At 70.9% G+C, this 112,090-nt stretch carries 102 protein-coding genes and 2 tRNA genes (1 of these 104 only partly in view); 42 read left to right on the plus strand and 62 right to left on the minus strand.

Features of this window, described 5'->3' with window-relative positions; all coding sequences use genetic code 11:
- Positions 1-159 precede the first annotated feature (159 nt).
- Complete coding sequence (locus ACWEVP_RS12985) at positions 160-570, plus strand: histone-like nucleoid-structuring protein Lsr2 (RefSeq protein WP_452062736.1); 411 nt, start codon at positions 160-162, stop codon at positions 568-570.
- Positions 571-921: 351 nt separating this feature from the next.
- On the opposite strand, the gene ACWEVP_RS12990 is transcribed toward ACWEVP_RS12985, so the two are convergent.
- From ACWEVP_RS12990 to ACWEVP_RS13005, 4 genes are all read right to left on the minus strand, one after another.
- Positions 922-1,596, minus strand: coding sequence for an HU family DNA-binding protein (locus ACWEVP_RS12990; RefSeq protein ID WP_452062737.1), 675 nt, complete (start codon positions 1,594-1,596; stop codon positions 922-924).
- Positions 1,597-1,894: 298 nt separating this feature from the next.
- Positions 1,895-2,878 (minus strand): hypothetical protein, encoded by a 984-nt coding sequence (locus ACWEVP_RS12995; protein ID WP_452062738.1) that lies wholly within the window; start codon positions 2,876-2,878, stop codon positions 1,895-1,897.
- A complete protein-coding gene (locus tag ACWEVP_RS13000; RefSeq protein ID WP_452062739.1) occupies positions 2,875-4,155 on the minus strand; it encodes a hypothetical protein in 1,281 nt (426 codons plus the stop codon). The genes ACWEVP_RS12995 and ACWEVP_RS13000 overlap by 4 nt, the downstream gene beginning before the upstream one ends.
- Positions 4,152-7,790, minus strand: a complete 3,639-nt coding sequence (locus tag ACWEVP_RS13005; protein WP_452062740.1) for a protein kinase domain-containing protein — start codon at positions 7,788-7,790, stop codon at positions 4,152-4,154. Before ACWEVP_RS13005 ends, ACWEVP_RS13000 begins: the two co-directional genes overlap by 4 nt.
- A gap of 173 nt (positions 7,791-7,963) precedes the next feature.
- On the opposite strand from ACWEVP_RS13005, the gene ACWEVP_RS13010 reads away from it, so the two are divergent.
- On the plus strand, positions 7,964-8,653 hold the full coding sequence (locus ACWEVP_RS13010; protein WP_452062741.1) for a hypothetical protein: 690 nt from the start codon (positions 7,964-7,966) through the stop codon (positions 8,651-8,653).
- Positions 8,654-8,776: 123 nt separating this feature from the next.
- Positions 8,777-9,484: a FadR/GntR family transcriptional regulator gene (locus ACWEVP_RS13015; RefSeq protein WP_452062742.1), complete on the plus strand. Its 708-nt coding sequence runs from the start codon at positions 8,777-8,779 to the stop codon at positions 9,482-9,484.
- On the opposite strand, the gene ACWEVP_RS13020 is transcribed toward ACWEVP_RS13015, so the two are convergent.
- The 4 genes from ACWEVP_RS13020 to ACWEVP_RS13035 are packed head-to-tail and all read right to left on the minus strand — an operon-like array spanning position 9,481 to position 14,408.
- The gene (locus tag ACWEVP_RS13020; protein WP_452062743.1) at positions 9,481-10,506 is read right to left on the minus strand and encodes an ABC transporter permease; all 1,026 of its coding nucleotides are present in this window, start codon (positions 10,504-10,506) and stop codon (positions 9,481-9,483) included. The genes ACWEVP_RS13015 and ACWEVP_RS13020 overlap by 4 nt on opposite strands.
- Positions 10,499-11,998: a sugar ABC transporter ATP-binding protein gene (locus ACWEVP_RS13025; protein WP_452062744.1), complete on the minus strand. Its 1,500-nt coding sequence runs from the start codon at positions 11,996-11,998 to the stop codon at positions 10,499-10,501. The genes ACWEVP_RS13020 and ACWEVP_RS13025 overlap by 8 nt, the downstream gene beginning before the upstream one ends.
- An 11-nt stretch (positions 11,999-12,009) precedes the next feature.
- Positions 12,010-13,056, minus strand: a complete 1,047-nt coding sequence (locus ACWEVP_RS13030; RefSeq protein WP_452062745.1) for a sugar ABC transporter substrate-binding protein — start codon at positions 13,054-13,056, stop codon at positions 12,010-12,012.
- Positions 13,053-14,408: an enolase C-terminal domain-like protein gene (locus ACWEVP_RS13035; RefSeq protein WP_452062746.1), complete on the minus strand. Its 1,356-nt coding sequence runs from the start codon at positions 14,406-14,408 to the stop codon at positions 13,053-13,055. The genes ACWEVP_RS13030 and ACWEVP_RS13035 overlap by 4 nt, the downstream gene beginning before the upstream one ends.
- A gap of 184 nt (positions 14,409-14,592) precedes the next feature.
- Between ACWEVP_RS13035 and ACWEVP_RS13040 the strand changes: the two genes are divergently transcribed.
- The 3 genes from ACWEVP_RS13040 to ACWEVP_RS13050 are packed head-to-tail and all read left to right on the plus strand — an operon-like array spanning position 14,593 to position 17,477.
- The gene (locus ACWEVP_RS13040) at positions 14,593-15,681 is read left to right on the plus strand and encodes a substrate-binding domain-containing protein (protein ID WP_452062747.1); all 1,089 of its coding nucleotides are present in this window, start codon (positions 14,593-14,595) and stop codon (positions 15,679-15,681) included.
- A 21-nt stretch (positions 15,682-15,702) separates the two neighbouring features.
- On the plus strand, positions 15,703-16,662 hold the full coding sequence (locus tag ACWEVP_RS13045; RefSeq protein ID WP_452062942.1) for an ABC transporter permease: 960 nt from the start codon (positions 15,703-15,705) through the stop codon (positions 16,660-16,662).
- On the plus strand, positions 16,659-17,477 hold the full coding sequence (locus ACWEVP_RS13050) for an ATP-binding cassette domain-containing protein (RefSeq protein WP_452062748.1): 819 nt from the start codon (positions 16,659-16,661) through the stop codon (positions 17,475-17,477). Before ACWEVP_RS13045 ends, ACWEVP_RS13050 begins: the two co-directional genes overlap by 4 nt.
- Before the next feature lies 1 nt (position 17,478).
- Here the strand turns inward: ACWEVP_RS13050 and ACWEVP_RS13055 are convergent.
- The 4 genes from ACWEVP_RS13055 to gltX form a co-directional block, all read right to left on the minus strand.
- Positions 17,479-17,551: transfer RNA gene (locus ACWEVP_RS13055), tRNA-Glu, on the minus strand.
- A 102-nt stretch (positions 17,552-17,653) separates the two neighbouring features.
- A tRNA-Gln gene (locus ACWEVP_RS13060) sits at positions 17,654-17,725 on the minus strand.
- A 50-nt stretch (positions 17,726-17,775) separates the two neighbouring features.
- Positions 17,776-18,600, minus strand: coding sequence for an HAD family hydrolase (locus ACWEVP_RS13065; protein WP_452062749.1), 825 nt, complete (start codon positions 18,598-18,600; stop codon positions 17,776-17,778).
- 112 nt (positions 18,601-18,712) lie between these two features.
- Positions 18,713-20,191 carry a glutamate--tRNA ligase gene (gltX, locus tag ACWEVP_RS13070; RefSeq protein ID WP_452062750.1) on the minus strand — a complete coding sequence of 493 codons (1,479 nt, stop codon included), beginning with the start codon at positions 20,189-20,191 and terminating at the stop codon, positions 18,713-18,715.
- A 95-nt stretch (positions 20,192-20,286) separates the two neighbouring features.
- On the opposite strand from gltX, the gene ACWEVP_RS13075 reads away from it, so the two are divergent.
- Positions 20,287-21,537 (plus strand): FAD-dependent oxidoreductase, encoded by a 1,251-nt coding sequence (locus tag ACWEVP_RS13075; protein WP_452062751.1) that lies wholly within the window; start codon positions 20,287-20,289, stop codon positions 21,535-21,537.
- On the opposite strand, the gene ACWEVP_RS13080 is transcribed toward ACWEVP_RS13075, so the two are convergent.
- The 6 genes from ACWEVP_RS13080 to ACWEVP_RS13105 form a co-directional block, all read right to left on the minus strand.
- Positions 21,534-22,304 (minus strand): fumarylacetoacetate hydrolase family protein, encoded by a 771-nt coding sequence (locus ACWEVP_RS13080; protein ID WP_452062752.1) that lies wholly within the window; start codon positions 22,302-22,304, stop codon positions 21,534-21,536. The two genes, ACWEVP_RS13075 and ACWEVP_RS13080, sit on opposite strands and share 4 nt — an antisense overlap.
- Positions 22,305-22,308: 4 nt before the next feature.
- Entirely contained in the window at positions 22,309-23,940 is a 1,632-nt protein-coding gene (gene cimA, locus ACWEVP_RS13085) for a citramalate synthase (RefSeq protein ID WP_452062753.1), read from the minus strand.
- A 484-nt stretch (positions 23,941-24,424) separates the two neighbouring features.
- On the minus strand, positions 24,425-25,465 hold the full coding sequence (locus ACWEVP_RS13090; protein ID WP_372671818.1) for a 3-isopropylmalate dehydrogenase: 1,041 nt from the start codon (positions 25,463-25,465) through the stop codon (positions 24,425-24,427).
- 229 nt (positions 25,466-25,694) lie between these two features.
- A complete protein-coding gene (locus ACWEVP_RS13095) occupies positions 25,695-29,057 on the minus strand; it encodes a S8 family serine peptidase (protein ID WP_452062754.1) in 3,363 nt (1,120 codons plus the stop codon).
- Between the two features lie 230 nt (positions 29,058-29,287).
- Positions 29,288-30,886, minus strand: coding sequence for a phosphoglycerate dehydrogenase (gene serA / locus ACWEVP_RS13100; RefSeq protein WP_452062755.1), 1,599 nt, complete (start codon positions 30,884-30,886; stop codon positions 29,288-29,290).
- Between the two features lie 125 nt (positions 30,887-31,011).
- Positions 31,012-31,575 (minus strand): TetR/AcrR family transcriptional regulator, encoded by a 564-nt coding sequence (locus ACWEVP_RS13105; protein ID WP_452062756.1) that lies wholly within the window; start codon positions 31,573-31,575, stop codon positions 31,012-31,014.
- An 87-nt stretch (positions 31,576-31,662) separates the two neighbouring features.
- Here ACWEVP_RS13105 and ACWEVP_RS13110 point away from each other — a divergent pair, with 87 nt between their 5' ends.
- The 4 genes from ACWEVP_RS13110 to ACWEVP_RS13125 all read left to right on the plus strand — a co-directional run bounded on the left by ACWEVP_RS13110 (position 31,663) and on the right by ACWEVP_RS13125 (position 35,783).
- Positions 31,663-32,562 carry a TIGR03620 family F420-dependent LLM class oxidoreductase gene (locus ACWEVP_RS13110; RefSeq protein WP_452062757.1) on the plus strand — a complete coding sequence of 300 codons (900 nt, stop codon included), beginning with the start codon at positions 31,663-31,665 and terminating at the stop codon, positions 32,560-32,562.
- Entirely contained in the window at positions 32,559-33,374 is an 816-nt protein-coding gene (locus tag ACWEVP_RS13115; RefSeq protein WP_452062758.1) for a TIGR03620 family F420-dependent LLM class oxidoreductase, read from the plus strand. The genes ACWEVP_RS13110 and ACWEVP_RS13115 overlap by 4 nt, the downstream gene beginning before the upstream one ends.
- A gap of 149 nt (positions 33,375-33,523) precedes the next feature.
- Positions 33,524-34,831: an ankyrin repeat domain-containing protein gene (locus ACWEVP_RS13120; protein WP_452062759.1), complete on the plus strand. Its 1,308-nt coding sequence runs from the start codon at positions 33,524-33,526 to the stop codon at positions 34,829-34,831.
- Between the two features lie 70 nt (positions 34,832-34,901).
- The gene (locus ACWEVP_RS13125; protein WP_452062760.1) at positions 34,902-35,783 is read left to right on the plus strand and encodes a nuclear transport factor 2 family protein; all 882 of its coding nucleotides are present in this window, start codon (positions 34,902-34,904) and stop codon (positions 35,781-35,783) included.
- On the opposite strand, the gene ACWEVP_RS13130 is transcribed toward ACWEVP_RS13125, so the two are convergent.
- The 4 genes from ACWEVP_RS13130 to ACWEVP_RS13145 all read right to left on the minus strand — a co-directional run bounded on the left by ACWEVP_RS13130 (position 35,780) and on the right by ACWEVP_RS13145 (position 39,591).
- Positions 35,780-36,058, minus strand: coding sequence for a DUF397 domain-containing protein (locus tag ACWEVP_RS13130; RefSeq protein WP_086670329.1), 279 nt, complete (start codon positions 36,056-36,058; stop codon positions 35,780-35,782). The two genes, ACWEVP_RS13125 and ACWEVP_RS13130, sit on opposite strands and share 4 nt — an antisense overlap.
- Positions 36,059-36,143: 85 nt before the next feature.
- Complete coding sequence (ilvC, locus tag ACWEVP_RS13135; RefSeq protein WP_361091039.1) at positions 36,144-37,157, minus strand: ketol-acid reductoisomerase; 1,014 nt, start codon at positions 37,155-37,157, stop codon at positions 36,144-36,146.
- 33 nt (positions 37,158-37,190) lie between these two features.
- Positions 37,191-37,697 carry an acetolactate synthase small subunit gene (ilvN, locus tag ACWEVP_RS13140; RefSeq protein ID WP_003080760.1) on the minus strand — a complete coding sequence of 169 codons (507 nt, stop codon included), beginning with the start codon at positions 37,695-37,697 and terminating at the stop codon, positions 37,191-37,193.
- A 1-nt stretch (position 37,698) separates the two neighbouring features.
- Positions 37,699-39,591, minus strand: a complete 1,893-nt coding sequence (locus ACWEVP_RS13145; RefSeq protein ID WP_452062761.1) for an acetolactate synthase large subunit — start codon at positions 39,589-39,591, stop codon at positions 37,699-37,701.
- A 335-nt stretch (positions 39,592-39,926) separates the two neighbouring features.
- Between ACWEVP_RS13145 and ACWEVP_RS13150 the strand changes: the two genes are divergently transcribed.
- Together ACWEVP_RS13150 and ilvD are read left to right on the plus strand one after the other, a co-directional pair.
- Entirely contained in the window at positions 39,927-40,376 is a 450-nt protein-coding gene (locus ACWEVP_RS13150; RefSeq protein ID WP_452062762.1) for a PH domain-containing protein, read from the plus strand.
- Positions 40,377-40,423: 47 nt separating this feature from the next.
- Positions 40,424-42,268, plus strand: a complete 1,845-nt coding sequence (gene ilvD, locus ACWEVP_RS13155) for a dihydroxy-acid dehydratase (RefSeq protein ID WP_452062763.1) — start codon at positions 40,424-40,426, stop codon at positions 42,266-42,268.
- 275 nt (positions 42,269-42,543) lie between these two features.
- Here the strand turns inward: ilvD and ACWEVP_RS13160 are convergent, their stop codons facing one another.
- Together ACWEVP_RS13160 and ACWEVP_RS13165 are read right to left on the minus strand one after the other, a co-directional pair.
- Positions 42,544-43,119 (minus strand): DoxX family protein, encoded by a 576-nt coding sequence (locus ACWEVP_RS13160; protein ID WP_452062764.1) that lies wholly within the window; start codon positions 43,117-43,119, stop codon positions 42,544-42,546.
- Between the two features lie 36 nt (positions 43,120-43,155).
- Positions 43,156-44,064, minus strand: a complete 909-nt coding sequence (locus ACWEVP_RS13165) for a 2-hydroxyacid dehydrogenase (protein ID WP_452062765.1) — start codon at positions 44,062-44,064, stop codon at positions 43,156-43,158.
- Positions 44,065-44,129: 65 nt separating this feature from the next.
- Between ACWEVP_RS13165 and ACWEVP_RS13170 the strand changes: the two genes are divergently transcribed.
- Entirely contained in the window at positions 44,130-45,338 is a 1,209-nt protein-coding gene (locus ACWEVP_RS13170) for a PQQ-dependent sugar dehydrogenase (RefSeq protein ID WP_452062766.1), read from the plus strand.
- A gap of 1 nt (position 45,339) precedes the next feature.
- On the opposite strand, the gene ACWEVP_RS13175 is transcribed toward ACWEVP_RS13170, so the two are convergent.
- The 8 genes from ACWEVP_RS13175 to gatC all read right to left on the minus strand — a co-directional run bounded on the left by ACWEVP_RS13175 (position 45,340) and on the right by gatC (position 53,373).
- Positions 45,340-46,482 carry a Gfo/Idh/MocA family protein gene (locus tag ACWEVP_RS13175; protein ID WP_452062767.1) on the minus strand — a complete coding sequence of 381 codons (1,143 nt, stop codon included), beginning with the start codon at positions 46,480-46,482 and terminating at the stop codon, positions 45,340-45,342.
- Positions 46,479-47,195, minus strand: coding sequence for a cupin (locus ACWEVP_RS13180; RefSeq protein WP_452062768.1), 717 nt, complete (start codon positions 47,193-47,195; stop codon positions 46,479-46,481). The genes ACWEVP_RS13175 and ACWEVP_RS13180 overlap by 4 nt, the downstream gene beginning before the upstream one ends.
- Positions 47,192-48,112, minus strand: coding sequence for a DUF6807 domain-containing protein (locus ACWEVP_RS13185; RefSeq protein WP_452062769.1), 921 nt, complete (start codon positions 48,110-48,112; stop codon positions 47,192-47,194). The genes ACWEVP_RS13180 and ACWEVP_RS13185 overlap by 4 nt, the downstream gene beginning before the upstream one ends.
- Entirely contained in the window at positions 48,109-49,182 is a 1,074-nt protein-coding gene (locus tag ACWEVP_RS13190) for a Gfo/Idh/MocA family protein (protein ID WP_452062943.1), read from the minus strand. The genes ACWEVP_RS13185 and ACWEVP_RS13190 overlap by 4 nt, the downstream gene beginning before the upstream one ends.
- A gap of 341 nt (positions 49,183-49,523) precedes the next feature.
- Positions 49,524-50,054 (minus strand): hypothetical protein, encoded by a 531-nt coding sequence (locus tag ACWEVP_RS13195; protein ID WP_452062770.1) that lies wholly within the window; start codon positions 50,052-50,054, stop codon positions 49,524-49,526.
- Between the two features lie 3 nt (positions 50,055-50,057).
- A complete protein-coding gene (gene gatB / locus ACWEVP_RS13200) occupies positions 50,058-51,563 on the minus strand; it encodes an Asp-tRNA(Asn)/Glu-tRNA(Gln) amidotransferase subunit GatB (protein WP_452062771.1) in 1,506 nt (501 codons plus the stop codon).
- The gene (gatA, locus tag ACWEVP_RS13205; protein WP_452062772.1) at positions 51,560-53,077 is read right to left on the minus strand and encodes an Asp-tRNA(Asn)/Glu-tRNA(Gln) amidotransferase subunit GatA; all 1,518 of its coding nucleotides are present in this window, start codon (positions 53,075-53,077) and stop codon (positions 51,560-51,562) included. Before gatA ends, gatB begins: the two co-directional genes overlap by 4 nt.
- A complete protein-coding gene (gatC, locus tag ACWEVP_RS13210; protein ID WP_003080804.1) occupies positions 53,074-53,373 on the minus strand; it encodes an Asp-tRNA(Asn)/Glu-tRNA(Gln) amidotransferase subunit GatC in 300 nt (99 codons plus the stop codon). Before gatC ends, gatA begins: the two co-directional genes overlap by 4 nt.
- 236 nt (positions 53,374-53,609) lie before the next feature.
- Here gatC and ACWEVP_RS13215 point away from each other — a divergent pair, with 236 nt between their 5' ends.
- Positions 53,610-54,263 (plus strand): amino acid-binding protein, encoded by a 654-nt coding sequence (locus ACWEVP_RS13215; RefSeq protein ID WP_452062773.1) that lies wholly within the window; start codon positions 53,610-53,612, stop codon positions 54,261-54,263.
- Between the two features lie 33 nt (positions 54,264-54,296).
- Here the strand turns inward: ACWEVP_RS13215 and ACWEVP_RS13220 are convergent, their stop codons facing one another.
- The 4 genes from ACWEVP_RS13220 to ACWEVP_RS13235 all read right to left on the minus strand — a co-directional run bounded on the left by ACWEVP_RS13220 (position 54,297) and on the right by ACWEVP_RS13235 (position 58,790).
- Positions 54,297-54,791 (minus strand): GNAT family N-acetyltransferase, encoded by a 495-nt coding sequence (locus ACWEVP_RS13220; protein WP_452062774.1) that lies wholly within the window; start codon positions 54,789-54,791, stop codon positions 54,297-54,299.
- Entirely contained in the window at positions 54,784-56,952 is a 2,169-nt protein-coding gene (ligA, locus tag ACWEVP_RS13225) for an NAD-dependent DNA ligase LigA (protein WP_452062775.1), read from the minus strand. Before ligA ends, ACWEVP_RS13220 begins: the two co-directional genes overlap by 8 nt.
- Positions 56,953-56,963: 11 nt before the next feature.
- Complete coding sequence (locus ACWEVP_RS13230) at positions 56,964-57,668, minus strand: hypothetical protein (RefSeq protein WP_452062776.1); 705 nt, start codon at positions 57,666-57,668, stop codon at positions 56,964-56,966.
- 84 nt (positions 57,669-57,752) lie between these two features.
- The gene (locus ACWEVP_RS13235; protein ID WP_452062777.1) at positions 57,753-58,790 is read right to left on the minus strand and encodes a methionine synthase; all 1,038 of its coding nucleotides are present in this window, start codon (positions 58,788-58,790) and stop codon (positions 57,753-57,755) included.
- A 134-nt stretch (positions 58,791-58,924) separates the two neighbouring features.
- Here ACWEVP_RS13235 and ACWEVP_RS13240 point away from each other — a divergent pair, with 134 nt between their 5' ends.
- From ACWEVP_RS13240 to ACWEVP_RS13260, 5 genes are all read left to right on the plus strand, one after another.
- Positions 58,925-59,749 (plus strand): phospholipid scramblase-related protein, encoded by an 825-nt coding sequence (locus tag ACWEVP_RS13240; RefSeq protein WP_452062778.1) that lies wholly within the window; start codon positions 58,925-58,927, stop codon positions 59,747-59,749.
- 104 nt (positions 59,750-59,853) lie between these two features.
- Complete coding sequence (locus tag ACWEVP_RS13245; RefSeq protein WP_452062779.1) at positions 59,854-60,897, plus strand: MBL fold metallo-hydrolase; 1,044 nt, start codon at positions 59,854-59,856, stop codon at positions 60,895-60,897.
- Between the two features lie 64 nt (positions 60,898-60,961).
- Positions 60,962-61,363, plus strand: a complete 402-nt coding sequence (locus ACWEVP_RS13250; protein WP_452062780.1) for a GNAT family N-acetyltransferase — start codon at positions 60,962-60,964, stop codon at positions 61,361-61,363.
- A gap of 10 nt (positions 61,364-61,373) precedes the next feature.
- Entirely contained in the window at positions 61,374-61,826 is a 453-nt protein-coding gene (locus tag ACWEVP_RS13255; RefSeq protein WP_452062781.1) for an N-acetyltransferase family protein, read from the plus strand.
- A gap of 230 nt (positions 61,827-62,056) precedes the next feature.
- Positions 62,057-63,337 (plus strand): DUF222 domain-containing protein, encoded by a 1,281-nt coding sequence (locus ACWEVP_RS13260; protein ID WP_452062782.1) that lies wholly within the window; start codon positions 62,057-62,059, stop codon positions 63,335-63,337.
- A gap of 7 nt (positions 63,338-63,344) precedes the next feature.
- Here ACWEVP_RS13260 and mnmA read toward each other — a convergent pair whose 3' ends face one another.
- The 4 genes from mnmA to ACWEVP_RS13280 form a co-directional block, all read right to left on the minus strand.
- A complete protein-coding gene (gene mnmA, locus ACWEVP_RS13265; protein ID WP_452062783.1) occupies positions 63,345-64,436 on the minus strand; it encodes a tRNA 2-thiouridine(34) synthase MnmA in 1,092 nt (363 codons plus the stop codon).
- A gap of 4 nt (positions 64,437-64,440) precedes the next feature.
- Positions 64,441-65,637 carry a cysteine desulfurase family protein gene (locus ACWEVP_RS13270; protein WP_452062784.1) on the minus strand — a complete coding sequence of 399 codons (1,197 nt, stop codon included), beginning with the start codon at positions 65,635-65,637 and terminating at the stop codon, positions 64,441-64,443.
- A 64-nt stretch (positions 65,638-65,701) separates the two neighbouring features.
- Complete coding sequence (locus tag ACWEVP_RS13275; RefSeq protein WP_452062785.1) at positions 65,702-67,069, minus strand: MFS transporter; 1,368 nt, start codon at positions 67,067-67,069, stop codon at positions 65,702-65,704.
- Between the two features lie 44 nt (positions 67,070-67,113).
- On the minus strand, positions 67,114-68,397 hold the full coding sequence (locus ACWEVP_RS13280) for a helix-turn-helix transcriptional regulator (RefSeq protein WP_452062786.1): 1,284 nt from the start codon (positions 68,395-68,397) through the stop codon (positions 67,114-67,116).
- Between the two features lie 150 nt (positions 68,398-68,547).
- On the opposite strand from ACWEVP_RS13280, the gene ACWEVP_RS13285 reads away from it, so the two are divergent.
- Positions 68,548-69,450 carry an NADP-dependent oxidoreductase gene (locus ACWEVP_RS13285; protein ID WP_452062787.1) on the plus strand — a complete coding sequence of 301 codons (903 nt, stop codon included), beginning with the start codon at positions 68,548-68,550 and terminating at the stop codon, positions 69,448-69,450.
- A 96-nt stretch (positions 69,451-69,546) separates the two neighbouring features.
- Here ACWEVP_RS13285 and ACWEVP_RS13290 read toward each other — a convergent pair whose 3' ends face one another.
- From ACWEVP_RS13290 to ACWEVP_RS13305, 4 genes are all read right to left on the minus strand, one after another.
- Entirely contained in the window at positions 69,547-70,428 is an 882-nt protein-coding gene (locus ACWEVP_RS13290; protein WP_452062788.1) for a lysophospholipid acyltransferase family protein, read from the minus strand.
- On the minus strand, positions 70,425-71,207 hold the full coding sequence (locus ACWEVP_RS13295; protein ID WP_452062789.1) for a GNAT family N-acetyltransferase: 783 nt from the start codon (positions 71,205-71,207) through the stop codon (positions 70,425-70,427). The genes ACWEVP_RS13290 and ACWEVP_RS13295 overlap by 4 nt, the downstream gene beginning before the upstream one ends.
- 158 nt (positions 71,208-71,365) lie before the next feature.
- Positions 71,366-72,325, minus strand: coding sequence for an electron transfer flavoprotein subunit alpha/FixB family protein (locus ACWEVP_RS13300; RefSeq protein WP_452062790.1), 960 nt, complete (start codon positions 72,323-72,325; stop codon positions 71,366-71,368).
- Between the two features lie 28 nt (positions 72,326-72,353).
- Positions 72,354-73,139: an electron transfer flavoprotein subunit beta/FixA family protein gene (locus ACWEVP_RS13305; RefSeq protein WP_452062791.1), complete on the minus strand. Its 786-nt coding sequence runs from the start codon at positions 73,137-73,139 to the stop codon at positions 72,354-72,356.
- 243 nt (positions 73,140-73,382) lie between these two features.
- Between ACWEVP_RS13305 and ACWEVP_RS13310 the strand changes: the two genes are divergently transcribed.
- Entirely contained in the window at positions 73,383-74,228 is an 846-nt protein-coding gene (locus ACWEVP_RS13310; RefSeq protein ID WP_452062792.1) for a DegV family protein, read from the plus strand.
- Here ACWEVP_RS13310 and ACWEVP_RS13315 read toward each other — a convergent pair.
- Positions 74,206-74,631, minus strand: a complete 426-nt coding sequence (locus ACWEVP_RS13315; RefSeq protein ID WP_452062793.1) for a hypothetical protein — start codon at positions 74,629-74,631, stop codon at positions 74,206-74,208. The two genes, ACWEVP_RS13310 and ACWEVP_RS13315, sit on opposite strands and share 23 nt — an antisense overlap.
- Before the next feature lie 53 nt (positions 74,632-74,684).
- On the opposite strand from ACWEVP_RS13315, the gene ACWEVP_RS13320 reads away from it, so the two are divergent.
- Genes ACWEVP_RS13320 through ACWEVP_RS13330 form a run of 3 tightly spaced genes read left to right on the plus strand, consistent with a single transcriptional unit; the run spans position 74,685 to position 77,459 of the window.
- Complete coding sequence (locus tag ACWEVP_RS13320) at positions 74,685-75,458, plus strand: class I SAM-dependent methyltransferase (RefSeq protein WP_452062794.1); 774 nt, start codon at positions 74,685-74,687, stop codon at positions 75,456-75,458.
- Positions 75,455-76,960: a 1,4-alpha-glucan branching protein domain-containing protein gene (locus ACWEVP_RS13325; RefSeq protein WP_452062795.1), complete on the plus strand. Its 1,506-nt coding sequence runs from the start codon at positions 75,455-75,457 to the stop codon at positions 76,958-76,960. The genes ACWEVP_RS13320 and ACWEVP_RS13325 overlap by 4 nt, the downstream gene beginning before the upstream one ends.
- Before the next feature lie 10 nt (positions 76,961-76,970).
- Positions 76,971-77,459: a glutathione peroxidase gene (locus ACWEVP_RS13330; protein WP_452062796.1), complete on the plus strand. Its 489-nt coding sequence runs from the start codon at positions 76,971-76,973 to the stop codon at positions 77,457-77,459.
- A 39-nt stretch (positions 77,460-77,498) separates the two neighbouring features.
- Here the strand turns inward: ACWEVP_RS13330 and ACWEVP_RS13335 are convergent, their stop codons facing one another.
- Positions 77,499-78,728 (minus strand): YbiU family protein, encoded by a 1,230-nt coding sequence (locus tag ACWEVP_RS13335; protein WP_452062797.1) that lies wholly within the window; start codon positions 78,726-78,728, stop codon positions 77,499-77,501.
- A 90-nt stretch (positions 78,729-78,818) separates the two neighbouring features.
- Here ACWEVP_RS13335 and ACWEVP_RS13340 point away from each other — a divergent pair, with 90 nt between their 5' ends.
- Positions 78,819-79,937 carry an ROK family protein gene (locus ACWEVP_RS13340; RefSeq protein WP_452062798.1) on the plus strand — a complete coding sequence of 373 codons (1,119 nt, stop codon included), beginning with the start codon at positions 78,819-78,821 and terminating at the stop codon, positions 79,935-79,937.
- A gap of 175 nt (positions 79,938-80,112) precedes the next feature.
- Here ACWEVP_RS13340 and ACWEVP_RS13345 read toward each other — a convergent pair whose 3' ends face one another.
- Entirely contained in the window at positions 80,113-81,876 is a 1,764-nt protein-coding gene (locus tag ACWEVP_RS13345) for a glycoside hydrolase family 2 protein (protein ID WP_452062799.1), read from the minus strand.
- 125 nt (positions 81,877-82,001) lie between these two features.
- Here ACWEVP_RS13345 and ACWEVP_RS13350 point away from each other — a divergent pair, with 125 nt between their 5' ends.
- A complete protein-coding gene (locus tag ACWEVP_RS13350) occupies positions 82,002-83,279 on the plus strand; it encodes a glycosyltransferase family 4 protein (RefSeq protein ID WP_452062800.1) in 1,278 nt (425 codons plus the stop codon).
- 48 nt (positions 83,280-83,327) lie between these two features.
- On the opposite strand, the gene ACWEVP_RS13355 is transcribed toward ACWEVP_RS13350, so the two are convergent.
- Both ACWEVP_RS13355 and ACWEVP_RS13360 read right to left on the minus strand, forming a co-directional pair.
- Positions 83,328-83,456 carry a hypothetical protein gene (locus ACWEVP_RS13355; RefSeq protein WP_452062801.1) on the minus strand — a complete coding sequence of 43 codons (129 nt, stop codon included), beginning with the start codon at positions 83,454-83,456 and terminating at the stop codon, positions 83,328-83,330.
- A gap of 119 nt (positions 83,457-83,575) precedes the next feature.
- Positions 83,576-84,355 (minus strand): class I SAM-dependent methyltransferase, encoded by a 780-nt coding sequence (locus tag ACWEVP_RS13360; RefSeq protein ID WP_452062802.1) that lies wholly within the window; start codon positions 84,353-84,355, stop codon positions 83,576-83,578.
- Between the two features lie 143 nt (positions 84,356-84,498).
- Between ACWEVP_RS13360 and ACWEVP_RS13365 the strand changes: the two genes are divergently transcribed.
- The gene (locus ACWEVP_RS13365) at positions 84,499-84,912 is read left to right on the plus strand and encodes a hypothetical protein (RefSeq protein WP_452062803.1); all 414 of its coding nucleotides are present in this window, start codon (positions 84,499-84,501) and stop codon (positions 84,910-84,912) included.
- On the opposite strand, the gene ACWEVP_RS13370 is transcribed toward ACWEVP_RS13365, so the two are convergent.
- Positions 84,909-85,367, minus strand: a complete 459-nt coding sequence (locus ACWEVP_RS13370) for a nuclear transport factor 2 family protein (RefSeq protein ID WP_452062804.1) — start codon at positions 85,365-85,367, stop codon at positions 84,909-84,911. The genes ACWEVP_RS13365 and ACWEVP_RS13370 overlap by 4 nt on opposite strands.
- 82 nt (positions 85,368-85,449) lie before the next feature.
- On the opposite strand from ACWEVP_RS13370, the gene ACWEVP_RS13375 reads away from it, so the two are divergent.
- Entirely contained in the window at positions 85,450-85,980 is a 531-nt protein-coding gene (locus tag ACWEVP_RS13375) for a TetR/AcrR family transcriptional regulator (RefSeq protein ID WP_452062805.1), read from the plus strand.
- Here ACWEVP_RS13375 and ACWEVP_RS13380 read toward each other — a convergent pair.
- Both ACWEVP_RS13380 and ACWEVP_RS13385 read right to left on the minus strand, forming a co-directional pair.
- Positions 85,971-86,840, minus strand: coding sequence for a hypothetical protein (locus ACWEVP_RS13380; protein ID WP_452062806.1), 870 nt, complete (start codon positions 86,838-86,840; stop codon positions 85,971-85,973). The genes ACWEVP_RS13375 and ACWEVP_RS13380 overlap by 10 nt on opposite strands.
- Before the next feature lie 10 nt (positions 86,841-86,850).
- On the minus strand, positions 86,851-87,342 hold the full coding sequence (locus ACWEVP_RS13385) for a SigE family RNA polymerase sigma factor (RefSeq protein WP_452062807.1): 492 nt from the start codon (positions 87,340-87,342) through the stop codon (positions 86,851-86,853).
- A 144-nt stretch (positions 87,343-87,486) separates the two neighbouring features.
- On the opposite strand from ACWEVP_RS13385, the gene ACWEVP_RS13390 reads away from it, so the two are divergent.
- On the plus strand, positions 87,487-91,041 hold the full coding sequence (locus ACWEVP_RS13390) for a S8 family serine peptidase (protein ID WP_452062808.1): 3,555 nt from the start codon (positions 87,487-87,489) through the stop codon (positions 91,039-91,041).
- A gap of 120 nt (positions 91,042-91,161) precedes the next feature.
- On the opposite strand, the gene aceB is transcribed toward ACWEVP_RS13390, so the two are convergent.
- Both aceB and aceA read right to left on the minus strand, forming a co-directional pair.
- Positions 91,162-92,769, minus strand: a complete 1,608-nt coding sequence (gene aceB, locus ACWEVP_RS13395) for a malate synthase A (protein ID WP_452062809.1) — start codon at positions 92,767-92,769, stop codon at positions 91,162-91,164.
- A 93-nt stretch (positions 92,770-92,862) separates the two neighbouring features.
- The gene (gene aceA / locus ACWEVP_RS13400) at positions 92,863-94,143 is read right to left on the minus strand and encodes an isocitrate lyase (RefSeq protein WP_452062810.1); all 1,281 of its coding nucleotides are present in this window, start codon (positions 94,141-94,143) and stop codon (positions 92,863-92,865) included.
- Between the two features lie 229 nt (positions 94,144-94,372).
- Between aceA and ACWEVP_RS13405 the strand changes: the two genes are divergently transcribed.
- The gene (locus ACWEVP_RS13405; protein WP_452062811.1) at positions 94,373-95,797 is read left to right on the plus strand and encodes a short-chain fatty acyl-CoA regulator family protein; all 1,425 of its coding nucleotides are present in this window, start codon (positions 94,373-94,375) and stop codon (positions 95,795-95,797) included.
- Here ACWEVP_RS13405 and ACWEVP_RS13410 read toward each other — a convergent pair whose 3' ends face one another.
- Both ACWEVP_RS13410 and ACWEVP_RS13415 read right to left on the minus strand, forming a co-directional pair.
- Positions 95,798-96,781 (minus strand): hypothetical protein, encoded by a 984-nt coding sequence (locus ACWEVP_RS13410; RefSeq protein WP_452062812.1) that lies wholly within the window; start codon positions 96,779-96,781, stop codon positions 95,798-95,800.
- Complete coding sequence (locus ACWEVP_RS13415) at positions 96,778-97,269, minus strand: SigE family RNA polymerase sigma factor (RefSeq protein WP_452062813.1); 492 nt, start codon at positions 97,267-97,269, stop codon at positions 96,778-96,780. The genes ACWEVP_RS13410 and ACWEVP_RS13415 overlap by 4 nt, the downstream gene beginning before the upstream one ends.
- Before the next feature lie 86 nt (positions 97,270-97,355).
- On the opposite strand from ACWEVP_RS13415, the gene ilvA reads away from it, so the two are divergent.
- Both ilvA and ACWEVP_RS13425 read left to right on the plus strand, forming a co-directional pair.
- Positions 97,356-98,612, plus strand: a complete 1,257-nt coding sequence (ilvA, locus tag ACWEVP_RS13420) for a threonine ammonia-lyase IlvA (protein ID WP_452062814.1) — start codon at positions 97,356-97,358, stop codon at positions 98,610-98,612.
- 20 nt (positions 98,613-98,632) lie between these two features.
- On the plus strand, positions 98,633-99,199 hold the full coding sequence (locus ACWEVP_RS13425) for an NADAR family protein (RefSeq protein ID WP_452062815.1): 567 nt from the start codon (positions 98,633-98,635) through the stop codon (positions 99,197-99,199).
- Position 99,200: 1 nt separating this feature from the next.
- Here the strand turns inward: ACWEVP_RS13425 and ACWEVP_RS13430 are convergent, their stop codons facing one another.
- Positions 99,201-100,592 carry an alpha/beta fold hydrolase gene (locus ACWEVP_RS13430; protein ID WP_452062816.1) on the minus strand — a complete coding sequence of 464 codons (1,392 nt, stop codon included), beginning with the start codon at positions 100,590-100,592 and terminating at the stop codon, positions 99,201-99,203.
- 158 nt (positions 100,593-100,750) lie between these two features.
- Positions 100,751-101,455, minus strand: coding sequence for a FadR/GntR family transcriptional regulator (locus ACWEVP_RS13435; RefSeq protein ID WP_452062817.1), 705 nt, complete (start codon positions 101,453-101,455; stop codon positions 100,751-100,753).
- Between the two features lie 75 nt (positions 101,456-101,530).
- On the opposite strand from ACWEVP_RS13435, the gene ACWEVP_RS13440 reads away from it, so the two are divergent.
- Complete coding sequence (locus ACWEVP_RS13440; RefSeq protein ID WP_452062818.1) at positions 101,531-102,406, plus strand: carbon-nitrogen hydrolase family protein; 876 nt, start codon at positions 101,531-101,533, stop codon at positions 102,404-102,406.
- Entirely contained in the window at positions 102,403-103,728 is a 1,326-nt protein-coding gene (locus ACWEVP_RS13445) for an APC family permease (protein ID WP_452062819.1), read from the plus strand. Before ACWEVP_RS13440 ends, ACWEVP_RS13445 begins: the two co-directional genes overlap by 4 nt.
- 9 nt (positions 103,729-103,737) lie before the next feature.
- Here ACWEVP_RS13445 and ACWEVP_RS13450 read toward each other — a convergent pair whose 3' ends face one another.
- Positions 103,738-104,490, minus strand: a complete 753-nt coding sequence (locus tag ACWEVP_RS13450; RefSeq protein WP_086678307.1) for an acyltransferase — start codon at positions 104,488-104,490, stop codon at positions 103,738-103,740.
- A 52-nt stretch (positions 104,491-104,542) separates the two neighbouring features.
- On the opposite strand from ACWEVP_RS13450, the gene ACWEVP_RS13455 reads away from it, so the two are divergent.
- From ACWEVP_RS13455 to ACWEVP_RS13475, 5 genes are all read left to right on the plus strand, one after another.
- The gene (locus ACWEVP_RS13455; protein WP_452062820.1) at positions 104,543-105,505 is read left to right on the plus strand and encodes a nucleoside hydrolase; all 963 of its coding nucleotides are present in this window, start codon (positions 104,543-104,545) and stop codon (positions 105,503-105,505) included.
- 74 nt (positions 105,506-105,579) lie between these two features.
- Complete coding sequence (locus ACWEVP_RS13460; protein ID WP_452062944.1) at positions 105,580-106,659, plus strand: C40 family peptidase; 1,080 nt, start codon at positions 105,580-105,582, stop codon at positions 106,657-106,659.
- A gap of 98 nt (positions 106,660-106,757) precedes the next feature.
- On the plus strand, positions 106,758-107,165 hold the full coding sequence (locus ACWEVP_RS13465; protein WP_436389096.1) for a YciI family protein: 408 nt from the start codon (positions 106,758-106,760) through the stop codon (positions 107,163-107,165).
- Positions 107,166-107,170: 5 nt separating this feature from the next.
- Complete coding sequence (locus tag ACWEVP_RS13470) at positions 107,171-107,668, plus strand: pyridoxamine 5'-phosphate oxidase family protein (protein WP_452062821.1); 498 nt, start codon at positions 107,171-107,173, stop codon at positions 107,666-107,668.
- Between the two features lie 2 nt (positions 107,669-107,670).
- Positions 107,671-108,816: an RNA polymerase sigma factor gene (locus ACWEVP_RS13475; protein WP_452062822.1), complete on the plus strand. Its 1,146-nt coding sequence runs from the start codon at positions 107,671-107,673 to the stop codon at positions 108,814-108,816.
- A gap of 294 nt (positions 108,817-109,110) precedes the next feature.
- Here ACWEVP_RS13475 and ACWEVP_RS13480 read toward each other — a convergent pair whose 3' ends face one another.
- The gene (locus ACWEVP_RS13480; RefSeq protein ID WP_452062823.1) at positions 109,111-109,932 is read right to left on the minus strand and encodes a hydrolase; all 822 of its coding nucleotides are present in this window, start codon (positions 109,930-109,932) and stop codon (positions 109,111-109,113) included.
- Positions 109,929-110,774: an alpha/beta fold hydrolase gene (locus ACWEVP_RS13485; RefSeq protein WP_452062824.1), complete on the minus strand. Its 846-nt coding sequence runs from the start codon at positions 110,772-110,774 to the stop codon at positions 109,929-109,931. The genes ACWEVP_RS13480 and ACWEVP_RS13485 overlap by 4 nt, the downstream gene beginning before the upstream one ends.
- 98 nt (positions 110,775-110,872) lie before the next feature.
- Between ACWEVP_RS13485 and ACWEVP_RS13490 the strand changes: the two genes are divergently transcribed.
- Positions 110,873-111,244: a winged helix-turn-helix transcriptional regulator gene (locus ACWEVP_RS13490; protein ID WP_364457611.1), complete on the plus strand. Its 372-nt coding sequence runs from the start codon at positions 110,873-110,875 to the stop codon at positions 111,242-111,244.
- A gap of 4 nt (positions 111,245-111,248) precedes the next feature.
- On the opposite strand, the gene ACWEVP_RS13495 is transcribed toward ACWEVP_RS13490, so the two are convergent.
- Entirely contained in the window at positions 111,249-111,617 is a 369-nt protein-coding gene (locus tag ACWEVP_RS13495; protein ID WP_452062825.1) for a VOC family protein, read from the minus strand.
- 60 nt (positions 111,618-111,677) lie between these two features.
- Between ACWEVP_RS13495 and ACWEVP_RS13500 the strand changes: the two genes are divergently transcribed.
- Positions 111,678-112,090 carry the 5' portion of a winged helix-turn-helix transcriptional regulator gene (locus ACWEVP_RS13500; RefSeq protein ID WP_452062826.1) on the plus strand. Its footprint extends 220 nt past the window's final position, so 413 of the gene's 633 nt are visible here — the first part of the coding sequence; its start codon is at positions 111,678-111,680; the stop codon falls past the right edge of the window.

Below are 112,090 nucleotides of genomic sequence, written 5' to 3' on the forward strand. Positions count from 1 at the left end.
CCCGGTGCGTCCAATCAGGACCGCCGAATCGCGGGAAGTCCACGGGAAATTGCCGTACCGATCCCCGGGTGGATACACTCCACCTGAGAACGTCGGTCATTGTGCAACTTGTCACACGTCACGTTCCCCGGACGCACATCCAGCTTGAGGAGCATTCCCGTGGCCCAGAAAGTCCTCGTCGAGATCCTGGACGACATCGACGGCAGCACCGCTGCCCAGACCGTTCAGTTCGGTCTCGACGGCGTCACCTACGAAATCGACCTTTCGGACGACAACGCCGCCGCCCTGCGCGACGAACTCGCCCGCTACATCGCGGCCGGCCGGCGGATCGGCGGCCGCAAGGTCCGCGTCGCCACCGGGCAGTCGACCACGACGAGCACGACCGACCGCGAGCGCAACCAGCAGATCCGCGCCTGGGCGAACGCGAACGGCTACGAGGTCTCCGAGCGCGGCCGCCTGTCGTCCGAGGTGATCGCGGCCTACGAGCAGGCCCAGGTGACCGAGGCCGAGGCCCCGGCGGCGCCGCGCAAGCGCGCCCCGCGCAAGAAGGTCGCCGCCGCCAAGAAGTAAGGCGGTGGCCGGAAGATCACTGGGGAGAGATCGAGGCGCACGGCCCGTTGGCGGCTGGGACCACCCGTCCTCGCCGCCAACGGAGGCCATTCCCGCCCGGCCACGCGGGTGACGACACCCCGCCGGCCCCACTTCTTCACGACGGACTTCGCGATTCCGGCTCGCTGCGACAGCTCCGCTGAATGCGGACCCTGGATGCCCCGAAGAGCCGGCCGGACGGACCAGGTCGGAAAGACACCCGCCACCGGTCCCTGGGAGTCGTCCGAGCGGTTCAAGCCGTTCCAGCGAAAGGCGTGAACGCCGAAGGGCCCCGCACCGACCGGCGCGGGGCCCTTCGAGGTTCAGCAGGTGTTACTTCTTCTTGGCGGCCGAGGTGCGCTTGGCCGGCGCCTTGGCGGCGGCCGGCTTCTTCGCCGCGGTCGCGGTCTTCGCGGCAGCCGGCTTGGCGGCAGCGGTCTTCGCCCGCGTGGTGGTCGCCTTCGCCGTGGTGGCCTTGGCCGCGGTGGTCTTCGCCGCCGCGGTCTTCGGGGCCGCCTTGGTGGCGGTGGTGGCCTTCGCGGCCGGCTTCGCCGCGGTGGCGCGGGTCCGCGTGGTCGTCGCCCGCGTGGTCGTGGCCGGCTTGGCGGCGGCCGCGCGCGTGGTGCGGGTCGTCGTCGCCTTGGCCGGAGCCGCGGCGGCCGCGGTCTTCGTCGCCGTCGCGCGAGCCGTGGTGGCGCGCTTGACCGGGGTGGCCTTCGGCAGCTTCTTCGAACCGGAGATGACGTCCTTGAACGTCGTGCCGGCGCGGAAGGCGGGAACGTTGGTCTTCTTGACCTTCACGGCCTCACCGGTACGCGGGTTGCGCGCGGTCCGAGCGGCGCGAGCGCGCTTCTCGAAGACACCGAAGCCGGTGATGTTGACCTTCTCGCCCTTGTTGACCGTCCGGATGATGATGTCCACGAGACCGTCAACGGCCTGCGCAGCCACCTTCTTGTCGTCGCCCAGACGCTCCGACAGCGCCTCGATCAGCTGGGCCTTGTTCGTCATTCCAGTCCTCCATAGTGGAACTAGCCGTCAGGCCCATCGGCCGACGTCACACAGAGTATTACCAGGACGGGGCAAAATCCAAACAGGGGTGACCATGAACTCTGTTGTGTCGCCTAAGAAGTCTTCCCACCTCGTCGGCGGCTCTGCCGCCGACGAGCCGCCCCGATTCACAGAAGTGACCCCTGACCTGCGGTTTCACCACACACCGGAGAATGATGTCCATATAGGACAGGCTCGCCGGATCGATCAGTTGTTCGACCCGGGTGGCGGGAAACCCCGGTGGCGCAACGAGTGCTCGTCAGCGAGCGAGTTCCGCCAGGGACAACAGAAGGTGCGCCGACTCGGGGTACCAGATGTCGGAGTGCGCTCCGGCCGGGTTCCACCAGCGGCCTCGGCGAAAGCGCCGCTCCGCATCGACGTTGACGATCCGGCGACCCAGCTCGGAGCGCCGGTACGGCGTGGCAAGGTCGTGCAGCTCCGTGGCACCGACGTGCTCCGCCGGGGCGAGCGCGCCGACGTGCCCGATGCCGCGGACTCCTCCCTCGGCCAGCCGGTGCCACAGGCCGGTCGCCCGGTCCGCGCGGGACCGCGTCAGCACGATGGGGCCGTTGATGGGCGCGTTCTCGAGCACGGGCGCGAACCGGTCCGTGAAAACGTCGGGCCGTGCGGCCATCTGGAAGACCAGCAGGGTGTCCACGGTGTACGGGTAGCGGGCGTCCGCGCGGTTCCACCCGAGCACGGGCGGACCGTCCCCGGCCGCCGCTTGGACGGCCTCGACGACGAACCGGCCGCCGAAGGAATGACCGACGCAGTGCAGGTACTGGCCGGAAACCGTGCGCAGGCTCGCCGGCCCGTCGGGCAGCTGGCGCTCGGCGTTGAGGTAGCCCAGCAAGTGCCCCAGAGCCTGCGCGGCGTGCCCGCCGGTGGTCATCGCGTGCGCCCGGTCCCGGATCCTCCGGTACCCGGAAAGGAAGGGGTTGCTCATCGACGGCCAGCGGACGATCACGTAGCAGCCCTGCCAGCGGCCCAGGCCCGGGTAGTCGTCGCGGCCGGCGTCGTAGCGCGCTTCGACCAGGTCGAAGAACTGACGTGCGCGCCGGTCCGCGGTCGCGCGGGTGGTGCGCCAGCCGTGGACGAACACGACGATGTCGGTCGCGTCCGCCGGCACCGCCAGCCACCTCGTCAGGAACCGGGGAACCGCCTCGGGCGGGACCGGGGAACCGGTTTCGGGGTCCAGGAAGTCACCGTGGTCGTCGAGGTCGAGGAGCACGGGTGCCGTCATGGCTTCCCTTCCTGCCACAGGTGGACGTCGATGCCCCGGTACAGCGAGAACATCAGGCCGAGCGGGTTGGCGTACTCGTCGGCGAAGAGGCGCGCCAGCGATCGGACGATGTCGCCGAGCTTGGCGCCGGACTCGAGGAATTCGCCGAACAGGCGGTGGGAGTACTCGCACGCGAACACGGGCGGCAGGTCGATCTGGGGGCCGATCAGGCACCGGCCGCCGTTGTTGAGCAGGACCTTGCCGAACGCCGCGTAGAACTCCGAGCAGACCTGCCCGCCCTCGCACGCGCCCACGTAGACGAACGGCCGGGTGGGCAGGGGCGCGTCCACCAGCCACGCGGCGATGTCGGCGCCGAAGATCCGCTCGTCGTCGCCGAGCTTCAGGTACGGGTGCTCGACCCGGCCGTCGGCGCCGGCGACCTTGCCGTGGCAGCCGAAGTAGGTGACGTCGTCCTTGAAGGCCTTGCTGCGGAAGTGCGCCGACAAGGTCCGCTTGTCCTCGCGGAGGACGACCTCCGCGCGTCCCTGGAAGAACGCCTTGACGGGGCCGATGTACGGGGTGTCCGGGAACTGCCGGTCGACGCCGTCGTCGACATTGAGCCCGACGACCACTTTCTCGCCGGCCACGGTGATCCGCGCGTCGAAGTCGTCTATCCGGGTGAAAGTGTGCTCGATGACGTGCCGGTAGCCCCAGAAGCCCGCCACCGACCACTCGTCGTCCGCCGGGTACCGGTCCGGCCGGTCCGGTGCGGCGTAGAGCATCCCCCACGGCACGAGCAGGCTGTCGGACTCGATGCTGATGACGTTTTCGCGGTCGGCCAGCGCCGTTTCCAGGAGGGCGCGGATCCGCCGCAGTCCCGGATCGTCCCCGCCGAAAAGGAGCTTGTACGTGCTGTGGCCGGCCTGGGCCAGCGCGGCGCCGGCCCGCTTCAGCAGTTCGGGACGGCCGGAAAGGTCCCATGCCTCGGCGAATGGATGCCGCCGCCGTCCGACGTCGGGCACTTCCTCGTACCGGACTATGTGCCGCAGCCAAGCTCCGCGCAGCACGTCGACGCTGGAGCCGAGCACGTCGGCACCTCGGTGGAGGTATCCCTGGTAGCCGCCACCGCCGTCGTCGGGGAACGCACTTCCCCAGGCCTGCACCAGGAACCCGCGCTCGCGAGGGAGTTCGATGAACCGCAGGTTGACCGTCCGCGCCCGGTTGTACGACGGCACGGCGACGCGCAGCAGACCGTCGGTGTTGTCGAGACTCACCTCGGACCGCAGCTCGCGGCTCACGACCACGCCTCCTTCCGTTCCACCGGCAGCTCGGCGGTGATCTCGAGGAGCAGGTGGGTGTCGAAGTCCCGGTAGACCCGGAACGCGAGCCGAAGGCTGCCCGGCTCGGCCGGGACGACGTCGAATTCGACCGGATCGGTGCGCCGGTCGACGGTCAGCCACGCGGTCCGGCTCACGGGTTCGACCAGGCCGGAGGCCGTGTCGAGCAGCACCCTCAGCCGGACCGGCTCGGTCAACGGCGCGAACGGCTCCTCGCGGTGGAAGGCAACGGACACCCGCGCCGGCCTGCCGGGAACGATCGGCCCGTCGGTGCGGCATTCGACACGTGCCCGTAGCGCCCCTCCCCCCACCTGAGGCGGCACGGCAGGCAGCCGGCGCGGCGACTCCGGCTCGGCGAACTCGAGCATCTTGATTGCTTCCGAGACGCCGGTTTCGAGGCGCGCGGAGACCCGCACGCTCGTGACGAGACCCGATCCGACGAGTTCGGCCTCGCGCAACGGCACCGACAGCCGCTCCGAGAAGAAGTCCCCCTCGTTCCGCTCGGCGTAGGCGGTCGCATCGCGGAAGCTGACCAACCCGGTTTCCGCGTCGACGATGTCGACCAGCCTGTTCAGCCGGCGAAGCACGTCATCGTTGCGCTGCTCGGCTGCCATCGCCACCGCGTTCCCCAGCGCGTCGAGGGCCTCGCCCGGATCCCCGGCCTGGAAGGCCGCCATCGCGATCTCGAGCGCTTCCGCCAGGGCGGCCTGGTCGGCGAGGACGGCAGCGGCTGGTCCGGCCCGGTCCGGCTGGCGCAGCTCGGCGGTCCAGTGCCCCAGCACCGGCTGAGCCGACGACCTGGCTTGCCCGCTCACGGCCGTGACCTCGGCCAGCACGACATCTTCGCCGACCGGCGCGCGCGGGCCGGCGACGAACGTCAACGCGTAGTCCCGTGATTCGCCGGCTGTCCAGGTTCCCAGGCCGAAGACCGATGTCGTGCCCGACACCGCCGGCGAGAGCTCGGAAAGAACCGGATGTACCTCGCGAGCCGAACCGAGCCGGTGTGCGGTCGCCGTCGTCACCACGAGCGTGAGATCGCGAACCGGTCCGCTCGCCGAGACGGTCACGATCACCGGCACTTCGGTCGCGTCGAGCGGCAGGAACTTGTTCTGGTGGACCGCGACCTCCACCGCCGGCGCGGGAACCCGGCGGCCGAGCCGGCGGAAGCGGTTCGCGCGTCCGGTCAGAACCCGGCGCAGGCTCCGGGAAGCCGTCGTCCGGGCCGCGGTGCGATAGATCCCGTACAGCTGGTCTTGGAGTTCGCGCACGGCCGGAAGCCGGGACGCGGTCTCCGGGTCCGTCGTCCGCACCAGCAGGGCCGTTTCGAGCACCACGGCGGCAAGACGGTCGTGGACCTCCCCGGTCGAGCCGGCCCGGGACAGCCGTTGAAGCGCGGTCGCGACGTGACCGGGGCTCGGCGGACCGGCGCCCGGGAGCACGGCCGCCAGCGCTCGGATCGCCGCGATCCTGGCCTCCACCACGTCTGCGGCGTCGTCGAGCACCGCTGCGGCGCCCACGCGGTCGCCCTCCGCCAAGCGAGTCCGTGCGAGCCCGAAGGCCGCCGCGACCTCGCCGCGGTCCCGCGCCCAGACCGCCTGGAAACATCGTCGCGCTTCGGCCGCATCACCGCGCGACTCGGCGCAGAAGCCGAGCGCCAGCCACGGTGCCTGCTCGCCCGGGCCCAGTTCGGCGCATCGCCGGAACCCCGCCTCGGCTTGGCGGTTGTCCGAGTTCGCCAGGTCGTCCAGCGCCCGGGTCCACCATCGAGCCGGCTCGGTTTCGCTCCGCTCGGGCCGCACACGGGGCAAGGCGCCGGCCATGCGGTGGCCCGGCGGCACGGTCGAGCAGTCGGCGAACGGGTTGGTGGCCAGGTCTTCCCACGGGGGAACGCCCAAGCCGCCGATGAGCGGATCGGGTGCCGGGGTGAACACGTCGGAGGGGGCCGGGTGGGGCACGTGGTCGCGCAGCGACAGGATCTGACGCAGGACGCCGCGCAGCTGCGCCGCCATTTCCGCCGCGTCGCCGAACCGCTCGTCGTAGGGAGCCGTCGCGCGAGCGATGACCAGCTCGAGCGCTTCCCAGCCCACATCGGACGCAGGGCCTTCGCAGGCCCGCAACAGCTCCCTCAGCGTCGTGCCCACGGTGAACAGGTCCGTCCGGACGGTCACGCCGTGGTCCCGCAACTCCTCGGAGGGCGGTTGGTAGTGCCGGGTACCGATCACCGGGCTCTCGTGATCGCCGATCGCCCGGACGGCGCCGAGATCGATGACCTTGATCCGGTCGCCCGTCTGCAGGACGTTGTCCGGCTTCATGTCGCAGTAGAGCAGGCCCTGCTCGTGCAGGTAACCGAGAGCGTCCAGGATCTGCAGCCCGTAGGTGGCGACGTGCTCGGGACGCAAACGCTTCGCCCGTCGGATCACCGAACGCAGCGACAACCCCGGCACGTATTCCATGACCAGGTAACCGGTCTCGCGGCCGGTCGACGGCTCGAAGTGCTCGACGAACTCGAACGCGCGCACGACGTTCGGGTGGTCGAGGTGCGGCAGAGTGCGCCGGGCCGCCGCGGTCCAGAGATCGGCGGCTGCCGCTCTGGAGCCGATCAACCCCTTGAGCACGACCAAGCGGTCCAAAGCCTCGTCCCAGGCGAGGTAGATCCAGCTGAAGCCGCCGTGCGCCAGGCATCCGCGCACCCGGTACCGCCCGGCGACGAGGTCGCCCGCGGCCAGCTCCGGGGTGAACGTGAAGGCAGCGCCGCAGGTCGGGCAGAAACCGCGATCCCGGCCCGGGGCGCCGTCCCGGCCGCGGCCGACGGGATGGCCGCAGGTTTCGCAGAAGCGCAGGTTTTCCCGCACGGACGGATCGGTCAGCAGCACCTCGGACGGTTCCGGCAGCGCCGCTTTGGGCAGCGACACGTGCAGCTCATCGGTGTCGCCGCCGAGCCGTCCACGGGTTCGGAGGACGAGCTGGTCGAGGCGTTCCTCGAGCACGGATTCCGTGACGACCCACTCCGCGACCCGGGGAAGCTGCCGGACGATCTCCGCCGCCGGGATCATCAAGGCCGTGCGCTGCCCCGCCGTGGCCACGACGATGCCGAGCGGGCGGCCGGTCGTCGTGTCGACCACAGCGCAACCGGAAGAGCCCGGCTCGAGCGGCCCTTCGACGTCCAGCTGGGTCCACCGGCCACCCGGCCCACCCGGTCCGAGTACGCGGCCGGACCACCAGATCCCGTAGTCGGCGCCCGGGGGAAACCCGAAGACCCGCACGTCACGCGAAGTGAGCCCCGGGATCCGGCGCAGCACCGCACCGGTCCCGGGTTCCACCGGCTTTTCGAGTTCCAGCAACGCGAGGTCGCCGAGTCCGTCCTGCCGAGCGGGCACCCACCCGCCCTCGACCACCCGCGCGCCGGCCGCGGGCCGGCCGGGCAAGCCGACGAAATCGACCAGCACTCCCGAAGGAGGCGACGGTCCTCCGCCGAGCACGTGGGCGCAGGTGAGGACGTGCCGGGAGCCGAGCAGGACACCGCCGCCCCGGACCCGGTGCTCGTCGTCCCGGATGCGGGCCCGCCAGAGCATCCGCCCGGGATTCGCCTCCTCCACGGGAATCGACCCTACCCGCGTCGAGTGCGGGGCAGGCCGGAATCGGAGGTATTACCGGCCTGGTCGAGCAGCGAATCGATTGACGGCCATTCCGTAACAACCTTCATGAGCGAGGAGATATCAGCCGGACCACCGTGCCTCGATCGGCCGGCGAATCCGGAGGACATGATCAAATGCGACTCACGCGCGACCTCATCCAAGAGCGCAAAGCGACGTACTTGCTTGATCACTACATGAACCTTCACGCGGCCATGGTCGGGGTCGCGATCGGCATAGCCGGCTTGGCGGCCGCGACGATCTTCACCTTCAAGGGGCCCGACGCCGAGCTGCCGCTTCGAGTCATGCTCCTGGGCATCAGCCTGCTGATCACCGCCAACATCTACCTCGGGCTGATGGTCGGTGGCCTCGTCCTTCCCGGCTCGTCTCCCTCAGGCCTCGACTTCCTGCTCCCCTTCGTCATCGGCGTGCTGGAGTTCGTGCTGTTCGGTTTCCTCGCGATCAAGCCGGAGGATCCGAAGATCGCCTCCACGTCCATCAAGGGCTGGTACATCACTTTCATCCTGCTCGCGATCTGCGCAGCCTGCGCGATCATGTGGGCGAGGCATCACATCCAGCCGGCGCGGTACACCGGCGACCAGGCGACGATGATCACCGAGTATCGGCAACGACTTCTCACCGACATCCGAGGTGCGTCGTTCACCGCCGTCGCCGGAAGCGTCGGCCTGACGCTCGACTACCTCCCCGTGTGGACCTGGATCCGCTACGTCCCGCCTTCGGTATTGGCCATCGGTCTGCTCGTCGGCGTCGCCGAGCACCAGAAGACGGCCAAGACAATCGCTCAGCATCTGGACAGCTCGAACTGATTCACCGCCACATCCCCCAGAACATCATATGTCCACAAGATCAAAAGCCACTCGATCCCTCGAATAGCTCGAACACGCCCCCAAGAACCCGACATTCATCATACGAATGATAGAATCCCCACCATGGCAAGGTCCCTGACCGACGAAGCGATCGACCGGATCCGGGAGTTCGTCCGCTCCGGGCGCTTCCCCGCGGGTTCGCGGCTGCCCCCCGAACACGAGCTGGCCGCGGAACTGGGCATCTCCCGCAGTCCGACCCGCGAGGCCGTGAAAGCCCTTGCGCTCGCCCGCGTTCTCGAAGTGCGCCGCGGCGATGGCACCTACGTCACCAGTCTCGCCCCCGGCCTGCTGCTCGAGGGTCTGGGCAACGCGGTCTCGCTCATGCAGGACGGCACCGTGCTGGAGCTGACCGAAGTGCGGCGCCTCCTCGAGCCCGCCGCCACCGGGCTCGCCGCCACCCGGATCACCGATGACCGGCTGCGCGTCGTCGCCGGATTGCTCGAAGCGATGCAGGACGCCGTCGAGGACGTCGAGCGCCTCACCGTGCTCGACGCCGCCTTCCACCGGGAAGTGATCACCGCGGCGGGCAACGAAACCCTGACCGCGCTGCTGGACGGCATCTCCTCGCGGACGCTGCGGGCGAGGATCTGGCGCGGCACCGTCGACCGCGGTGTCACGCACGAGACTTTGTCGCAGCACCAAGCGATCTACGACGCGCTGGCCGCCCGCGACCCCGGCGTGGCCACCGCCGCCGCGCTGATGCACGTGGACACCTCCGAACGCTGGCTGCGCGCCCACTTGGCCGAGCCGCGGGCCCTCGACGGCGCTTAGGTCTGCCGCTTGCCGCTGGTGATGCGGGACATCACCAGCGCGACCAGGATGATCGTGCCGTTGAGCGCCCCGATCCACTGCGCGGGCACGCCGGCCAGCGTGAGCACGTTCTGGATCATGTACAGCAGCAGGATCCCGGTGAAGGCCCCGAAAATCGTGCCCTTGCCACCGTTCAGGCTGACGCCGCCGATCACCGCCGCCGCGAACACCGTGAAGATGTAGCCGTTGCCCTGCGCCGCGGCCACCGAAGCCAGCCGACCCGACAGCAGCAAGCCGCCGAGCGCGGCGAGCGCGCTCGCCGCGATCAGGACGAGCCACACGATGCGCCCGGTCCGGATGCCCGCGGCCTTCGCCGCGTCCTCGTTGCCGCCGATCGCGTACAGGCTGCGGCCGAACCGCGTATACCCGAGGAGGACGACGCCGGCGGCGAACAGCAGCACGCAGATCCAGATGGACGCCGGGATCCCGGCCCACAGCGTCGTGCCGAGGTAGAGCATCGAATCGGGCAGGCCGAAGAACGTCTGGCCGCCGGAGATCCCGGTCAGCAGGCCGCGCAGCACGATCAGCATCCCGAGGGTGACCACGAACCCGCTCAGCCCGAACCGGACGATCAGCAGCGCGTTGACGACCCCGACCAGCACCCCCACCGCCAGCACCACCGGCACCGCCGTCCACGAAGGCAGCAGGCCGAGCGAGTGACCGCCCTCGATCGTCAGCCAGGCCGCCACTCCGGGGGCCAGCCCGAACGTGGACTCCAGCGACAGGTCCATCTTGCCGACGACCAGGACCAGCGTCTGGGCGAGCACCAGCAGCGCGATCTCCGACATGGTCTGCAGGATGTTGAGCACGTTGTCGTACTGGAGGAACACCGGGTTCACCAGCTGGCCGACCACCGCGATCGCGATGATCCCGGGTACCAGCGCGAAGTCGCGCACGCGGGCGAAGGCGATCCGCCGCGGCGACCGGGCGACGGCGGCTTCGGGCCGCGCTCCGGCGCGCAGGGCGGTGGGGCTGTCAGGCATCGAGGTCGACTCCTTCCATGGCCGCCACGACCTCGCGGTCCGGCCGGCCGGCGGGGATTTCGGCGGTGAGCCGTCCGTGGACCATGACGAGCACGCGATCACACAGCCGCAGGTCGTCCAGCTCGTCCGACGCGATCAGCACTCCGGTGCCCCCGGCGGCGGCCTCGGCCACCTTGCCGAGGAGGAACTCCTTCGACCGCACGTCCACCCCCGCGGTCGGGGTGATCAGCACGAGCACGCGCGGATCGCCGGCGAGGGCACGGGCCATGACGACCTTCTGCTGGTTGCCGCCGGAGAGCGCCGACACCGCCAGCTCCGGGCCGGGTGTCTTCACCTCGAGGCGGTCGATCATCGTCCCGGCCAGCCGGTCGCGAAGGCCGGACCGGACGAAGATGCCCGGGCCGAGCCGGTCCATGACGGACAGGGTGGTGTTGTCCGCCACCGACATCCCGGGCACGAGCCCCTGGTGGTGGCGGTCTTCCGGGACGAAGCCGAGCCCGGCGGCGAGGGCCGCCGGGACGTCGCCGGGGCGAGGGCGCCGTCCGCCGACGAAGAGGGTGCCCGAATCGGCCTTCCGCAGCCCGGTCAGGGTTTCCGCGACCTCGGTCTTGCCGCTGCCGCCGGCCCCGGCCAAGCCGACGATCTCCCCCGGCGCGACGGTGAAGGAGACGTCCTCGTACGCGGCGGCGAGGCTCAGCTCGCGCACCTCGAGCACCGGCGCCGAGCCGGACCGGGCCGTCGACGCGCGTTCTTCGGCCACGGCGGCGTTCTCGCCGGTCATCGCCGCGACGAGATCCGCCTTCGGGAGCTCGGCGACCGGCGCGGTCAGCACGTGCCGGGCGTCGCGGTAGACCGTGACCGTGTCGCAGATTTCGTAGACCTCCTGCAGGTGGTGGCTGATGAACAGGAACGTCACGCCCTGGCGTTGCAGGTCGGCGATGTGGCCGAACAGCCGGGTGATGGCGCCGCCGTCCAGCTGCGCGGTCGGCTCGTCGAGGATGACGAACCGCGCGCCGAACGACAGCGACCGCGCGATTTCGACGAACTGCCGCTGCTCGACGCCGAGCTCCCCGGCCGGCCGGCGCACGTCGACGTCGACCGACCACCGTTCGAGCAGCCGGGTGGCCGCCCGGCGCACCGCGGGCCAGCGGACGAAGCCGTGCGAGGTCTCCTGCCGGTTCAGGAACAGGTTCTCCGCCACCGAAAGGTCCGGGATGATCGTCGAACGCTGGTACACGCAGGCGACCAGTGACCGCCAGGCGTCCCGATCGGACAGTGCCGGCGCCGGCTCGCCGTTCATCCGCAGCGAGCCCGACTCCGGTGCGGTCAAGCCGGTGAGGACGGAGACGAGCGTCGACTTCCCGGCGCCGTTGCGGCCGACGAGCGCGTGCGTCTGTCCCGGGAGGACGGTCAGGTCGGCGTGGTCCAGCGCGACCGTGGCGCCGTAGCGCTTGACCACCTGCCGAGCTGCCACGACCGGTACCGCACCCATGTCCGCCTCCCTCAGCTCTTGCTGTTGCCCCACAGGGACTGGTCGTCGACCTTGACGCTGGCGACCGGACCGAAGCTCGCGCCGTCCGCGGTGACCAGCGGCGCGGCCAGCTGGTCCTCCATCAGGCCGTCGCGGACGGCCACGATCGTGCTGTCGTGGTCGGTCTTGCCCGGCACCGGCTGCTTGCCCGCGATGGCGTCCTTCACGTACTGCAGCGCGTACTTCGCGAACAGGTCGGCGGGCTGGGACACGGTCGCGTCCATCTCGCCCGCGCGGATCTTCGCCAGCTCCTCGGGGATGCCGTCGTTGGACACGACGAACACGTGCTTCGGATCGGTCGCCGGTACGAGCAGGCCGCGTTGCTTGAGCAGCTGCAGCGTCCCGGAAAGCGCGAAGCTGGACTGCATGTAGACGCCCTTGATGTCCGGGTTCGCGGTCAGCCGGGTCTGGAGTTTCTGGGCCGCGGTGCCGGCGTCCCAGTTCGTGGCTTCGCCGAAGACCGTGACGCCGGGGAAGTTCTGCTTCATGCAGTCGTTGAAGGCCTCGGTGCGGTCACGGCCGTTGATCGACGCGAGATCGCCCTGCAGCATCACGACCTTGCCCTTGCCGCCGAGCTTCGTGCCGAGGAACCGGCACGCCTTTTCGCCGTAGGCGCGGTTGTCCGCCCGCACGACCATGTAGACGTTCCCCTGGTCGGGCCGCGTGTCGACGGACACGACCGGGATCTTCTTGCTCGCCAGCTGCTGCAGCGTCGGGATGATCGCCGCGGTGTCCTGCGGCGCCATGACGACGCCCTTGACGCCCTGGCTGATCATCGTCTGCACGTTGGCGGTCAGCGTGGCGACGTCGTTCTGCGAGTTCGTGGTCTTGAGGTCGAGGCCGGACTGGCCGGCGAACTGGGGCACGTACTTGATGTAGGCGTTCCAGAAATCGGTGTCCGAGCGCGGGTAGTCGACGCCGACGACGGTTTGCCCGGACGCGGCGGTGCCCCCGCCGCCGCAGCCGGCGAGCAGACCGGCCGCGACGGCCAAGGCCGGGCACAGGTAGCGGATCTTCATGACCTCTCCTCGTTGACAGGCTGTGGTGGTCGCGCGACCACCCCCGCTTCGGCGCGCCAGGCCGGACCGCCGGGGTACCGGAAGCGAGCCACGGACTCGGGGTGCAGGCGGGCGCCGAGGCCCGGCCCCAGCGGCGCCAGGTACCGCCCGCGCTCGACCCGCACCGGGTCGACGAAGTGCTCGTGCAGGTGGTCCACGTATTCGATGACGCGGTCCCGCCGGGTTCCGCTGACCGCGACGAAGTCGAACATCGCCAGGTGCTGGACCATCTCGCAGAGGCCGACCCCGCCGGCGTGCGGGCAGACGGGCACCCCGAACTTCGCGGCCAGCAAGAGGATCGCGATGTTCTCGGTGACGCCGGCGACCCGGCTCGCGTCGAGCTGCAGGATGTCGATCGCCTCGGCCTGCAGCAGTTGCTTGAACACCACCGCGTTGGGCGTGTGCTCCCCGGTCGCCACCTTGATCGGCGCCACGGCGCGGCGGATCGCGGCGTGGCCGAGCACGTCGTCGGGCGAGGTCGGCTCCTCGATCCAGTACGGGTCGAACTCCGCCAGCGGCCGCAGCCACTCGATCGCCTGCCCGACCCCCCACACCTGGTTGGCGTCGATGGCGATCCGCACGGCCGGGCCGACGACCTCGCGGGCCAGCCGCAGCCGCCGGACGTCCTCGGCGAGATCGGCGCCGACCTTGAGCTTGATCTGGGTGAACCCGTCCTCGACCGCCTCCGACGCGAGCGCCGCCAGCTTCTCCGGCGAGTAGCCGAGCCAGCCGGGAGTCGTGGTGTAGGCGGGATAACCCGATTCGAGCAGTTCGGCCTGCCGGGCGGCCCGGCCCGGTTCGGCGCGCCGGAGGATGTCCAGTGCCTCTTCGCGGGTAAGGGCTTCCCGCAGGTAGCGGAAGTCGATGAGGTCGACCAGGTCCGCCGGTGGCAGCTCGGCGAGCAGCCGCCAGACCGGCTTTCCTTCGCGGCGGGCCCGCAGGTCCCAGGCGGCGTTGACGATCGCCGCCGCGGCCATGTGGATCGCCCCCTTGTCGGGACCCAGCCAGCGGAACTGGCTGTCGCCGGTCAGCCGGCGGGAGAACCCGCCGAGGTCGGCGAGCGCGTCGGCCACCGGCAGGCCCACGACCAACGGCACCAGCGCGCGCACGGCGGCGACCTGGACGTCGTTGCCGCGCCCCACGGTGAACGCGAGGCCATACCCCTCCTCCCCCGCGCTCGTGCGGATGGTGACGTACGCGGCGGAGTAGTCGGGTTCCGGGTTCATCGCGTCCGAACCGTCCAAGGTCCGCGACGTCGGAAACCGGACGTCGACGGCGTCGATCGCGCTGATCACCTCGGTCAAGGCAGCCACCTCCCTCGAGCACGACGAGCCAGACAACATATGTATGGCTACGCTTTCGTCGCGAAAAAGTCCAGACAGCCGCGGATTCCCAGGAAACTCTGGTCGAGACATCATACGTCTGCTACCGTCGTCGACGCCGTACCGCGAGACCCGTAGCCGAAGCACCGCCGCTGAGAGGGAATGCGGGGTCACGATGACAGCTGGAACAGGCACGTCCCGGAGAACCGCGCTCAAGTACGGGGGTGCGTCGGTCGCCGCGAGCGCGCTGCTCGCCGCGTGCACGAGCGTCCAACAAGGTCAGAACGGCGGCGGCCGCTCCGGCCCCTTCCCGAGCACGCCGCCGTGGCGGTTCGTGTTCGTCAACCACGTCACCACGAACTCGTTCTTCGTTCCGACGCGGACCGGGCTCGCCGACGCCGCGGCGCTGCTCGGCGTGCCCGAGCCGCAGTGGACCGGTTCGGAGAACGGCAACGTCGCCCAGATGGCCAGTGCCATGGAGACCGCGATCACCGGCAAGGCCGACGGGATCGCCGTGGCCTTGACGGACGACAACGCGTTCGTCGACCTCACGAAACGGGCGCTGGGCCAAGGCATTCCGGTCATCGCCTACAACGCGAACGCCGCCGGCAACTTCCCGCTCACCTACGTCGGCCAAGACCTGTACCTGTCGGGTTTCCGGATGGGACAGCGCATCGCGCGGAAGGTCACCGCCGGCGACATCCTCGTCGGCATCTCCCAGCCGGGCGGCAACAACGTCCAGCCGCGGCTCGACGGCATCACCGACGCGCTCAAGCAGGCCGCGCCGGGCGTGCGCGTCCAGTCGGTCAACACCGGCGCCGAGCAAGCCGGCGAACTCAACGCGATGACCGCCGCGTACACCGGGAACACCGCCGTCAAAGGGATCTACGCGGTCGACGCCGGCAGCACCGCGGCGTGCGCGAAGCTGATCGCCGACCGCGGCCTGTCCGGCAAGATCGGCGGCGGCGGGTTCGACCTGCTCGACGACACGGTCACCGGCGTCAAGGGCGGCGCGCTCGACTTCACCATCGACCAGTCCCCCTACCTGCAGGGCTTCCTGTCGGTGCTCTACCTGTACCTGTTCCGGCTGTCCGGCACGCTGGTCGCGCCGCCGGTCACCGACACCGGCCTCACGTTCGTCACCAAGGAGAACGTCGGCCCGTACGCGACGGCCAAGAGCCGGTTCGAGGGCGGCGACAACAAGGACGTCATCGCGATGCCGGGCTCGATCCCGTTGCCGCCCGCGTCGGTGCTGAGCCGGTAGCGGGGCGACGTCGTGCGACCGATGCTGCTCGGCGTGATGCGGGTCAAGGAACTGAGCATCCTGCTGGTGACGATCGCCGCCGGGATCTACTTCACGGCGACGACCGACGCGTTCAACTCCGCGGACAACTACCAGACGATCGCGCAGTACGTGGCGCCGTGGGCGATCATCGCCGCCGGGCAGGTGATGCTGCTGATCTGCGGCGAGATCGACCTGTCCGCCGGCTTCGTGTTCACCCTGTCCCCGTTCCTGCTGATGCAGTTCTCCGTCAACGGCTGGCCACTGTGGCTCGCGCTGCTCGCCGCGATCGCGCTGAGCGCGGTGATCGGCGTGGTGAACGGGCTGATCCGGACCGTGCTCACCATTCCCTCGTTCATCACCACGCTCGGCATGGCGTTCCTGTTGCAGGGCCTGGTGCTCATCATCTCCAACGCCCGGCCGGTCGGGGCGCCGAAGGACAGCGGGCTGCTCGAGGTGTTCGGCGGCGCCCGCTGGACCGAGTTCCTGTGGGCGCTCGGTGTGGTCGTCGTGATGCAGGTGGTGCTCTCGGCGACCCGGTTCGGCATTCACACCCAGGCCACCGGCGGCAACCCGGTCGGCGCGGCGGAATCCGGCATCCCGGTCAACCGCGTGAAGGTGGTCAACTTCGCGGTCACCAGCACGCTGGCCGGGCTCGCCGGGATCCTGCAGGGCACCCGAGTCGGCTCGTACGACCCGACGAACGGCGGGTTCACCACGATGTTCTTCGCGGTGGCCTCGGCCGTGATCGGCGGCACGGCGCTGCTCGGCGGCTCGGGCACGGTGGCCGGCGCGTTCCTGGGCGCGCTGCTGCTGGGCATCGTGTTCGACGGCTTCAACCTGACCGGGGTCAGCGCGAACGCGTTCAACGTGGTGCTCGGCGCCGCGATCCTGGGCGCGATGGTGCTGAACGTGACGCTGATCGTGGTGCGCAAGCGCGTCGGCTCCCGGGAGGCCGCATGACCGACGTCATCCGTGCCGAGGGCATCAGCAAGAGCTTCGGCCCGGTCGCCGCGCTCACCGACATCTCCCTGCACGTCGGGCGCGGGGAAATCCTCGGGCTCATCGGGGACAACGGCGCCGGCAAGTCGACGCTGATCAAGATCCTCACCGGCTACCACCAGCCCGACGGCGGGCAGCTGCTGTTCGAGGGCGAGCCGGTCACGCTGAAGTCCGTGGTGCACGCGCGGTCGCTGGGCATCGAGACGGTGTTCCAGGACCTCGCGATGGTCGACGACCTGCCCGTCTACCTGAACCTGCACCTCAACCGCGAGCTGACGCACCGCCCGCTGCCGTTCCTGCGGCGGCGCGAGATGAAGCGCCGGGCGCGGGAGGCGCTGGACTCGATCGGCATTTCGATCCCGTCGGTGACCACCGAGGTGGGCATGCTGTCGGGCGGCCAGCGCCAGGCGATCGCGGTGGCCCGGTCGGTGTATTCGAACGCGAAGCTGCTGCTGCTCGACGAGCCGCTCGCCGCGATGGGCGCCAAGGAGAGCGCGGTGATCCTGCGCCTGCTGCGGGAGTTGAAGCAGCGCGGCGACATCGCGATCATCCTGATCGCCCACAACTACGGCCAGGTGGTCGACGTCTGCGACCGGGTGAACCTGTTGCAGCACGGGGAAATCACGTTCGACCGGGCGTCCGCGGACACATCGGTGGCCGAGCTGCTCGAGCTGGTGAACGCGGAATACCGCATCGGCGGCGGACATCGGATCTCCGGCGCGCACTCTCCCAGCACACCAAAAAACCCGCCTGACCTGGGTCAGACGGGCTTCTGAGTACCCCCGATGGGATTCGAACCCACGCTACCGGCGTGAGAGGCCGGCGTCCTAGGCCGCTAGACGACGGGGGCTTAGGATCTTTCCCTGGTTTCCCAGGGGCTTTTCTGTTTTTCTTGCTGGAGAGAACTTACCAGAGGCGATTTCTCGCTCCGCAGGGGGGTCACTCTCCGCAGCTGGGGTACCAGGACTCGAACCTAGACTAACTGGACCAGAACCAGTCGTGCTGCCAATTACACCATACCCCAGTGAGGTACCGAGCCAGCCTGGCCGGTTCAGCACCGCACGAGGAGAAATACTAGAGCACGCCGTTCCGCACCGTGAAAGCGGGGGTCCCACTCACCCGCTGGACGGGGACGCCGATCGTCGCGTACTCCGAAACCAGCAGCTCAGGCAGCTCCGCGAGCCCCGTGACGCGGTGGACGCCCTCGGGGGCCCGCTCGCCGACGCCGTCGCGGTCGAGCCAGACCGCTCCCAGCCCCGCGTCGCGGGCGCCGATCGCGTCCGTGTCCAGCTTGTCCCCGACGTGGACCGCCTGCGCGGGCGCGCAGTCCAGGCCGAGGCAGACCGTGTGGAACATCACCGGATCGGGTTTCGCCACGCCCAGCTCGCCGGCGATCGCCACGTGGTCGAAGAACGGCGCCAGCCCCAGGTCGGCGATTTTCTTGCGCTGGTGGACGCCTGAGGCGTTCGTCACGGCGGCCAGCATCAGGCCGGCCGCGCGCAGCCACTCCAGACAGTCGAGGACGTCACCGAACAGCTGCCACGAGTGGTCGAGCAGCTCTCTTCGGCGCCGCTCGAACGAGCTCACCTGCTCGGCGTCGGCGAGAATGCCGATCTCGGCGAGGAAGCAGTCGGTACGGCGCTGGTGCATCGTCGCGTAGTCGAGTTCGCCGGCGACGACGAGGGCGACGTGCTCCTCGGTGATCAGGTCCCACAACGGCCAGAGGTCACCCCGGCCGGTCAGGATGTGGAGGCTGCGGCGGATCGCGGCCGTGCAGTCGATCAAGGTGTCGTCGATGTCGAGGCACACCAAGCGCAGCCGAGGCGGCGCCCAGGGCTCGGGCGCCGCCTCGGTGGGGGCGGTTCGCGACGGGGTCCGGGGTGCCAGGGCGAAATCCACCCAGTGAGGCTAGGGCAACCGCAGCGTTCGCGACGCTGCCAAAGAGGTGATTGCCGATCGCCTGTTCCGGCGCACCGGTTCTACTCCCAGTTGGCGAACCGTCTTCTTTCGGTTATCCGACCAAAGCGCGACGAAGACGTCCCAGTGAGACGTCGCGGCCGAGCAGTTCCATCGATTCGTACAGCGGAGGAGAAACCGTCCGGCCGGTGATGGCGACGCGAACCGGCGCGAAAGCCTTGCGGGGCTTGAGACCCAGACCGTCCACAAGGGCACCTTTGAGCGCCTCCTCGATGGCTTCCGTCTCCCACTCCGGCAGCGCCTCGAGCGCGGAGACCGCCGCGGTGAGCACCGGCTGCGCGGCTTCGCCGAGGTTCTTCGCCGCCGCGTCTTCCTCCGGCGCGAAAGCGTCCTCGTCGGCGAACAGGAACCGCACCATCGGCGCCGCGTCCGAAAGCACCGTGACGCGTTCCTGCACCAGCGGCGCGATCGCGGTCAACCGGGCCAGCTGCTGCTCGCCCGGCGATTCCGGAAGGACACCCGCGGTGACGAGGTACGGCGTGACGCGCGCGACGAACTCGGCCGCCGGCAGGGCCCGCACGTGGGTGCCGTTGATCGCTTCGGCCTTCTTGAGGTCGAAGCGCGCCGGGTTGGCGCTGACCTTGGTGACGTCGAAGGCGGCGATCATCTCCTCGACGCTGAAGACGTCGCGGTCGTCGGCGATCGACCAGCCGAGCAGGGCCAGGTAGTTGAGCAGGCCCTCGCGGATGAAGCCGCGGTCGCGGTAGTTGAAGAGGTTCGACGAAGGGTCGCGTTTGGACAGTTTCTTGTTGCCCTCGCCCATGACGTAGGGCAGGTGGCCGAACCGCGGCGTGAACTCCGCCACGCCGATGCGCTCCAGCGCCGCGTAGAGCGCGAGCTGACGGGGCGTCGAGGGCAGCAGGTCCTCGCCGCGCAGCACGTGCGTGATCTTCATCAGCGCGTCGTCGACCGGGTTGGTCAGCGTGTACAGCGGCTCGCCGTTGGCGCGCACGAGCACCGGGTCCGGGATCGTGTTCGCCGGGAACGTGATCTCGCCGCGCACGAGGTCGGTCCAGCCGAGGTCGGTGTCGGGCATGCGCAGGCGCAGCACCGGCGCGCGGCCCTCGGCGCGGTAGGCGGCGATCTGCTCGGCGGTGAGGTCGCGGTCGAAGTTGTCGTAGCCCAGCTTCGGGTCCAGGCCGGCCGCCTTGCGCCGGGCCTCGACCTCTTCGTTGGTCGAGAAGGCCTCGTACAGCTCCCCCGCCTCGAGGAGCTTCGCGGCGACGTCGGCGTAGATCGCACGGCGCTCGCTCTGGCGGTACGGCCCGTACTCGCCGCCGGCCTCGGGACCCTCGTCCCAGTCGATGCCCAGCCAGCGCAGGGCGTCGAGAAGCTGTTCGTAGGACTCCTGCGAGTCGCGCGCGGCGTCGGTGTCTTCGATCCGGAACACCAGTTGGCCCTGGTTGTGCCGGGCGAAGGCCCAGTTGAACAGCGCCGTGCGGATCAGCCCGACGTGCGGGGTGCCGGTCGGCGAAGGACAGAAGCGCGCGCGAACCACCGATGTCTCACTCATAGCCCGATCAGCGTATCCGTCGCCACAACGCTTGACGCCGGGGACCGGCCCGGGGCATCCTCGAGTTATTCAACAAGCGATGAATAGATGGGGAGATGGTCGAGATGACCGAGCGCACGGGCTGCGTCGTCATCGGTGGCGGGCCGGCCGGGATGGTCACGGGACTCCTGCTGGCGCGGGCCGGCGTCGAGGTGACGGTGCTGGAGAAGCACGCCGACTTCCTGCGGGACTTCCGCGGGGACACGGTCCACCCGTCCACGCTCACGCTGCTCGACGAGCTGGGCCTGGGCGAGAAGTTCCACGCGCTGCCGCACAGCGAGCTGCGTTCGGCGGGGTTCCCGCAGGAGGACGGCGAGCTGATGAAGCTGGCCGACTTCACCCGGCTGAAGGTCCCCCACCCGTACATCGCGATGGTGCCGCAGTGGGACTTCCTCGACCTGCTGGCCGAAAGCGCCCGCAAGGAGCCGACGTTCGTCCAGCGCATGGAGACCGAGTGCACCGGCCTGGTCCGCGAGCACGGCCGGGTCGCGGGCGTCACCTACCGCACGACGGCGGGCGAGACCGGCGAAATCCGCGCCGACCTGGTGATCGCCGCCGACGGCCGGTGGTCGCTGGCCCGCCGCGAAGCCGGTCTGGTGCCGCACGAGTACGACTGCCCGTTCGACGTCTGGTGGTTCCGGCTCTCGCGCGGTGCGGGCGAGGAAGGCGGCATGCTGCTGCCGAAGATGCGCGACCGCCGGTTCGCGGTGCCGCTCCCCCGGCCGGACTTCTACCAGGTCGCCTACCTCGCGCCGAAGGGCGAAGACCTGCGCGCCCACGGCATCGAGGCGTTCCGCGAGAACGTGACGCAGATCTGCCCCGAGTTCCACGACCGCGTCGGCGAACTGAAGACGATGGACGACGTCAAGTTCCTGGACGTGCGGCTCAACCTGCTGCGCAAGTGGCACGTCGACGGGCTGCTCTGCATCGGCGACGCGGCGCACGCGATGTCGCCGATCGGCGGCGTCGGCATCAACCTGGCGGTCCAGGACGCGGTCGCGGCGGCGACGCTGCTGGCCGAGCCGCTGCGCCGGGGCCGCCCGACGCAGGCCGAACTGGCGAAGGTGCGCTCGCGCAGGCTCGCGCCGACGCTGATGGTGCAGGGGCTGCAGCGCCTGATGCACCGCACGGTCGTGCGCGGGGTGATGAGCGGCAAGCGCAACGGCCCGCCGCTGCCGATGATCAAGGTGTTCGCGCGCTTCCCGCGGCTGTCGTACTTCCCGGCCCGGCTCCTCGGCCTGGGGCTGCGGCCGGAGCACGCTCCGGCGTTCGCCCGGCGGCCGATGGAGCCGGCGGCCAGGAATTAGACGTTCTCGACCGGGTTGGTCAGGGTGCCGATGCCTTCGATGGTGATCGAGACGCTCTGGCCACCCTCGATCGGGCCGACGCCCTCGGGGGTGCCGGTCAGGATGACGTCGCCGGGCAGCAGCGTCATCACGCCGGAGACGAACTCGACCAGCTCGGGGATCTTGTGGACGAGGTCGGACGTGCGGCCGTCCTGCTTCAGTTCGCCGTCCACCGAAGCCTTGAGCGAGAGGTCGGACGCGTCGATCGAGGTCTCGATCCACGGGCCGAGCGGGCAGAACGTGTCGAAGCCCTTGGCGCGGCCCCACTGGCCGTCGGACTTCTGCAGCTCGCGGGCGCTGACGTCGTTGGCGATCGTGTAGCCGAGGATCGCGCTGGCCGCGCGGGCGGCGGGCACGTTCTTCACCGGCTGGCCGATGACGATGGCCAGCTCGCCCTCGAAGTCGACCCGGCCGACGTTCGACGGACGGCGGATCGGCGCGTTCGGGCCGACGACCGTGGTGGACGGCTTGAGGAACAGCATCGGGGCGCTGGGCACCTCGTTGCCGAACTCGGCCGCGTGCTTGGCGTAGTTGCGGCCGACGGCGATCACCTTGGACGGCAGGATCGGCGCGAGCAGCCGGACGTCGGCCAGCGGCCACCGCTTGCCGGTGAAGTTGGGCTGGCCGAACGGGTGCTCGGCGATTTCCAGGACCTGGGCGTCGTCACCGTCCCCTTCGACCGAAGCGAACGCGACACCACCGGGATGAGCAATACGGGCTAGGCGCACGTGGTCAGTCTACTTCCGCTCGCGCGGTGACCGGGGCCACGGTGGTGCTCTTGTGGACGAGCGCGTCGCACAGGGCCAGCCAGCTGGCCTCGACGATGTTGCCGTGCACGCCGACGGTGGTCCATTCACGTTCGCCGTCGGTGCTCTCGACCAGCACGCGCGTCACCGCGTCGGTGCCCGGGTGGCCCTGCAGGATGCGCACCTTGTAGTCGGCGAGCTCCACACTGTCCAACCAGGACAGGTGCGGGGAGAGCGCCTTCCGCAGGGCGGCGTCGAGGGCGTGCACCGGGCCGATGCCCTCGGCGGTGGCGATGACGCGCTGGCCGCCGACGTGCACCTTGACCGTGGCTTCGGACACGACCTCGGCGTCGGCGCGGTGGTCGAGGACCACGCGGTAGGACTCGAGCTCGAACGGCGCTTCGGCCGGTTCGTCGGCCTCCTGGCGCAGCAGCAGTTCCAGGGAGGCGTCGGCGGCCTCGAAGGACCAGCCTTCGGATTCGAGGCGCTTGACCTTGGTGATGGCGCTCGTCAGCGCCTCGGGCCGGCCGGCAAGGTCGACCCCGAGCTCACGTCCCTTGAGCTCGAGGCTGGCCCTGCCGGCCATCTCGGTGACCAGCACCCGCATGTCGTTGCCGACGGAAGACGGATCGATGTGGTTGTACAGCAACGGATCCACCTTGATCGCGCTCGCGTGCAGTCCCGCCTTGTGGGCGAAGGCCGACGCCCCTACGTAAGCCTGGTGGGTGTAGGGGGCGAGGTTGGCGATTTCGGCAAGGGCATGGGAGACCCGGGTCAGCTCGGCCGCTCCTCCGGTCGGGAGGACGTCCATGCCGAGCTTGGTCACGAGGTTCCCTGTCACGGCGAACAGGTCGGCGTTGCCGGCCCGTTCGCCGTAACCGTTGGCGGTGCACTGGACGTGCGTCGCGCCGGCCTGCACCGCGGCGACGGAGTTCGCCACGGCGCAGGAAGTGTCATCCTGGCAATGGATTCCGAGGCGGAACCCGGTTTTTTCCCTGATGTCCCGGACGGTCTCGGCGAGCCCGAGCGGGAGCTGGCCGCCGTTGGTGTCGCAGAGGACGAGGACGTCGGCGCCCGCGTGGGCGGCGGCGTCGAGGACCTTGAGCGACGTCTCGGGCGAGAAGGCGTAGCCGTCGAAGAAGTGCTCGGCGTCGAGGAAGACGCGGCGGCCCTCTTTCGTCAGGAAAGCGACGGTGTCCCGGACCATCGCGCAGGCCTCGTCGACGTCGACGCGCAGGGCGCGCTCGATGTGCCGCAGGTCGGACTTGGCGACGAGGGTGATGACCGGCGCTTCGCTGTCGAGGAGGGCCCGCACCTGCGGATCGGCGTCGGCGGTGGTGCCGGCCTTGCGCGTGGCGCCGAACGCGACCAGCGCGGCGTGCTTCAGCTTCAGTTCGCCTTTCGCGGCGCGGGCGAAGAACTCCGTGTCCTTGGGGAGCGCCCCGGGCCAGCCACCTTCGATGAACCCGACGCCGAGCTCGTCCAGCAGCCGCGCGACGGCGAGCTTGTCCTGGACGGAGTAGGAGATGCCCTCTCGCTGCGCACCGTCGCGCAGGGTGGTGTCGTAGAGGTGGAAGGCATCGCCGAGCGGGGTATCGGCGGGCTCCTGGCGGGTCACGGTCTTCTCCCAATCGTTTCGTGGCAACAAAAAAACCTCCCGCATGGGTGCGAGAGGTTGCGCGCCGGGGGCTCTTGTGGAGCTATCGTCCGGCGCGCTCGTCGATAATGATCGCGAAGCTGGTCACGGTCGCATCATGCCACAGGGGTTCGCGGGAAGTCCACAAACTGGGTCAAGCTCCCACCATCCGGGAACGCCCCACCGCTCCCTGGCCGGGCTGCGGCATAGTCGGGTCCGCACGGCCGACCAGAGCCGACCCGGAGGTCGTGAACGACCCGTTCACCGCGTCTGGCGAGGTGAACGACTCGTTCATGACGTTGCCGGCCGCCGGACCGGCCGCGCCGATCGGACTTTGCCGGGACCCCAGGGGACCCGGGGCCCGAGAGCCCGGCGTCCGAGAGGCCCCGCACGCGAAAGCCCGCACGAAAGCCCCGGCAAACGAAAGGCCCCGCACCGAAGTGCGGGGCCTCCCGAAGCCGGAAACTCAGCCCGCGGTGCGGACGTTCGACGACACCAGAGCCGCCAACCGGTCCCCGATGGCCGTGGTGGCCCCGGGCGAAGACTGGTCCCGCGTGGCGAGGTCGAAGGCCACGGACGCCTCGATCCGCCGCGCGGCCTCCTTCTGACCCAGGTGGTCCAGCAGCAGCGAAACCGACAGCACCGCGGCCGTCGGGTCGGCCAGCCCCTGCCCGGCGATGTCCGGCGCCGACCCGTGGACCGGCTCGAACATGCTCGGGTTCCGGCGCGTGATGTCCAGGTTCCCGCTCGCCGCGAGCCCGATGCCACCGGTCACCGCGGCCGCGAGGTCCGTGATGATGTCGCCGAACAGGTTGTCCGTCACGATCACGTCGAACCGGGACGGGTCGGTCACCAGGTGGATCGTCGCCGCGTCCACGTGGGAGTAGGCGACCGTCACCTCGGGGTGCTCCAGCGAGACCTCTTCGACGATCCGCGACCACAGCGAACCCGCGTACTCGAGCACGTTGGTCTTGTGCACCAGCGTCAGGTGCTTGCGCGGGCGGGCCTCGGCGCGGTTGAACGCGTCCGCGACCACGCGGCGGATGCCGAACGCCGTGTTGACGCTGACCTCCGTCGCGATCTCGTGCTCGGTGTCCTTGCGCAGCAGGCCACCGGTACCCGCGTACGGGCCTTCGGTCCCTTCGCGCACGACGACCATGTCGACGTCGCCGGCGTCGGCCAGCGGGCCCCGGACACCCGGGTACAGCCGCGCCGGGCGCAGGTTGACGTGGTGGTCCATCTCGAACCGCAGGCGCAGCAGCAGGCCGCGCTCGAGGATGCCGCTCGGCACCGTCGGGTCGCCGACCGCGCCCAGCAGGATCGCGTCGTGCTGGCGGAGTTCGCCGAGCACCGACTCCGGGAGCAGCTCACCGGTCGCGTGCCACCGCGCGGCGCCGAGGTCGTAGTTCGTGATCTCCGCCGTCGGTACTACCTCGCCGAGCACCTTCAGCGCCTCGGAGACCACCTCGGGCCCGATCCCGTCTCCTGGGATCACCGCGAGCCGCATCCACACACCTCCGTCGACCGGACCACCGGCCGCACCGATGGCCCACCGCAACAAAACGCCAGCAGCCGGAAGGTTACCGGCCGTAGACAAACGGCCGTAGCCGCACCACCCTTATGCCGCATCCTCCCGCAGGGTGAGACACCCAATCGGGTGAATACGGGCAGGGGCGCCCCCGGTGGATACCCACCGGAGACGCCCCTGATGCTGCATGGATCGATCTTGTCACGACCTAGCGACGACCGGCCCCGATCGGCTGACGGTCGTTGCCCGGCCGGGCGCCCTGGGCTGAATCCACCTTGACCACGTTCGCCCGGTTGCCCGCGGCGTTGTGGTGCTCGATGGCGAGCAGCCCGAGTGCGTTGTCGGCCGCGGCCGACGCCGCGTTCCGGTTGACGACCAGCGCCGTCCCCGGCTTCGCGACGTAGCCCAGCGCGGCGTCGCCGCCACCCTGCACCGAATAGCCCGGCGCCAGCGCGTCGAACGAAAGCGGCGTGCCGACGTAGTCGATCAGCCCGTTCGTCGTGCCCGGCGCGACGTAGAAACCGCTCACGCCCACGGTGTAGGAGATGCGGTGGGACTCGGCGTTCGCGTCGATGCCCAGCGCGGACAGGGAAACCGGCAGCGTGACCACGTTCGTGTCGAACACGTTGGTGTCCACGTCGCCGAGCTGCCCGTTGACGGCCTGGACGTCCACCTGCGGGAAGCCCGGGGTCAGCGCGACCGTGACGGCCAGCAGCACGTCCGTGGACGTCGCCTTGGTCACGTAGGTCTCGAAGTCCGGCGTCCCGTCCCCGGTGGTGTCGATGTCGACGAACGGCGAGGTGTTGCTGCCGATGTTCGCCCAGTCGCCCCAGGTGGACAGGCCGAACGCGAGGATCGCGTTCTCCGGCTCACCCTGCTCCTTTGCCAGCGGCGCGGTGGACGCCGCGCCGATGTAGCGGAGGTCGCCGCCCTTCGCGGTCTTGTTCACCGTGCAGTCGGTGACCACGTCCGCGTCGCACTCGGGCAGCTGCGGGGACTCCGCCTGCAGCTCGAGCACGCTGATCAGCGAGCGGTAGCGCTGCGCGCCGCTCCCCTGGTCGACGCCCTTGCCGGTCAGGTTGAGCACGGCCTGGGTGGCTTCGGGGGCGAACTTCACCGACTGCGGCGTCGAAATCGTCGACACCGGCTTCGGCGCGGAGTAGACCGAAACCCGCAGCGGCACCTTCGCCCCGCTCACCGGCGTGAAGGCGACGCGACCGGAGGCATCGGCGACGAACTGCCGGGCCAGGCCGGCCTGGGTGGCCGCCATGGTCGGGTCCATGACCTTGCGCAGCGCCTTCGGGTCGGTGATCTTCAGCGTCACCTTGACCTTGGCGGTGCCACGCGGGGTCAGCTTCACCGTCGGCTTGTCCACTGTGTACTCGACGCCCGGCAGCGCGGTGACCGCCTGGTAGGCCACCGAGTACTCGGCCGGCGTGACGCCCTTGTTGACGAGCTTGATCGTCTTCGACAGCGTCACCGGCCCGGGGGCCTCGACCGTGCCGAAGCTGACGCTCACCGCGCCCGGGTCGTCGACGACGTAGGCGAGCACCTGGTTGTCCAGCGCCGCCTTGGCGTCGATCCGGCCGCTGCCGACGCGCTGCGGCGCGTAGGTGTGGCCCGCGCCGTCGGAGACGTCGTGGCCGGCGGTGTCGATGACCGACGCCTTGACCTCCTCGACCGACCAGTCCGGGTGGGACTGGCGGACCAGCGCCGTGATGCCCGCGGTGTGCGGGGCCGCCATCGACGTGCCCGAAAGGACGGTCCGGCCGTTGCCGCTGCCGCGGAACGCCGAGGTGATCGTGTCACCCGGCGCGGCGACGTCCGGCTTGACCGCCGGGCCGCGGGTGCCGCGCGAGGTGAACGAGCTCGGGGTGTCCACGATCGTCTTGTCGTAGGTCTGGATCGAGGCGCGCCCGGCGCCGTAGAGCCGGACCTGCAACGTGCCCGCGGTCAGCGCCGCGCGCAGCGTCTTGGTCGCGGAACCGGTGAACTGGAACATCGGGATCGCCGCGTTGCCCGCGATCCCCGCGCTGAAGTGCTCCAAAGTGGACGAAAGCAGCGCGCCCTTGGCCCCGGCCGCCTGCGCGTTGTTCGCGCGCGCGGCCGAACCGCAGGCACGGGTCGAGTCGTTGTCGTCCCACTCCAGGAAGACGAACTTGCCCGCCGCCTTCGCCTTGTCCGCGGCGGAGTACGGCGCGCAGCCCGCGGCGTTCGCCGCCGACAGCGCGACGACCGGAGCGGTCAGGTCGAGCGTGTCGTAGCCGGTGTAGTTCTGGCTGTACTGCCCGGTCTTCTGGCCCGCGGCCGTCGTGGGCGCCTTGACCTCGGCGGCGTCGCGCAGGATGCCCGCGTCGCGCGTGCTGGCGACGGTGAGCGCCTCGGGGGTGTTGCCCGGCGAGCCGGCGATGTCGTTGATGTCGCCGCCGTTGCCCGCGGAGATCACCGGGAGGACGTTGTTCGCGGCGAGCTTGCGGACGAACAGCGAGTCCGGGTCGTCCGGGGCGCCGAAGTCGGAGCCCAGCGAGAGGTTGACGACGTCGAGGTGGTCGGTGAAGTCGCCGTCGCCGTCCGGGTCGAGGGCCCAGTCCAGGGCCTGCGAGGTGACGTTCGTCGAACCGGCGCAGCCGAACACCTTGATGGCGTAGAGCAGCGACTTCGGCGCCGTGCCCGGGCCGATCTGCATCGCGTCGACCTTCTTGGCGTCCAGCTTCTTGTAGTCGCCCCTGAAGGTCTTGCCGTCCGCCGTGACACCGAAGCCGCCGATGGTGCCGGCGACGTGCGTGCCGTGCTCCCCGCAGGCGAGCGGGTTCGGGTCCGGCGCCGGGGTGGTCTTGCCCGGGGTCGCGGCGTCGTAGTCGTCGCCGACGAGGTCCGTGCCGCCGACGACCTTGGCGCTCGGGAAGAGCGGGGTCGGCTTGGTGCGGTCGACACCGTTGTAGGCGGCCTTGGTGCCCGGGCCGCCGAAGTCGGCGTGGGTGTAGTCGATGCCGTCGTCGATGACGCCGACGCGGACGCCGTCGCCGAACTTGCCGGTCTGCTGCCACGCGGCGAGCGTGTTGGTCAGCTGCTCGGCGCTGGCGTTGGTGCGGGTCTTCGGCACGACCGTGCGCACCGAGACGACGTCCGCGCGCTTGGCGACGTCCCGCAGCTTCGCGGCGTCGGCCGTGACGACCACGCCGGGGACGGCGTTGGCGGTCTGGGTGACGACCTGCGGCTTCGCGTCGGCCGAGCGCAGCTGGCCCAGCACCGAGTTCACCGCCGCGGCGGTGTCGTCCTTGGCGACCCGGGCGGCGCGCTTGGCGGCCTCCTTGCCCTGGGGCTGCGCGGACGTGAACGCGTCGACGGCGGGCTTCTTGGCCAGCTCGACGAACGCGGTGACGCGGCCCTGCGCGGCGCCGAGCCGGGGCGAAACCTTGCCCTGCAGCTTGGCGTCGTCGATCTTCGCCGGCGCCACCCCGTCGGCGAGCGGAGCGTCCGCCGCGCTCGCGGCCGGCGCCCCCAGCGCGGCGGCCAGCACCACGGCGAAGAACGCCGTCGTGGCGCGAGCGGGTAAGCGGGATCTGCTCATCAGTCGGCCCCTTACTCGAGGTCTGGACCCGAACCTGCCTGCCGCTCCTGGCACCCCCGACGGTGAAGCGCGGCACAGCGCCGTGCCCTCGACGACGCGTGGTTCAACCTCGCGGGGAGAACTTAATGCCCCAAAACACCTACTTACGTAGGCAAAGGACTCCGTTATGTGAATGTGATTGCGCTGGAAGGCCCCCCGTCGAGTGACGAGGGGCCTTCGAAAGAGTTACGTCAGTTGAAGTCGACCGCACGGATCGTGTGCGCCCCGACCGAAGCGCCGATCGGCTCCAGCAGGTGCGCGTCGATGTGGCGGTCGACGCGCAGCAGCATCACCGCGTCGGAGCCGTCGGTGGTCTGGCTGATCTGCGCGGCCTCGATGTTGATGCCCGCCTCGCCGAGCAGCGTGCCGACGCGGCCCATCACGCCCGGGCGGTCGCCGTACTCGACCAGCAGGACCGTGCCCTCGGCACGCAGGTCGAACCCGCGGCCGTTGACCTCCACCAGCTTCTCGACCTCGTCCTTGCCGGTGACCGAACCGGACACCGTCAGCACCTGGCCGTCCGCGTGCACCGCGCGCACCGTGACCAGGCTGCGGAACTTCGGGCTCTCCGACTCGGTCTCCAGCTCGACCTGCACGCCCAGCTTCTCCGCCAGCTGCGGCGCGTTGACGAACGTGACCTGGTCCTCGACCACGCCGGTGAACACCCCGCGCAGCGCCGCCAGCTGCAGCACGCCGGTGTCCTCGTTCGAGATCTCGCCCTTGACCTGCACGGTCACCGACGTCGGCGCCTTCGGGTTCAGGGCGGTGAGCAGCTGACCGAGCTTCTGGGTCAGCGACAGGTACGGGCGGACGTGCTCGCCGACCGCGCCGCCGCCGGTGACGTTCACCGCGTCCGGCACGAAGTCGCCGCGCAGCGCCAGCAGCACGGACTTCGCCACGTCGGTGCCCGCGCGGTCCTGCGCCTCGGCCGTGGACGCGCCCAGGTGCGGGGTCACGACGACGTTCTCCAGCTCGAACAGCGGGCTGGACGTGGTCGGCTCGGTGACGAAGACGTCGATGCCGGCGCCGCCGACGTGACCCGAGCGCAGCGCGTCGGCCAGGTCCTGCTCGACGATCAGCCCGCCGCGGGCGGCGTTGACGATGATGACGCCCGGCTTGGTCTTCTTCAGCGCCTCGGCGTCGATGAGGCCCTTGGTCTCCGGCGTCTTCGGCAGGTGGATGGAGATGGCGTCGGCCCGCGACAGCAGCTCGTCGAGGGTGACGAGCTCGATGCCGAGCTGGCCCGCGCGCGCGGCCGAGACGTAGGGGTCGTAGGCGATGATCTTCGTGTCGAACGCGGCGAGGCGCTGGGCGAACAGCTGGCCGATCTTGCCGAGGCCGACGACACCGATCGTCTTGCCCTGCAGCTCCACACCCGAGAACGAGCTGCGCTTCCACTCCCCGCCGCGCAGGCTCTGGTCGGCGGCCGGGACGCGGCGCGCGACCGCCAGCAGCAGCGCGACGGCGTGCTCGGCGGCGGAGACGATGTTCGACGTCGGCGCGTTGACGACCAGGACCCCGCGCTCGGTGGCGGCGGGCACCTCGACGTTGTCCAGGCCGACGCCGGCGCGGGCGACGACCTTCAGCTGCGTCGTGGCGCCGAGGACCTCGGCGTCGACCTTCGTGGCGGAGCGCACCAGCAGCGCGTCGGCGCTCTTCACCGCCTCGAGCAGCGCGGACCGGTCCGTGCCGTCGACGTGCCGGACCTCCACCTCGTCACCGAAGACGCTCAGCACGGAGGGGGCGAGCTTCTCCGCGATGAGGACGACGGGCTTATTGGGCTTGCTCACGATGCGGCTCCCACTATCTGGTCATTTCCAGGACGCTCTGTGTCGACAGACGGGTCTCAGCACGCCGTTGTGCCCCGGTCGAGCGGAGTTTAACCCGCAGGACGCCCCCCTGGCTTCCCACGGTGTTAACTCACCCGTAATCCCTCGAAAACAAGAGCCAGGAGGCGCTGCATGCCCCCGGGGCCGGGCAGGTGCCCGCCCGCCCAGGATGCCGCGTGCAGCAACAGAAGGAGCTCGTTCGTCGTGACGTCCCGGCGCAGCTCGCCGGCCTGCTTCGCACGTTCCACTAGATGGGAACCGGCCTCACGCATAGCGTGGCACGACGCGTACAACCGGGACGATTCGTCGCTGAGCGCTTCGGCGGTCAACTCCACCAGGCCCCGGAACGTGCCGGTGGCGTCGCCCAGCTCCGCGAGCCAGGCCTGCAGCGCGGTCAGCGGCTCCGGGTGGGTGAGCAGTTCGCGCGCCCGCTCGGCCCGGGCGTCGAACCGGGCGCGCAGCAGCGTCTCGAGCAGGGCGTCGCGCGTCGGGAAGTGCCGGTAGAGCGTGCCGATGCCGACCCCGGCGCGGCGCGCGATGTCTTCCAGCGACGCCTCGACGCCGTGCTCGGCGAAGGCTCGCTGCGCCTCTTCGAGGAGGCGCTCGTAGTTGCGGCGGGCGTCCGCGCGCATCGGCTTGACTTCGGTCATCGCCCTTCCGACCCTACCGGGTAGCCAATCGGAGGCCGCCTCCGTATATTAACCGGAGGCAGCCTCACATTACTGGAGGGAACGAGGATGACCCTGATCGAAGACACGCGGGCCCGGCTCGGCGCGATCGGCGCCTGGCTGCCGAGCGCGCCCCTGCAACCACCGCCGGACGTCGAACGCGCGGCCACCCGCCGGCTCGCCGAAGCCGGCTACGGCTCGGTGTGGAGCGGCGAAGGACCCGGCACCCGCGAGGTGTTCGCCCACTTCGGCGACCTCCTCGCCACCGTGCCGGACGTCGTGCTCGGCACCGGCATCGCGAACACGTGGCTGCGGCGCGGGACGACCGCGTACAAGGGCGGGGCGACGCTCGCCCAGGCCCACCCGGGCCGGTTCGTGCTCGGCGTCGGCGTCGGGCACGCGTTCCAGGCGGCGAAGCTCGGCGAGGACTACCGGCCGATCGACCGGATGCGCGCCTACCTGTCCGAAATGGACACCGCGGCGGCCGAAAGTCCTTCTCCGGTCGCGTTTCCGCGCGTGCTGGCCGCGGTCGGGCCGCGGATGCTGGAGCTGTCGCGCGACCACGCCGACGGCGCGCACCCGTTCGCCCAGCCCGTCTCGCACACGCCGTACGCGCGAAGGATCCTCGGGCCGGACAAGCTGCTGGTCCCGCAGCAGACCGTGCTGCTCGGCAGCCGCGAAGACGCTCGCGAGAGCGTGCGGCGCCGGGTGGCGCAGTCGCGGGAGTACTCCGTCACCGTCTACCTGGCGGGCTGGAAACGGCTCGGCTACACCGAAACCGACATCGCCGGGCCGAGCGACGAGTTCGTCGACGACCTCGTCCTGTGGGGTGACGCGGCGACCATCGCGAAACGGGTCGGGGAACTCCGGGACGCGGGCGCGGACCACGTGCTGCTGACGCCGTCCGCGCCCACCTTCGAGTCCACTGTGGACGTCCTGGTCGAGCTGGCCCCGGAGGTGCTCGGATGAGCGTGGGGATCTGGCGGTTCTTCGACGGCGCACCGATCGCCGAGCTGCGCGAAACGGCCGCCGAGGTGGAGGAACTCGGCTTCGCCGCGATCTGGTTCGGCGAGTTCGCCGGCCGGGAAGCGTTCACGCAGGCGGCGCTGCTGCTGGCGGCGACGTCGGAGCTGACCGTCGCCACCGGGGTGGCGCGGTTCGACCAGCGGTCCCCGCTCGCGGCGGAAGGCGCGATCCGGGCGCTGGGCGAGGCCTACCCGGGCCGGTTCGTCGCCGGGCTGGGCGGGCACCGGCCGGGCGCGCGGCCGCTGACGGCGTTGCGCGAGTACCTCGACGGGATGGACACGGCCGAGCTGCCGGGCCTGCCCCAGCCATCGCCCCGGCCGCGGCGAGTACTGGCCGCGCTGGGCCCGGGACTGCTGGACCTGGCGGCCGAACGCGCCGACGGTGCCCACCCGTACTTCGTCCCGCCGGAGCACACGGCGATGGCGCGCGAACGGCTCGGGCCGGGCAAGTACCTCGCCGTCGAGCAGGCCGTGGTGCTCGACCCGGCCGCCCGGGACGCGGCCCGGGAGCACGCCGACCTGTACGTCCGGCAGGCCCCGCACCACCAGGCGAACCTGCGCCGGCTCGGCTTCACCGACGCCGACCTCGCCGACGGCGGCAGCGACCGCCTGGTCGACGCCGTCGTCGCGACCGGGGAACAGGCGGTGGCGGACCGGATCCGCGCGCACCTCGACGCGGGCGCCGACCACGTCTGCGTCCAGGTACTGGCCCGCACGGCCGAGTCCTACCGCAGGCTGGCCGAGCTGCTGCCCTGACCGGGGTACGCTGGCGGGGCGCGGCCGGGGCCGCGTCCCGTCCGCGGAAAGGGCCGAGCCCACCCCCGCAGCACCGCACCACCTGTTCCGCACCTTCTTTCCTGCCCGGTGCCGGCGGACCACGGGCGACGAGGAAAGGAGGCACGACGGTGCCCGGTGGACTCAACCTCGAACAGCTCCGCAAGCGCGCGAAAGAACTCGCGCGCGCCGAGGGCGTCAAACTCTCCGAAGCGCAGTTCCGGATCGCCCGCGACCACGGTTTCCCGAGCTGGCCGAAGCTCCAGGCGTACCTGCGGCGCGTTGCCGAGCACGGCGAAACCCTGCAGCACCCGTACCACCAGGACGTCGAGTACTACGCCGGGCGCGCGCTCGGCCTGCTCGCTTCGGCCGAAGACGAAACGCCCGGCGCGCGCGAGCCGTTCGACCGCTGGGCACAACCCCTCACCCGCGACGGCGCCCGCGCGGTCGTCGCCCGGGAACACGGATTCGTTTCCTGGAAAGCACTCCGCACGCACGTCAAGTCGCTTGTGGACAGCGGGGAGCCGTTCGCCCGCGCGTACCGGGCGGTCGAAGCGCGCGACCTCGAAGGCCTCGGGAAGCTCCTGGACGAGTTCCCGGGGCTCGTCACCGCCCGCGGCACCAACGGCAACGACCTGCTCGGCATGGCCGGCGCGACGTGCGACGAGCGGCTCAGCCGCCTCCTGCTCGACCACGGCGCCGACCCGGCACGCGGCAACGTCCACGGCTGGACGCCCCTGCACCAGGCCGCCTACAGCAACCTGCCGCTGCTGCTGGACATGCTGCTCGAAGCGGGTGCCCCGGTCGACGTCCCGGCCCGCGGGGACGGCGGCACTCCCCTGGTCGTCGCCCTGTTCTGGGGGCACCGCGAAGCGGCGGAGACGCTCGCGAAGCACAGCCGGGCGCCGGGCAACCTGCGCGTCGCGGCCGGGCTCGGCGACACCGCGTTCATCGACGAGCTCCTGACCTCGGGCGACCCCGGCGCGCACCGCGGTTTCTACCGCCCGCACAGCGGGTTCCCGGCCTGGCAGCCGGCGGACGACCCCGCCGAAGTCAAGAACGAAGCCCTGTCGTGGGCCGCGCGCAACGACCGCGTCGAAGCACTGCGGCTGCTGGTCGCGCGGGGCGCCGACGTGAACGCCGACGTCTACCGCGGCACGGCGCTGGCGTGGGCGGCGGCACAGGGCAGGCTCGCCGCCGTCCGGACGCTCCTGGACCTCGGCGCCGACGTGAACCACGCGGGCACGTTCGGCGGCCCGAACCACGGCGAGGGCGCCACGGCCCTGCACCTGGCCGCGCAGTCCGGGCACCTCGACGTCATCCGCGAGCTGGTCGAAAACGGCGCGGACGTCAACGCGCGCGACGCGCTCTTCGACAGCACCCCGGAGACGTGGGCGGAGGTGTGCGGGCAGCCGGCCGCGCGGGATCTCCTTCGCTAGACAACCGGAGTCTGTAGTCCGTATCTTACTAGGCGGACTACAGACTCCGTTTTGCCCACTGGGAGGATTCATGACCACACCCCGCGACGTCTTCGCCGCCTTGTCCGACGGCATCAGCGAAGGGCGCTTCGCCGACCTGTCCGCGCTCTACGCCGAGGACACCGTCGTCGAGCACCCGCAGGCCGTGCCGCGGCCGACGCGCATCACCGGCCGGGCCGCCGTCCACGAGCGGTTCACCGGCGTCCTGGCCGGCACACTGCGGCTCACGCGCAAGAACGTCGTCGTCCACGAGACGACCGACCCCGAGGTGATCGTCGCCGAATACGACTACGACGCCGAGTCGCTCGAAACCGGCAAGACCACGTCGACGGCCAACATCCAGGTGCTGCGCGTCTCGGGCGGCCTGATCGTCCATTCCCGCGACTACCACGACTACCTGCGCCTGGCCGCGATCCGGGACGGCGTCGACCAGCTGGTGAAGGCGTACGAGCAGGCGCCCCCGCGCGAGTTGTCGCCGATCGGACCACGGACGTCGAGCTACCCGGCGAGCCGGCGCGGGGTGTTCGAGCGGCTCGTCTACGGCGTCTCGGACAAGCGCGGCGAAGAACTGGCGGAGCTGTACGCCGAAGAAACGCACGTCACCCACCCGTTCCAGCCGGGCTCGGCCGTCGTCCGGACGCGCGAGGAGCTGCGCGCGCACTTCAAGCAGGCCGCGGCGATGGGCGTCGACTTCGAGGCGACCGACCTGGTCACCTACGAGGGCACCGATCCCGAGGTGCTGATCGCGGAGTTCGCCTACCAGGGCGAGTACGGCGGCCGCCCGGTGCGGATCGCGAACATCTTCGCCATGCGCATCCGCGACGGCCTGGTCGTCGAGTCGCGCGACTACGGCGACCACCTCGGCATCGCCGGCGACCTCGGGACGATCTCCGACCTGGCGGCGAAGCTTTAAGCCTCCGCGAGGTCCTCGGGCAGGTCGAACTCGCCGTCGCGGACGCCCTTGACGAACGCGTCCCACTCCGACGGCGTGAAGACGAGGATGACGCCGTCCGGCTTCGCCGACTGCCGCATGGCGGTGTAGGTGACGCCGTCGGTGTGCTCGATGAAGGCGTACTCGACGCAGTCGTCGAGGGTGACGCCCTCCGGCTCCGCCCGGATCCACTCCGCCTTCGTGAAGTCGAGGTGGTGCCGGATGTGCGCCTTGTCGTCGACCGGCTGCTCACTCATGTCGCAAGCGTAGCGAAACGACCACCGAACGCACTGAAGGGGACGCCCCTCGCGGGCGTCCCCTTCAGCGTCGTGCCGAAAATGCTCAGGCGGTCTCGGTGATCGGCCGGTCCACCCACGACATCAGGTCGCGCAGCTTCTTGCCGGTCGCCTCGATCGGGTGCTGGTTGCCCTGCTCCTCGAGCTTGGTGAAGTTCGGCCGGCCGGCCTCGTCCTCGGCGACCCATTCGCGGGCGAACGTGCCGTCCTGGATCTCGCCGAGGATCTTCTTCATCTCTTCCTTGACCGCCGGCGAGATGACGCGCGGGCCGCGGGTCAGGTCGCCGTACTCGGCGGTGTCGGAGATCGAGTAGCGCTGACGCGCGATGCCGCCCTCGTACATGAGGTCGACGATCAGCTTCAGCTCGTGCAGCACCTCGAAGTAGGCGATCTCCGGGGCGTAGCCGGCCTCGGTGAGCACCTCGAACCCGGTCTGCACCAGCGCGGACGCGCCACCGCAGAGCACGGCCTGCTCGCCGAAGAGGTCGGTCTCGGTCTCCTCGGTGAACGTCGTCTTGATGACGCCTGCGCGGGCACCACCGATGGCGGCCGCGTAGGAGAGCGCGAGCGCCTGGGCGTTGCCGGAGGCGTCCTGCTCCACGGCGATGAGCGCCGGGACGCCCTTGCCGTCGACGAACTGGCGGCGGACCAGGTGGCCCGGGCCCTTCGGGGCGACCATGGCGACGTCGACTCCTGCCGGCGGCTTGATCAGGTCGTAGCGGATGTTGAAGCCGTGCCCGAAGAAGAGGGCGTCGCCGTCCTTGAGGTTCGGGGCGATGTCCTGCTCGTAGATGAAGCGCTGCTTGGTGTCCGGCGCCAGGATCATGATCAGGTCGGCCTCGGCCGATGCCTCGGCCGGGGTGAGCACGCGCAGGCCCTGTTCCTCGGCCTTCGCCCGCGACTTGGACCCCTCGGGCAGGCCGATGCGGACGTCGACGCCGGAGTCGCGCAGGCTCAGCGAGTGGGCGTGGCCCTGGCTGCCGTAGCCGATGACAGCGACCTTGCGCCCCTGGATGATCGAGAGGTCGGCGTCGTCGTCGTAGAAGATTTCCACTGCCATGGGGGTACTGCTTCCTTTCCTGACTTACTTGCTTCAGCGCGGTGATGTGGCGGTGATCGAACGGGCGCCGCGACCCACCGCGACCATGCCGGACTGCACGAGTTCGCGGATGCCATACGGCTCCAGCATCCGCAGCAACGCACCGATCTTGTCGGACGTCCCGGTGGCCTCGACGGTGAGTGCCTCCGGAGAGACGTCCACCACCTTGGCCCGGAAGAGCTGGACGGTTTCGAGGACCTGGCTGCGCACGGTGTTGTCGGCGCGAACCTTCACGAGCAGCAGTTCGCGCTGCACGGCGGTCGACTGCTCCAGCTCGACGATCTTGATCACGTTGACCAGCTTGTTGAGCTGCTTCGTCACCTGTTCGAGCGGTAGCTCTTCCACGGCGACCACGATCGTCATGCGGGACACCTCGGGGTTTTCCGTGGGCCCGACGGCGAGGGACTCGATGTTGAACCCGCGGCGGGAGAACAGGCCGGACACGCGCGCGAGCACACCGGGCTTGTTCTCGACCAGGACACTCAGCGTGTGGACGCTCATCTCAGCGCTCACCTTCTCCAGCGGCTTCCGCGGCAGCCTCGGTCGTCTCGACCGAGACCTCGTCGTCGTCGAACAGCGGCCGGATGCCCCGGACCGCCATGATCTCGTCGTTGCCGGTGCCCGCGGCGACCATCGGCCACACCTGGGCATCCTTCCCCACGACGAAGTCGATCACGACGGGGCGGTCGTTGATCTCCATCGCGCGGCGGATGGTGGCGTCGACGTCTTCCTTGGTCTCGCAGCGCAGGCCCGCGCAGCCCAGCGCTTCGGCCAGCAGCACGAAGTCCGGGATGCGGTGCTTGTGCGTGCCGAGGTCGGTGTTGGAGTACCGCTCCGAGTAGAAGAGGTTCTGCCACTGCCGGACCATGCCCAGGTTGCCGTTGTTGATGACGGCGACCTTGATCGGCGCGCCCTCGATGGCGCAGGTGGCCAGCTCCTGGTTGGTCATCTGGAAGCAGCCGTCGCCGTCGATCGCCCACACCGGGGTGTCCGGGACGCCGAACTGCGCGCCCATCGCGGCCGGCACGGCGAAGCCCATGGTGCCGAGGCCGCCGGAGTTGATCCAGGTGCGCGGGTTCTCGTACTTGACGAACTGCGCGGCCCACATCTGGTGCTGGCCGACACCGGCGGCGTACACCGCGTCCGGGCCGACGAGCTCGCCGATCCGCTCGATGACGTACTGCGGTGACAGCGAACCGTCGTCCGGCCACTCGTAGCCGGCCGGGTAGGTCTTGCGCCAGTCGTCCAGCAGCGTCCACCAGTCGGCGAGGTCGGGCTTGCCGGCGTGCTCGAACTCCGTGGTGACGGCGGAGATCAGCTCGCCGATGATCTCCTTGCAGTCGCCCACGATCGGGACGTCGGCCTTGCGGTTCTTGGAGATCTCGGCCGGGTCGATGTCGGCGTGCACGATCGCGGCGTCGGGCGCGAACGACGACAGCTGGCCGGTGACCCGGTCGTCGAACCGGGCGCCGAGCGCGACCAGCAGGTCCGCGCGCTGCATCGAAGCGACCGCGGCGACCGAGCCGTGCATGCCCGGCATGCCGAGGTGCTGCGGGTGCGAGTCGGGGAACGCGCCGCGCGCCATCAGCGTCGTGACGACCGGGATGCCGGTCAGCTCGGCGAGCTGCTTCAGCTGCTCGTGCGCCTCCGCCTTGATGACGCCGCCGCCGACGTACAGCACCGGGCGGCGCGACTTCGCGATGAGCTTCGCGGCTTCGCGGACCTGCTTGCCGTGCGGGCGCAGCGTGGGGCGGTAGCCCGGCAGCCGCAGCTCCGTCGGCCAGGAGAACGAGGTCATCTCCTGCAGCACGTCCTTGGGGATGTCCACCAGGACCGGGCCGGGCCGGCCCGTGGCCGCCAGGTGGAACGCCTCGGCGATCGTCCGCGGGATGTCCGCGGGGTCGGTGACGAGGAAGTTGTGCTTGGTGATCGGCATGGTGATGCCGCAGATGTCGGCTTCCTGGAACGCGTCCGTGCCGATCAGCGCCCGGGACTGCTGCCCGGTGATGGCGACGACCGGGACGGAGTCCATGTTCGCGTCGGCCAGCGGCGTGACCAGGTTGGTCGCGCCCGGGCCGGACGTCGCCATGCAGACGCCGACCTTGCCGGTCGCCTGCGCGTAGCCGGTGGCGGCGTGCCCCGCGCCCTGTTCGTGGCGGACCAGGACGTGGCGGACCTTCGTCGAGTCCAGCAGCGGGTCGTAGGCGGGCAGGATGGTGCCGCCCGGAATGCCGAAGACCACCTCGGCGCCGACCGCCTCGAGCGAGCGCACGAGGGACTGCGCGCCGGTGACGCGCACCGGGGTTCCCGCCGGTGGCGCCGGCTTCGGACGTGCTCCGGGCGTTCCGGGCGTCGGCCCGGGTTTCGCGTCGCTGCGCGACGTGGCACTGGTCATCGGTTCTGCCTCGTGGGTCTCGGTGTCACTCGTTCGGGTCTTTTTTGAGCTCTATCGGTGCGGTGGGGCGGGGAATTGCTTCCCTAGGGCAACAAAAAACCCTCGCCGACCGTAAGGTCGCACGAGGGTTCGCGCGTCGACGCAGCGGAAAGTCTTCCCTAAGCGTCGACGCGCTTGGGAAGTACGAGGCCGGTCAGCGGTGTCACGACGCTGACGCTAGTCCGAAGGTCTCTCAGGTGTCAACTCTGCGGGATGACGTGTCCGCATCGTGGACGTGCGTCACACCCGCCCGACCCGGGTCCGGGCCGGTCCGCGCCGCGGTGCACCATTTCGGGGTGGCCGAAAAAGAGCAGGACGAAGGCCGGAAGGCCGTCTTCCGCATCCCCCGCACGTCGTTCATGGCGATCGCCCTCCTGACGATCTGCGTGACGCCGGTCGCGCTCGGGGACATCCCGTACTTGCAGTGGCTCTACGTCTTCCCGATCGCGCTCGCGGTGTTCGTGATCCGGACGCGCACGATCGCGACCCGCGAAGGCCTGGCGACCCGCACGATGTTCGGCCACCGCGACGTCCCGTGGTCGGCGCTGAAGGGCCTGGCGATCACCAAGAAGTCGCGCGTGCAGGCGGTGCTGAAGGACGACACGAAGGTGCCGCTGCCCACCGTGCGCACCCGACACCTGCCGGTGCTGTCGCTGGTCAGCGAAGGTCTCGTCGCCGACCCGAGCGGGCTCTTGGATTCCGATGACATCAAGCCCGGCCGATCGGAAGCTTCCGCGTCGGAGTAAATTGGTAGAACCAGTTTGCCCCACCACGCTTTGACCTGGGAGTTTCCGTGCCGCCTCTTCGTTCCAGGACCACCACCCACGGACGCAACGCGGCGGGCGCGCGCTCGCTCTGGCGCGCCACGGGCATGACCGACAGCGACTTCGGCAAGCCGATCGTCGCGATCGCCAACTCCTACACGCAGTTCGTGCCCGGCCACGTGCACCTGAAGGACCTCGGCGAGATCGTCGCGGACGCGGTCAAGGAAGCCGGCGGCGTCGCGCGCGAGTTCCACACGATCGCCGTCGACGACGGCATCGCCATGGGCCACTCCGGCATGCTCTACTCGCTGCCCTCGCGCGAGATCATCGCCGACTCGGTCGAGTACATGGTCAACGCGCACCAGGCCGACGCGCTCGTGTGCATCTCCAACTGCGACAAGATCACCCCGGGCATGCTCAACGCGGCCATGCGGCTCAACATCCCGGTGGTCTTCGTCTCCGGCGGGCCGATGGAGGCGGGCAAGGCGGTCGTCGTCGGCGGCGTCGCGCAGGCCCCGACCGACCTGATCACCGCGATCGCGGCGTCGGCCAGCCCCGAGGTCGACGAGGACGGGCTGGCGGTCGTCGAGCGGTCGGCGTGCCCGACGTGCGGGTCGTGCTCCGGCATGTTCACCGCGAACTCGATGAACTGCCTCACCGAGGCGCTGGGACTGTCGCTGCCGGGCAACGGCTCGACGCTGGCGACGCACGCGGCGCGTCGCGCGCTGTTCGAGGAGGCCGGCCGCACGGTCGTCGAGCTGTGCCGCCGCTGGTACGAAAACGACGACGACTCGGTGCTGCCGCGCTCGATCGCGTCGAAGGCGGCGTTCGAGAACGCGATGGCCCTCGACATGGCGATGGGCGGCTCGACGAACACGGTGCTGCACATCCTCGCCGCCGCGCAGGAGGGCGAGGTCGACTTCACGATCGCCGACATCGACGCGATCGGCCGTCGCGTGCCGTGCCTGTCCAAGGTGGCCCCGAACTCGGACTACCACATGGAGGACGTCCACCGCGCGGGCGGAATCCCGGCGATCCTGGGCGAGCTGTACCGCGGCGGGCTCCTGAACACCGACGTGCGGTCGGTGCACTCCGACGACCTGGAGTCGTGGCTGGCCGCCTGGGACATCCGGGCTTCGTCGCCCTCCCCCGCCGCTCTCGAGCTGTTCCACGCGGCGCCGGGCGGAGTGCGCACGACGCAGGCGTTCTCGACCTCGAACCGCTGGTCCTCACTGGACACCGACGCCGCGGGCGGCTGCATCCGCGACGTCGAGCACGCGTACACGAAGGACGGCGGCCTGGCGATCCTGCGCGGCAACCTGGCGGAGAACGGCGCGGTGATCAAGGCCGCGGGCATCGACGAGGACCTGTGGCACTTCGAGGGCCCGGCGCGGGTGCTGGAGAGCCAGGAGGAAGCGGTCTCGGCGATCCTCAAGAAGGAGATCCAGCCGGGCGAGGTGCTGGTGATCCGCTACGAGGGCCCCGCGGGCGGTCCCGGCATGCAGGAGATGCTGCACCCGACGGCGTTCCTCAAGGGATCGGGCCTCGGCAAGAAGTGCGCGCTGATCACGGACGGCCGCTTCTCGGGCGGTTCGTCGGGCATCTCGGTGGGCCACATCTCCCCGGAGGCGGCGGCGGGCGGCCTGATCGGCCTGGTGGAGAACGGCGACCGCATCCTGCTGGACGTCCACGAGCGCCGACTGGAGCTGCTGGTGGACGCGGAGGTCCTGGCCGAGCGGCGCTCGAAGATGGAGGCGTCGGAGCGGCCGTGGCAGCCGAAGGAGCGCCAGCGCCCGGTGACGGCGGCGCTGCGCGCGTACGCCCGCATGGCGACGTCGGCCGACACGGGCGCGGTCCGTGACGTGAACAAGTAAGCCCGGCTTGAGTTCGAGAGGCCGTCCCGGTCCCGGGGCGGCCTTTCGACGTTTTCCGCCCGTGGATTCGGCCGCCCCTCGGCCTTTCCGGTGAGTCCCGGCAAAGTCACGAGGCAAGCCCCGCTCAAGCCGCCCCAGCTCCGGAGCGGCCATTCGCTGCCCCGGCCGTGAGGGGGACCCCCGATTTCAACGCTACCGGCGGCCACTGACAATTTCCCGGCCCGGCACCGGAGTTGTCCCCAGCCCCGGCCCGCACCGCCGAGTTGTCCCCAGCCCTACCGGGTCAAGACGATGACCACCACGGCCGCCGCGGCGGCCAGCAGCAGCGAGACCAGCCCGAGCGGCAACGGCCGTTTCCGCCACGGCGTGTTCCGCTCCAGCGAAATCGGCCCGGCCCCGGTGAACAGCAGGCTCAGCGCCGTCATCCCCAGCAGCAGCTCCAACTCGAAGCCCTGCCCCTGCTGCTCGAAGAACCCGCCGTGGACCTTCGCGTACACCGCGTTCGCCGCGACCCCGAGCAGCCCCGCCGCGGCCAGCGGCGTGAACAGCCCGACGACCACGAGCACCCCGCCGCCCAGCTCGACGATCCCGGTGATCCACGACAGCAGCGTCGTCTGCTTGTGGTACCCGAACGTCTCCAGCATCCGCGCGAACCCGCCGATGCCCGGCCCGCCGAACAGGCCGAACAGGTGCTGCAGGCCGTGCGCGCCCATGGTCGCGCCGAGCGCCACGCGCAGGATCAGCAGGCCGAGGCCCAGTCCGCCCTGGCGCGGGGTGTCGTCGGCGCGGTCGTCCTCGACGTCCGACAGGAGGCTGGTGGGCTGCTGCGAAAAGTCGTCTCCACTGCTCACGCGCGAAGGGTAGGGGATCCGCACCCGCCTGGCGAGTCAGTACTCGCCGTGGACCAGGTTGTCGGGCAGCTCGCCCCCGGCGTACCGCGCGATTTCGGCCGCCGCGACGGCGTACGACCGGCCCCGCACCCCGCGCACGGCCCCGCCGACGTGCGGCGTCAGCAGCACCCCCGGCGCGGTCCACAGCGGGTGCCCGGGCGGCAGCGGCTCGGGATCGGTGACGTCGAGCGCGGCGCGCAGCCGTCCCGTGGTCACTTCGGCGACCAGGGCATCGGTGACGACGACGGCGCCCCGCGCCACGTTGACCAGCACCGCGCCGTCGCGCATCTCGGCGAGGAACGCCGCGTCGGCCATCCCGCGGGTGCGCGAGGTCAGCGGCACCATCAGCACGACGACGTCGTGGAGCCCGAGCAGCGTCGGCAGCTCGCGCACGCCGTGCACGCCCTCCCGCGCGGTCATCCCGACCATCGTGCACCGCGCGTCGAACGGCTCGAGCCGGCGCCGCAGGTGCTGCCCGAGATCGCCGGCGCCGACGATGAGCACGCGCTTGCCCTGCAGCGTGTCGGTGCTCTGCCGGTCCCACCGGCCCTCGCGGTGCGCCGCGCCGAAGACGTCCAGCTTCCGGTACATCGACAGCAGCGCGGCGACGACCCACTCGGCGGTGCTCCCGCCGTGCGCGCCCCGGCAGGTCGAGAGCAGGACGCCGTCGGGCACCTTGCCGACCCAGTCTTCGGCGCCGGCGGACAGCAGCTGGATAAGCTTCAGGTTCGGCAGCGTGCGCCACAGTTCCTCGCCCGGCGGGTGCTTGCCCGGGATCAGCACCTCGGCCTTCGCGGCTTCCGGGGGCACCGGTTCGCCCCACTGGTAGCGCACGGGCAGGACCCGCGGCACCTCGGCGAGCACGGACATGCCCTCGTCGTCGGGGACCAGCACGGTCAGCGTCATGATCCCCAACGTAATCCAGGAGTACTCACCCATGGTTCACGCGGCGGCCCCTAGGCTGGGGGATCATGCGCACTCGGTACCGGTCGGCCCTGCTGGCGATCCTGGCCTGCGGCGTCCTGCTGCCCGCCGGGTGCGCGCGGTTCGACGACACCGCGGCGGGCCAGACCTTCAGCCCGGCGCCCGTGCCCAGCCCCGAGTCACCGCCCGAGGTCCAGGGCCCCGGCGCGGACTCCGGCGGCGACGGCAAGCAGGTGCGGCCCGGCCCGTCGAACACCCCCGTCCCGCCGCCGCAGGGCTGCAAGGACTTCAACCCGGCGGTGATCGCGACCTGCCTGGACACCGTCGCGGCGGTGGCCGGCCTGCCGGGCGACGGCGCCACGCCGAGCGCGCTGGCGGGCGAGCGCAAGAGCGGCCGCGTGCTGCTCGCGACGGCGGGCAAGGACGCCACGGACTTCGCGAAGCTCGACGTCCAGGCGGCCGGCGACGGCGGCCTGACCGGCCTCGCGCTGTCGCCGTCGTACGTCGAGGACCAGCTCGTGTTCGCTTATGTGACCACGGCCACCGACAACCGCGTCGTGCGCTTCGCCAAGGGGCAGGCGGCGAAGCCGGTGCTCACCGGCATCCCCAAGGGCGCGACCGGCAACCGCGGCACGATCAGCGCCGACAACCGCGGCGCGCTGCTCGTCGCGACCGGCGACGGCGGAAACCCGGCCGCCGCCGCGGACCCGAACTCGCTCGCCGGGAAGGTCCTGCGGATCGACACGTCCGGCAAGGCCGCCGCGGGCAACCCGAACGGTGCCCTGGTGGTCGCGGCCGGCCTGCACGCTCCGGGCGGGCTGTGCGCGTCCGCTGACGGCGGCCGCGTCTGGGTCACCGACCGGCTCGCCGACAAGGACGCCCTCTACCGCGTCCAGGCCGGGCAGCCGCTGACGACGCCGGCGTGGACGTGGCAGGACCGGCCCGGGGTCGCGGGCTGCGCGGACTTCATCGACGCGAACGGTTTCGTCGCGGTCGTGACGTCCCTGGCCGGCAACCTGCAGGACGTACCGGTGTCGCACGAAGGCGCCGTCACCGGGAAGCCCCAGGTCCGCCTGGACGGCAAGACCGGCAAGCCGCCGGAGACGTTCGGGCGGCTCGCGGGCATGAGCATGATCAACCCGCAGCTCGCGGTGGCCGGCACGATCAACAAGGACGGCGGCACGCCGATCTCGAGCGACGACCGCGTCGTGCTGATCGCGCCGTCGACCTCCGGCGGCGGCAACGGCAAGGACTGAGCTACGTCAGCGGCTTGAGTTCCACCCGTCGTCCTTCCGCGGACGACGTCAGCCCGGCCTCGGCGAGCTGCAGCCCGCGCGCGGCCGAGAAGAAGTCGTAGCGGTGTTGCCGTCCGGCGACCACGTCCCGCACGAACTCCTCCCACTGGGCTTTGAAGCCGTTGTCGAACTCGGCGTTGTCCGGGACCTCCTGCCACTGGTCGCGGAAGGGCTCGGTGGCCGGCAGGTCCGGGTTCCAGACCGGCTTGGGTGTCGCCGAGCGGTGCTGGACGCGGCATCGCCGCAATCCGGCCACGGCGCTGCCCTCGGTGCCGTCGACCTGGAACTCGACGAGTTCGTCGCGGAACACCCGCGTCGACCACGACGAGTTGATCTGCGCGATGGCCCCCGACTCGAGTTCGAAGATGCCGTACGCGGCGTCGTCGGCCGTCGCCGCGTAGGCGTCGCCGTTTTCGTCCCACCGGCGCGGGATGTGCGTGGTCGCTTTCGCGGTCACGGCCTCGACGCGGCCGAAGAGGTTCTCGAGGACGTAGTTCCAGTGGCAGAACATGTCGAGCACGATCCCGCCGCCGTCCTCGGCCCGGTAGTTCCAGCTCGGCCGCTGAGCCTCCTGCCAGTCGCCCTCGAAGACCCAGTACCCGAACTCGCCGCGCACCGAGAGGACGCGTCCGAAGAAGCCGCCGTCGACCAGCCGCCGCAGCTTCCGCAGGCCGGGCAGGAACAGCTTGTCGTGGACGACTCCGTGACAAATCCCGGCGTCGCGCGCGAGGCCGGCCAGCTCCAGCGCGGCCGGCAGCGTCTCGGCCAGTGGCTTCTCGGCGTAGACGTGCTTGCCCGCGGCGATCGCCGCCCGCACCGACGGCTCGCGCGCCGACGTCAGCTGCGCGTCGAAGTAGATCCCCACGTCCCCGAGCGCCGATTCGACATCCGTCGTCCACGCGGTCAGGCCGTGCCGTTCGGCGAGTTCCCGCAGTTTCGCCGCGTTCCGGCCGGCGAGGATCGGCTCCAGCTGGACGCGGGTGCCGTCCGGCAGCTCGACGCCGCCTTGTTCGCGGATGGCCAGCACCGACCGGAGCAGGTGCTGCCGGTAGCCCATCCGGCCGGTGACCCCGTTGAGCAGCACTCCGATGCTCTGCTGGTTCATCGCTGACGGCCTTCCTGATCGATGTCGTATTCCGCGCGACGTCCGCACATGCCGTAGCCGTCCGGGTTCGACGGCGTCGCGACCCGGAGACCCGACTGCTCGAGGTGGCTCCCGTCGCCGTCGGCGAGGGCCTTGAGGTGCGCGCCGGTCAGTTCGGCGGCCCTCAGGGCCCCGGCCCGCCAGCGCGGTACCCAGTCTCCGATTTTCGGCGACACGAGCGCGACGGCCGCCCGGTGGAACGCCCGCAGCGGCTCCGGATCGCCGTCCACCAGGGCTTCGCGCAGCGGCAGGTAGCCGCTGACCGCCAGGTCACGACGCCTTTTGGCGGCGTCGTCGGTTTTCGGCAACGCGGCGGCCTCCGCGTAGGCCGCCGGGTCGGCGAGCACGTCGGGCGGGAACGTGAACACGGCGTCGCCCGCCTCGGGCAGGCCGCTGTTCTGCATGAGGACGGTGACGCGCAGGCCGCCGCCCTGCACCATCCGGTGGACGGTCCCGGGCGCGAACCACGCGATCACGCTGGCCTCGAGCGGCGTCTCCGCGTAGCCGCCGGTGCTCAGCGTCTGGACTGCGCCTCGTCCGGCCGTGACGACGTAGGCCTCGGTGCAGGCGAGGTGGACGTGTGGACTGCCACCGAGGACACCATCCTCGGCTTCCCACTCGTAGGCGCGTAAGTGCGAAATACCGATTCCACCTGGAAGCGTGAATTCGTTCATGACCATCCGTGCCTGTCGAGGTAGCTGGTCACCCGATCGCGGTCCCACGCGCCATCGGCGACGACGACCCGGTAGCGGTACGTGAAGCTCTCCCCCGGCGGCAGGGCGAACTCTTCGAAGAACGCCCAGGAGAAGGCCACCATGGGCGTCTCCTGGGATCGGACGAACCAGTGCGACTCGTGAACGGCGTGGTCGTTTTCCGGGGAATGCGCGAAGACGAGCGTCGAGTGCGCGTCGACGTCGTCGTGCTCGCCGACGAAGGCGAGCCAGGGAGCCTGGGCGCCCATCAGGTCATCGCCGCCGAGGTCACCGGGCCCGAAGACGCGGCCGCCGCTGAAGTCGCGCGGGCCTCGCCAGTGCAGCCCGGTATACCCGGCCCGTTCGCGGCCGGCGGTGGTCGGGCTGCCGAACACGAGCGGCTCGTCGCGGATGTTGGTCAGCTCGATGCCCCAGTCGATGGCCCAGGCGGCCTCGCCGGGTTCGACGGAGTGGACGACGATGTCGCGCCGCTCGCGCGCCCATTCCTCGCCGCGGTGGGTCACCCAGGTCAGCCGCTCGGTGAAGGCGAGCCGGTCGCCGCCGACGGTGAAGCCGGCGAACTCGTCGTGCCGCATCGAGCCGATGCGGTCGGGCAGGTCCTGGTACCAGTGGCCGGGGACGTAGGTGTGGCCGCCCCAGAAGTTCTGGCCGGAGAGGTGGCTCGACGTCATCTGCAGCCCCTTGTGCCACCGGTGGTCGGCGGGCCGGTACCCGCTGACGCGCCGGCCGCGCAGGGTGCGCAGCGGGTGGGTGTAGGGCTTGCGCGACTCGTAGGCGACGGGGTCCGGCTTGTACACATAGGACATGAGCGGCACCCCGCCCGCCTCGACGACCACGCGGTCGCCGTGCCGGTGCGTGACGGTGATGTCCGCGCTCATCCGGCCATCCCGGAGTAGAAGGGATCCCCGGCCCCGATGTCGCCCCGGCGCACGGCCCGCCCGGTGGCGGCGGCCTTGTAGAGAGCGGCGACGAACTCGAGCACCCGCCGCCCGTCGGCCCCGCCGCAGGGAGGCCGCTGCCCGGCCCGGTAGGCGTCGAGGACGGGCGCCAACGCGGCGGCGTGCGAGCTGCCGACGTCCTCTGCCGGTCGGGTTTCGAGGGGCCCGACCTGCGGAGCCAGGGTGTATCGCCAGTTTTCGGCAACGTGGCCGTAGAGGTGGGTGAGCTCGACGGTGGCGCGTTCGCAGTCGATGCGGATCCGGCTCACTTCATCGGGCGAGAGGACGCTGTTGACGACGGTGGCCAGCGCCCCGGACTCGAACCGGACGAGCGCGGTGGAGACGTCCTCGGTCTCGACGTCGTGCACGAGCCGCGCGGTCATGGCCTGGACTTCGGACCACTCGTTCGCTTCGCCGGCCAGGAGGTGGAGCAGCAGGTCCATCTGGTGGATGCCGTGGCCCATGGCGGGCCCACCGCCCTCGGTCGCCCACCGACCACGCCAGGGGACCGCGTAGTAGGCGTGGTCGCGGTACCAGGTGGTTTGACAGTGCGCGACAAGAGGACGGCCGAGCTCCCCCTTGCCGAGCAGGTCCCGGAAGTGAGCGGCGGCGGAGCCGGACCGCTGCTGGTAGACGAAGGAGACGTACGGACCGCCGTCCCGTTCGGCGGAGGTCATGTCGTCGTATTCGGCGAGCGAACGGCAAGGGGGCTTTTCGCACCAGACCCAGGCGCCGCTCGCGAGGGCGAGTTTGGCCTGTTCGACGTGCAGGCCGGGAGGCGTGCAGATCGAGACGAAGTCAGGTTCCTGCTCGGCGAGCAGGGTGCCGAGATCGCGGTAGGGCCGGGCATGGTCGGTCGCGGCGCAGAAGGCGAGGGCTCGAGCCTCATCGACATCCGCGACGGCCACGAGATCGACGTCGTCACCGTGAGCCTGAAAAGCGATCCGATGGCTGCCGGCGATAGCCCCGGCTCCGACGATGGCAACGCGCAAGCGCTTTCCCCGAGCCAACCGGAACTCCCTCCACCTACGCGCTTCGAGAACGCCCGCGCCTGCGCGGCCACTTCCGAGCGCCCGCCACAACACGGCGACTCTCCGCACGGCACCGCGGGGACCTCTTTCTCACCGAGGCGTTCCCCTGCGGCACATCACCGCACTGTCACCGGCTTTCCCGGCCACCCGCGCCCTCCGGCGACCTTCGCCTCGACCGTCTCAGAAAGCGCTTTCTCGCGCAACGGCCGCCAAAGTTGTCAACGTTGTCACCACCAGGTCACGACCGGAACGGACGACTCGACCGCCCGAGCGGCCGCAAGCGGAAACCCACCCTAGCCGACCAGTTCACCGAGGACCGGTCAGCGGCTCTTGCTCCGCGGCTGACGCTTCCGCGGCTGCCGGCTTTCGGCCCGCGCCGCCAGCATGTCCAGGAAAGCGGCGACGCCCGACACGAGTGCGGCCAGCACCCCGAGGAACCGCCCGAACCCGGCGCCGATGGCGATCCCGGCGGCGTCGAAGATCCCGCGCTGGTCGGCGTCGAACTCCCAGTCCAGCGTGAACCAGCCGATCACCATCAGCAGCAGCGCCGCCGCGGCGACCACCAGCCACAGGTGCGGCAGGCCGCCGACCCGCGCCTTCCGGATTCGCCCGAATACGACCACGACCACCCCGGCCAGCACCAGCGCCAGCGGCGGGCACCACGCGAAGAAGCTCGAATTCCACGCGTTCCGGACGACGTCACTCTGCGGCAACGACGAAAGCACGACCTCGATGTCCGGCTTGTTCGTGCTCAGCGTCGTCCACGGGAGGAACGTCGAGCCCAGCGCGAGCAGCCCGGCCGCCAGGCCGAGCCACTCGCGCCAGGTGACGCTCTTGACGGAAAAGGACAACGGTCAGGAACCGACGCGTTCGATGATCAGCTCACGAACCCGCTTGGCGTCCGCCTGCCCCTTGGTCGCCTTCATGACCGCGCCGACGATCGCGCCCGCCGCGGCGACCTTGCCGCCGCGGATCTTGTCCGCGACGTCCGGCTGCGCCGCCAGGGCGTCGTCGATCGCCGACAACAGCGCCGAGTCGTCCGAGACGACCTTCAGCCCGCGCTTCTCGACGACCTCGCGCGGCTCGCCCTCACCGGCGAGCACGCCCTGGACGACCTCCTTGGCCAGCTTGTTCGTCAGTTCGCCGGACGAAACCAGCCCGATGACCTCGGCCACCTGCTTCGGCGTGATCGCCAGGTCGGCCAGCTCGACCTCGCGGGCGTTCGCCTCCTGGGCCAGGGTGTTGACCCACCAGCCGCGCGCCTCGTCCGGCGACGCGCCGGCCTCGACCGTGGCCGCGACGAGGTCGACGGCGCCGACGTTCAGCAGGTCACGCAGGGCTTCGTCGGAAAGCGACCACTCCTGCTGGATCCGCTTGCGCCGCTCGGACGGCATCTCCGGCAGCGTCCCGCGCAGCTCCTCGACCCACTCGCGCGCGGGCGCGATCGGGACCAGGTCGGGCTCCGGGAAGTACCGGTAGTCCTCCGCGGTCTCCTTCGTCCGGCCGGACGACGTGGTGCCGTCGGCCTCCTGGAAGTGCCGCGTCTCCTGCTTGATCGAACCGCCCTCGGCGAGGATGGCCGCCTGCCGCGTCATCTCGTAGCGAACGGCCCGTTCGACGCTGCGCAGCGAGTTGACGTTCTTCGTCTCGGTGCGGGTGCCGAACTCGGTCGCGTCCTTCGCCATGAGCGAAACGTTCGCGTCGCACCGCAGCGAGCCCTGGTCCATGCGGACGTCGGACACGTCGAGCGCGCGCAGCAGGTCACGCAACGCCGTCACGTACGCGCGCGCGACCTCGGGCGCCCGCTCGCCGGTGCCCTCGATCGGCTTCGTCACGATTTCGATCAACGGCACGCCGGCCCGGTTGTAGTCGAGCAGCGAGTGCTCGGCACCGTGGATCCGGCCGGTGGCGCCACCGACGTGCAGCGACTTGCCGGTGTCCTCCTCCATGTGCGCGCGCTCGATCTCGACGCGCACGACCTCGCCGTCGTCGAGCGTGACGTCGAGGTAGCCGTTGAAGGCGATCGGCTCGTCGTACTGCGACGTCTGGAAGTTCTTCGGCATGTCCGGGTAGAAGTAGTTCTTCCGGGCGAACCGGCACCACTCGGCGATCTCGCAGTTCAGCGCGAGACCGATCCGGATCGCGCCCTCGACGGCCTTGCCGTTGACGACCGGCAGCGCCCCGGGCAGGCCGAGGCAGGTCGGGCAGACCTTCGTGTTCGGCTCGCCACCGAACTCGTTTGGGCACCCGCAGAACATCTTCGTGTTGGTGTTCAGCTCGACGTGCACTTCGAGCCCGAGGACGGGGTTGAAGCGTTCGACGACGTCGGCGTAGTCCATCAACTCGGCCACGGCAGTCACTTCGTTCCTCCCAGCTCCGGGACCTTGTGGATGAGCGCCCCGCCGGCGGCGGCGTCGCGCGCGGCCTCGTAGGCGGCACCGACCCGGTAGAGCCGGTCGTCGGCGAGCGCCGGGGCCATGATCTGCAGGCCGACCGGCAGGCCGTCCTCGTCGGACAGCCCGCTCGGCACGCTCATCGCGGCGTTGCCGGCCAGGTTCGACGGGATCGTGCACAGGTCGGCGAGGTACATCGCCATCGGGTCGTCCACGCGCTCGCCGATCTTGAACGCCGTGGTCGGCGTCGTGGGCGAAACGAGGACATCGACCTTTTCGAACGCGGCCGCGAAGTCACGCGTGATCAGCGTGCGCACCTTCTGCGCCGAGCCGTAGTAGGCGTCGTAGTAGCCGGACGACAACGCGTAGGTGCCCAGCATGATGCGCCGCTTGACCTCGGCGCCGAAGCCCTTCTCGCGGGTCAGCGACATGACCTCTTCGGCGCTGTGCGTGCCGTCGTCGGCGACGCGCAGGCCGTAGCGCATGGCGTCGAACCGGGCGAGGTTCGACGAGCACTCGCTCGGCGCGATCAGGTAGTACGCGGGCAGCGCGTAGACGAAATGCGGACACGAGACCTCGACGACCTCGGCCCCGAGCGCGCGCAGCTGCTCGACCGCGGCCTGGAACGACCGCTCGACACCCGGCTGGTAGCCTTCGCCGCCGAACTCCTTCACGACGCCGACCTTGACGCCCTTGAGGTCACCGGTCATGCCCTGGCGGGCGGCGGCGACCACCGGCGCCACCGGCGCGTCGATGGAGGTCGCGTCGAGCGGGTCGTGCCCGGCGATGACCTCGTGCAGCAGGGCGGCGTCGAGCACCGTCCGCGCGCAGGGCCCGGCCTGGTCGAGCGACGACGAAAACGCGACGAGCCCGTACCGCGACACCCCGCCGTAGGTCGGCTTGACCCCGACGGTGCCGGTGACGGACCCGGGCTGCCGGATCGACCCACCGGTGTCGGTGCCGATGGCGATGGCGGCTTCGAAGGCCGCGATCGACGCCGACGAGCCACCGCCGGACCCACCCGGGATGCGGGCGTGGTCCCACGGGTTGTGCGTCGGGCCGTACGCCGAGTTCTCCGTCGACGAACCCATGGCGAACTCGTCCATGTTCGTCTTGCCGAGGATCACGACACCGGCCTCGCGCAGCTTGCGCGTCACGGTCGCGTCGTACGGCGGGATCCAGCCTTCGAGCGTTTTCGAACCACAGGTCGTCGGGATGCCCTCGGTGGTGAGGACGTCCTTCAGCGCGAGCGGCACGCCGGCCAGCGCCGACGCGGGCGCGTTGCCCCCGGCGATGCCCTCGTCGACGGCCTTGGCCGCGGCCAGCGCGCCGTCGGTGTCGACGTGCAGGAACGCGTGGATGTGGTCGTCGACCTCGGCGATCCGGTCCAGGTGGGCCTGCGTGACCTCGACCGCGGACACCTCACGCGCGTGGATTTTCTCCGCCAGCTCCGCGGCGGTCAGCTTGATGAGCTCGGTCACTGCTCTTCCCCCAGAATCCGCGGCACCCGGAAACGCCCGTCCTCGGCGGCCGGCGCACCGGCCAGCGCCTGCTGCTGCGTGAGCCCGGGGACGACGACGTCCTGTCGGAAGACGTTCGTCAGCGGCACGGCGTGCGAGGTGGGCGGCACGTCGTCGGCGGCGACCTCGCTCACCTTGGCCACCGAGTCCAGGATCTGGTCGAGCTGGCCGGCGAAGACGTCGAGCTCGTCGTCGGTCACGGCCAGCCTGGCCAGCTTCGCGAGGTGCGCGACCTCGTCTCGGGAAATGTTGGGCACGCGGGTGACTCCCGGGTTGTGCTGTGCGGGTTGTCTCGGAAGCTGCAAGTCTATGGTGACGGCGCGGGCGGACTCGACTGGGTTACGCCCGGCGCAGGCCGGGTGCCGTCCGGCGACGCTCGCATCCCGCCCGGCGGACAGCGGGTCCCGCGGGCCGGGTGGGTCTGTCACAATCGGCGACCGGCATCGAGCGTCCCACGGCAAGGCTGGGACGCCAGGAGCGAGAGGGGCGCGTGGTGTCGTTCCTGATCCGGGTCATCCTTCCGGACAGCCCGGGGACCCTCGGCGCGGTCGCCACGGCGCTCGGCACGGTGGGCGCCGACATCCTCAGCGTGGACGTCGTCGAGCGCGGCACCGGAGTGGCGGTGGACGACCTCGTGGTCGAGCTCCCTTCCGGTCGCCTGCCCGACGCGCTCATCACGGCGGCGGAAAGCGTCGAAGGCGTCGAAGTGGACGCGGTCCGCCCCTACGCGGGCGTGCTGGACACGCACCGCGAGCTCGAACTCGTCGAAGAAATCGCCGCGCAGCCGAAGTCCGGCCTCGACATCTTGTCCGAGGGCGTGCCCCGCATCGTGCGCGCCGGCTGGGCGATGATCGTCGAACACTCGGAGACCGGCGCGCTCCGGCTGGCGTCGTCGAGCGCGGCCCCCGAGACCCCGATCACCGACCTGCCGTGGCTGCCGCTCGAGCGCGCGACGGTGCTCGACGGCGAGGAAGCCTGGATCCCGGAAACCTGGAAGGAGCTCGGCACCGAGCTGGCGGCGACCCCGCTCGGCAAGCCGGGCAAGGCGCTCCTGGTCGCCCGGCCGGGCGGACCGGCCTTCCGCGCCGCCGAGGTCGCGCGGCTCGCCCACCTCGCCGGGATCGTCGCGGTTGTCCTCGACGGCTGACGCGCGCGTTGCCGACTTCCGGCAACGCCCAGGTCAGACGTCGATTTGGTAGGCGATCAGACTGATGTGCGGGTACGGCCGCCAGTCCCGTTCGGCCAGGCGCGCGAACCCGAGACGGTCGTAGAGCCGGTGGGCGCTGCGCATCCCGTCGAGGCTGCTGAGCACGACCTTGCGGATGCCCAGTGCTCGCGCGCGGTCGAGCACGGCCCGGGTGAGCGCCTCGCCGATGCCCCTCCCCCGCGCAGCTGGCGCCACGGCGAGCATCCGAAACTCCAGCTCGCCGGGACGCGAGATCTCGGCGTAGGGCGACCCTGGCCGTACGACGGTCACCGTGCCGAGCACCTCCCCCGCCGCATCGACGGCGACGAGCACCTCGGCCAGCTCGACCCGGCGCGCGATGTCCCGCAGCTCCGCGTCGTACCCGACGTCACCGGCCAGGTGCCCGTCGACGTCGTAGGCCTGCACCGTGACCTCGCCCGCCGCGGCGTACTCCTCGGGCCGCGGTGGCCGGATCTCGACATCACCCATCCGTCTCCCCAGACTCGTCTTCGGCAGTCTCGTCGCCGGCCGGCAGCGCCACCTCCTGCGCTGCCTCGGGCCCCTGCTCCAGCAGGACGCGGAACCCGGCTTCGTCCAGCACCGGCACTTTCAGCTGCACGGCCTTGTCGTATTTCGAACCAGGCGAATCCCCGACGACGACGAAGGCGGTCTTCTTCGAGACCGACCCGGCCGCCTTGCCGCCGCGCGCCATGATGACTTCCTTGGCCTCGTCGCGGGAGAAGCCGTCGAGCGACCCCGTCACCACGATCGACAGGCCTTCGAGGTTGCGCGGGATCGAGTCGTCGCGCTCCTCCTCCATCCGCACGCCGGCGCGCCGCCACTTTTCGACGATCTCCCGGTGCCAGCCGACCTCGAACCACTCTTGCGTCGCCCGCGCGATGGTCGGGCCGACGCCGTCGACGTCCGCGAGCTCTTCCTCGGTGGCCTGCTCGATGCGTTCGATCGAGCCGAACTCGCGGGCGAGCGCCTGCGCCGCGGTCGGCCCGACGTGCCGGATCGACAAAGCGACCAGCACCTTCCACAGTGGTCGATCTTTGGCGACGTCGAGGTTCGCGAGCAGCTTTCGCGCGTTCGCCGACAACTCCCCGGCCTTGGTCCGGAACAGCTCGACCTCGGCGAGGCTGTCTTCGTCGAGGTCGAAGATGTCACCCTCGTCGGCGACCACGCGCGCGTCGAGCAGCGCGACCGCGGCCTCGTACCCGAGCACCTCGATGTCGAACGCGCCGCGCCCGGCCAGGCTGAAGAGCCGCTCCCTCAGCTGCGCCGGGCAGAAGCGGCTGTTCGGACAGCGGATGTCCTTGTCGCCCTCCTTCTGGTAGGCGAGCTCGGTGCCGCAGGCAGGGCAATGCGTCGGCATGACGAATTCGCGCTCGTCACCGGTTCGCGCGTCGACCACCGGCCCGAGGACCTCGGGGATGACGTCGCCGGCCTTGCGGATGACGATCCGGTCGCCGATCAGCACGCCCTTGCGCTTGACCTCCTCCTGGTTGTGGAGGGTGGCCCGCGCGACGGTCGACCCCGCGACCTTGACCGGCTCGGTGACCGCGAACGGGGTCACCCGTCCGGTCCGCCCGACGTTGACCTGGATGTCCAGCAGCGTCGTGATGGCCTCTTCCGGCGGGTACTTGTACGCGATCGCCCACCGCGGCGCCCGCGATGTCGTGCCCAGCCGCCGCTGCAGCGCCACCCGGTCGACCTTGATGACGACACCGTCGATCTCGTGCTCGGCGTCGTGCCGGTGCTCGCCCCAGTAGGCGATGTGCTCGGTGAGTTCCTCGGCCGTAGTCAGGACCTTGCTGTGCGGTGACACCGGCAGGCCCCACGCGGCCAGCGCGTCGTACGCCTCCGACTGGCGCTGCGGCTCGAAACCGTCGCGCTTGCCCAGGCCGTGGCAAATCAGCCGCAGCCGACGTTCGCGAGTGATCTTCGGGTCTTTCTGCCGCAATGAACCGGCTGCCGTGTTCCGCGGGTTCGCGTACGGCGGCTTACCGGCTTCGACCATCTTCGCGTTCAGTTCGAGGAAGTCCTCGACGCGGAAGTAGACCTCGCCGCGCACCTCGACCAGCGCCGGCACCGGGAACTGATCGGTGCCGGTGAGCGTCTCGGGCACCTGCTCGAGCGTGCGCATGTTCAGCGTGACGTCTTCGCCCGTACGGCCGTCACCCCGGGTGAGCGCGCGCGTCAGATGGCCGTTTTCGTACAAGAGGTTGATCGCCAGGCCGTCGATCTTCAGCTCGGCCAGGAACTCGGTGCGCCCGACCTCCTTCTCGACGCGCTCGCACCAGGCGAGGAACTCGTCCTTGTCGAAGACGTTGTCCAGGCTGAGCATGCGCTCGAGGTGGTCGTAAGCGGTGAATTCGGTCGAGAACGTGCCACCGACGCGCTGGCTCGGCGACTCCGGCGTGACCAGACCCGGATATTCGTCCTCGATCCGCTGCAGCTCGCCCAGGAGCTCGTCGAACTGCCCGTCGGAGATGATCGGCGAGTCCAGGACGTAGTAGCGGAACTGGTGGTCGCGCAGTTCCTCGGCGAGGGCGCCGTGCCGCTCGCGCACGTCGGCCGGGACGTCGGTGACGTCCTCGGCCACCGGGGCGGCGGCCGGGTCCTGGGGGAGTTCGGTGCTGCTCACGGGTGGTAACCCTAGTCGGGGGTACCGACATTTTCGTGTCCGCCGCCGCCCAGCCCGCGGACCAGTTCACGGAACTCCAGAAGGGTGATCGCACCGGCCGGCTCGGCCGCCGCGGTCTCGACGCGCCGTAGTCGTTCGGCGGCGAGCCGTTCACCCAATGTCGCGTCCAGCGGCAGGAACGTCATGGTCTGCCGCGCGGCGTCGTCGAGGTCGGCGAAACCCGGGTGGAAGACGGCGACGTCGACGACGTGCTCGTCCTCGTCGACCTGCGCGACGACGCGGACGTCGGCCAGTGAGATCCGGTGCTCGCCGAGGTTGACGGTGACCTCCGTCGGATCCGGCACGGGCGGGACCGAGTCGTGGTACTCCCAGATCGCGTCGTCCGGCGGGGCGGCGGCGCGCCACGCGTCGGTGAACGGCCGCAGCTCCGGGTCCTCCTGACCGGTCACGACCAGGGCGTAGATCGATCGGCGACCACGTTCGAGCGAGAAGTGCAGCCGCGGGTGCAGTGCCTCGACCAGCTGGCAGAGCTCGTGCTCGACGCGGTGCGGCTCACCCTCACCGAGCGCCGCGCTGACCATCGGCAGGAAGTCGTACCAACCCTGCCAGAACGTCTCCGCCGCGGCCGCCGGGTCGTCCGGCACGGGCTGCTCGGGCCACGCGGTGCGCGGGTCGGGCGGGTCGGCGGCGGCGTTCTTGCGGCGGAACAGGCGCATGGTCAGGAGTGGTCCTCGTTCGATCGGCTACGCCGCCACGCTACTTGCCCGGCGAGGCGGACGTCGGCGAGTTGCCGGATTCCGTCACCAGCCTTCCGGCGGCTCGACGAAGGCCTTGCCGAGGTCACGCGTCAGCGAGAGGGCGCGACGCATCCATTCCGGTGTCGCGCCGGCGAGGCCGCACGCGGGGGTCGGGACGGCGCGTTCGGCGAGGACGCTGCGGTTGAAGCCGAGCCGGTCCGCCAGCCGGAACGCCGGCTCGCCGACGTCCTTCAGGGACGGCGGTGACGCGGGCGCTGTCGACGGGACCGCGCCGAGGAAGAGGGTCGCCCCGCCGTCCCAGACTTCGCCGATCTCGTCGAGGAACGCGGCGGACGCGCCGTCGAGCGCCGCGAGGTCGAAGGCGAGGGCGTCCGCGCCGGCTTCGCGCAGCAGGCCGAGCGGCGGTTTCGCGGCGCAGCAGTGCAGGATCACCGGCCGGCCGGTGATCGCCTTGGCGCCCTCGATCATCGTCGAAAGCAGGTCACGCGCCTCGGGCTCCGGCACCGCGGGAACAGTCCCGTAGCCGGACGGGGTCGAAAGGCCACCGGCCAGCACGGCGGGCAGCGACGGCTCGTCGAGCTGGACGACCACGGGCGCGCCGGTCCTGGCGCGGACCTCGGCGACGTGGCCGGCGAGGCCGTCCAGCAGTGACGACGTGAAGTCACGCAGGGCACCCTGGTCGGTGAGCACCCGGTGGCCGCGGGGCAGCTCGATCCCGGCGCCGAGCGTCCACGGGCCGGCCAGCTGGACCTTGAAGACCGGCGGGGTGGCTCCGGCCTTCTCCCGCGCCTCCTGCACGGCGTCGAGGTCCCAGCGAAGCAGGTCGACGGCCCGGCGGTGCTCGTGTCCCGGCCGTGCCACCACGCGGTAGCCGCTCGGCACGACGTCGACGGCCAGGTCGACCAGCAGCGCCGCGGTCCGGCCGAGCATGTCCGCGCCGACGCCACGCGCGGGCAGCTCCGGCAGGTGCGGGAAGTCCGGCAGCTCGCCGAACACGATCGCCGCCGCTTCGGCGGGGTCGGTGCCCGGCATCGAGCCGATCGCCGTCGCGGCACCGCTGGGCCAAACTCGCTCACTCACGACACCCGATTCTGGTCGACCACCCGCCGGCGGCGCCGACCGGGCTGCCGCGCCGGGCCGTCCCGAGGCAGACATACGCCGCATTTGTCTTTACCGGCACCGCGGCGCGGTCCGCGCGGATAGGCTCACCGGCCATGACGAGTTCGCCACCGCAACCGGGTTGGTACCCCGACGCGCGGGACCCCCGCCTGCACCGTTGGTGGGACGGCCAGGCCTGGACGGCCAACACCCGACCGGCCTACCAGACACCGCCCCCGAGCGACTCCGAGCCGATCGAGCTGGACATCGAGCGGGCCCACGACCCGGCCCGGATCCAGAACCAGGTCAACCGCGCGACGCGCGGCCGAGGCGCTGCACGCGCGGGCGGCGGGACGCTGTTCACCGAGCCGGTCCTGGTGGTCAACCAGCGCGCCAAGCTGATCGAGATGGCCAACGAGTTCGGCGTGTTCGACCAGAACGGCAACCGGCTCGGCGGAGTGGTCGAGGTCGGCCAGAGCACGCTGAAGAAGGCGATCCGGCTGCTGACGAACTACGACCAGTTCCTGACCCACAAGTTCGAGGTCCGGGACGCCAACCACAGCACCGTGCTCAAGGTGACCCGTCCCGCCAAGGTCTTCAAGTCACGGTTCCTCGTCACGCGAGCCGACGAGAGCCCGATCGGCGAGATCGTCCAGGAAAACGTCTTCGGGAAGATCCGCTTCGGCTTCGTCGTCGACGGCCGCTCGGTCGGCGGGATCTTCGCCGAGAACTGGCGCGCCTGGAACTTTTCGATCCGCGACCACGCCGGCACCGAAGTCGCCCGGGTGACCAAGACGTGGGGTGGGTTCCTCAAAGCCGCCTTCACGACCGCGGACAACTACGTCGTCGAGATCCCCCACCCCCTTCCGGATCCGCTCGCCAGCATGGTGGTCGCCGCGGCCCTCACGATCGACACCGCCCTGAAGCAGGACACCGACTGAGCGAGTGACCGGCGTCTCAGCTCCTCCAGGTGGACAGCGAGCCCGGCACGGCTCAGGGTGAATGAAGGCCGGGACGCCGCAGTCTCGCCGGGACGGAGGTCACCGTGGAACCGTTGCCGGAAAGCAGCGACAGGAACTGGACCGAGCCCGGAATCTACGAGGTCTCGACCGGCGTCTACCGAATCCCGTTGCCCCTGCCCAACGATGCTCTGCGCGCGGTCAACGTCTACGCGGTCACCGACGGCGAGAAGCTCGTCCTGGTGGACTCCGGCTGGGCGTTGACCGTCGCGCGGCAACAGCTTTCGGACGCACTCGGCGGGATCGGCGCGGAGCTCGCCGACGTCAGCGAGTTCCTCGTGACCCACGTCCACCGTGACCACTATTCGCAGGCGGTCGTCCTTCGTCGCGAATTCGGCTCCAAGATCGCCCTCGGACAGGACGAAGAACCCTCGCTCAAGGCTTCCGGCAACCCCGACCGGCTGCCGATGGAGGCTCAGGTCGACCTGCTGGTCCAGGCCGGTGCCGACGAAGTCGTCAAAGCCCTGGCCCGCGACTTCGGCACGAACCGCCGGCACACCGAGGCCGATCTCTGGGAAGCGCCCGACGAGTGGCTGACGCCGGGGCCGCGTCCGATCCTGCCCGGCCGCGAGTTCGACGTCGTCGCTACTCCCGGCCACACGGCCGGCCATGTCGTGTTCGTCGACGACACCGCCGATCTGCTGTTTTCGGGCGACCACGTGCTGCCGCACATCACGCCCTCGATCGGCTTCCAGCCCGTGCCGGCCGAGTTGCCGCTCAACGACTTCATCGACTCGTTGCGCCTGGTGCGAGCGATGCCGGACCGACGCATGCTTCCCGCGCACGGCCCGGTGTCCGAAAGTGTGCACACGCGGGTCGACGAACTGTTGGACCACCATCGGCAACGCCTCGAGACGATCGGCTCCCAAATCGCGGCCGGCGCCAGCACGGCATACGAGGCCGCACATCGGATCGGCTGGACACGGCGCAACCGCAAACTATCCGAAATGGACTCGTTCAACCAGATGCTCGCCGTTCTCGAGACGGCGGCGCATCTTGATCTCCTGGCGTCCCAGGGCAAGCTGGCCACTCAGGTCGTCGAAGGCGTTCGCCACTACACGGCGACCTGAGCACCGCGGGTAGTCGAGTCATGGCGACTACGTCCTGGGACCAGCTTCCTGCATACTGGGTGAAATGGATGTCATCAGACGCGCCAGGGCTTCGGACATCGAGGCGCTGAGCCGCTTGTTCGGTGCACCGGGCGAGCCGCTGGCAACCGCGCTTCGCCAACTCATGACCACATCGCACGTCACGCTGGTGGTAGCCGAAGACGACAACGGCGTCGTCGGCACCGCGCAACTGACGGTGCTGCGTGGGCTCATGTGGGAAGGAGCTACCCGCGGCCTGCTCGAAGGCGTCCGCGCCGCCCGACGAGGAGTGACCAGCGCCCTTCTGACCTGGGGTATCGACGAAGCCCGACGCCGAGGCTGCAGCCGTGTCCACCTCGATTCCGGGCTCGCGCGCGCCGACTTGCGAGACTTCTACGCGCGCTTCGGGTTCGAGCACAGTTATGAAGGATTCACCCGCGTCCTGTGATACTGGCACCGTGACCGACTACAGCATCCGCAGGGCACGACGTGAAGACATCGGCGCGATCGTGCGCATGCTCGCGGACGACCAGCTCGGCGCCACCCGGGACGATCCCGACGACCTCGAGCCCTACCTGCAGGCTTTCGAGGGCATCGACGGCGACCCGAATCAGCTCCTCGTCGTCGTCACGTCCGAAGACGAACCGGTCGGCACGCTGCAGCTGACGATCATTCCGGGTCTCGCCAGGCGCGGCGCGCTTCGCGGACAAGTCGAGGCTGTCAGGATTCACGCCGGCCACCGAGGGGCCGGGCTCGGCGCAGATCTTGTGCGCTGGGCGATCGCCGAGTCTCGGCAACGCGGATGCGCCCTGGTCCAGCTCACCTCGGACGTCGCGAGGACCGATGCACACCGGTTCTACGAGCGCCTCGGTTTCGTTCCGAGCCACACCGGCTTCAAACTCAAGCTCTGATTTACCGAAAACGTTGCTGTAAAAGAATTTCCCGTCTGTCCATATCGGACATAGTCCAATCAAGCCCCCTCCGGTGATCGGCGACGCTCACGCCCACGCACGCGAACCATTCCGAAACAATCCGAGCAAGTCAAGCCGCGAAGGGCGCGAAAGGGCCATTCGCTACCTTCAGCCACCCATTCCTCCGAACTTCGGTGACATTTCTTGCGTGTCCCCGTACGGTCGCGCTCATGACACCTTCACAACCGCTCCGCAAACTCGCTCCTGCGACCGGCCCCCGGAACTCGCACGACAAGCTCCCGTTCGTGCCGAGGACGGTCCGCACCGACCCGGAGACGTTGCAACGCATGAAAGACGAGCAGGTCGTCGACCTGATCCGCCACACCGACGCCGAGATCTCCAAGCTGCAGGCTCTTCAGCTACGAGCGATCGCGAACCTCAGTGTGCGCCGGAGACGGGCGCCCAGCGCCGCTTCGGAAGTGGCTTTGGCGCTGTCGATCACGGAACATCGCGCCGGTGCCATGGTTTCGGCGGCGAACGCACTGATCGCCCGGCTCCCCCGGATGCTCAACCTCATGGACGACGGCCGGCTCGACCTGTACCGCGCCATGAAAGTCGCGGACGCGACGGCGTGGCTGTCCCGAGACCACGCGCGCCTCGTCGATGCGACGCTCGAAGGCCGCGTACTGGGACGCAATGCCACCCAGGTCCGCCGTGCCGCAGCCTATGCGGCCGCCAAGGTGGATCCCGAAGGCGCGGCGCAACGCACTGATCGGAGCCTTGTCGAACGACGGCTGGCCCTGCACCACCAGGACGCCGGCGTAACCAGTCTGTCCATCAACAACGTGCCCACCGAGAAGGCGACCGCAGCGTTCACTCGCATCGATCGGGCCGCGCGAGCGTTGAAGACGCCCGAGGAGTCTCGAACGCTGGACCAGCTCCGCGCGGACGTGGCCACGGACCTGCTACTCAGCGGAACGGGCGGCCCGAACAACCGCGCCGAGGTGTTCCTGCACGTCGATCTGTTGACCTACCTCGGCATGAACGACTTGCCTGCGGCACTGGCGGGCCGCGGACCCATCGCGGCGTCGACGGCCCGCCGCATCCTCAGCGGGTCCGACACGACGATCCGTCGGGTCCTTACCGACCCGCGCACCGGCCAGGTGATCGAGCTGTCACCAACGCGATATCCCCTGGACCCGGCGCACGACGAGTTCATCCGGGTGCGGGACCGCGAGTGCCGGCAGCCCGGATGCACACGTCCCGCGCAGAACTGCGGGGTGGAACCGACTCGGGCGCACGGCGAGGTCAAAGAAGCCGCGGACCAGCCGGTCACCTACTGCACGCGGCACCGCAAGCTGAAAAGCCAGCCCGGTTGGGACTACGAAGTCACGTCGGGCGGCACGGTGAACGTCGCGACACCAGCGGGCCGCGTGCACTCGACCGAGCCACCGTCGATTCACTCCGGCCGACGGCGAGGTAACCGGAGCCGCAAGAAGCCACGGGAATAGCCGACGATCAGCGCGTGCCGGAGATCTTCGCGCTGCCCAGGACGACATCCCCGCCTTCGGCATCCGGCCGGTAGAGCACGACAACCTGGCCCGGGGCTACCCCGCGCAGGGGTTCGCGCAGGTGCAACGTCATCGCGTCGGAGTCCACGTCGGCGACCGCGTCGACGATGCCTCCGTGGGCCCTGACCTGCACCACGCACTCGGTCGGTTCGGTCAGCGGTTCACCGCTGGGCCAGATGGCGCGGTCGGCCTCGATCACCTTGACCCCGAGCCCGGCGGCGGAACCGACCTTGACGGAGCCGGAAACCGGCTCGAGGGAGAGGACGTACCGGGGACGACCGTCGGATGCGGGAGCTTCGATCCCGAGGCCCTTGCGCTGTCCGACAGTGAATCCGTGCACGCCCGTGTGCCGGCCGAGAACGGCACCGGTCTCGGCGTCGACGAGCTCGCCAGGACGCTGCCCGAGGCGGTCTTCCAAGAACTTCTTGGTGTCGCCGTCCGGGATGAAGCAGATGTCGTGGCTGTCAGGCTTGTTGGCGACGGACAGACCGCGTCGCTCAGCTTCCGCCCGGACCTCGGTCTTCCAGGAACCACCCAACGGGAACATGGCGTGGCTGAGCTGCTCCGCCGTGAGGGAGGCGAGCACGTAGGACTGGTCCTTGCCGCTGTCCGCACTACGACGCAATTCCGGCACGCCGTCCACTACGGACAGGCGCGCGTAGTGGCCTGTCGCGACCGCGTCGAAGCCGAGTGCCATCGCCTTCTCGAGGAGAGCTTCGAACTTGATCTTCTCGTTACAGGTGACACACGGATTCGGCGTGCGTCCAGCGGCGTACTCGCCGACGAAAGTCTCAACGACCTCTTCGGTGAAGCGCTCCGCGAAATCCCAGATGTAGAAGGGAATTCCGAGGATGTCGGCGGCCCGCCGGGCGTCGTGCGAGTCTTCGATCGTGCAGCAGCCACGCGAGCCGGTTCGCAAGGTACCCGGCTTGGCCGACAGCGCCAGGTGCACGCCGACGACGTCGTGCCCGGCGTCGACCGCGCGCGCGGCGGCGACCGCTGAGTCCACTCCTCCGCTCATGGCGGCCAAAACCCGCATTGACTTACACCTCTTGCTTCTGGGTCTGCTTGCGCATTCCGGCCAGGCCGGCCTGACGTGCGCGCGTGACAACGCCGCCGATCTCGGCGGCAACGGCCTCGACGTCCGCGGCAGTGGATGTGTGGCCAAGGGAAAACCGGAGAGAGCCCCGGGCCGCCGCTGGATCGGCGCCCATGGCGAGCAGCACGTGGCTCGGCTGGGCGACGCCTGCCGTGCACGCGGAGCCCGTTGAGCATTCGATGCCCTTGGCGTCGAGCAGCATCAGGAGGCTGTCGCCGGCGCAACCGGGGAACGTGAAGTGAGCGTGGCCCGGCAGCCGGTCGCCGTCGCCGCCGTTGAGAATCGCGTCGGGAACCTCGGTTTGGACGACTTCGATGAGTCCGTCCCGGAGCTCTTCGACGCGCTTCGCGTATTCGGCTCGGGTCGCGACGCTGGCTCGGACCGCGGCCGCGAAACCGACGATCGCCGGAACGTCGAGAGTGCCGGAGCGGACGCTGCGCTCCTGGCCGCCGCCGTGCAGCAACGGCACGCAGGTCACGTCGCGGCCGAGCAGGAGCGCACCCACGCCGAACGGACCACCGAGCTTGTGCCCGGTCAACGTGAGTGCGGCGGCGCCGCTGGCCGCGAAGTCGACCGGTACGGCACCGACGGCCTGAACGGCGTCGGTGTGGAGCGGGATGTCGAACTCCGCGCACACCGCTCCCAGCTCGGCGACCGGGTTGATCGTGCCGACCTCGTTGTTGGCCCACATCACCGTCACCAGCGCGACGGTGTCGGGATCCGCGGCGATGGCGGCGCGGAGGACCTCCGGTGAGACGCGGCCCTGGCTGTCGACTTCCAGCAGCGTGATCTCGGCGCCGCAATGAGATTCGAGCCATTCGACTGTGTCCAGCACGGCGTGGTGCTCAGCGGCTCCGCAGAGGATGCGACGACGCCGCTCGTGCTCGTCGTGTCGGGCCCAGTAGATGCCCTTGAGCGCGAGGTTGTCGCTCTCGGTGCCGCCACCGGTGAAGATCACCTCGGAGGGGCGGGCGCCCAGGGCGTCGGCGATGGTTTCGCGGGCTTCCTCGACCATCCGCCGGGCACGACGGCCCGAAGAGTGCAGCGCGGAGGCGTTGCCCACGTTGGACAGCGCCTCGGTCATCGCCGCTACGGCTTCGGGCAACATCGGAGTGGTCGCCGCGTGGTCGAGATAGGTCATCGCCTCTTCAGGGTAGTCCGCTCCACCGCGTGACGAAGCCCACCCTGGCCCTCGAAGTGGGCTGTCACACCTTCGACGGCCAGCGTCCGGTCAGCCGGACCCCCAGCAGCGCCAGGGCCACCAGGGCCACCGTGAGCAGGGCCATCGCCGGCGATGGATCCAGAACCGACCCGGCCACGCTGAGCAGGACGCCACCCAGGCCGATGAGCAGCGCCGACCCCACCCAGTCGGCCAGCTGCACGGCCGAGGTGGTGAAACCGCGCTCGCCCTCGGGTGAGTACCGGAGCAGGAGGACGGAGATAGCGGGCATCGCGATCCCCATGCCGGCGCCCCCGACCGCGCAGGCCACGAACGCCGGCCAGGCGGGGAACCAGGGTTGCGAGACCAGGCCGAAGCCGACCAGACCCGCCGCGACCAGCCAGAACCCCGTGCGCAGCGATGCCTCCCGGGACCAGTTCAGGTACCGCCCTTGCGCCGCCGATGCCGCGGACCAGCCCAGCGCCGTGATGGTCAGCGGCAGTCCCGCGAGGGCCGGGCTGTAGCCGTGCACCGCGGTCATCGTCAGCGGCAGGTACGCCTCCATTCCGGCGTACGCGCCGGCGATCAGGGCGCGGGACGCGACCACCGTCGGCAGGCCGGGGCGGGAGGACAGCGTCCCGGTCGGGAGCAGCGTCCGGAGGGCGTAGCCCAAGGCCGCGAGACCGGCCGTGCCGTAGACGAGGGCCAGTAGCGATTGGTGCTGGGCCGCCCACGTCAACGCCGCGACACCGAGGGCCGCGATGACCGCCTGGACCACGCCCGCGCGTCGGCCGCCGACAGAGGGCAGGTGGGCCGGGAGGCGGCGGACGACCACGACCAGCATCGCCACGCCGGCGACCACCAGCGGGACCAGGCCCAGGAACACCCAGCGCCAGCCGATGCTGACCGTCACCACGCCGGCCACGGAGGGGCCGACCACCGCCGGCAGGACCCAGGCGGCCGCGTTCGCCGCGTAGATCACCGGGCGTTCCTGGTCGGTGAACGTCAACGCGATCAGCAGCGAAACCGACACCAGCAGCAGCCCCGACCCGAAGCCCTGCAACGCGCGGCCGAAGAGGAACGTCGGCATCCCGGTCGCCGTCCCCGCGACGACCAGGCCGGCCGCGAACAACACCGGTCCCGCGAGCAACGCAGGCGCCGGGCCGCGACGGTCGCCGATTCGGCCTGACAGCACCGTCGCGACGACGCTCGAGATCAGGAAGATCGTGAACGGCCACGAGTACAGCGACTGGCCGTGCAGGTCGGCGACCAGCGTCGGCATCGCCGTCGCGACGCCCATGTTCTCGAACGCGACCAACGTGACCACCAGCAGCAGCGCGATCGTGGTCAGGCGGTGTTCCGCGGTCCACAGCACGCTGCGGCGACGGGGTGCGGAGTCGAGCGTCGAGGCCATGATCAGCAGCGTGCAACCTCCAGCCCGCTGGAGGTCAAGCCGGTTCAGGCCGTGCGACGCGTCACCGATTCCAGACGCAGGTCGCGGGCCAGGGCGGCGGCCTCGCCACGGGAGCTCACGTCCAGCTTGTCCAGGATGTTGCGGACGTGGAACTTCACCGTGTGCTCGCTGAGCTGCAGTTGTTCGGCGATCTGCCGGTTGCGCAGGCCCTGCGAGATCCCCGTCAGGACTTCGACCTCACGCGGGTTGAGCCGGTCGAGGGGACGCAGCTCCGGCGGCTCGGCGACGCCGAGCGGGAGGACCGCGGTGACCGTCGTCCCCCAGCCGGGCACCGCGTCGACCTCCCAGTGGCCGCCGAGGGCCGTGAGCCGGTCGGTCAGGCCGCGGGCCGGGATGGCGTCGGCGACTTCGGGGCTGTCGTCGCGGACCGTGATGCGCAGTACCGCGCCGTCCAGCCGCCAGGACGCCCGCAGCCGCGTGGTCGCCGGGCGGTCCAAAGCCGCGAGCACCAGGCCGCGGGTCATCGTCCGCGCCGTGTGGGCGATGTCCTGCGGAAGGGATGCGTCACCGACCGGTTCGACCAGGTCCACGTCGACCTCGGTGTGCTGGACCAGCTCGGCGAGCTGGGTCGTGAGCAGGGCGAAGGCCGCGGCCGCCCGTTGCTCGGAGAGGGCTTGGTCGCGGTCGACGACACCCTTCAGTTCGAGCAGCGCGTCGCGGGCCAGGTCGGCCGCGGTGCGGCGGGCGACGACGTCGGAGAGACGTGACGAGCGCAGCACCGCCAAGAGGGTCGTCAGGGTCGCCGCGTGGGTCTGGCCGAGGTCCGTGATCGCGTGGGCCCGGGCGGTGGCCGCAGCGAGATTGCTCGCCAGGACGTCCGGGCCCGGGTCGGCCGCGCGCTGGCCCGCGTCGGTGCTGAGGATGTGCCACAGCTGTGCGGCCAGCTCCAGTTCGGGCGTCGGCAGTTCGCCCTCCGCCGGTACCACGGCCAGCACGGCGCCCTTGCCGACGGCCGGCATCGACGAAAAGAGGACGAGACGGCGTTCGACGCCGCCCAGCACGCCGTCGACCACCAGGGCCTTGCCGGGCTCGCTGCGGTCGACCAGCCGTTGCAGCTCGACGCTCGTCACGGCCTGAGCGATCGCCTGGTCGCCGACGACCTTCAGCGGGCTGCGCGGGCAGTCCCCGGTCTGCATGGCGGCCGCGTGGTGCGGGATCAGCTTGCCCAGCTCGTCGGAAAACCGGCCGAGCAGGTGCGGCCGCGGCGCCGACAGGAGCCGTTCGACGACGTCCAGCACGTGTCGCGGATCCGACCACGAAGCATCCATGCCGTCCAAGGTAGGCGCGGGCGCGGTGCGGCGGCCTGCTCGTCCGGCTGGTGAACACTGCTCGTCCGGGTGGTTCGGCCGGAATACCACGCGAGTTGACTCGTTGGGGAGGACATTCGAGAGTCACGAAAGCGAGGAGCGCAGACAACCATGCGAGCGATCACCTTCTCCACCTACGGCGGGCCGGACGTCCTGCAGCTGTCCGAGGTCCCGGTGCCGGAACCCGGCCCGGGGCAGGTACGGCTGGCCGTCCGGGCCGCCGGGATCAACCCGATCGACTGGAAGATCCGCAACGGCTTCATGCGGCAGAACTTCGAGGTCGACCTCCCGCACATTCCCGGTCTCGAAGTGGCCGGTGTCGTCGACGCCGTCGGCGAGGGCGCGGACTTCGCCGTCGGTGACGAGGTGTTCGGCTGGTCCGAGACCGGCGCCTACGCCGAGTACGCGCTGGCGAAGACGCTCGCACCCAAGCCCGCCGGCATTTCATGGGCGGACGCGGCCGCGCTTCCGGTCGCCGGCGAGACCGCCCTTCGCGTACTCGGTCTGCTCGAGGTCCGCGAAGGCGAGACGCTGCTGGTGCTCGGCGCCAGCGGCACGGTCGGGCGCTTCGCCGCGCAGGTGGCCATCGCGCGGGGCGCCACCGTCATCGGCACCGCCGGCAGCCGCAATCTCGACGACCTCAAGTCGCTGGGGATCGTGCCGGTGCGCTACGGCGACGGCTGGGTGGAGCGGGTCCGCGAGGCCGCGCCCGGGCCGGTGGACGCCGTGTTCGACGCCGCCGGCCACGGGGTGCTGCCGGGGTCGATCGAGCTGCGGGGCACGAAGGACCGGATCGTCACCATCGCCGACGGAGCCGCCTTCGAGCTGGGGATCCCGTTCTCGAGCGGGGGCGAACAGTCGCGCGAGGTCCTGACCGGGATCGCCGGCTGGGTGACCGACCGCGGGCTCCGGATCGCGCAGGGCAAGAGCTACCCGCTCGAGGACGCGGCGGCCGCGCAGGTCGAGAGCGAGGACGGCCACCCGGGCGGCAAGCTCACGCTCGCGATCGGCTGAACGCGAAAGGGCCTGTCGCCGGATTACGACGACAGGCCCGTGCGAAACGGCGAACCAACCCGGGCCTGTCGCCGGATCGCGGCGACAGGGCCCGGATCACTTCGCGGGAGGCGAAGCCAGGGAGACCCGCTGAGCAGCGATCCGGCGCCGCTGCTGGGCCGGGATCTTGACCGTCCCCAGTGCCGAATGCACGGCCGCCTCGGCGAGCGCCGCCAGTTCACGACGGTTCTCCGCGCGGCCCGGGGCGATCTCCGGGCAGATGTGGACCTCGAGCACCAGCCCGCGCAACGCCGCGACCCGGCGCAGGGAAGCGATCAGCGATTCTGGGCCGATGAACGCGGGACGGCTCGTCTCGCGGCCGTCGGCCAGGCGGTACCGCAGCGCGATCGGGCGGACCGGGACGCCGCCGTCGATGGCCGCCTGGAACGTCGCGGTCGTAAAGCGGCCGGACGCCAGCCCGCACCACGTCGTGCCTTCCGGGGTCACGCTCACCAGCGAGCCGGTCCGGAGCGCGTCGGCCAGGGACGCCATCGTGGCCGGCAGCGTGGTCAGCCGTTCGCGGTCGAGGAAGATGCTGCCGCCGCGGCGGACGAGTCCGCCCAGCACCGGCCAGCCCGCGATCTCCTTCTTGGCCAGCGCGCGCATCGGCCGCAGGGCGTTGATCGCGATGATGTCCAGCCACGAGATGTGGTTGTTGACCACCAGCGCGCCACGGCCGGCGGGCGCGGTCAGGAAGTCGCCGCCGCCCCGGATGTCGAGGCGGACGCCGAACGCCCGCAGCATGCTGCGGAAGACCAGCCGGAGCCGGTACTCGCGGCCCCAGGAGACCAGCAGCAGGGGCGCCGTCAGCATGGCCGAAAAAACGACCAGGACCGCCGCCGTGACGCGCAGGACGCGTCGCGGGAAAGCGACCACGGGGTCGCCTTCGGTCAGGCAGCCGTCGCCGCACGGCGACGTCGGCATGTAGGCGTGGCTCATACCTGGACCCCGAGGAAGAACTTCAGGTACCGCTCGTCGACGTTGTGCAGGTCCAGCACGACGAAGAAGTCCGCGACGCCGAAGTCGGCGTCGAGCGCGGGCGGGCCGTAGGCCTTGGCGCCGAGCCGGACGTAGCCCTTGATCAGCGGCGGCAGGATCGAGCGGTCGGGGCGGTCGATCCCCGACGCGTCCCACGGGATCAGCGGCGAGACGCGCGTCGCCTCGTCCGAGTAGTGCTTGGCGCGCAGGACGTCCCAGACGCCGGCGGCGAAGGAACCGCCGTCCACCAGTGGGACGGACGCGCAGCCGGCGAGGTACCGGTGGCCGGACAGCAGCATGTACCGGGCGATCCCGGCCCAGACCAGGCTGACGACGGCGCCGCTGCGGTGGTCCGGGTGCACGCACGACCGCCCGGTTTCGACCAGGGACGGCCGAAGCGCGTCGAGGGCGCTCAGGTCGAACTCGCTGTCGGCGTAGAGCTTCCCAGCCTGGGCAGCGCGTTCCGGCGGCAGCATCCGGTAGGTGCCGACGATTTCGCCCGTGTTGTCGTCGCGGACGACGAGGTGGTCGCAGAACTCGTCGAACTCGTCGACGTCGAGGCCGGCGACCGGAGAGTGCAGCCGCGCGCCCATCTCCTCGGCGAAAACCCGGTGCCGCAGTTTCTGCGCGGCGACCACTTCTTCGTTCGCGTGGGCGACGAGAAGGGAGTACCGGGGAGCGTCCGCGGGGAGGTCGGCACCCGCCTGATCAGTGCTGACGAGGAGCTGTGACGTCGTCATGGTCAAGGTGTACCCGCGCGTTGGAAGCCGCGGAGAGTGCCATCCGATGACCGATTAGTGCACGTTCAGTTAATGGCGGGTTCTCAGGCTTCTCTCAGGTCCCGGAAACGCGCGAAGGGCCTTCCGGGTGATCCCGGAAGGCCCTTCGGAGCAAGCGATCAGCCCTTGCGCTTCTCGACCGCTTCGGTCAGCTGCGGCGCGACGTTGAACAGGTCGCCGACGATGCCGAAGTCGGCGATCTCGAAGATCGGCGCCTCCGGGTCCTTGTTGACGGCGATGATCGTCTTCGACGTCTGCATGCCGGCGCGGTGCTGGATCGCGCCGGAGATGCCGAGGGCGATGTACAGCTGCGGCGACACGGTCTTGCCGGTCTGGCCCACCTGGAACTGCGCCGGGTAGTAGCCGGAGTCGACGGCGGCACGCGACGCGCCGACGGCCGCGCCGAGCGAGTCGGCCAGCTTCTCGACGACGTCGAACTTCTCCGCCGAGCCGACACCGCGGCCACCGGAGACCACGATCGAGGCCTCGGTCAGCTCCGGACGGTCACCGCCGGTCACCGGCTCGACGCCGGTGATCTTGGTGGCCTTCGCCGCATCGACGGCGGGGATCTCGACGGTCTCCTCGGCCGCCGCGCCCTCGGCCGGCTCGGCCTCGACCGCACCCGGGCGGATGGACACGACCGGCGCGCCCTTCGCGGACTTCGACTTCACCGAGAACGCGCCACCGAAGATGGACTGGTCGATGACGCCGTCGCCGTTGACGCCCACGGCGTCGTAGATCAGGCCGGAACCCAGGCGCACGGCCAGGCGGGCGGCGACCTCCTTGCCCTCACCGCTGGCGGTGACGAGCACGGCGGCCGGGGACGCGGACTGCGCGAGCGCGGCGAGCACGTCCACCTTGGGCGTGACCAGGTAGTTCGCGGCGTCGTCGCCTTCCGCGACATACACCTTGGCGGCGCCGTGCGACGCCAGCGACTGCTTCGCCTTGGCGGCGGTCCCGGTCGGGCCGACGACGACGGCCGACGGCTCACCGAGCGCGCGGGCGGCGGTCAGCAGCTCGAGCGTGACCTTCTTGACCTCACCGTCGACGTGGTCGACGAGGACGAGTACTTCAGCCATGTTCTTGTTCCTCCTCGAAGAGCCGTTGTCAGATGAGCTTCTGGCCGACCAGGTACTCGGCGACCTTGGTGCCGCCGTCGCCCTCGTCTTCGACCTTCTCGCCGGCGGTGCGCGGCGGCTTCGGCGCGGATTCGGTCACGGTGGACCACGCGTTGCCGAGGCCGACCTCGCCCGCGTCGACGCCCAGGTCGGCGATGGTGAACGTCTCGACCGGCTTCTTCTTCGCGGCCATGATGCCCTTGAAGGACGGGTAGCGCGGCTCGTTGATCTTCTCGCCGACGCTCACCACGGCGGGCAGGTTCGCCTCGAGGCGGGTGAGACCGTCCTCGGTCTCGCGGACGGCCTTGATGGTCGAACCTTCGACCGTGACCTCGCGGGCGTAGGTGACCTGCGGCAGGCCGAGCAGCTCGGCGAGGATCGCGGGGACGGCGCCGCCGCGGCCGTCGGAGGACTCGTTGCCGGCGATGATCAGGTCGAAGCCTTCGACCTTCGAGATCGCGGCGGCGAGCACCTTGGCGGTGGCGATCGCGTCGGAGCCGTGCAGCGCCTCGTCGGAGACGTGGATGGCCTTGTCGGCGCCCATGGACAGCGCCTTGCGGATGGCGTCGGTCGCGCGGTCCGGGCCCACCGAGATCACGGTGACCTCGCCCTCGCCGGCTTCCTTGATCTTCAGCGCCTCTTCGACGGCCTTCTCGTTGATCTCGTCGAGCACGGCGTCGGCGGATTCGCGGTCAAGGGTGTGGTCGGACCCGTTGAGCTTCCGCTCCGAGTAGGTGTCCGGTACCTGCTTGACCAGGACGACGATGTTGGTCATGGGTCTGCTTCGACCTCCCGGTTCGTGGCCCGCGGAAGACCACGGGACAGTGCTCTACTGGCCGGTAGATTAGGGCCGATCGGCGCCCAGCACCCGCCGAGGTGACGCCTTTCACCTGGATGCGCAATTTAATGGGACCATCGTCCCGGTAGTCGACCGGTTACCCCACCTGAACTGCCGTTCGTCCGATCGGACCAACCACGGCCTACTCGCAGTGGGTGTCAGGCATTAACCTCCCCCACCATGCCCGCGCGCATCGCCGTCATCACCGACTCGAGCTCCTGCCTGCCCGACCTCGTCGCCTCCCGCTGGGCCATCGGAGTCGTCCAGATCCAGCTGAACCTGGGTGGTCACTTCGACGACGAGAACCGCTTCGACCGCGGCGAGGTGATCGACGCGCTGAGAGCCGGGCAGGTACTGACCACTTCGCCCCCGGACCCGGGGGCGTTCTTCTGGACCTACCAGGAAGCGGCCGCATCGGGCGCGACCGCCATCGTCAGCATCCACATCTCCGGCCGCATGTCCGACACCGTCCGCGCGGCCCGGGAGGCCGCCCAGCAGGTCCGCATCCCGGTGCACGTCCTGGACAGCCGCACCACCGGGATGAGCCTCGGGTTCGCCGCGGTGTCCGCGGCCCGGGCGGCCGCGGCGGGCGCCGACGCCGCGCGGGTCATCGAAGCCGCCGAACGCCGCTGCTTCACCAGCACCGAGTTCATCTACGTCGACACGCTGGAGTACCTCCGCCGCGGTGGGCGGATCGGCGCCGCGCAGGCCATGCTCGGCACGGCGTTTTCGATCAAGCCGCTGCTCACGGTCAAGGACGGCGAGGTCGCGCCGCTGGCCCGCGTCCCCGGCACGCGGCGGGCGCTGGCCAAGATGGTCGACCTCGCGGTCAAGAAGTCCGGCGGCTTCCGCGCCGACATCGCCGTGACCCGGTTCGGCGCCAGCGACCACGAGCTCGAGATCGGCAGGCAGATCGAACGCCGGGTGCCGGCGATGGCCGAGAGCATGGTCGTCGAAGCGAGCACGGTCATCGGCGCGCACCTCGGCCCCGGCGCGCTCGGCATCACGGTGTCGCCGGTGTACTGACCCGCCGTCCCGGGATCGCGAGCACCAGGAGCGGGACCACGACCCCGAGCCCGGTCGCAGCGATGATCAGCACCTGGTCGATCCGCTCGAAGTGCGACACGTGGCCGAGGTGGTAGCGGAAGTGCGGCAAGCCGAACAGCAGCGCGGCCACGCCGGCGAGGCGCGCCACGGCTGTGGTGGCGATCACGGCGGCTCCGACCAGCAGCGCGGCGAGCGTCAGGTTGAGGCCGCCGAAGTCGCGCAGGAGGTGCTCGTTGAAGGGCCCGTCCATCGAGACCCAGCCGGTGCGGAATCCGGGAAAGTCCTGGTAGAAGCCGGTCGGCGAGACCAGTGGCCAAGTTCCGACCACGGCCTCGACCAGGCCGAAGAAGACGAGCAGTACGCGGGTGGTTGTCCGTTGCATGACCACGGAACGAGACGGCCGGGCCGGACGTGACACCCGCTAGTGTCGCGGAGGTGACCACCCCAGCCACCCGGGCCGAGGCGCTGCACCTGACCGGCGAACGGACCGTCCCCGGCATCGCCGAGGAGAACTACTGGTTCCGCCGCCACGAGGCCGCCTACCTCGCTCTGCTCCCCCACTGCGCGGACGCGACGGTGCTCGAAGCCGGCTGCGGCGAGGGCTACGGCGCGAGCCTCCTCGCGACGACGGCCCGCCGGGTGCTCGCGCTGGACTACGACGTGCCGACCACCGAGCACGTCGCCCGCCGCTACCCCGACGTCGCCGTCGCGCGGGCGAACCTGGCGTTCCTGCCGGTCCGGGACGGCGCGGTCGACGTCGTGGCCAATTTTCAGGTCATCGAGCACCTGTGGGATCAGGCCGGGTTCCTCGCCGAGTGCCGGCGGGTGTTGTCACCGGGCGGCAAACTGCTGGTCACGACCCCGAACCGGCTGACCTTCACCCCGGACAGCGACACGCCGCTGAACCCGTTCCACACCCGTGAGCTGGCGCCGGCCGAGCTGGCCGGGCTGCTCACCGACGCCGGCTTCGCCGTCGAGTCGCTGCACGGCCTGCACCACGGCGACGCCGTGCGCGCGCTCGACGAGCGGTACGGCGGTTCGATCATCGACGCCCAGCTCGACGTGGTCATGGGCTCGCTGCCCGGCCAAGCCGTGTGGCCCGCGGAATTGCTCGCCGACGTCGCCGCGATCGAAGCGTCCGGTTTCGCCGTCCACGGCGACGACCTCGACGCGAGCCTCGACCTGGTCGCCGTGGCGGTGCGCCGATGAACGAAGGCACGTTCTGCTTGGTCCTGCACAGCCACCTGCCGTGGCTGCCGCACCACGGGAGCTGGCCGGTCGGCGAGGAATGGCTGTACCAGGCGTGGGCGCATTCGTACCTGCCGATGGTCGACCTGCTCGAACGCTTTGCCGCCGAGGGGCGCCGGGACGTGCTCACACTGGGCGTGACGCCGGTGCTCGCCGCGCAGCTGGACGACCCGTACAGCATCCGAACGTTTCACGACTGGCTCGGCCACTGGCAGCTGCGCGCCCAGCACGCGTCGACACTGTGGCGCGGCGACCCGACCCTGCGCGAGCTGGCCGCGGCCGAGCACCGGACCGCGGTCCGCGCGGCCGAGGAGCTGGGGACGCGCTGGCGGCACGGCTTCTCCCCCATTCTTCGTTCGCTGGTCGACAACGCGACGATCGAGCTGCTCGGCGGACCGCTGGCCCACCCGTTCCAGCCGCTGCTGGACCCGCGGGTGCGCGAGTTCGCGCTGACCGCCGGCCTCGCTGACACGGAGCTGCGGCTCGGGTCGCGTCCCGAGGGAATTTGGGCGCCGGAGTGCGGCTACGCGCCTGGTATGGAAAACGGCTACGCGGCCGCGGGCGTGCGCCGATTCATGGTCGACGGGCCGTCGCTGCGCGGCGAGACGTGGGCGGCGCGCCCGGTCGGCGGCAGCGACGTGGTCGCTTTCGGACGAGACCTCGAAGTCACCTACCGCGTCTGGTCGCCGAAGGCCGGCTACCCCGGCCACGCGGCCTACCGCGACTTCCACACGTGGGCGCACGAGGTCGGGCTCAAGGCGTCGCGCGTCACCGGCAAGACGGTCGAGCCGGTGGACAAGGCGCCGTACGACCCGTCGCTGGCCGCGGACGTGCTGGGGCTGCACGTCAAGGACTTCGTCGACACGGTCGTCACCCGGCTGCGTTCGCTGAAGGCGCAACACGGCCGTGAGGCGCTCGTGGTCGCCGCGTACGACACGGAACTGTTCGGCCACTGGTGGCACGAAGGCCCGGCGTGGCTCGAAGGCGTGCTGCGCGCGCTGCCCGAGGCGGGCGTCCGCGTGACGACGCTGAAGGGCGCGCTCGACGCCGGGCTCGTCGGCGAGCCGATCGACCTGCCGGCGTCGTCGTGGGGGTCGGGCAAGGACTGGCGCGTCTGGGACGGCGAGCAGGTCAAGGACATGGTCGACGCCAACACCGCGCTGCAGCGGCGGCTGCTCGACCTCGTTGCCGGTTTGCCGACCACGGCTCGCGACACCGTCGCCGACCAGGCCGTGGCCGAGGCGATGCTGGCCCTGGAGAGCGACTGGGCGTTCATGGTCACCAAGGACTCGGCCGCGGACTACGCGCGCCGTCGCGCGGCGGTCCACACCGAGCGCTTCGACGCGTTGGCCGATTTGCTGCGACGCGGCGACCGCGCGCGGGCCGGGCAGCTGGCCGCGGCCTACCGCGCCGACGACGGACCGTTCGGGCACCTCGACGCCCGGGCGTTGAAGCACGACTGAAGGGACCTTCATGGGGATCCACGAAATTCCGGTCAAGACCCTCGACGGGCAGGACAGCTCTCTGGGCTCGCTCGCCGGCAAGGCGCTGCTCGTGGTCAATGTGGCGTCGAAGTGCGGCCTGACCCCGCAGTACTCCGGCCTCGAGCGGCTTCAGGAACGCTTCGGCGGCCAGGGCTTCTCCGTGGTCGGTTTTCCGTGCAACCAGTTCGCGGGACAGGAGCCGGGCAGCGCGGAGGAGATCCAGACGTTCTGCTCGACGACCTACGGCGTCACGTTCCCGCTGTTCGAGAAGATCGACGTCAACGGCGAGGGCCGGCACCCGCTGTACGCGGAACTGACCAAGACAGCCGACGCCGAGGGTGAGACCGGCGATGTCCAGTGGAACTTCGAGAAGTTCCTGGTCGGCGCGGACGGCGAGGTCCTGGCGCGGTTCCGGCCGCGGACCGAGCCCGAGGACGAGAACGTCGTCAAGGCCATCGAGGCCGCTCTCCCGGCGTGAGCCGGCCGCGCCGGGCTTTCGGGCCCGGCGCGGCAGCGTTCACAGGCCGAGCTGCTCGCGGCCGACCGCTGTGAGGTCGTCGATCGTGGCGCGGCCCGTCCAGTTCACTTCGTAGTCCTCGGGCGCGAAGTCGCCCGGGCTCGCTCCGGTCAGGAACGCGCGGCCGCACTTTTCGGCGTAGGCCGCGTTCTTCGGACAGAGCGGGCTCGCCGGGATGTACAGGACGTTGCCCCAGCGGTCCGGGTTGGTGCCGTCGGCGACCGCGTGGATGACGTCGCCGTGCCACCAGACCGTGTCTCCGGGTTCGATGCCGGGGATCGAGGTCAGCGCCGGCAGCAGGTCGTCGTGGTATTTGTCGTTCACCGGCAACGCCTGGCCGTTGACCGCGCCGCAGAGGTCGTCGTCGGGGATGTCGTCCTGCAGCGCGCGAAGCAGCACGTATGCCATGGCCGACGGGATCGGCACGACGTGCAGCACGCCGTCGCCCTGGCGCATTTCCGACAACGCCGTCCAGCCCTGGAAGGTACGGAAGGCCGAACACATGACCGTTGACGGGTATTCGTCCACTTCGGTGCGGTAAGCGCCGTCCCACGGGTCGTACTCTTGCCAGTTTCCGGCGAAGACGTGGCGGAAGACCTGCTGGTAGGCGGGCAGCAGCCAGCGCTCGACCGAGCCGGAGTCGGTGTGGGCGGACAAGCCGAGCGACGCCGAGCCGGGCGGGCGGCGCCGGATGCGGTCGGGGTAGGCCGTGTCGCGATCGGGGTCGAACCAGACGCGCCCCTCGGACTCGTGCCGCCAGAAGGAGTTGAGGAACCGCCGGACGGCGACCATGTGCTCGTGCTGGCGGGCCTGGATCTGCGGCTTCGACCAGTAGACCGGGTAGATCTGCGGCTGGCTCGACGCGAGCCCGGCGAAGACGTCGTCGGCCGGGCCCTGGTAGGTCCCGGCGAAATCGTTGTCGGCGAGGTAGGCGGCCAGCTCCGAGTCCCACGCTTCGGCCGTTTCGCGCGCGAAGGTGCCTTTCACGACGGCACAGCCGCGGCGCCGGACGGCGTCGAGCGTGCGCTGCGGCACGGTGCCGTCGGCGATGTCCCGATAACGAACAACGGGGAAGGCGTCCGGGTCGGCGGCGACGGCGTCGACCTCGCGCCGCATCCGGTCGCGGATTCCGGCGAACGCGCCGGCGACGTCGCCGATCCGGGCGCGCAGCTCGCGCTTGGTCCGCGAGACGGCCTCGGACATGTTCGCGGGCAGCTCTGTGGACGTCATCGGTGTCCCTCGCGATCTTTTGGTTAGGACTCCTTACTAGAATGGCCCGGCTACGGTAACCGCTGTCCGTCCCCCGCCACAAGAGGTGCGATGTCCGACCCCGAACGGCCGCTTCCGCGCCTGGCGATGCTGCGGGCCATGACCGACCGCGCGGTGCTCGACCACGTTTTCGTCCACGGACGGACCACGCGCGCGGAGCTCGCCGCGACCACCGGGATCTCGAAGCCGACGATCTCCGAGTCGGTCCGCCGCCTCGAGACGGCGGGCGCGCTGCGGGCCACCGGCACCGACCAGACGGGCCGCCGTGGTCGTATCGCGACCTTTTACGAGCTGGCCGCCGACGCCGGCCGCGTCGTCGCCGCGGAGGTCAACCAGCAGGGCATCCGCACGGTGACGACCGACCTGACCGGGACGGTTCTGACCACCGGCCACCACGCTCCGGACGACCGGCCGATGACCGCCGCGGTCCGCGACGCCGTCGCCGCGGCAGGCGAAGCCGGGTCGGGACCGGTGCGGGCGACCGCGATCTCGGTGGCCAACCCGGTCGACCCGGTCACGCACGAGGTCGTCGAGCTGCCGGGGTCGCCGTTTCCCGAGGGACGGCTCCGAGCCGGGGAAATCGGACGGGACGTTCTGCTGGACAACGACGTCAACTTCTCCGCGCTCGCCGAGCGGCGCGAGGGCGCCGCGCGGGAGGCGAAGAGCTTCGCCTACGTCTATGTCGGCGCCGGGCTCGGTGTCAGCCTTTACGTCGGCGACCAGCTCGTGCGGGGCGCGCACGGGCTGGCCGGCGAGATCGGGTACCTGGACAGTTCGGGGTCGACGACGCTCGCCTCGGCTCTCGCGGACCAGGGTTTCGGCAGGTCGGACGCGCCTTCGCTGGACGTCGACGCGATTTTGACCACGCTCGACCGGGCGGACGGTGACGCTGTGGCCGCCGAACGACTACGGCTGCTCGGCGCGACGCTCGGGCGGGCCGTGGCCGCGATCTGCACGATCGTCGACCCGGACCTGGTGCTGCTGGGCGGGCCGGCGGGGAGCCGTCCGGGACTGGTGGCCGAGATCCGGCGAACGGTCCGGGCGGCGGCGCCCGGGCCGGTCCGGGTGGAGGCCGGCGCGGTGACGGACTCGGCCGCCTTGCGCGGCGCGCTGCTGTCGGCTCTCGACCACGGACGAGAGGGCCTGGTCAGAGTCGTGGCCGAAAGCTGACCGGACCGCGAAGCGAGATCGCCGGGGCTGAGCCGTTGTCGAAAGCCGACCAGGCATCGAGTCACCTTTGCCGGCGTGCGACCACCGCGGCGGTCCGCGCTCGAGGCCGTCGCCGGGATGCCTGCCCCGACCCGCACCCTCGGCGTCGATCGTCGTCGGGAATCGACGATGCGGCTCAGGCCGAGCCGGCGTCGATCACCGCTCGTGCGCACTTCGCGACCACCGCCGCGTCGACCTTGACCACCCGGCGGTCGTACGTCAGCAGGCCGTTGACCTCGTTCTCGACATCGGTCGTCTGCGTGTAGACCGCGCCGGACAGGCCGCGTTCGGCCACCACTCGCTCCAGAGCGGTGCTCACCTCCGCGTAGCGCTCGGTGAGCCGCTCCCGGGTCGGCGTCATTTCGTACGCGTTCGGCGGGCCGGGCCAGCGGTGGTCGTCCAGGACGAGGCCGAGACCGCCGTACTCCCCGTCGACGATCGCCCGGCCGTCGGTCACCGCCGGCTCGCCCGGGCCGACGTACGCGTGGTCGTCGTAGACGTCGCCCGCGCCCGTGTCCGGGCGGGAGAAGCAGCAGTTGACCCCGCTGTTCGCGATCACCAGCCGGGTCGGGTCGAGTGCTTTGACCAGTTCCGCGACACGGGCTGTGTCGTACTCGCCCCAGCCCTCGTTGAACGGCACCCAGCCGACGATCGACGGGACCGCCTTCAGCTGGGTGATCATTTTGATCAGTTCCGCCTCGAACAGCTCGCGGGCTCGCGGGACCGGGTCCGGCGCAATGCCGGGTGGACCGTCGAACGACACCGTCAGCGAGGGCATGTCCTGCCAGACGACCAGGCCGAGCGTGTCGGCCCAGTAGTACCAGAGCGCCGGCTCGACCTTGACGTGTTTGCGGACGAAGTTGAAGCCCAGCTCTTTCGTCTTTTCGAGGTCGAAGCGCAGGGCGTCGTCGGTGGGCGCGGTCGAGATGCCGTCCGGCCAGTAGCCCTGGTCGAGCGGGCCGTGGAGGAACGTCGGCCTGCCGTTGAGCGCGATCCGCGGGCGGCCTTCGGAGTCCGGGAGCAGGCCGATCGTCCGCAGGCCGGCGTAGCTGCCGACTTCGTCCAGAACCGCGCTATGCCGGTCCAGCAGCTGGACGCGCAGCGTGTAGAGGTGTGGGTCGTCGGGGCTCCAGAGGCGTGGTTCCGGAACGTCCACGCGCACCGACGTCCCCGCCGCGCCCGAGCCGCGAGCGACCTCGCCGTCCGTGGCCGAAACGACGACAACGACCTCCGCGCCGCCGGTGACCTGGGGAAACACTGTCACGCCGGTGAGGTCCGGGGTAAGATCGAGTCGTTCGATACGGGTCTGCGGTACCGGCTCCAGCCAGACCGTCTGCCAGATTCCGGACGACGCCGTGTAGCAGATCCCGCCGGGCGCGTTGCGCTGCTTGCCGACCGGGAACGGCTCGATGTCGGTGCGGTCCTCGGCCCGGACGGTCAGCTCCTGCGGCCCCGACGCCCGCAGGACGTCGGTGATGTCCGCGCTGAACGCCGTGTAACCGCCTTCGTGCGTCGCGACGAGCTGGTTGTTGACCCACACCTTCGCCGTCTGGTCGACCGCGCCGAAGTGCAGCAGGATCCGCTGGTCACGCCACTCTGGCGGAATTTCGACCAGGCGCCGGTACCAGAGGACCTCGTCGCGTCGTCCGATTCCGGACAACGCCGACTCCGGCGGGAACGGGACCAGGATCCGCTCGGCGTAGCCCGACGGCCGTGGTTCGTCCGGCGACGACGGCCAGCCCGCGTACTCCCAGACGCCGTTCAAGTTCAGCCAGCGCGGCCGGGTCAGCTGGGGCCGCGGGTACTCGGGCAGGGCGTTGTCCGGGCCGGCCTCGCCGGTCCACGGGGTGGTCAAGGGCGGGTCGAGCCGGCGCCAGCCGGTGTCCTCCGGTGCAGTCATCCCCGCCGATGGTGGCAGAGATCGACGGGCCCGCCAGTGAGTCGGATCACATTCGCCGACCGTGCTGGCCGGTCGGCTGGCACGGGCGCCGCCGGGCCGTCCCGACTCGCGAGTAACCTCTGCCCATGCGTGTGCTGATGCTGTCCTGGGAGTACCCGCCAGTGGCCATCGGTGGCCTGGCGCGGCACGTACACGCGCTCGCCACGCACCAGGCCCGGCAGGGTCACGAGGTCGTCGTCCTCTGCCGGCACGCCGCGGGCACCGACGCCGGGACGCACCCGCGCACCGACCGCGTCGTCGAGGGCGTGCGGATCATCCGGGTCGCCGAGGACCCGATGCACGTGACGTTCGAACGCGACCTCGTCGCCTGGACACTGGCCATGGGGCACGCCATGATCCGCGCCGCGCACGACCTGCTGCGCGGCTGGCAGCCCGATGTCGTGCACGCGCACGACTGGCTGGTCGCGCACCCCGCCATCGCGATCGCCGAGGCCGCGCGGGTGCCGCTGGTCGGCACGATCCACGCGACCGAGGCGGGACGGCACTCCGGCTGGCTGTCGCACCCGCTGAACCAGCAAGTTCACTCGGTCGAGTGGTGGCTGGCGAATCGGGCCGACGCGCTGATCACCTGTTCGCAGGCCATGCGCCGCGAGGTCGCGCACCTCTTCGAGGTCGAGGCCGAGGACGTCACGGTGATCCACAACGGCATCGAGGAACGCGGCTGGCAGGTGCCGGCGGACGAGATCGCGCGCGCCCGCGAGGTCTACAGCCCGGCCGGCGCGCCGCTGTTGCTCTACTTCGGACGGCTCGAGTGGGAGAAGGGCGTGCAGGACCTGCTCGCCGCGCTCCCCCGCATCCGGCGCCGGCACCCGGGGACGCGCGTGGTCGTCGCCGGAAAAGGACGACACTTCGACGAGCTCGTCGAACAGTCGCGGAAACTGCGGGTGCGGCGGGCCGTCGACTTCGTCGGGCACCTGTCCGATCGCGACCTGCGCGCGGCACTGGCAGCGGCCGACGCCGTCGTGCTGCCCAGCCGGTACGAGCCGTTCGGTATCGTCGCGTTGGAGGCTGCGGCCGCGAAAGCGCCGCTGGTGGCGTCGACGGCCGGCGGGCTCGGCGAGGTCGTCGTGCACGGCGAGACCGGGCTCGCGTTCAGCCCCGGCGATGTCGCGGAACTGGCCAACGCGGTGACGGCGGTGCTCGGTGACGCCGACGCGGCGGCCGAGCGGGCGCAAGCCGCGCAGTCGCGGCTGGCCGCGGACTTCGACTGGGGCCGGATCGCGGAGGCGACCGTCGCGGTCTACCGGCGGGCGAAGCCGGGCGAGCCGGTGGAGCTGCCGCGGCCGAAGATCGCGACCGGGAACGCCTTCGAGCCCGTCGCCGCCGGGGTACCGGGACAGTAGGCAGTGGTCGATCGGCGGCGAAAGCCCGAACTGTAGGTAGCGGCCCGCTCAGAAGCGGCAGGGGCGGACGCAGTCCGGACGGGCCGCGGTGGGCGCGGTCGCCGTGGCCACGGCACCGAACGAAAACGACAACACCACGAACACGACGGCGACGACAGCTCTCAACCTGCTGGTCATGGGGACTCCTCGGGAAGGCCGGCGCACGGACGCGCCTGGCAGCGAGCATCCGCGCCGGGTCCCGGGGAAACAATAAGCGGAACTGCACGGGCCGGTACCCATTCGCCCAGCGTGACCGGTCAGCGGGTGCCCGTCAGAACGCGGACCCGGACCTGCTCGCGCAGTGGTCCGAACGGCGACAACGCCTCCCGGACGCGCTCGGCGAACGCCGGCCGTTCCTCGGCCGCGGGCAGCTGCGACGGGCTCATGGCCGAAAAAACGCCACCGACGATTTCCTCGGTGCTCAACGCCGCGTCGTACGAGATGTCCTGGGAATCGACCACGTACCCGGCGGCCGAGAGGGCGTCCGCGTAGCGGGCCTGGCTCGCCGAATCCGTGCCGCACGTCCGGTGCAGCGGTGTCCCCAAAAACGCCGACAGCAGCTCACGCAGCGCCGACGACCACGCCGTGTCCTGCAGCCAGAGCGGCTCGCCGTTCGTCACCACCGCGACACCGCCGCCCGGGCGCAGCAGCGAGCGTGCCGTCGTGAACAGCCGGTCGTGGTCCATCCAGTGCAACGCCTGTGCCACCGTCACCGCGGCCAGCCGGCGCGGGCCGGCGACCGGCGTCAACGCCTCGATGTCGGTGTCCGCGCCCAGGAGCCAGCTCACGTTCGGCGCCGACGTCGCCGTGCGGGCCTGGGCGAGCATCGCCGGTTCCGGGTCCATGCCGAGCACCGCGCCCACCCGGGGCGCCAGGACCCGGGTGAGCTGGCCGGTGCCGCAGCCGAGGTCGAGCACGACGTCCTCGCGGGTGAGCGCGAACGATGCCGTCAGCGCGTCCGCCACCGCGGGTGGGTAGCCGCGGCGGAACCGCTGGTAGTACTCGCTCACTTCGCCGCCGAACGCCGGTTCCGTCATGACCGCGAGCTTGGCCGCGGGGCTCGCCGGCCGGTTCTCGTTCCGCTCAGGGCGGATTCGCGCGTCACAGTCGAATCTCGACCGGCAACCCCGTGGCCTGCGCAAACGCCTTGGTTACACGAACGGGACTCCGGGAGGTCACCATGAAGATCCTCTCCCTCACCGCCGCGTGCCTGCTCGCGCTCACGCCGGCGGCCGCCGCGCAGACCACGTCACCGCCACCGCCCACCTGGCTGAAGCTGTCCGTCTCCAGCGGCCATCCCGGCGAACGGGTCTCCCTCACCGTCGCCTGTGACGGTGAGGCGGGCCCGGTCACGACCAAGGCGCTGCGCATCACGACACCCCCGGCGCGCAACGCCGAAGGACATCAGCCGTGGGCGTTGTTCGGCGAAAGCGTCGTCGCCGCCGTCGCGCCCGGCACCTATCCCGTCTCCTTCCGCTGCGCGGGAAAGCCCGTCAGCGTGCGCTTCACGGTCCTGGCGGCGAAGTCCCGGCCCGGCCAGGTGAAGGTCGTCCCGCGCGGTGCGCCCCGGACCGGGGACGGCTCGGCCCCCTAGAAGACCGGCAGCAGGACGCCGTGCTCGGACTCCGGGCGGGGGCCGAAGATCCGGCGGTCCGACGGCTCGATCGGCACGTCGTTGATGCTCGCCTCGCGCCGGCGCATCAGGCCCTGGTCGCTGAACTCCCACAGCTCGTTGCCGTAGCTGCGGAACCACTGCCCCTCGGCCGTGCGGGACTCGTACTGGAACCGGACGCCGATGCGGTTGCCGCGGAACCCCCACAGCTCCTTGCGCAACGCGTAGTCCAGCTCGCGCTCCCACTTCGCCGTCAGGAACCTGACGATCTCCGCCCGGCCGACGACGTGCTGGTCGCGATTGCGCCACACCGAATCCTCGGTGTAGGCCAGCGAGACCCGCTCGGGGTCGCGGGTGTTCCACGCGTCCTCGGCGGCCTGGACCTTCTGGCGGGCGGTGTCCTCGTCGAACGGCGGGAACGGCGGACGTGGGGTCATGGGATCTCTCCTCCGGCGGTCGAGAACGTGCGTTCTCCGGTAGTCTAGAGAACGCTCATTCTCCGCACCAGAGGCAGGTGACATGACCCCCACCGAGGCGACCGACCGGTTGCTGGAGGCCGCCGAGGAGCTGTTCTACGCCCACGGCGTGCAGGCGGTCGGGATGGACGCCGTCCGCGCGCGCTCGGGTGTCTCGCTCAAGCGGCTCTACCAGACCTTCCCGGCGAAGAACGACCTGGTCGAGGCCTACCTCCGGCGCCGGGACGAGCGCTGGCGGGCGTCGTTGCGCGAATTCGTCCACGCCCGCGGCGACGACCCGCTCGCCGTGTTCGACTGGCTGCGGAACTGGTTTTCCGAGCCCGGCTTCCGCGGCTGCGCGTTCATCAACTCCTTCGGCGAGTTCGGCGAACCGGCGCCGGGCGTCGCGGCGGCGATTCGCGAGCACAAGGACCACGTCCGGGCCTACCTGCGTGGTCTCGTTTCCGGCCAAACCGTCGCCGACCAGCTGTTCTCACTGGTCGAAGGCGCGACCGTGCTCGCCGCGATCACCGGTGACCCGGGCGAAGCGAGCACGGCCCGCGAAGCCGCGAAAGTCCTCCTGGCTCAGGGGTAGAGCGTCAGCCCCGGGTCGAGCGCGATGTCGGTCAGCTGGGCGAGGCTCAGCGGCGGCGCCGGCATGTCCGGCCCGTCCGGGTGATCCTTCTTGGCGTCGTCGGCGACGTTCTGCGACTCCACCATGACGCCCGTGCCGTCGCGCCTGGTGACGTTCGTCCGGTTGGACGTCGCCTGCCCCGGGGAGCTGAGCGTTTCCTCGACGACCGTCTCGCCGTGCGGCCCGGTCTTCAGCTCGCACGACAGCTGCATGCCCTCGGGCGGCTTGCCGCATTCGGTGGCCGGTGTGGCGTTGCCGCCGAGCCGGGTGACGATCGCCCAGACGTTGCCCTGGCGCGGGCCGTCGGCCGTCGTCGCCGCGGCCATGAAGTAGTCCTCGCCGCCGCTGCACGTGCTCTTGTGCGCCACCCGGGCGGAGAACACGTGGAAGAACGACAGCGGTCCGTGCTGCTCCCCCTTCGGGTACTTGCCCTGGGCGTTCGAGCTCAGCTTCGTCCCGGGGGCGAGCCGCTGCTGGACGGCGGCGGTCAGCACGCCGGTCAGCCGGCTCGCCGCGACGTCCGCCTTCTCCGGGATCGGTGCGCCGGTCTGCGGCGGATAAGGATCCACGGAGCACGGATCCGACGACGGCGGCGCCGAAGGCGGGCTTCCGGGCATCACCGGCGTCGCGCCGGAACCGCCGGGCACGAACACCACCGCGACGGCGACGGCCACCGCCGCGACACCCGCGCCCGCGGCGGTCCACGGGTTCGCCACCCGCCGCACCCGCGCGCGGCGGCGCTCGCGGTCCAGCACCGCGTCGACGTCCACTGTGGACGGTGGCACGGCGCCGATGGCCGCGTCGAACTGGTCCCTGCTCATTTCGCCTCCATCAGCTCTGGCTCGCGGCGACCAGCGCGCGCAGCGAGTCGAGCCCGCGCGCGGTCTGGCTCTTCACGGTTCCGGTCGAACACTCGAGGACCTCGGCGGTCTCCTCGACGGAAAGGTCGCAGTAGTAGCGCAGCACCACCGCGGCCCGCCGCCGGGGCGGCAGCGCGTCGAGCAGTTCGAGCAGCCCGAGCCGTTCGACGACGTCGTCGCCGGGCAGCACCGCCGGCTCCGGCAGCGTCTCCGCCGGTTCCTCCCGCCGCCACGCCCTGGCCTTCTCGTCCAGCCACGTCCGCACCAGGATCCGCCGCACGTAGGCGTCGAGGTGATCCATCCGCCGGGCCCGCGGCCAGTGCCGGTAGAGCTTGCCGATGGTGATCGACACCAAGTCGTCGGCGAGGTGCCAGTCGCGGCACAGCAGGTACGCCGTGCGGCGCAGCACTTCCATCCGGGTCGTGACGTAGTCGCGGTACCCCGCTTCTTCCGACCGTTTCACCTGTTCCTCCTCGTCGCCCCCACACCGTGTCCAACGGGGTGCGCGGGCGCCTGGGTTGCTCCGAGATCGAAACCCGGGCAACCCCGCGCCGCGCGGCCGCCGTTCCACGAGCCGAGGGACCCCCGACAGCGAGGAAAACATCCCATGAAACGATCACTCATCGCGATCTTCGCGGTGACCTTGGCCGCGACCGTGCTCACCGCGCCGGACGCCGTGGCCGCCGGCGAACCAGCCGTGGCACCGAGCCGGATCACGCTCGTCACCGGCGACCAGGTGCTCGTCAGCGGCGCCGACGTGCGGGTGCTGCCCGCCCGCCGGGACCGGCCGGTGCCGATCCAGCAGTACACGCGCCGCGGCGACGCGTACGTCCTGCCCGGCGACGCCGCCGGGCTGGTCCGGTCCGGACGGCTCGACGAGCAGCTGTTCAACGTCACCGGCCTGCTGCGCCAGGGCTACGACGACGCCCGGACGCCGCACGTGCCGCTGCTGGTCCGCCAGGCCGGGCCGGCGATCGCGGCCCGGACCGGTCTCGCCGCCGGGCCGTCCGCGCTCGGCTACACCACGCTCGACGAGCCGAAGCCGGACGCCGCGGCGTTCTGGAACCGGCTCGTCGCCGAGCCCGCGACGCTCGCCGCCGGCACCGCGAAGGTGTGGCTGAACGCGAAGATGCGCGCGAGCCTCGACCAGAGCGTCCCGCAGATCGGCGCGCCCGCGGCGTGGCAGGCGGGCTTGACCGGCCGCGGCGTCGAGGTCGCGGTGCTCGACACCGGGATCGACGCCGCGCACCCCGACCTGGCCGGGCACGTCGTGCTGAGCAAGGACTTCACCGGCAAGGGCACCGTCGAGGACGGCGCGGGCCACGGCACGCACGTCGCGTCGACGATCGCCGGCTCCGGCGCCAGGTACCGGGGTGTGGCGCCCGACGCGAAACTCGCCGTCGGCAAGGTCCTCGACGACTCCGGCAGCGGAACCTTCGGCGAGATCCTGGCCGGCATGCAGTGGGCGGTGACCGAAGCGCACGCCCGCGTCGTCAACATGAGCCTCGGCGGCGGGCCCTCCGACGGGACCGACCCGGTGTCCGAAGCCGTGAACACCTTGTCGCGCCAGTACGGCACGCTCTTCGTCGTCGCCGCGGGCAACTTCGGGCAGGAAGAGTCCGTCGCGACACCGGCGGCGGCCGACGCCGCGCTCGCCGTGGCCGCGGTGTCCAAAAAGGACGTCCTCAGCCCGTTCTCCAGCCGAGGACCGCGGATCGGCGACGGCGCGGCCAAGCCGGACGTCGCCGCGCCCGGCGAGTCGATCACCGCGGCGTGGCCCGGCGGCGGGTACCAGGCGCTGGACGGCACGTCGATGGCGGCGCCGCACGTGGCGGGCTCGGCCGCGATCCTCGCCCAGCAGCACCCTGGCTGGCCGGCCGACCGGCTGAAGGCGGCGCTCACCAGCACCGCCACCCCGGTCGACGCCGGACCGGCCGCGGTCGGCACCGGCCGCGTCGACGTCGCCCGCGCGACGACCACGGCCGTCACGGCCACCGGCAGCGCGTCGGCCTTCCTCCCGTGGCCCCATCATGGGATGTCTGGCAAGGCCACCGTGACCTGGTACAACGCGGGCGCGACGCCGGTGACGCTGACGCTCGGGTCGTCGGTCGAAGGCCTCGCCTTCCCGGCGACCGTGACCGTGCCCGCGGGCGGCAGCACCCCCGTCGAACTGACCTTCCCCGCGCGGGACGGCCGGCCCGGCACCTTCTCGGGCATCCTCACCGCGCGCGGCGACGGCGTCAGCACAAGGACGGCGTTGTCCTTCAAGCAGGAAGCCGAGGCGTACGACCTGACCGTCGGTCTCGTGAACCGCGACGGCAACCCGTGGACGCCGGCGGGCTACCCGCCGGTGACGATCGTCGACCTGGACAGCGGCACGCTCACCCAGGGCGAGCCGGGCACCTTCCGGCTGCCGCGCGGCCGCTACGTCGTGAACAGCGTCATCGAAACGCCGCGGCCGGGCCGGGAACCGTCGTACAGCTTCATCACCCACCCCGAACTGGTGCTCGACCACGCCGTCACGCAGACCCTGGACGCCCACGACGGCGAGCCCATGTCGCTCGAGCCGGACAACCCGGCCGCGCGCGGCGGCACCCACGGCGTCGAGCGGCTGAGCCGGATCACGGCCTGCGCCTGTGTCTTCTCCATCGGGTTCGACCTCGACCCGCGCTTCCACGAGGCCTTCGCCGCGACGGTCCCGGGCACGTCGTCGCCGACGTTCGCTTTCAGCCAGACCCGCCGGGCCACCCAGCCCGACCTGGAGCTGACCGCCGACGACGGGCAGCCGTTCGCGGTCCGGGGCGTCTGGCTGGAGTCGGCCGCCCCGGCCGGAACCAGCACGCTCCCGGTCGTGTCCGGCGGCGCCGGTACGCCGGAAGACCTCGCGAAGATCGACGCGCACGGCAAGCTCGTGGTCGTCCGCTTCCCGGTGGGCATCCGGGTCGACGAGGCCTACCGGCGGCTGGCGGACGTGGAAAAGGCCGGGGCGAAGCTCGGCCTGGTCGGCCTGTCCGGCGACGCGGCGGCGACCACGGTCCTCGGCGGCGGACTGCCGGCGCTGACCCTGCCGGTGATCTGGAGCGGGCAGAGCGTCACCGCGCGGCGGTTCACCGAGCTGGCGGAGAAGGGCGGCGCTTCGGCGACGGTCGTCAGCCGCCCGTCACCGGCCTTCCGCTACGAACTCGCCGACGGCGCCGAGGCGCGGCTGAACGCTCCGCGCGTGCAGCGGCCGAAAACCCGTGACCTGGCCGAGGTGCGCACGGCCTACCACGACGGCGCTCCCGGCGAGGTCCGGTACGTCGCCGGGTACGGGTTCTTCGGCCGGATGGTCGGGTACGGTTACACGGAACCCGTTGCCGCGCAACAGGAACGCGTCGAGTACTACACGCCCGGCAAGTGGGACGCGGTGTGGACGTCCGGACCGCGCGGCGAGCTGACCCAGGACCTCGACGTGACCGCGGGCCGGCAGTACCGGCTGAGCTGGAACCAGGCGGTCGCCGGGCCGTCGCTGCGCGGGCTGACCGTGACGCACACGGGCGAGCAGCCGCGGCCGTGGGCGTGGCGCAAGGACGGCGTCTTCGACCTGTGGCTGCCGATGTTCGGCGACGCCGCCGGCCACCCGCGCAAACCCGATTCCGGCGACACGGGTTCCGTGAGCCTTTCGAAGGACGGCGTCGCCATCCCCGTGGAACCCACCGGCGAACCGACACTGGCGACGATCCCGGTGCCGGCCGCCGACGGCGCGTACCGGCTGACGGCGGACGTCCACCGGCGCGCCGATTGGTGGCCATTGTGGACGGACGTGACGGCCGAGTGGGTGTTCCGCTCCTCAGCCGCGGCGGACGGCAAGGCGTTGCCGTTGCTCACGGCCCGCTTCACCCCGGCGGTCAACTTGCGCAACAGCGCGCCCGCCGGCCGGGTCGTCACGTTCCCGGCTTACGTGGAGCGGCAGGGCGGCGGTGCGGGGAACAAGCTGTCCGTCGAAACGTCCACAGACGACGGACGCACCTGGCAGCCCGCTCCCACCTTCAGGACCGGCGACCGCTGGACGGTCGTGGTCCGCAACCCGGCGAGCGGGTTCGTCTCGCTGCGGGCGAGCGCGGCCGACGACGACGGGAACACCGTGCGGCAGACCGTGATCCGCGCCTACGCGGTCGGCTGACGCGAAAATGAACCGGCCCGGCGACGGGGAGCCACCGTCGCCGGGCCGGTCCGGACCACACCATCCCAACCAGTGTGGATCCGGCCGCCCCTCGTCAGGTAGGGGCGGCCGGGGCCCCTGCTACCGGGCGTCCGTGAGGTACCGCGCGTAGGCACCCGTGGTGAGGAAGCTCGGCAGCTTCTCGCCCAGCGCGGTTTCGGTGAAGATCTCGTAGGCGTCGTCGAGGCGGGTGTCCGGACCCAGTTCCGCGCGGACGGAGGCCAGCTCGTCGTCCAGGAACTCGACCGCCAGCTCGCGGGTCAGCGCGGTGCCGTCCTCGAGCTTCGTGCCGTTGCGGATCCACTGCCAGACCTGGCAGCGCGCGATTTCCGCGGTGGCCGCGTCCTCCATCAGGTTGTGGATCGCCGCCGCGCCGGTACCGCGCAGCCACGCGTCGACGTACCGGAGTGCGACGTTGATGTTCGCGCGCACGCCCGCTTCGGTGACCTCGCCGCCGGCGCTCGCCACGTCCAGCAGGTCCTCGGCGGTGACGTGGACGTCCTCACGCAGCTTGCCGAGCTGGTTGGGCCAGCCGCCGAGCACGCCGTCGAAGACCTCGCGGCAGATCGGGACCAGGCCCGGGTGGGCGACCCACGAGCCGTCGAACCCGTCGCCGGCCTCGCGTTCCTTGTCGGCGCGGACCTTCTCGACGGCGATTTCGTTCACCGAAGGGTCCTTGCTCGGGATGAACGCGGCCATGCCGCCGATGGCGTGCGCGCCGCGCTTGTGGCAGGTGCTCACCAGCAGCTCGGTGTAGGCCCGCATGAACGGCACGGTCATCGTGACCTGCGCGCGGTCCGGCAGCACGAAGTCGGCGCCGTGCGCGGCGAAGTTCTTGATGAGGCTGAAGATGTAGTCCCAGCGGCCGGCGTTCAGGCCCGCCGCGTGCTCGCGCAGCTCGTAGAGGATCTCGTCCATTTCGAACGCGGCGGTGATCGTCTCGATGAGCACCGTGGCGCGGATCGTGCCGCGCGGGACGCCGAGTTCGCGCTGCGCCATCAGGAAGACGTCGTTCCACAGCCGCGCTTCGAGGTGGTTCTCCAGCTTCGGCAGGTAGAAGTACGGGCCGACGCCGCGGGCGAGCAGCTGGCGCGCGTTGTGGAAGAAGTACAGGCCGAAGTCGACCAGGCTCGCCGACACCGGGCGGCCGTCGATGCGGATGTGCTTCTCCACCAGGTGCCAGCCGCGGGGCCGCGCGACGATCGTCGCCGGCTCGTCGCCGATCGTGTACCGCTTGCCGGCCTCGGTGGTGAAGTCGATGTTGCGGCGGATGGCGTCGTAGAGGTTGACCTGGCCGTCGATGACGTTGTGCCACGTCGGCGACGTCGCGTCCTCGAAGTCCGCCAGCCAGACCTTGGCGCCGGAGTTCAGCGCGTTGACCGTCATCTTGCGGTCGGTCGGGCCGGTGATCTCGACGCGGCGGTCCTCCAGGCCCGGCGCGGTCGGGGCGACGTGCCACGACTCGTCGTCGCGGACCCGGCGCGTCTCGGGCAGGAAGCCGAGCGGCTTCTCCCCGGACTGCAGTTCCTCGCGCCGCGTGCGGCGGGCGTCGAGCAGCTCGCGCCGGCGGCCGGCGAACGTGTTGTCCAGCTTGGCCAGGAAGTCGAGCGCCGCCGGGGTCAGGATCTCCGCGAACCGGCCCTCGACCGGCCCGGTGACCTCGATGCGGTAGTTCAGCCGATCAACCATGGGATGCCTCCACGAGCTGTGCAGGGAAGGGAAGAAGGGAGGGACGCGGCCTGACGACGGGAGGGGGGTACCGCCGTCAGGCCGCGGCCGGGATCAGTGGAACTGGGCCTCTTCGGTGGAGCCCTTGAGCGCGGTGGTCGAGCTCTCCGGGTTCAGCGCCGTCGCGACGTTGTCGAAGTAGCCGGTGCCGACCTCGCGCTGGTGCTTGGTGGCGGTGTAGCCGCGGCTCTCCGAAGCGAACTCGCGCTCCTGCAGGTCGACGTAGGCGGTCATGCCCTCGCGGGCGTAGCCGTGCGCCAGGTCGAACATCGAGTAGTTCAGCGCGTGGAAGCCGGCCAGCGTGATGAACTGGAACTTGTAGCCCATGTGGCCGAGCTCGCGCTGGAACTTCGCGATCGTCGCGTCGTCCAGGTGCTTCTTCCAGTTGAACGACGGCGAGCAGTTGTAGGCCAGCATCTGGTCCGGGAACTTCGCCTTGATCGCCTCGGCGTACTTGCGCGCCACCTCGAGGTCGGGCTCCGAGGTCTCCATCCAGAGCAGGTCGGCGTACTGGGCGTAGGCCAGGCCGCGCTCGATGCAGGGCTCGATGCCGTTGCGGACCTCGTAGAAGCCCTCGGCGGTGCGGCCGCCGGTCAGGAACTGCTGGTCGCGCTCGTCGACGTCGCTCGTCAGCAGCGTGGCGGCCTGCGCGTCGGTGCGGGCGACGACCAGGGTCGGCACGTTCAGCACGTCGGACGCCAGGCGAGCGGCGTTCAGCGTGCGCTCGTGCTGCTTGGTCGGGATGAGGACCTTGCCGCCGAGGTGACCGCACTTCTTCTCGGACGCGAGCTGGTCTTCCCAGTGCACGCCCGCGGCGCCGGCGGCGATCATGCCCTTCATCAGCTCGAACGCGTTGAGCGGGCCACCGAAGCCGGCCTCGGCGTCGGCGACGATCGGGGCGAACCAGTCGATGTCGGTGTTGCCCTCGGCCCAGTTGATCTGGTCGGCGCGGCCCAGCGCGTTGTTGATGCGGCGGACCACGGCCGGCACCGAGTTGGCCGGGTAGAGGCTCTGGTCCGGGTAGGTCTGGCCCGACAGGTTGGCGTCGGCCGCGACCTGCCAGCCGGACAGGTAGATCGCCTGCAGGCCGGCCCGCACCTGCTGGACGGCCTGGTTACCGGTCAGCGCACCCAGCGCGTGGATGTAGTCCTCGGTGTGCAGGAGGTTCCACAGCTTCTCCGCGCCGCGGCGGGCCAGGGTGTGCTCCTCGACGAGGCTGCCGCGCAGCTTGATCACGTCTTCGGCCGAGTAGGAGCGCTGCACGCCCGCCCAGCGCGGGTCGTTCGCCCACTGCGCCGCCAGCTCCGCGGCCGCCTGCTTGGCCTGTTCCGTCATCGGTTCTCCCGGTGTTGCGAAGTTTGCGATTGCTCGCCTTGCCTGGGTTCGACCCTGACACAGCAGCGAAAATCCGGTCCAGTTGTCCAAGTTGCTAATTTGTGCGAAGGGTCCGTAGGCTCTTTGCAAAGGTTGCGAATCGGCCGGTTCGCAACTGATCGAAAATCCGCGTTCTTGACCGTTCACGTAACCGTTCAGGACCGGAAACCTTCCGGAGAGGAGGGCACGAATGGAGAAGACTTTCGCCGGAGCGCGGTTGCGCCACTTGCGCGAAAGCCGGGCGATGAGCCAGGCCGACCTCGCTCGTGTGCTGGAGATCTCACCCAGTTACCTGAACCAGATCGAGCACAACTCGCGCCCGCTGACCGTCCCGGTGCTGCTGCGGATCACGCAGGCGTTCGGCGTCGACACGGAGTTCTTCGCGAACAACGACACGTCCCGGCTGGTCGCCGACGTCAAGGAAGCCCTGCTCGACGAGGTCCTCGGCGTCGACGTCACCACCAGCGAGCTCAACGAGCTGGCGACGAACCTGCCGGCGATCGCGCAGGCGCTGGTCAAGCTGCACCGCAGCTACCGCAACGCCGTCGAGAGCACCGCCGCGCTGACCACGGAAAACGGCCTGGGCCTGCACGGGAGCGCGGCGGCGCCACTGCCGCACGAGGAGGTCCGCGACTTCTTCTACGAGCGCGAGAACTACGTCGCCGAGCTGGACGACCGCGCCGAGAAGATGGCCGCCGACATCCCGCTGCAGCGCGGCCAGGTGCTCGGCGCACTGAAGGAGCGGCTTTGGCAGCGTTACGGCGTCGAGGTGACCAGCGACGGCATCGACGAATCCGCCGGTCAGCAGCACCGCTACGAGCCGGTGACGCGCGTTCTGCGGCTCGCGCCCAGCCTGCGGGTCGGCCAGCAGGCGTTTCGCATGGCTTCGCAGATCGCGCTGCTCGAGTACGACGACCTGATCACCGAGCTGGCCGACTCGTGGGCGTTCTCCGGCCCGGCCGCGCGCTCGCTGGCCCGCGTCGGCCTGGCGAACTACTTCGCGGGCGCGCTGATCCTCCCTTATGGACCGTTCCTGGCCACGGCGGAACGGTTCCGGTACGACATCGAGCGGCTCTGCGACCACTACGGCGTCGGCTTCGAGACGGTGTGCCACCGACTGTCGACGTTGCAACGGCCGAAGCAGCGCGGCGTGCCGTTCTCGTTCGTGCGGGTGGACCGGGCCGGGAACATGTCGAAGCGCCAGTCCGCGGCGGGCTTCCACTTCTCGCGGGTCGGCGGCGCCTGTCCGCTGTGGAACATCTACGAGGCGTTCACCCAGCCGGGCAAGATCCTGACGCAGATCGCGACGCTGCCGGACGGCAAGAGCTACTTCTGGGTCGCGCGCACGGTGTCGCGCAACATCGGCGGGTACGGCAGCCCGGGCAAGACGTTCACGGTCGGGCTGGGCTGCGAACTGCGCCACGCCGGGCGGCTCGTCTACTCGACCGGGCTCGACCTGGACGAGCCGGCCGCCGCGACGCCCATCGGGATGGGTTGCAAAGTCTGCGAACGGCCGGCCTGCTCCCAGCGCGCGTTCCCGACGATCGGCAAGCAGCTCACCGTCGACGAGAACACCAGCACCTTCGTCCCCTACCCGGCGGTGCCGAAGGGCTGATCAGCCGACCACGTGCGTCGTCCACTTCGCCTCGTCCGGGCCGAGCAGCGTGATCCGGCTCAGCAGGTCCTGCTCGGTGACGCCCGCGGCCTGCGGCTTGTCGATCCCGACACAGGCCTTCAGGCCGTTCTTCGTCACGCAGTGCGGCTTGCCGAGACCGTCCGTCTGACCGCCCGGCGGTGCGACGTTGAACGTCACGAGCGCGCCGTTCGCCGAGTACTGCAGCACCAGCCGCCAGGGGACGCCGTCCTGGCCGGGCCGCCGTGACGTGTAGGCGTCGGAGAGGCGGAACGCCGGCGGGAGGCTGCTGATGTGCAGCGGCAGGGGTACCGGTTTGGGCCCGAAGGTCACCTCACCGGCCACCCGCAGGATGGCCTGCTGCAGGTCGGGCCGGGCGAGGTAGTACGTGTGCAGCTGGGCCCAGCGGCCGTCCGGAGTCGGCCAGCGCAGGTAGCTGTCGCCGCGGTTGAGTGGGTCGTTCGCATCGGCCGTGATCCAGTGGCCGTCGCGGTCGCCGACCTTCTGCGGGACCTGGTGCGGCGTGCCGCTCAAGTCGCGCGGTGGGGCCGGTTCGCGGTCGTAGACCGAGAGCCAGATCATCGGCGGCAGATCGCCGCGGCCGATGGCCAACGCGGTGTCGCCGTGCCCACCGGCGGCGTATTCGACGCCGGTGATCTCCTCCGGCAGCCAGCCGAAACTCGCCTTCGCCACCAGCGGGTTGTCGGTCGGCGACGGCGCGACGGGGGCCGGAGCGGGCGCGGGCAGCACGGCGGGCGGCGCGGGCGGAGGCGTGGTCCGGAACACCGACACGGCCGTGAGGCCCGCGGCTGTCACCACCGCGGCGCAGCCGACGACCAGCGCCGTGGTCCGCGCGCGACGACGACGTCCTCCCTGCCGGCGGGCCCGGTCGAGGTCGATCCGGGGCGGCGGCGCGGGCGCGTCGGCGAGTTCCTTCAGCTTGGTGGACAGCTCGTGGTCGGTCATGCTCGTCCCTCCCGGATGGGGTCGCCCAGCAGCTCGCGCAGCGTTTCCACGGCCTTCGCGGTCTGGCTCTTGACGGTGCCTTCCGAACAGCCGAGCGCGCGTGCGGTGTCCGCGACCGGCAGGTCGCCGAAGTAGCGGAGCACGACGGTGGCGCGCTGGCGGGCGGGCAGCCGGTCCAGCGCGGCCCGCAGGTCGAGCGCCGCTTCGACGTCCGAACCGGGCGTGGGCCGGTCGTGGTCGGCGCCCCGCAGATCGACCCGGCGCCACCACGACGTCCGCTGCTCGGCGAGGAACGCGTTGACCAGCGTCCGCCGCGCGTAGCCGTCGAGGTTGTCCGCGCGTGCGGCTCGCGGCCAGTTCGCGTAGAGCCGGGTGATCGCCGTCTGGACCAGGTCGTCGGCCCGGTGCCAGTCGCCGCAGAGCAGGTACGCGACCTTGCGGAGCCAGCCGGCCCGCGACGTCACGTAGTCGGTGAAGCCCGCCTCCATGGAACCCCCATCCTGTTCGTCACCCCTTTGATGCGCCTGGAGGCCCGGGCGGTTGCCCGGCTCGCGAGAGTCGTAGATTCATCGGGGTGCACGACATCGACACGGTGACCGCGGCGACCATCGAAAAGGCCGCCGAGCGGCTGGCCGGGGTGGTGACCCGCACGCCGCTGGAGCCGAGCGCGCGGCTGTCGTCCCGGGTGGACGCCCAGGTCTGGGTGAAGCGCGAGGACCTGCAGACCGTCCGGTCGTACAAGATCCGCGGCGCGTACAACTTCATCGTCCAGCTCGACGAGCCGACTCGCGCGCTCGGGGTCGTCTGCGCCAGCGCCGGGAACCACGCCCAGGGCGTCGCGTACGCGTGCCGGCGGCTCGGCGCCGACGGCCGCGTGTACGTGCCGGGAACCACGCCGCGGCAGAAGCGCGAACGCATCGCGACGCTCGGCGGCGCGCACATCGAGGTCATCGTCGTCGGCGAGACGTACGAAGACGCCTTCGCCGCGGCCAACGAGGACGCCCAGCGCACCGGCGCGACACTCGTGCCGGCGTTCGACGACGTCCGCACGGTCGCCGGCCAGGGCACGGTCGCGCTGGAGGTGATCGAGCAGCTCGGGTTCGTGCCGGACGTCGTGGTCGTCCCGGTCGGCGGCGGCGGGCTGCTCGCCGGGGTCGGCAGCTGGCTGCGCGAGCGCCACCCGGAGGTCCGGGTCGTCGGCGTCGAGCCCGCGGGCGCGGCGTGCATGGCGGCCGCGCTTTCGGCCGGGCACCCGGTGCGGCTGCCCGAGCTCGACTCCTTCGTCGACGGCGCCGCGGTGCGCGAGGCCGGCGCGGTCACCTACCCGCTGGTCCGCGAGAGCGGCGCCGAGCTGACCGCGGTCGCCGAGGGCGCGATCTGCACCGAGATGCTCGCGATGTACCAGTCCGACGGGATCATCGCCGAACCCGCGGGCGCTTTGGCCGCCGCGTCGCTCGGCTCGGTGGTGCGGGTCGAGCCGGGCCAGACGGTCGTCGTGGTGGTCTCCGGCGGCAACAACGACGTCAGCCGCTACAGCGAGATCCTCGAACGCTCGCTCATGCACGAAGAGCTGAAGCACTACTTCCTGGTCGGCTTCCCGCAGGAGCCGGGCGCGCTGCGGCGGTTCCTCGAGCAGGTGCTCGGGCCCGAGGACGACATCACGCGCTTCGAGTACGTCAAGCGCACCAACCGCGAGATGGGGCCCGCGCTGGTCGGCATCGAGATCGCCCGATCATCCGACCTTCCGGGACTGCTGGCGCGGATGGACGCGAGCCCGTTGCAGGTCGAGCGGATCGAGCCGGGCAGCCCCCTGTTCCACTTCCTGCTCTGAGCGCGTGGTCCACTAGGTGGATGGTGAAGGTCGACGGGGTCCGCAGTGTCGAGGCGTTGCGCGAAAAGGTCCACGAGGGTGCGGAGCCCGAATACCTGCTGTTCTACGGGCACACGCCCGCAAAGTCCGGCCGGGTGACGGCGAGCTGCCTGAGCCAGTGGTGGGCCGACCCGTTCGAAGCCGACGGCGTCGTCTACCCGACCGCCGAGCACTACATGATGGCCGGCAAGGCGCTGCTGTTCGGTGACGTCGAAAAGGCCGAGCTGATCCGGACGACGCCCGACCCGAAGACGGCGAAGGTGCTCGGCCGCGAGGTCGCGGGGTTCGACGCGGCGACCTGGGAGCGGCACCGGTTCGACATCGTCGTCGACGGCAACCTGGCCAAGTTCAAGGCCCACCGCGACCTGCGCCGGTTCCTGCTCGGGACCGGGGACGCGGTGCTCGTCGAGGCGTCCAAGAAGGACCTCGTCTGGGGCACCGGCCTCGCTCGCGAGGAGAAGAACGCGACCAAGCCGGACTACTGGCGCGGGCTGAACCTGCTCGGCTTCGCGCTGATGGAGGTCCGCGACCAGCTGCGGGCCCGCTGAGTCACAGCGGCGCGCCGGGGCAGGACTCCGCCGTCGCCCGGCCCGTGTCGAAGAAAGCGACAGCGGCGTCGGCGCAGGGCAGCGAGGCCAGCGAGCCGTGGACGTCGTCCTCGACGGTCATGAGCGTGCCGCCGATCCGGTCCCGCATCCGGAGCGCCCAGCCGATGGGCGTGACCGGCTCGTAGAGGTGGCCGACGAGCTGCAGCGGGCTCGTCCCTTTTTCGAACGACCACGGCCGGGCGGCCAGTGGCCAGCCGACGCAGAGCTGTTCGTAGAGGCCGTAGCCGCCCGCGACGGGCAGCCGCGCCATGCGGTCGAGGCGGTGCTGCCAGACGGTGTCGAAGTCGCGCGGGCTCGGCGACTCGTTGCAGAGCAGGGCCGTCTGCTGGAAGTGGTTGAACGCTTGCGGTTCGCCGTCCCAGCCGAAGCCCGTGGTCTTCTTCGCGGCGACGGGCGCGCCGCCGTCACGGATGGCCGCGAGCTGCTTCGCCAGGCCGGCCCACTCGCGGCGCGGGTTGGCGAGCATGCCGTTGACGGTGGCGCCGTGCCGGTCGCGCAGGTCGAGAAGGGCTTTCGCGACGACGGGCTCGGTGGTCCCGAAGTGGTAGACGGCGTCGTAGCGGGCGATCCAGGACGCGAAGTCGTGGAAGGTGTTCTCGCCGGCGGTCGCCTGGTCGTCGTCCATCTCGGTGACGTTCAGCTCGGGCGGCATGACGGAGTCGAGCAGCATCTTGTCGACGTGGTCGTCGAAGAGCGACCGGTACTGCGCGCCGAGGGCGGTGCCCCAGGAGACGCCGTAGTAGCCGATCTTGTCCTCGCCGAGGGCTTGCCGGATCCGGTCCATGTCCCGGGCGATGGTGGGCGTGGTCAGGTTCCGGACGAAGTCGCGGTGGGCGTCGACGCAGGCCCGGTTCGCGGCGGCCGCGCGCTCGGCGGCTTCGCGGGCTTTGTCCCTGTCGGGGACACCGGGATCGGGCTCGGGGAAGCCGGTGTCGCACGGCAGGTCGGCGCTGTAGCCGACGCCCCGTGGGTCGAACCCGACGAGGTCATGGTGAACGCCGATGCCCCCGGCGCGGCTGCCCGCGATGGTGCGCGGCATGGTCAGGCCGGACTGGCCGGGGCCACCGGGGTTCAGCAGGACGGCGCCGGTCTTCGAGCCGGTCGCCTTGACCCGGCTGACGGCGATGTCGATTTTCGGACCACCGGGATCGGCGTAGTCGAGCGGGACGGGCACGAGGGCGCATTCGGTGCGCCGGTCATCGGAGTCCCAGCCGTTCGCGACGGCGGAGCAGAGCTGCCAGGAGATCCCGTCCGCGGCGGCGGCGACGGCCGGGACAGCGGGAACGAGCGCCGCGGCGGCGAGCAGCGGGACGGCGAACCGGGTGATCGACATGGGCCCAGGCTGCCGGGGCGAGCGTGTCCGGAGATCGGCCGATCAGCCGATGATCACCGCCGAACGGCCGGGACGGGCCCAGTGGCCGGCTTCGGACCACGGCGGTGGCCGTCGACCGGATCTCGCCGACCAGGGCGTGGTCGATCGCCGACCACCGCTCAGCCGAGGCCGACGAACATCGTCTGGTGCAGGCCGCGCACGTGCTTCCGCGTCACCCGCGCCGCCGCGTCCGGGTCGCCCGAGGTCAGCGCCTTGACCAGCTTCGCGTGGTCGCGGTTCGACTCGCGCAGCTTCTCCATCGGGTACGGCAGGTAGAACCGGTACAGCTCCGCCAGCACGACCTCGTACTGCGCGACCGCCGCCGCCGGGCCGGGCGCCGCCACCGTCCGGTGGAACTCCGCGTCCAGCTCGTGGAACTCCGCCCAGCCCTTCGCCGAGTCCATGCGGGCGACCAACGTCCGCAGGCGGGGCAGGTCCGGTGACCGCTTCGCCACCAATTGGACCAAACCCGACTCCAGGACCAGGCGGTGGTCGATCAGGTCGCGGACCTCGGCCGCGGACTCGCGGTAAGCGCCGACTTCCCCGACTCGCTCCGACGGCGGGTTCACGGCCACCGACGTCCCGCCGCCCCGGCCGCGGCGGCGTTCGATCAGGCCGTCGCCGACCAAGGACTCCAGAGCCCTTCGCACCGTGATCTCCGCGACGCCGAGGGCGCGCGCGATCTCGGCGTTCGCCGGCAGGCGCTCGCCCGGCTTCAGCAGGCCGAGCTCCACCGCGAGCGCGATGCGCGCGCGGACGGTGTCCAGTGCGGACAACCGCCGGATGCCGGTCAGGGCCGGGGCGCTCAGGTCTGCCGTCGCCATGAAACGACCGTACCGCACAAACTGCTCATCTTGAGCACTCTTGTTTAAGTGTTCAAGATGGACTATTTTTCGTCCATGCCGCGACCCCTGCCGATCGCCCTGGTGCAAGCGCCGCCCCGGCCCGCGGGGGACGGCGGGTTCGCGGGCGAGGTCGAAGTCGTCCTTCGCCGGTTCCCGGACACGCGGCTGGCCGCGTTCCCCGAGCTGCACCTCTGCGGCGTCGACGGCGAAGGCGACGAGCGCACGCGCCGGCTCCGCGAAGCCGCCGAGCCGGTGCCCGGAAAACGGACCACGGAACTCGCCGAACTGGCCGGCGACCTCGGGATCTGGCTCGCGCCCGGCACCGTTTGCGAAGAAGGCGACCACGGCGAGCTGTTCAACACGGCCCTGGTCTTTTCCCCGCGAGGCGAGCTGGCCGGCTGGTACCGCAAGGTCTTCCCCTGGCGGCCGCACGAGCCGTACGACCCCGGCGACCGGTTCGTCGTCGCCGACCTGGCCGACGCCGGCCGCGTCGGGTTCTCAATCTGCTACGACGCCTGGTTCCCCGAGGTGACCCGCCACCTCGCCTGGATGGGTGCCGAGCTCGTGCTCAACCCCGTCCAGACGACCACCCCCGACCGCGCGCAGGAGCTCGTCCTCGCCCGGGCGAACGCCATCGTCAACCAGGTGTTCGTCGCCAGCGTGAACACGGCCGGGCCGTTCGGCATGGGCGACAGCCTGCTCGTCGGGCCCGAAGGCGACGTCCTCGGCGCGTTGCCGGGAAACGACGACGGCGTGCTCGCCCACACCATCGACCTCGACGAGGTCGCCCGCGTCCGCCGTGACGGGACCGCCGGCACCAACCGCGTGTGGGCCCAGTTCACCCCCGCCGACGCTCCGCTGGAGCTACCGCTCTACCAGGGCCGGATCGACCCGGACCGCTGGAGCCCACGAGAAGGAGACGCCCGATGACCACCACGGCCGCGGCCCCGGCGACCCTGCAGCGCCGGCTCGGCCTGCCCGGCGTCGTCCTGTTCGGGCTCGCCTACATGGCTCCGCTGATCGTGCTCGGCACCTTCGGCATCGTCGCGACCACGACCGAGGGCACGGTGCCCTCGGCGTACCTGCTCGCGCTGGTCGCGATGCTGTTCACCGCCGCCAGCTACGGGAAGATGGCCGCCACTCACCCCGTCGCCGGCTCGGCCTACACCTATGTCCGGAAATCGGTCGACGCGCGCGCCGGGTTCCTCGTCGGGTGGGCGGTGCTGCTCGACTACTTCTTCCTGCCGATGGTGATCTGGCTGATCGGCGGCGCCTACCTCGCCGCCGAGTTCCCCGCCGTGCCCCAGTGGATCTGGTTGATCACTTTCATCGTGGTGACCACGATCCTCAACGTCCTCGGCATCAAGATCGCCGAAAAGGCCAACTTCGTCCTGATGGCCTTCCAGATCCTGGTCATCGGCTTCTTCGTCGTTCTTTCGGTCAAGCAGGTGCTGCACGTCGGCGGGTCGCTGGCGAGCACGCAGCCGTTCTTCCACCCGGGCAGCACGCTGGGCACGATCTCCGGCGGCGCCGCGCTCGCGACGTACTCCTTCCTCGGCTTCGACGCCGTCACGACGTTGACCGAAGAGACGACCGAGCCACGCCGCACGATCCCCCGCGCCATCCTGCTGACCGCGCTGATCGGCGGCGGCATCTTCGTCGTGCTCGCCTACTTCACCCAGCTCGCGCACCCCGGCAGCGCGTTCACCGACGAGTCGTCCGCCGCGTTCGAAATCGCGACGACGATCGGCGGCAACCTCTTCGCGTCCTTCTTCCTCGCCGGCCTGGTGGTCGCGCAGTTCGCGTCGGGCATCGCCGCGCAGGCGAGCGCGTCGCGGCTGATGTTCGCGATGGGCCGCGACGGCGTGCTGCCGCGCGTTTTCGGCAAACTGCAGCCGCGGTTCGCCACACCGGTGTTCGGGATCGTCCTGACCGGGCTCGTCGGGCTGGTCGCGCTGGCGCTGGACGTCAGCACGTCGACGTCGTTCATCAACTTCGGCGCGTTCACCGCGTTCACGTTCGTCAACATCAGCGTGCTGGCGACGTGGCTGCGCGACCGATCCGGGAAACGCGTGCTGACCTGGGTGATCTTCCCCGTGGTCGGCGCCGTGGTCGATTTGTGGCTGCTGGTGAACCTCGACGGCATCGCGCTGGTCTTCGGGCTGGTCTGGCTGGCGATCGGCATCGTCGTCCTGGCGGCGATCACCCGCGGCTTCCGGCGGCCGCCGCCGGAGATGGCGTTCGAGGACTGAGGCCGGCGCCTACTGCTCGAGGGTCTTCTGCAGCGCCTTGTTCGCCTTCCGCGCCATGTCCGCGACGGCCTCGCGACGAGCCGCGTCGGCCGCGTAGTCCTCTTCGCGGTTGCGCACGACCCGGGCCGGCGCGCCGACCGCGATCGAGTAGTCCGGGATGTCGCCGCGGACGACCGCGTGCGCGCCCAGCACCGAGCCGCGGCCGATGCGCGTGCCCTTCAGGACGCTGACCTTCGTGCCCAGCCACGTGTCCGGGCCGATGCGCACCGGCGACTTCACGATGCCCTGGTCCTTGATCGGCACGTGGATGTCCGCGATGACGTGATCGAAGTCACAGATGTACACCCAGTCGGCGACCAGCGTCGCCGCGCCGAGCTCGATGTCGAGGTAGCAGTTGATCACGTTCTGGCGGCCGAACACCGACTTGTCGCCGATCCGCAGCGAACCCTCGTGGCAGCGGATCGCGTTGCCGTCGCCGATGTGGACCCAGCGGCCGATCTCCAGCCGCCCGTAGCCCGGGCGGCAGTGGATCTCGACGTCCTTCCCGAGGAAGAGCATCCCGCGCAGGATGATGTGCGGGTTGGCGAGCCGGAACTTGAGCAGCCGGTAGTACCGGACCAGGTACCAGGGCGTGTACGCGCGGTTGCGCAGCACCCAGCGCAGCGAGTCGGCGGTCAGGAACTTCGCCTGCCGCGGGTCCTGCCGCGCGCGGCGCCAGGCCCGCACCCGCGACAGCGCGGGCGCACCCCACATCGACGTCATGCCCGTGACCGTAACCTGTGTACGGGACGGGTTCACGGGCAAGGGGAGCTGGATGGGCACGAAGCTGATCATCGACACCGACCCGGGCGTCGACGACGCGCTGGCGATCGCGCTGGCCGCGCTGTCCCCGGACGTCGACCTGCTGGGCGTGACGTCGGTTTTCGGCAACGTTCCCCTCGACCGCACGACGGCGAACGCGCGGCGGTTGCTGGAGCTGTTCGGCCGCACCGACGTGCCCGTCGCCGCCGGGGCGTCACGGCCCCTGGTCTATTCGAAACCACGCGACGCGAAAGAGGTCCACGGCGGCGACGGCCTCTCGGGCCACTCCTACACGCTGCCCGAGGCGACGCGTCCCCTCGAAGAGCGCGACGCCGTCCGCCTGATGGCCGACATCCTGGAGTCGTCCGACGAGCCGGTGACGATCGCCCCGATCGGGCCGCTGACGAACATCGCCGCCCTGTTCGCGGCCCACCCGGGTGTCGCCGCGAAGATCGGACGGCTGGTCATCATGGGCGGCGGCGTGACCTTCGGCAACAGCACGACCGCCGCCGAGTTCAACATCTGGAGCGACCCCGAATCGGCCCGCCGCGTGCTGGTCGAGGAGGACGTCCCGGTCGTGCTCGTGCCGCTCGACCTCACGCACCGCTGCGCCGTCGACGGCGAGTGGCTGGCCAAGCTCGCGGCGTCGGGGCCGGTCGGCGCCACCCTCGAAGGCCTCACCTCCACCTACCGGCAGCACTACACGCGCGTGTTCGGCGAAGACCGGATGGTCATGCACGACGCCGTCGCGGTCGCCGAGGCCGTTTCGCCGGGAATCCTCCACACCGAGACCTACCGCGTCGACGTCGACTGCGGGCTGGGGCCGGCGCGCGGGCAGACGCTCGTCGACCGGCGGAAGCTCGGCGAGGACGATCCTCAGTTCAGTCCCGGTCGCCCGATCGAGGTCGCGATGGACACCGACCTCGACGGCCTGCGCGGCTTCGTCCTCGACCGGCTGACCGGAGCCGCGCGGTGAGCGAAGAGCCCGAAGCCGCGCCCCAGGAGAAGGTCGAGGAGAAGGTCGAGCCGCGCCGCCGGAGAACCGCCGTCGTGGTGGCCGCGGTGGTCGTGGTCGCCGCCGCGCTCGTGGTCGGCGTCCAGTTCGCGCCGAAGCAGGAGCAGGAGACGACGAACGCGGCCGCGACCAGCACGGCGACGCCGTCTGCCGCGAAAACGACCACGCCCCCGCAGACGACGTCGGCGCCGCCGAAGGTGCCGGAAGCCAGCGAGTTCGACGCCTGGGCGTCCAAGACCAGCCAGTGGCTCGACGTCCCGTTGCGCGCGATGGTCGGCTACGCGAAGGCGACGACGAAAATCGGCAAGGACATCCCCGGCTGCCACCTCTCCTGGGTGACGCTCGCCGCGGTCGGAAAAGTGACCACGGACCACGGCCGCGCCCACGGTGGCCGGATCGGGACGACCGGCGTGCTCGACAAGCCGCTCGGCACGATCGAGGTTCGCGACTTCTACGACAAGGTCGTCTCGACCGCGAACGCCGCCGGGCCGATGCAGCTCTCCCCCGCGCTCTGGGCGAAGTACCAGGCGAGCTACGCGGGTGGGAAGCCCGATGTCCAGAACATCGACGACGCCGCGCTGACCACCGGCCGCGCGCTCTGCGACGGCGGGACCGACCTGTCCCAGGGCCAGCCGTGGTGGAACGCGGTCGCGAAGCTGCAGTCGGCGCCGCTGTTCCTGCACCGGACGCTGGCGACGGTCAACGTCTACGGCACGGTCGGCCAGGGCTCGGCCGCGCCGAACCCGGCGGTGCTGAGCGCGGTGAACTTCGCCATCGACAAGATCGGCCTCCCCTACATCTGGGGCGGCAACGGCACCGGCGGCAACGACCCGGGCTTCGACTGCTCCGGCCTGACGACGGCGGCGTACGGCAGCGCCGGCGTCAAGCTGATGCGCACGGCCGACACGCAGTTCCGCAGCGTCCCGCACGTGACCGATCCGCAGCTGGGCGACCTGATCTTCTACGGCGAGCCGTCGACGAAAATCCACCACGTCGGCCTCTACATCGGCAACCAGCAGATGATCGACGCGCCGCAGACCGGCCAGGCCGTGCAGGTCCACTCCTACCGCCGGGACGGCGACGACTACGCCGGAGCGGGCCGCCCGACCGCCTGAAAAGTTCTTCCGGCGGCGATGTCGAGAACGCGCCACCGGCTGCGTCCCCGGTGCGAACGCGGCCAAGATGGGCCGCACCCGCACCGAGGAGAACGACGATGGCCAAGTACCTGCTGCTGAAGCACTACCGGGGCGCCCCGGCTTCGGTCAACGACGCACCCATGGACCAGTGGACGCCGGAGGAGATCTCGGCCCACGTCAAGTACATGGAGGACTTCGGGAAGCGGCTCGAGGAGACCGGCGAGTTCGTCGAGCACCGGGCGCTCGCCCCGCAGGGCACCTGGGTCCGGTTCGACGGCGAGGGGCGCCCGCCGGTCACCGACGGCCCATTCGCCGAGACGAAGGACCTCATCGCGGGCTGGACGATCATCGACGTCGACAGCTACGAGCGCGCCCTCGAGCTGGCCGCGGAGCTGTCGGCCGCCCCGGGCAAGGGTGGCGAGCCCGTCGCCGAATGGCTCGAACTGCGGCCGTTCTGGGGTCCGGCGACCACCATCACGGAGTGACGGCCATGGACCGCGACGCCATCGACGAAGTCCTGAACCGCCCGCTCAGCCGGGAGCTGCTGGCCCGTGACCTGACGCGGCTCGCCTACACCGCCCTCGACGGCACCCCGCGGTCGATCCCGATCGCGTTCACCTGGAACGGCGCGCAGCTCGTCCTCTGCACGTCGACGAACGCGCCGAAGCTGCCGGCGCTGCGCCGCAACCCGGCCGTCGCCCTGACGATCGACACCGAGGTGCACCCGCCGAAGATTCTGCTCATCCGCGGCACGGCCGAGCTGGACGTGGTCGACGGCATCCCGGACGAGTACCTGCGGTTCAACGGCACCTACGAGATGACGCCCGAGCAGCGCGTGGAGTGGGAGGCGGGCGTGCGGTCGCTTTACGACGGCATGGTCCGCATCGTGGTCACGCCCACCTGGGCGAAGCTGATCGACTTCGAGACGACGCTGCCGTCGGCCGTCGAGGAGCTCGTCCGCCGGCGCGACGAGCGCCGGGTGGGGTGAGTGTGGACGAGGTTCTGCTCCGCAGCCTGACACCGCACGTGCTCGGGATCCTCGTCCGGCGCGGCGCCGACTTCGCGTCGGCCGAGGACGCCGTGCAGGACGCGCTGGTGGAGGCACTGCGCGTCTGGCCGGCCGATCCGCCGCGTGACCCGAAGGGCTGGCTGGTCACGGTGGCGTGGCGCAAGTTCCTCGACGCGGCCCGGTCGGACAGCGCCCGCCGCCGGCGCGAGGACGTCGTCGACGTCGAGCCGGCGCCCGGGCCGGTGTCCACGGTGGACGACACGCTCCAGCTGTACTTCCTGTGCGCGCACCCGTCGCTGACGCCGTCTTCGGCGGTCGCGCTGACGCTGCGTGCGGTCGGCGGGTTGACCACGCGCCAGATCGCGCAGGCGTACCTGGTTCCCGAAGCGACCATGGCGCAGCGGATCAGCCGGGCGAAGCGGACAGTCGCGAAGGTGCGGTTCGACCAGCCCGGCGACGTCGCGACCGTGCTGCGGGTGCTCTACCTCGTCTTCAACGAGGGCTACTCGGGCGACGTCGACCTGGCCGCCGAGGCCATCCGGCTGACCCGGCAGCTCGCGGCCGCGATCGATCACCCGGAGGTCGCCGGCCTGCTCGCGCTCATGCTGCTGCACCACGCGCGGCGGGCCGGCCGGACCGCGGCGGACGGCAGCCTGGTGCCGCTCGCCGAGCAGGACCGCGGGCGCTGGGACACCGCGGCGATCGCGGAGGGCGTCGAGATCCTGCAGGCGGCGCTCGCCCGTGACCGGCTCGGCGAGTTCCAGGCCCAGGCGGCCATCGCGGCCCTGCACGCCGACGCGCCCACGGCAGGCGAGACCGACTGGGTGCAGATCGTCGAGTGGTACGACGAGCTCGCGAAGCTGACCGGCAGCCCGGTCGTCCGGCTGAACCGCGCGGTGGCGGTGGGCGAGGCGGACGGACCCCGCGCGGGGCTCGCGGCCCTCGCGGAAGTGGACGACACGCTGCCCCGGCACACGGCGGTCGCGGCCTACCTCCACGAGCGCGACGGCGACCTGGTGACCGCGGCCCGGCTGTACTCCGAAGCGGCCGGGAAGGCGCCGAACCTGGCCGAGCGGGACCACCTGACCCGGCAGGCCGCGCGGCTCAACACCCTCCTGCGCGGCTGACGCACCGCTCAGGTCCAGCTCCGCGCCCTCGACACCACCTGCGCGGGTGATGCGCCGCGCAGGTCTGGGCCCGCGCCCTCGACACCCACCCGCGCGGCCGACACGCCACGCAGACCCCGGACCCGCCCCTCGACACCCGCCTGCGCGGCTGATGCACCGCTCAGGTCCAGTCCCGCGCCTTCGACACCACCTGCGCGGGTGATGCGCCGCGCAGGTCTGGGCCCGCACCCTCAACACCCTCCCCCGCCGCCGACCCGCCACGCAGGCCACGGATCCGCAAACACCCTGCGCGCTTCAGCCGAGGTGGTCGTTTTCCCCGCTCACCCAGGCGATGTACCGCTCGGCCGAGCGGCGGACCGCGCCCTTGGCGTCGCCGACGACCGTTCCGCCCAGCAGGCCGTAGAGGCGGTCGAACTCGTACGGTTCCAGCCGGTCCACGATCCGGCGCACCAGGCCCGCCGACAGCGGGATCCGGTTGGGGTAGCTGCGCATGAACGTTACCCAGCCGGCCGCCGCCACCGGGACCATCGTGTCGCCCACCAGCAGGGTGCCGCCGGTCTCGTTGGCGAGGTGCGCCACCGCGGCGCCGGGGAAGTGCCCGCCCGCCTCGACCAGCGTCACGCCCGGCAGGATCCGCTCGGTGCCGGACCACTCGCGCAGCACCGGGTCCTCGCGCCGCACCCACCGCCGGTCCGCCGCGTGCACCAGCACGGGGACGCCGCCGAGCCGGTGGCTCCAGCTGACCTGGGAGCCGTACATGTGCGGGTGGCTGGCCACGATCACCGCGGCACCGCCCAGTTCGTCGATCCGGGCGGCGAGCGCCGCGTCGAGGTGGTTCGGCGGGTCCCACAGCAGGTTGCCCTCGGGCGTCCGCACCAGGTGGGTCCACTGGCCGATCCCGAACGACGGCTCCCGGTTGAACCGGTGCAGCCCCGGTTCCAGCTCTTCGTGCACGACTTCGTGCGCGCCGGCCGAGAGGCCGGCCAGGGTCGTCCACACCTGGCCCGACGCGGGCACCCACTGGCGGTCGTCGGCGCAGATGGCGCAGTCGCCGGCCGGGGGTCGTTCGGTGTCGGGGTGCTCGACCCCGCAGGTTCCGCAGATCCAGATCGTCACGACGCCAGTGTCGGAGCTCCAGCCTGGTCGAGGTCAAGGAACGGCTCCAGCAGCGGGAGCAGGGCGTCCGGCCGGTCGAGCGGGATGATGTGCCCGCAGTCCTCGACGAGGTGGGTCACGAGGTCGTCGGCGACGGGCCGCAGCTGGCGGGCGAGCGCGTCACCCACCGGATGCGCGCCGATCGCCATCGTGGGCACCGTGAGCCGGCCCGCCGCGACGGCGTCCGCGATCTGCCCGGCGCTGACCGGCATCGCGCGGTAGTGCTCGAACGCGGCACGCAGGGCCTCCCGCCCGGTGTACGCGGCGACGAAGTGGTCGCGGAGTTCGCGCGGCAGCCCGCGACCCCGCGTACCCGCGTTGAGGAACCAGTCGACGTACTCGCGTTCGTGTCCGGTCAGGACGGTCTCGGCGAGTTCCGGGACGGCGTGGAACCCGAACCACCACGGCGGCCCGCCCGCGAGGAAGTCCTCGGCGCCGGGAAGGCGGCCCAGCAGCGACTCCATCAGGACGAGCCGGCGGACGCGCCCGGAACGTCGCATGGCCAGGAGGAACGCGGGCGGCGCGCCGGCGTCGATGCCGACGACGGCCGCCGCCGGCTCGCCCAACGCGTCGAGGAGCGCTTCGGCGTCGGCGGCGAGGGTCCCCGCGTCGTAGCCGTGCGGCGGGCGTTCCGACTCGCCGAGCCCGCGCAGGTCCGGTGCGATGACGCGGTGGCGCCGCGCGAGGTGCGGGACGACTTCGGCCCAGAGCTGCCGGGTGTGCGGGAAGCCGTGCAGCAGCAGGACGGCCGGGCCTTCCCCGGTGACCGTGACGCCGACTTCGATGCCGTTCACCCGCAGCATGACTCTCCCCGTGCAGTTACCATTGGTTACCAGCAAACCGTAGGTAACTTCCGACCGGCCGCCAAGACGGCACTTCCCCGACAGGTGGTGAGCTCCAGGTGACCCCCTCCCCGCGCGGCGACCTGTTCGACCCGGCCTGCCCGACGCGCCGGCTGCTCGACCGGATCGGCACGAAGTGGACGTCGATGGCGGTCAAGGTGCTGGCCGAGGCGGACCCGCGCGAGGTGCGGTTCGCCGAGCTCCAACGGCGGATGCCCGGGGTCTCGCAGAAGATGCTGTCGGTGACCTTGCGCTCGCTGACCGGCGACGGCCTGGTCGCCCGCCGCGTCGAGCCGACGGTGCCGCCGAAGGTCCACTACCGGCTCACGGACCTGGGCCGGTCGCTGGAGGTTCCGCTGGCGGCGTTGCGGAACTGGGCGGAGGAGAACATGGCGGCGATCGACCGGGCCAACGCGGCCGCGGCGGACTGACTCCTCAGGCCGGGCCCGCGAGGCCGATCAGATTGCCCTCCGGGTCGGTGAAGTGGGCGACGACCAGGTCGCGCCCCGGCGCGCGGTCCGGGCCCATCCGGCGGGTGCCGCCGAGGCGTTCGGCTTCGGCCAGCGCCGCCGCGACGTCCGGGACGCCCACGTAGAACACCACGTGGCTTCCGTACCCGGCGCCGCCGCCGACACCGCCGGGGATGCCGTCCGTTTCCACGAAGCCGTAGTTGCCCGCTTCCGACACCTGGGCCGACACCGGCCCCGACGTGTCGTACTCCCAGCCGAACAGCTCGCCGTAGTACCCGCGAAGCCGCGCCGGGTCGGTTCCGATGATCTCGAAGTGCACGACCGGATTGCCCATGGCGGCCACCGTACGCCGGTCTAGTTGTTAAAAACAACCAGCAAGTTGTAGATTACGACCATGCCGACGAGCCGCAGCTACGGGGACGCCTGCACGATCGCCCGCGCGCTGGACGTCGTCGGGGAACGCTGGGCGCTGCTCGTCGTGCGCGAGCTGCTGCTGGGGCCGCAGCGCTTCTCCGACGTCCGCCGCGCGCTGCCGGGCGCCAGCTCGAACCTGGTCACCGACCGGCTCCGCGAGCTGGAAGGCCACGGCGTAGTCGCGCGCCGGAAGCTGCCGCCCCCGGCGGCCTCGACGGTCTACGAGCTGACCGGATGGGGCCGTGAGCTGGAGCCGGTCGTGCTCGCGCTGGGCACGTGGGGCTCCCGGCTCTCCCTTCCCCCGTCGGCACACCTGGGCACGACGTCGGTGCTGCTGTTCCTCCGCGGCTTCGCCCGCCCGCGGTCGACGGCGTGCCACCGCGTCGAACTGGA

The organism is Amycolatopsis sp. NPDC003865, assembly GCF_053605345.1.

What these genes read in the sequence shown, in the direction of transcription:
- ACWEVP_RS13145 (WP_452062761.1), bottom strand. Translation starts at nt 39,591, where the DNA reads ATGACCAGTGCCACGTCGCGCAGCGACGCGAAACCCGGGCCGACGCCC.
- ACWEVP_RS13115 (WP_452062758.1), top strand. Translation starts at nt 32,559, where the DNA reads ATGAGCGTGGGGATCTGGCGGTTCTTCGACGGCGCACCGATCGCCGAG.
- ACWEVP_RS13305 (WP_452062791.1), bottom strand. Translation starts at nt 73,139, where the DNA reads ATGACCAACATCGTCGTCCTGGTCAAGCAGGTACCGGACACCTACTCG.
- ACWEVP_RS13270 (WP_452062784.1), bottom strand. Translation starts at nt 65,637, where the DNA reads ATGACCTATCTCGACCACGCGGCGACCACTCCGATGTTGCCCGAAGCC.
- ACWEVP_RS13325 (WP_452062795.1), top strand. Translation starts at nt 75,455, where the DNA reads ATGAACGAAGGCACGTTCTGCTTGGTCCTGCACAGCCACCTGCCGTGG.
- ACWEVP_RS13275 (WP_452062785.1), bottom strand. Translation starts at nt 67,069, where the DNA reads ATGGCCTCGACGCTCGACTCCGCACCCCGTCGCCGCAGCGTGCTGTGG.
- ACWEVP_RS13020 (WP_452062743.1), bottom strand. Translation starts at nt 10,506, where the DNA reads ATGCCTGACAGCCCCACCGCCCTGCGCGCCGGAGCGCGGCCCGAAGCC.
- ACWEVP_RS13175 (WP_452062767.1), bottom strand. Translation starts at nt 46,482, where the DNA reads ATGAACCAGCAGAGCATCGGAGTGCTGCTCAACGGGGTCACCGGCCGG.
- ACWEVP_RS13450 (WP_086678307.1), bottom strand. Translation starts at nt 104,490, where the DNA reads ATGACGTCGATGTGGGGTGCGCCCGCGCTGTCGCGGGTGCGGGCCTGG.
- ACWEVP_RS13180 (WP_452062768.1), bottom strand. Translation starts at nt 47,195, where the DNA reads ATGAACGAATTCACGCTTCCAGGTGGAATCGGTATTTCGCACTTACGC.
- mnmA (WP_452062783.1), bottom strand. Translation starts at nt 64,436, where the DNA reads ATGCGGGTTTTGGCCGCCATGAGCGGAGGAGTGGACTCAGCGGTCGCC.
- ACWEVP_RS12995 (WP_452062738.1), bottom strand. Translation starts at nt 2,878, where the DNA reads ATGACGGCACCCGTGCTCCTCGACCTCGACGACCACGGTGACTTCCTG.
- ACWEVP_RS13040 (WP_452062747.1), top strand. Translation starts at nt 14,593, where the DNA reads ATGACAGCTGGAACAGGCACGTCCCGGAGAACCGCGCTCAAGTACGGG.
- ACWEVP_RS13345 (WP_452062799.1), bottom strand. Translation starts at nt 81,876, where the DNA reads ATGACTGCACCGGAGGACACCGGCTGGCGCCGGCTCGACCCGCCCTTG.
- ACWEVP_RS13230 (WP_452062776.1), bottom strand. Translation starts at nt 57,668, where the DNA reads ATGCGCCTGTTCCGCCGCAAGAACGCCGCCGCCGACCCGCCCGACCCG.
- ACWEVP_RS13090 (WP_372671818.1), bottom strand. Translation starts at nt 25,465, where the DNA reads ATGCGGCTCGCGGTGATCCCAGGAGACGGGATCGGGCCCGAGGTGGTC.
- ACWEVP_RS13300 (WP_452062790.1), bottom strand. Translation starts at nt 72,325, where the DNA reads ATGGCTGAAGTACTCGTCCTCGTCGACCACGTCGACGGTGAGGTCAAG.
- ACWEVP_RS13495 (WP_452062825.1), bottom strand. Translation starts at nt 111,617, where the DNA reads ATGGGCAATCCGGTCGTGCACTTCGAGATCATCGGAACCGACCCGGCG.
- ACWEVP_RS13240 (WP_452062778.1), top strand. Translation starts at nt 58,925, where the DNA reads ATGACGAGTTCGCCACCGCAACCGGGTTGGTACCCCGACGCGCGGGAC.
- ACWEVP_RS13280 (WP_452062786.1), bottom strand. Translation starts at nt 68,397, where the DNA reads ATGGATGCTTCGTGGTCGGATCCGCGACACGTGCTGGACGTCGTCGAA.
- ACWEVP_RS13030 (WP_452062745.1), bottom strand. Translation starts at nt 13,056, where the DNA reads ATGAAGATCCGCTACCTGTGCCCGGCCTTGGCCGTCGCGGCCGGTCTG.
- ACWEVP_RS13445 (WP_452062819.1), top strand. Translation starts at nt 102,403, where the DNA reads ATGACCACCACGGCCGCGGCCCCGGCGACCCTGCAGCGCCGGCTCGGC.
- ACWEVP_RS13410 (WP_452062812.1), bottom strand. Translation starts at nt 96,781, where the DNA reads ATGACCGACCACGAGCTGTCCACCAAGCTGAAGGAACTCGCCGACGCG.
- ACWEVP_RS13335 (WP_452062797.1), bottom strand. Translation starts at nt 78,728, where the DNA reads ATGACGTCCACAGAGCTGCCCGCGAACATGTCCGAGGCCGTCTCGCGG.
- ACWEVP_RS13105 (WP_452062756.1), bottom strand. Translation starts at nt 31,575, where the DNA reads ATGACCGAAGTCAAGCCGATGCGCGCGGACGCCCGCCGCAACTACGAG.
- ACWEVP_RS13110 (WP_452062757.1), top strand. Translation starts at nt 31,663, where the DNA reads ATGACCCTGATCGAAGACACGCGGGCCCGGCTCGGCGCGATCGGCGCC.
- ACWEVP_RS13360 (WP_452062802.1), bottom strand. Translation starts at nt 84,355, where the DNA reads ATGACGGAACCGGCGTTCGGCGGCGAAGTGAGCGAGTACTACCAGCGG.
- ACWEVP_RS13470 (WP_452062821.1), top strand. Translation starts at nt 107,171, where the DNA reads ATGGACCGCGACGCCATCGACGAAGTCCTGAACCGCCCGCTCAGCCGG.
- ACWEVP_RS13185 (WP_452062769.1), bottom strand. Translation starts at nt 48,112, where the DNA reads ATGAGCGCGGACATCACCGTCACGCACCGGCACGGCGACCGCGTGGTC.
- ACWEVP_RS13130 (WP_086670329.1), bottom strand. Translation starts at nt 36,058, where the DNA reads ATGAGTGAGCAGCCGGTCGACGACAAGGCGCACATCCGGCACCACCTC.
- ACWEVP_RS13295 (WP_452062789.1), bottom strand. Translation starts at nt 71,207, where the DNA reads ATGACGACGTCACAGCTCCTCGTCAGCACTGATCAGGCGGGTGCCGAC.
- ACWEVP_RS13025 (WP_452062744.1), bottom strand. Translation starts at nt 11,998, where the DNA reads ATGGGTGCGGTACCGGTCGTGGCAGCTCGGCAGGTGGTCAAGCGCTAC.
- ACWEVP_RS13340 (WP_452062798.1), top strand. Translation starts at nt 78,819, where the DNA reads ATGTCCGACCCCGAACGGCCGCTTCCGCGCCTGGCGATGCTGCGGGCC.
- ACWEVP_RS13015 (WP_452062742.1), top strand. Translation starts at nt 8,777, where the DNA reads ATGGCAAGGTCCCTGACCGACGAAGCGATCGACCGGATCCGGGAGTTC.
- aceA (WP_452062810.1), bottom strand. Translation starts at nt 94,143, where the DNA reads ATGACGGAACAGGCCAAGCAGGCGGCCGCGGAGCTGGCGGCGCAGTGG.
- ACWEVP_RS13050 (WP_452062748.1), top strand. Translation starts at nt 16,659, where the DNA reads ATGACCGACGTCATCCGTGCCGAGGGCATCAGCAAGAGCTTCGGCCCG.
- ACWEVP_RS13465 (WP_436389096.1), top strand. Translation starts at nt 106,758, where the DNA reads ATGGCCAAGTACCTGCTGCTGAAGCACTACCGGGGCGCCCCGGCTTCG.
- ACWEVP_RS13260 (WP_452062782.1), top strand. Translation starts at nt 62,057, where the DNA reads ATGACACCTTCACAACCGCTCCGCAAACTCGCTCCTGCGACCGGCCCC.
- ACWEVP_RS13350 (WP_452062800.1), top strand. Translation starts at nt 82,002, where the DNA reads ATGCGTGTGCTGATGCTGTCCTGGGAGTACCCGCCAGTGGCCATCGGT.
- ACWEVP_RS13485 (WP_452062824.1), bottom strand. Translation starts at nt 110,774, where the DNA reads ATGCTGCGGGTGAACGGCATCGAAGTCGGCGTCACGGTCACCGGGGAA.
- ilvN (WP_003080760.1), bottom strand. Translation starts at nt 37,697, where the DNA reads ATGAGCGTCCACACGCTGAGTGTCCTGGTCGAGAACAAGCCCGGTGTG.
- ACWEVP_RS13290 (WP_452062788.1), bottom strand. Translation starts at nt 70,428, where the DNA reads ATGAGCCACGCCTACATGCCGACGTCGCCGTGCGGCGACGGCTGCCTG.
- ACWEVP_RS13390 (WP_452062808.1), top strand. Translation starts at nt 87,487, where the DNA reads ATGAAACGATCACTCATCGCGATCTTCGCGGTGACCTTGGCCGCGACC.
- ACWEVP_RS13250 (WP_452062780.1), top strand. Translation starts at nt 60,962, where the DNA reads ATGGATGTCATCAGACGCGCCAGGGCTTCGGACATCGAGGCGCTGAGC.
- ACWEVP_RS13455 (WP_452062820.1), top strand. Translation starts at nt 104,543, where the DNA reads ATGGGCACGAAGCTGATCATCGACACCGACCCGGGCGTCGACGACGCG.
- ACWEVP_RS13315 (WP_452062793.1), bottom strand. Translation starts at nt 74,631, where the DNA reads ATGCAACGGACAACCACCCGCGTACTGCTCGTCTTCTTCGGCCTGGTC.
- ACWEVP_RS13220 (WP_452062774.1), bottom strand. Translation starts at nt 54,791, where the DNA reads ATGGGTGATGTCGAGATCCGGCCACCGCGGCCCGAGGAGTACGCCGCG.
- gltX (WP_452062750.1), bottom strand. Translation starts at nt 20,191, where the DNA reads ATGAGTGAGACATCGGTGGTTCGCGCGCGCTTCTGTCCTTCGCCGACC.
- ACWEVP_RS13125 (WP_452062760.1), top strand. Translation starts at nt 34,902, where the DNA reads ATGACCACACCCCGCGACGTCTTCGCCGCCTTGTCCGACGGCATCAGC.
- ACWEVP_RS13330 (WP_452062796.1), top strand. Translation starts at nt 76,971, where the DNA reads ATGGGGATCCACGAAATTCCGGTCAAGACCCTCGACGGGCAGGACAGC.
- ACWEVP_RS12990 (WP_452062737.1), bottom strand. Translation starts at nt 1,596, where the DNA reads ATGACGAACAAGGCCCAGCTGATCGAGGCGCTGTCGGAGCGTCTGGGC.
- ACWEVP_RS13415 (WP_452062813.1), bottom strand. Translation starts at nt 97,269, where the DNA reads ATGGAGGCGGGCTTCACCGACTACGTGACGTCGCGGGCCGGCTGGCTC.
- ACWEVP_RS13285 (WP_452062787.1), top strand. Translation starts at nt 68,548, where the DNA reads ATGCGAGCGATCACCTTCTCCACCTACGGCGGGCCGGACGTCCTGCAG.
- ACWEVP_RS13365 (WP_452062803.1), top strand. Translation starts at nt 84,499, where the DNA reads ATGAAGATCCTCTCCCTCACCGCCGCGTGCCTGCTCGCGCTCACGCCG.
- ACWEVP_RS13355 (WP_452062801.1), bottom strand. Translation starts at nt 83,456, where the DNA reads ATGACCAGCAGGTTGAGAGCTGTCGTCGCCGTCGTGTTCGTGGTGTTG.
- ACWEVP_RS13405 (WP_452062811.1), top strand. Translation starts at nt 94,373, where the DNA reads ATGGAGAAGACTTTCGCCGGAGCGCGGTTGCGCCACTTGCGCGAAAGC.
- ACWEVP_RS13170 (WP_452062766.1), top strand. Translation starts at nt 44,130, where the DNA reads ATGCGCACTCGGTACCGGTCGGCCCTGCTGGCGATCCTGGCCTGCGGC.
- ACWEVP_RS13310 (WP_452062792.1), top strand. Translation starts at nt 73,383, where the DNA reads ATGCCCGCGCGCATCGCCGTCATCACCGACTCGAGCTCCTGCCTGCCC.
- ilvC (WP_361091039.1), bottom strand. Translation starts at nt 37,157, where the DNA reads ATGGCAGTGGAAATCTTCTACGACGACGACGCCGACCTCTCGATCATC.
- ACWEVP_RS13425 (WP_452062815.1), top strand. Translation starts at nt 98,633, where the DNA reads ATGGTGAAGGTCGACGGGGTCCGCAGTGTCGAGGCGTTGCGCGAAAAG.
- ACWEVP_RS13440 (WP_452062818.1), top strand. Translation starts at nt 101,531, where the DNA reads ATGCCGCGACCCCTGCCGATCGCCCTGGTGCAAGCGCCGCCCCGGCCC.
- ACWEVP_RS13375 (WP_452062805.1), top strand. Translation starts at nt 85,450, where the DNA reads ATGACCCCCACCGAGGCGACCGACCGGTTGCTGGAGGCCGCCGAGGAG.
- ACWEVP_RS13435 (WP_452062817.1), bottom strand. Translation starts at nt 101,455, where the DNA reads ATGGCGACGGCAGACCTGAGCGCCCCGGCCCTGACCGGCATCCGGCGG.
- aceB (WP_452062809.1), bottom strand. Translation starts at nt 92,769, where the DNA reads ATGGTTGATCGGCTGAACTACCGCATCGAGGTCACCGGGCCGGTCGAG.
- ACWEVP_RS13010 (WP_452062741.1), top strand. Translation starts at nt 7,964, where the DNA reads ATGCGACTCACGCGCGACCTCATCCAAGAGCGCAAAGCGACGTACTTG.
- ACWEVP_RS13430 (WP_452062816.1), bottom strand. Translation starts at nt 100,592, where the DNA reads ATGTCGATCACCCGGTTCGCCGTCCCGCTGCTCGCCGCCGCGGCGCTC.
- ACWEVP_RS13165 (WP_452062765.1), bottom strand. Translation starts at nt 44,064, where the DNA reads ATGACGCTGACCGTGCTGGTCCCCGACGACGAGGGCATGTCCGTGCTC.
- ACWEVP_RS13370 (WP_452062804.1), bottom strand. Translation starts at nt 85,367, where the DNA reads ATGACCCCACGTCCGCCGTTCCCGCCGTTCGACGAGGACACCGCCCGC.
- ACWEVP_RS13380 (WP_452062806.1), bottom strand. Translation starts at nt 86,840, where the DNA reads ATGAGCAGGGACCAGTTCGACGCGGCCATCGGCGCCGTGCCACCGTCC.
- ACWEVP_RS13045 (WP_452062942.1), top strand. Translation starts at nt 15,703, where the DNA reads ATGCTGCTCGGCGTGATGCGGGTCAAGGAACTGAGCATCCTGCTGGTG.
- ACWEVP_RS13075 (WP_452062751.1), top strand. Translation starts at nt 20,287, where the DNA reads ATGGTCGAGATGACCGAGCGCACGGGCTGCGTCGTCATCGGTGGCGGG.
- ACWEVP_RS13095 (WP_452062754.1), bottom strand. Translation starts at nt 29,057, where the DNA reads ATGAGCAGATCCCGCTTACCCGCTCGCGCCACGACGGCGTTCTTCGCC.